Annotated in this window: 103 protein-coding genes, 4 tRNA genes and 1 pseudogene (2 of these 108 cut by a window edge); 28 read left to right on the top strand and 80 right to left on the bottom strand. The window is 67.8% G+C overall.

From position 1 onward, the window contains the following. Positions 1 to 460 carry the beginning of a replication-associated recombination protein A gene (locus G328_RS0101055; protein WP_019617487.1) on the bottom strand. Its footprint begins 872 nt before the window's first position, so 460 of the gene's 1332 nt are visible here — the first part of the coding sequence; it begins with the start codon at positions 458 to 460; its stop codon lies beyond the left edge, outside the window. Between the two features lie 53 nt (positions 461 to 513). On the opposite strand from G328_RS0101055, the gene G328_RS0101050 reads away from it, so the two are divergent. The 3 genes from G328_RS0101050 to G328_RS16440 all read left to right on the top strand — a co-directional run bounded on the left by G328_RS0101050 (position 514) and on the right by G328_RS16440 (position 3235). Beyond that, on the top strand, positions 514 to 1284 hold the full coding sequence (locus G328_RS0101050; protein ID WP_019617486.1) for a peptidylprolyl isomerase: 771 nt from the start codon (positions 514 to 516) through the stop codon (positions 1282 to 1284). Between the two features lie 100 nt (positions 1285 to 1384). Then, positions 1385 to 2617 carry a DUF349 domain-containing protein gene (locus G328_RS0101045; RefSeq protein WP_019617485.1) on the top strand — a complete coding sequence of 411 codons (1233 nt, stop codon included), beginning with the start codon at positions 1385 to 1387 and terminating at the stop codon, positions 2615 to 2617. Positions 2618 to 2701: 84 nt separating this feature from the next. Next, positions 2702 to 3235 carry a hypothetical protein gene (locus G328_RS16440; protein ID WP_154651492.1) on the top strand — a complete coding sequence of 178 codons (534 nt, stop codon included), beginning with the start codon at positions 2702 to 2704 and terminating at the stop codon, positions 3233 to 3235. Here G328_RS16440 and G328_RS0101040 read toward each other — a convergent pair. The 11 genes and pseudogenes from G328_RS0101040 to pdxS form a co-directional block, all read right to left on the bottom strand. Beyond that, the gene (locus G328_RS0101040) at positions 3128 to 5377 is read right to left on the bottom strand and encodes a RelA/SpoT family protein (protein WP_019617484.1); all 2250 of its coding nucleotides are present in this window, start codon (positions 5375 to 5377) and stop codon (positions 3128 to 3130) included. The two genes, G328_RS16440 and G328_RS0101040, sit on opposite strands and share 108 nt — an antisense overlap. Positions 5378 to 5430: 53 nt before the next feature. Continuing rightward, positions 5431 to 6492, bottom strand: a complete 1062-nt coding sequence (gene secF, locus G328_RS13625; RefSeq protein ID WP_019617483.1) for a protein translocase subunit SecF — start codon at positions 6490 to 6492, stop codon at positions 5431 to 5433. Continuing rightward, a complete protein-coding gene (secD, locus tag G328_RS0101030; RefSeq protein WP_019617482.1) occupies positions 6492 to 8186 on the bottom strand; it encodes a protein translocase subunit SecD in 1695 nt (564 codons plus the stop codon). The genes secF and secD overlap by 1 nt, the downstream gene beginning before the upstream one ends. Before the next feature lie 75 nt (positions 8187 to 8261). Further along, the gene (yajC, locus tag G328_RS0101025; protein WP_187325715.1) at positions 8262 to 8717 is read right to left on the bottom strand and encodes a preprotein translocase subunit YajC; all 456 of its coding nucleotides are present in this window, start codon (positions 8715 to 8717) and stop codon (positions 8262 to 8264) included. A gap of 80 nt (positions 8718 to 8797) precedes the next feature. Next, positions 8798 to 9736: a Holliday junction branch migration DNA helicase RuvB gene (ruvB, locus tag G328_RS0101020; protein WP_390295956.1), complete on the bottom strand. Its 939-nt coding sequence runs from the start codon at positions 9734 to 9736 to the stop codon at positions 8798 to 8800. Between the two features lie 21 nt (positions 9737 to 9757). Continuing rightward, positions 9758 to 10392 (bottom strand): annotated as a pseudogene (ruvA, locus tag G328_RS0101015) (Holliday junction branch migration protein RuvA); the annotation flags it as partial. Positions 10393 to 10396: 4 nt separating this feature from the next. Beyond that, complete coding sequence (gene ruvC / locus G328_RS0101010) at positions 10397 to 11017, bottom strand: crossover junction endodeoxyribonuclease RuvC (RefSeq protein ID WP_019617478.1); 621 nt, start codon at positions 11015 to 11017, stop codon at positions 10397 to 10399. Between the two features lie 28 nt (positions 11018 to 11045). Then, the gene (locus tag G328_RS0101005; RefSeq protein WP_019617477.1) at positions 11046 to 11807 is read right to left on the bottom strand and encodes a YebC/PmpR family DNA-binding transcriptional regulator; all 762 of its coding nucleotides are present in this window, start codon (positions 11805 to 11807) and stop codon (positions 11046 to 11048) included. Positions 11808 to 11897: 90 nt separating this feature from the next. After that, entirely contained in the window at positions 11898 to 13169 is a 1272-nt protein-coding gene (locus G328_RS0101000; RefSeq protein ID WP_019617476.1) for a M18 family aminopeptidase, read from the bottom strand. Between the two features lie 21 nt (positions 13170 to 13190). Then, on the bottom strand, positions 13191 to 13802 hold the full coding sequence (pdxT, locus tag G328_RS13620; protein WP_019617475.1) for a pyridoxal 5'-phosphate synthase glutaminase subunit PdxT: 612 nt from the start codon (positions 13800 to 13802) through the stop codon (positions 13191 to 13193). Further along, entirely contained in the window at positions 13799 to 14719 is a 921-nt protein-coding gene (gene pdxS, locus G328_RS0100990; protein ID WP_390295848.1) for a pyridoxal 5'-phosphate synthase lyase subunit PdxS, read from the bottom strand. Before pdxS ends, pdxT begins: the two co-directional genes overlap by 4 nt. 76 nt (positions 14720 to 14795) lie before the next feature. Here pdxS and pdxR point away from each other — a divergent pair, with 76 nt between their 5' ends. Then, positions 14796 to 16286, top strand: coding sequence for a MocR-like pyridoxine biosynthesis transcription factor PdxR (gene pdxR, locus G328_RS13615; protein ID WP_019617473.1), 1491 nt, complete (start codon positions 14796 to 14798; stop codon positions 16284 to 16286). 24 nt (positions 16287 to 16310) lie between these two features. Here pdxR and G328_RS0100980 read toward each other — a convergent pair whose 3' ends face one another. The 3 genes from G328_RS0100980 to G328_RS0100970 all read right to left on the bottom strand — a co-directional run bounded on the left by G328_RS0100980 (position 16311) and on the right by G328_RS0100970 (position 19444). Beyond that, entirely contained in the window at positions 16311 to 16877 is a 567-nt protein-coding gene (locus G328_RS0100980) for an HIT family protein (protein WP_019617472.1), read from the bottom strand. Positions 16878 to 16879: 2 nt separating this feature from the next. Continuing rightward, complete coding sequence (gene thrS / locus G328_RS0100975; RefSeq protein ID WP_222828634.1) at positions 16880 to 18802, bottom strand: threonine--tRNA ligase; 1923 nt, start codon at positions 18800 to 18802, stop codon at positions 16880 to 16882. A gap of 240 nt (positions 18803 to 19042) precedes the next feature. Beyond that, complete coding sequence (locus tag G328_RS0100970; protein WP_019617470.1) at positions 19043 to 19444, bottom strand: hypothetical protein; 402 nt, start codon at positions 19442 to 19444, stop codon at positions 19043 to 19045. A gap of 173 nt (positions 19445 to 19617) precedes the next feature. On the opposite strand from G328_RS0100970, the gene G328_RS0100965 reads away from it, so the two are divergent. Continuing rightward, positions 19618 to 21297: an HNH endonuclease gene (locus G328_RS0100965; protein ID WP_019617469.1), complete on the top strand. Its 1680-nt coding sequence runs from the start codon at positions 19618 to 19620 to the stop codon at positions 21295 to 21297. A 68-nt stretch (positions 21298 to 21365) separates the two neighbouring features. On the opposite strand, the gene G328_RS0100960 is transcribed toward G328_RS0100965, so the two are convergent. The 3 genes from G328_RS0100960 to G328_RS0100950 all read right to left on the bottom strand — a co-directional run bounded on the left by G328_RS0100960 (position 21366) and on the right by G328_RS0100950 (position 21673). Next, a tRNA-Val gene (locus G328_RS0100960) sits at positions 21366 to 21437 on the bottom strand. 43 nt (positions 21438 to 21480) lie between these two features. Further along, positions 21481 to 21551: transfer RNA gene (locus G328_RS0100955), tRNA-Cys, on the bottom strand. A 49-nt stretch (positions 21552 to 21600) separates the two neighbouring features. Beyond that, positions 21601 to 21673: transfer RNA gene (locus G328_RS0100950), tRNA-Gly, on the bottom strand. A 195-nt stretch (positions 21674 to 21868) separates the two neighbouring features. On the opposite strand from G328_RS0100950, the gene G328_RS0100945 reads away from it, so the two are divergent. Continuing rightward, positions 21869 to 21943, top strand: a tRNA-Val gene (locus G328_RS0100945). A 372-nt stretch (positions 21944 to 22315) separates the two neighbouring features. Here the strand turns inward: G328_RS0100945 and G328_RS0100940 are convergent. Together G328_RS0100940 and zapE are read right to left on the bottom strand one after the other, a co-directional pair. Then, positions 22316 to 23563, bottom strand: a complete 1248-nt coding sequence (locus tag G328_RS0100940) for an ammonium transporter (protein WP_019617468.1) — start codon at positions 23561 to 23563, stop codon at positions 22316 to 22318. A 249-nt stretch (positions 23564 to 23812) separates the two neighbouring features. Beyond that, on the bottom strand, positions 23813 to 24805 hold the full coding sequence (gene zapE, locus G328_RS0100935; protein ID WP_051082806.1) for a cell division protein ZapE: 993 nt from the start codon (positions 24803 to 24805) through the stop codon (positions 23813 to 23815). Between the two features lie 129 nt (positions 24806 to 24934). On the opposite strand from zapE, the gene G328_RS0100930 reads away from it, so the two are divergent. Genes G328_RS0100930 through G328_RS13610 form a run of 3 tightly spaced genes read left to right on the top strand, consistent with a single transcriptional unit; the run spans position 24935 to position 27050 of the window. Then, positions 24935 to 25840: a sulfurtransferase gene (locus G328_RS0100930; RefSeq protein ID WP_019617466.1), complete on the top strand. Its 906-nt coding sequence runs from the start codon at positions 24935 to 24937 to the stop codon at positions 25838 to 25840. A 7-nt stretch (positions 25841 to 25847) separates the two neighbouring features. Continuing rightward, complete coding sequence (locus G328_RS0100925) at positions 25848 to 26270, top strand: SufE family protein (protein WP_019617465.1); 423 nt, start codon at positions 25848 to 25850, stop codon at positions 26268 to 26270. Next, positions 26271 to 27050 (top strand): dihydrofolate reductase family protein, encoded by a 780-nt coding sequence (locus G328_RS13610; protein ID WP_019617464.1) that lies wholly within the window; start codon positions 26271 to 26273, stop codon positions 27048 to 27050. Here G328_RS13610 and G328_RS13605 read toward each other — a convergent pair. Continuing rightward, complete coding sequence (locus G328_RS13605; protein WP_019617463.1) at positions 27023 to 28264, bottom strand: alpha/beta hydrolase family protein; 1242 nt, start codon at positions 28262 to 28264, stop codon at positions 27023 to 27025. The two genes, G328_RS13610 and G328_RS13605, sit on opposite strands and share 28 nt — an antisense overlap. A gap of 121 nt (positions 28265 to 28385) precedes the next feature. On the opposite strand from G328_RS13605, the gene G328_RS0100910 reads away from it, so the two are divergent. The 5 genes from G328_RS0100910 (at position 28386) to G328_RS0100890 (ending at position 34601) form a co-directional block, all read left to right on the top strand. After that, on the top strand, positions 28386 to 28958 hold the full coding sequence (locus tag G328_RS0100910; RefSeq protein ID WP_019617462.1) for a DUF3000 domain-containing protein: 573 nt from the start codon (positions 28386 to 28388) through the stop codon (positions 28956 to 28958). Next, positions 28945 to 30198, top strand: a complete 1254-nt coding sequence (locus G328_RS0100905; RefSeq protein ID WP_019617461.1) for an HRDC domain-containing protein — start codon at positions 28945 to 28947, stop codon at positions 30196 to 30198. Before G328_RS0100910 ends, G328_RS0100905 begins: the two co-directional genes overlap by 14 nt. 48 nt (positions 30199 to 30246) lie before the next feature. Next, positions 30247 to 31461 (top strand): thiolase family protein, encoded by a 1215-nt coding sequence (locus G328_RS0100900; RefSeq protein ID WP_026339553.1) that lies wholly within the window; start codon positions 30247 to 30249, stop codon positions 31459 to 31461. Between the two features lie 8 nt (positions 31462 to 31469). Beyond that, the gene (locus G328_RS0100895) at positions 31470 to 33626 is read left to right on the top strand and encodes a 3-hydroxyacyl-CoA dehydrogenase NAD-binding domain-containing protein (protein ID WP_019617459.1); all 2157 of its coding nucleotides are present in this window, start codon (positions 31470 to 31472) and stop codon (positions 33624 to 33626) included. 87 nt (positions 33627 to 33713) lie between these two features. Continuing rightward, positions 33714 to 34601: a hypothetical protein gene (locus G328_RS0100890; protein ID WP_019617458.1), complete on the top strand. Its 888-nt coding sequence runs from the start codon at positions 33714 to 33716 to the stop codon at positions 34599 to 34601. A gap of 90 nt (positions 34602 to 34691) precedes the next feature. On the opposite strand, the gene acnA is transcribed toward G328_RS0100890, so the two are convergent. From acnA to dut, 4 genes are all read right to left on the bottom strand, one after another. Beyond that, positions 34692 to 37388, bottom strand: a complete 2697-nt coding sequence (gene acnA, locus G328_RS0100885) for an aconitate hydratase AcnA (RefSeq protein ID WP_019617457.1) — start codon at positions 37386 to 37388, stop codon at positions 34692 to 34694. Between the two features lie 90 nt (positions 37389 to 37478). Next, positions 37479 to 38219, bottom strand: coding sequence for a DUF3159 domain-containing protein (locus G328_RS13600; protein WP_019617456.1), 741 nt, complete (start codon positions 38217 to 38219; stop codon positions 37479 to 37481). Further along, positions 38206 to 38955, bottom strand: a complete 750-nt coding sequence (locus G328_RS13595) for a DUF3710 domain-containing protein (RefSeq protein ID WP_019617455.1) — start codon at positions 38953 to 38955, stop codon at positions 38206 to 38208. The genes G328_RS13600 and G328_RS13595 overlap by 14 nt, the downstream gene beginning before the upstream one ends. Continuing rightward, complete coding sequence (gene dut / locus G328_RS0100870; protein WP_019617454.1) at positions 38956 to 39426, bottom strand: dUTP diphosphatase; 471 nt, start codon at positions 39424 to 39426, stop codon at positions 38956 to 38958. 93 nt (positions 39427 to 39519) lie between these two features. Here dut and G328_RS0100865 point away from each other — a divergent pair, with 93 nt between their 5' ends. Further along, positions 39520 to 39975, top strand: a complete 456-nt coding sequence (locus tag G328_RS0100865) for a DUF3093 domain-containing protein (protein WP_019617453.1) — start codon at positions 39520 to 39522, stop codon at positions 39973 to 39975. A gap of 33 nt (positions 39976 to 40008) precedes the next feature. Here the strand turns inward: G328_RS0100865 and G328_RS0100860 are convergent, their stop codons facing one another. After that, positions 40009 to 40305: a DUF4193 domain-containing protein gene (locus G328_RS0100860; RefSeq protein WP_019617452.1), complete on the bottom strand. Its 297-nt coding sequence runs from the start codon at positions 40303 to 40305 to the stop codon at positions 40009 to 40011. Between the two features lie 193 nt (positions 40306 to 40498). On the opposite strand from G328_RS0100860, the gene sepH reads away from it, so the two are divergent. Then, positions 40499 to 41575, top strand: a complete 1077-nt coding sequence (gene sepH, locus G328_RS15585) for a septation protein SepH (RefSeq protein ID WP_019617451.1) — start codon at positions 40499 to 40501, stop codon at positions 41573 to 41575. Positions 41576 to 41582: 7 nt separating this feature from the next. Here the strand turns inward: sepH and G328_RS0100850 are convergent, their stop codons facing one another. After that, positions 41583 to 42653: an alkaline phosphatase family protein gene (locus G328_RS0100850; protein WP_019617450.1), complete on the bottom strand. Its 1071-nt coding sequence runs from the start codon at positions 42651 to 42653 to the stop codon at positions 41583 to 41585. Between the two features lie 150 nt (positions 42654 to 42803). Between G328_RS0100850 and G328_RS0100845 the strand changes: the two genes are divergently transcribed. After that, positions 42804 to 45272 (top strand): DNA gyrase/topoisomerase IV subunit A, encoded by a 2469-nt coding sequence (locus tag G328_RS0100845; protein ID WP_019617449.1) that lies wholly within the window; start codon positions 42804 to 42806, stop codon positions 45270 to 45272. Here G328_RS0100845 and G328_RS0100840 read toward each other — a convergent pair. From G328_RS0100840 to paaA, 6 genes are read right to left on the bottom strand one after another with little or no spacing between them, the layout of a single operon-like run. Continuing rightward, positions 45259 to 46041, bottom strand: a complete 783-nt coding sequence (locus G328_RS0100840) for an enoyl-CoA hydratase/isomerase family protein (RefSeq protein ID WP_019617448.1) — start codon at positions 46039 to 46041, stop codon at positions 45259 to 45261. The two genes, G328_RS0100845 and G328_RS0100840, sit on opposite strands and share 14 nt — an antisense overlap. Before the next feature lie 8 nt (positions 46042 to 46049). Further along, a complete protein-coding gene (paaE, locus tag G328_RS0100835; RefSeq protein ID WP_019617447.1) occupies positions 46050 to 47225 on the bottom strand; it encodes a 1,2-phenylacetyl-CoA epoxidase subunit PaaE in 1176 nt (391 codons plus the stop codon). Continuing rightward, on the bottom strand, positions 47225 to 47761 hold the full coding sequence (gene paaD, locus G328_RS0100830; RefSeq protein ID WP_019617446.1) for a 1,2-phenylacetyl-CoA epoxidase subunit PaaD: 537 nt from the start codon (positions 47759 to 47761) through the stop codon (positions 47225 to 47227). Before paaD ends, paaE begins: the two co-directional genes overlap by 1 nt. Positions 47762 to 47767: 6 nt before the next feature. Then, on the bottom strand, positions 47768 to 48595 hold the full coding sequence (gene paaC / locus G328_RS0100825; protein WP_019617445.1) for a 1,2-phenylacetyl-CoA epoxidase subunit PaaC: 828 nt from the start codon (positions 48593 to 48595) through the stop codon (positions 47768 to 47770). Then, a complete protein-coding gene (gene paaB / locus G328_RS0100820) occupies positions 48592 to 48909 on the bottom strand; it encodes a 1,2-phenylacetyl-CoA epoxidase subunit PaaB (RefSeq protein ID WP_019617444.1) in 318 nt (105 codons plus the stop codon). The genes paaC and paaB overlap by 4 nt, the downstream gene beginning before the upstream one ends. Positions 48910 to 48966: 57 nt before the next feature. After that, positions 48967 to 49950, bottom strand: a complete 984-nt coding sequence (gene paaA / locus G328_RS0100815; protein ID WP_019617443.1) for a 1,2-phenylacetyl-CoA epoxidase subunit PaaA — start codon at positions 49948 to 49950, stop codon at positions 48967 to 48969. A gap of 168 nt (positions 49951 to 50118) precedes the next feature. On the opposite strand from paaA, the gene G328_RS0100810 reads away from it, so the two are divergent. From G328_RS0100810 to G328_RS0100800, 3 genes are all read left to right on the top strand, one after another. Next, positions 50119 to 50559 (top strand): hotdog fold thioesterase, encoded by a 441-nt coding sequence (locus G328_RS0100810; protein ID WP_019617442.1) that lies wholly within the window; start codon positions 50119 to 50121, stop codon positions 50557 to 50559. A gap of 92 nt (positions 50560 to 50651) precedes the next feature. Next, a complete protein-coding gene (gene paaK, locus G328_RS0100805; protein WP_083919516.1) occupies positions 50652 to 51956 on the top strand; it encodes a phenylacetate--CoA ligase PaaK in 1305 nt (434 codons plus the stop codon). 71 nt (positions 51957 to 52027) lie between these two features. Further along, positions 52028 to 52645: a TetR/AcrR family transcriptional regulator gene (locus G328_RS0100800; protein WP_019617440.1), complete on the top strand. Its 618-nt coding sequence runs from the start codon at positions 52028 to 52030 to the stop codon at positions 52643 to 52645. A gap of 11 nt (positions 52646 to 52656) precedes the next feature. On the opposite strand, the gene paaZ is transcribed toward G328_RS0100800, so the two are convergent. From paaZ to trpD, 7 genes are all read right to left on the bottom strand, one after another. Further along, positions 52657 to 54792 (bottom strand): phenylacetic acid degradation bifunctional protein PaaZ, encoded by a 2136-nt coding sequence (gene paaZ / locus G328_RS0100795; protein WP_019617439.1) that lies wholly within the window; start codon positions 54790 to 54792, stop codon positions 52657 to 52659. Positions 54793 to 54831: 39 nt separating this feature from the next. After that, complete coding sequence (locus tag G328_RS0100790) at positions 54832 to 55686, bottom strand: 3-hydroxyacyl-CoA dehydrogenase family protein (RefSeq protein ID WP_019617438.1); 855 nt, start codon at positions 55684 to 55686, stop codon at positions 54832 to 54834. Next, positions 55683 to 56519 (bottom strand): enoyl-CoA hydratase/isomerase family protein, encoded by an 837-nt coding sequence (locus tag G328_RS0100785; RefSeq protein WP_026339549.1) that lies wholly within the window; start codon positions 56517 to 56519, stop codon positions 55683 to 55685. Before G328_RS0100785 ends, G328_RS0100790 begins: the two co-directional genes overlap by 4 nt. Before the next feature lie 37 nt (positions 56520 to 56556). Next, positions 56557 to 57771 (bottom strand): thiolase family protein, encoded by a 1215-nt coding sequence (locus tag G328_RS0100780; RefSeq protein WP_019617436.1) that lies wholly within the window; start codon positions 57769 to 57771, stop codon positions 56557 to 56559. A gap of 94 nt (positions 57772 to 57865) precedes the next feature. Then, positions 57866 to 58402: a hypothetical protein gene (locus G328_RS0100775; protein WP_154651490.1), complete on the bottom strand. Its 537-nt coding sequence runs from the start codon at positions 58400 to 58402 to the stop codon at positions 57866 to 57868. A 3-nt stretch (positions 58403 to 58405) separates the two neighbouring features. Further along, a complete protein-coding gene (locus G328_RS0100770) occupies positions 58406 to 58666 on the bottom strand; it encodes an HPr family phosphocarrier protein (RefSeq protein ID WP_019617434.1) in 261 nt (86 codons plus the stop codon). A 42-nt stretch (positions 58667 to 58708) separates the two neighbouring features. After that, a complete protein-coding gene (trpD, locus tag G328_RS0100765; protein ID WP_026339546.1) occupies positions 58709 to 59788 on the bottom strand; it encodes an anthranilate phosphoribosyltransferase in 1080 nt (359 codons plus the stop codon). A 79-nt stretch (positions 59789 to 59867) separates the two neighbouring features. Between trpD and ctaE the strand changes: the two genes are divergently transcribed. The 4 genes from ctaE to qcrB are packed head-to-tail and all read left to right on the top strand — an operon-like array spanning position 59868 to position 64079. Further along, positions 59868 to 60497 (top strand): aa3-type cytochrome oxidase subunit III, encoded by a 630-nt coding sequence (gene ctaE / locus G328_RS0100760; protein WP_026339545.1) that lies wholly within the window; start codon positions 59868 to 59870, stop codon positions 60495 to 60497. Positions 60498 to 60520: 23 nt separating this feature from the next. Continuing rightward, entirely contained in the window at positions 60521 to 61357 is an 837-nt protein-coding gene (gene qcrC, locus G328_RS0100755; RefSeq protein ID WP_019617431.1) for a cytochrome bc1 complex diheme cytochrome c subunit, read from the top strand. Between the two features lie 51 nt (positions 61358 to 61408). Next, positions 61409 to 62488 (top strand): cytochrome bc1 complex Rieske iron-sulfur subunit, encoded by a 1080-nt coding sequence (qcrA, locus tag G328_RS0100750; RefSeq protein WP_019617430.1) that lies wholly within the window; start codon positions 61409 to 61411, stop codon positions 62486 to 62488. After that, a complete protein-coding gene (qcrB, locus tag G328_RS0100745) occupies positions 62472 to 64079 on the top strand; it encodes a cytochrome bc1 complex cytochrome b subunit (RefSeq protein WP_019617429.1) in 1608 nt (535 codons plus the stop codon). Before qcrA ends, qcrB begins: the two co-directional genes overlap by 17 nt. Before the next feature lie 57 nt (positions 64080 to 64136). Here the strand turns inward: qcrB and G328_RS0100740 are convergent, their stop codons facing one another. From G328_RS0100740 to G328_RS0100680, 13 genes are all read right to left on the bottom strand, one after another. Further along, on the bottom strand, positions 64137 to 65237 hold the full coding sequence (locus G328_RS0100740) for a winged helix DNA-binding domain-containing protein (protein ID WP_019617428.1): 1101 nt from the start codon (positions 65235 to 65237) through the stop codon (positions 64137 to 64139). 73 nt (positions 65238 to 65310) lie between these two features. Beyond that, positions 65311 to 65730 carry an aa3-type cytochrome oxidase subunit IV gene (gene ctaF / locus G328_RS0100735; protein WP_019617427.1) on the bottom strand — a complete coding sequence of 140 codons (420 nt, stop codon included), beginning with the start codon at positions 65728 to 65730 and terminating at the stop codon, positions 65311 to 65313. A gap of 6 nt (positions 65731 to 65736) precedes the next feature. Next, positions 65737 to 67461 carry an aa3-type cytochrome oxidase subunit I gene (gene ctaD, locus G328_RS0100730; protein ID WP_019617426.1) on the bottom strand — a complete coding sequence of 575 codons (1725 nt, stop codon included), beginning with the start codon at positions 67459 to 67461 and terminating at the stop codon, positions 65737 to 65739. Between the two features lie 16 nt (positions 67462 to 67477). Then, entirely contained in the window at positions 67478 to 68395 is a 918-nt protein-coding gene (ctaC, locus tag G328_RS0100725; RefSeq protein ID WP_026339544.1) for an aa3-type cytochrome oxidase subunit II, read from the bottom strand. A 148-nt stretch (positions 68396 to 68543) separates the two neighbouring features. Beyond that, complete coding sequence (erpA, locus tag G328_RS0100720) at positions 68544 to 68909, bottom strand: iron-sulfur cluster insertion protein ErpA (RefSeq protein WP_019617424.1); 366 nt, start codon at positions 68907 to 68909, stop codon at positions 68544 to 68546. A gap of 73 nt (positions 68910 to 68982) precedes the next feature. Then, positions 68983 to 70383, bottom strand: coding sequence for a dipeptidase (locus G328_RS0100715; protein ID WP_019617423.1), 1401 nt, complete (start codon positions 70381 to 70383; stop codon positions 68983 to 68985). A 41-nt stretch (positions 70384 to 70424) separates the two neighbouring features. Beyond that, entirely contained in the window at positions 70425 to 72464 is a 2040-nt protein-coding gene (locus G328_RS13585; protein ID WP_019617422.1) for an FAD/NAD(P)-binding protein, read from the bottom strand. Continuing rightward, positions 72461 to 73783 (bottom strand): LLM class flavin-dependent oxidoreductase, encoded by a 1323-nt coding sequence (locus G328_RS0100705; RefSeq protein WP_019617421.1) that lies wholly within the window; start codon positions 73781 to 73783, stop codon positions 72461 to 72463. Before G328_RS0100705 ends, G328_RS13585 begins: the two co-directional genes overlap by 4 nt. Beyond that, complete coding sequence (locus G328_RS13580; protein ID WP_019617420.1) at positions 73780 to 74982, bottom strand: LLM class flavin-dependent oxidoreductase; 1203 nt, start codon at positions 74980 to 74982, stop codon at positions 73780 to 73782. The genes G328_RS0100705 and G328_RS13580 overlap by 4 nt, the downstream gene beginning before the upstream one ends. Before the next feature lie 47 nt (positions 74983 to 75029). Then, a complete protein-coding gene (locus G328_RS0100695) occupies positions 75030 to 76646 on the bottom strand; it encodes a dipeptide ABC transporter ATP-binding protein (protein WP_019617419.1) in 1617 nt (538 codons plus the stop codon). A 4-nt stretch (positions 76647 to 76650) separates the two neighbouring features. Beyond that, on the bottom strand, positions 76651 to 77496 hold the full coding sequence (locus tag G328_RS0100690; protein ID WP_019617418.1) for an ABC transporter permease: 846 nt from the start codon (positions 77494 to 77496) through the stop codon (positions 76651 to 76653). Beyond that, positions 77493 to 78434 (bottom strand): ABC transporter permease, encoded by a 942-nt coding sequence (locus G328_RS0100685; RefSeq protein WP_019617417.1) that lies wholly within the window; start codon positions 78432 to 78434, stop codon positions 77493 to 77495. Before G328_RS0100685 ends, G328_RS0100690 begins: the two co-directional genes overlap by 4 nt. Next, positions 78434 to 80026, bottom strand: a complete 1593-nt coding sequence (locus G328_RS0100680) for an ABC transporter substrate-binding protein (RefSeq protein ID WP_019617416.1) — start codon at positions 80024 to 80026, stop codon at positions 78434 to 78436. The genes G328_RS0100685 and G328_RS0100680 overlap by 1 nt, the downstream gene beginning before the upstream one ends. Positions 80027 to 80262: 236 nt before the next feature. Between G328_RS0100680 and G328_RS0100675 the strand changes: the two genes are divergently transcribed. Together G328_RS0100675 and G328_RS15580 are read left to right on the top strand one after the other, a co-directional pair. Continuing rightward, positions 80263 to 80853, top strand: coding sequence for a DUF3043 domain-containing protein (locus G328_RS0100675; protein WP_019617415.1), 591 nt, complete (start codon positions 80263 to 80265; stop codon positions 80851 to 80853). 44 nt (positions 80854 to 80897) lie between these two features. Then, positions 80898 to 83372, top strand: coding sequence for a helix-turn-helix transcriptional regulator (locus G328_RS15580; protein ID WP_019617414.1), 2475 nt, complete (start codon positions 80898 to 80900; stop codon positions 83370 to 83372). Here the strand turns inward: G328_RS15580 and G328_RS0100665 are convergent. The 24 genes from G328_RS0100665 to G328_RS0100550 all read right to left on the bottom strand — a co-directional run bounded on the left by G328_RS0100665 (position 83369) and on the right by G328_RS0100550 (position 110005). After that, a complete protein-coding gene (locus G328_RS0100665) occupies positions 83369 to 84412 on the bottom strand; it encodes a quinone-dependent dihydroorotate dehydrogenase (RefSeq protein WP_019617413.1) in 1044 nt (347 codons plus the stop codon). The genes G328_RS15580 and G328_RS0100665 overlap by 4 nt on opposite strands. 31 nt (positions 84413 to 84443) lie before the next feature. Continuing rightward, positions 84444 to 84947: a transcriptional regulator NrdR gene (gene nrdR / locus G328_RS0100660; RefSeq protein ID WP_019617412.1), complete on the bottom strand. Its 504-nt coding sequence runs from the start codon at positions 84945 to 84947 to the stop codon at positions 84444 to 84446. Between the two features lie 4 nt (positions 84948 to 84951). Continuing rightward, a complete protein-coding gene (hisD, locus tag G328_RS0100655) occupies positions 84952 to 86283 on the bottom strand; it encodes a histidinol dehydrogenase (RefSeq protein WP_019617411.1) in 1332 nt (443 codons plus the stop codon). Between the two features lie 30 nt (positions 86284 to 86313). Beyond that, positions 86314 to 89820 carry a DNA polymerase III subunit alpha gene (dnaE, locus tag G328_RS0100650; protein WP_019617410.1) on the bottom strand — a complete coding sequence of 1169 codons (3507 nt, stop codon included), beginning with the start codon at positions 89818 to 89820 and terminating at the stop codon, positions 86314 to 86316. Positions 89821 to 89853: 33 nt separating this feature from the next. Next, a complete protein-coding gene (locus tag G328_RS0100645) occupies positions 89854 to 90783 on the bottom strand; it encodes an RluA family pseudouridine synthase (RefSeq protein ID WP_026339541.1) in 930 nt (309 codons plus the stop codon). A gap of 2 nt (positions 90784 to 90785) precedes the next feature. Next, entirely contained in the window at positions 90786 to 91343 is a 558-nt protein-coding gene (lspA, locus tag G328_RS0100640; protein ID WP_026339540.1) for a signal peptidase II, read from the bottom strand. Between the two features lie 6 nt (positions 91344 to 91349). Beyond that, a complete protein-coding gene (locus G328_RS15575; RefSeq protein ID WP_019617407.1) occupies positions 91350 to 92165 on the bottom strand; it encodes a DivIVA domain-containing protein in 816 nt (271 codons plus the stop codon). Positions 92166 to 92245: 80 nt separating this feature from the next. Next, the gene (locus G328_RS0100630; RefSeq protein WP_019617406.1) at positions 92246 to 92539 is read right to left on the bottom strand and encodes a YggT family protein; all 294 of its coding nucleotides are present in this window, start codon (positions 92537 to 92539) and stop codon (positions 92246 to 92248) included. Positions 92540 to 92680: 141 nt separating this feature from the next. Beyond that, complete coding sequence (locus tag G328_RS0100625) at positions 92681 to 93184, bottom strand: cell division protein SepF (RefSeq protein ID WP_019617405.1); 504 nt, start codon at positions 93182 to 93184, stop codon at positions 92681 to 92683. A 31-nt stretch (positions 93185 to 93215) separates the two neighbouring features. Then, complete coding sequence (locus G328_RS0100620; protein WP_019617404.1) at positions 93216 to 93911, bottom strand: YggS family pyridoxal phosphate-dependent enzyme; 696 nt, start codon at positions 93909 to 93911, stop codon at positions 93216 to 93218. Positions 93912 to 93919: 8 nt separating this feature from the next. Further along, entirely contained in the window at positions 93920 to 95212 is a 1293-nt protein-coding gene (ftsZ, locus tag G328_RS0100615; RefSeq protein ID WP_019617403.1) for a cell division protein FtsZ, read from the bottom strand. Positions 95213 to 95351: 139 nt separating this feature from the next. Beyond that, on the bottom strand, positions 95352 to 96137 hold the full coding sequence (locus G328_RS13565; protein ID WP_019617402.1) for a cell division protein FtsQ/DivIB: 786 nt from the start codon (positions 96135 to 96137) through the stop codon (positions 95352 to 95354). After that, entirely contained in the window at positions 96130 to 97530 is a 1401-nt protein-coding gene (gene murC, locus G328_RS0100605; RefSeq protein WP_019617401.1) for a UDP-N-acetylmuramate--L-alanine ligase, read from the bottom strand. The genes G328_RS13565 and murC overlap by 8 nt, the downstream gene beginning before the upstream one ends. A gap of 1 nt (position 97531) precedes the next feature. Beyond that, positions 97532 to 98686: a UDP-N-acetylglucosamine--N-acetylmuramyl-(pentapeptide) pyrophosphoryl-undecaprenol N-acetylglucosamine transferase gene (locus tag G328_RS0100600; RefSeq protein WP_019617400.1), complete on the bottom strand. Its 1155-nt coding sequence runs from the start codon at positions 98684 to 98686 to the stop codon at positions 97532 to 97534. Beyond that, positions 98683 to 99897 (bottom strand): putative lipid II flippase FtsW, encoded by a 1215-nt coding sequence (gene ftsW / locus G328_RS13560; protein WP_019617399.1) that lies wholly within the window; start codon positions 99895 to 99897, stop codon positions 98683 to 98685. The genes G328_RS0100600 and ftsW overlap by 4 nt, the downstream gene beginning before the upstream one ends. Beyond that, entirely contained in the window at positions 99857 to 101374 is a 1518-nt protein-coding gene (murD, locus tag G328_RS13555) for a UDP-N-acetylmuramoyl-L-alanine--D-glutamate ligase (protein WP_019617398.1), read from the bottom strand. The genes ftsW and murD overlap by 41 nt, the downstream gene beginning before the upstream one ends. After that, complete coding sequence (mraY, locus tag G328_RS0100585) at positions 101371 to 102483, bottom strand: phospho-N-acetylmuramoyl-pentapeptide-transferase (protein WP_019617397.1); 1113 nt, start codon at positions 102481 to 102483, stop codon at positions 101371 to 101373. Before mraY ends, murD begins: the two co-directional genes overlap by 4 nt. Next, entirely contained in the window at positions 102480 to 103901 is a 1422-nt protein-coding gene (locus G328_RS0100580; RefSeq protein ID WP_026339539.1) for a UDP-N-acetylmuramoyl-tripeptide--D-alanyl-D-alanine ligase, read from the bottom strand. Before G328_RS0100580 ends, mraY begins: the two co-directional genes overlap by 4 nt. A gap of 52 nt (positions 103902 to 103953) precedes the next feature. Continuing rightward, positions 103954 to 105384 carry a Mur ligase family protein gene (locus G328_RS13550; protein WP_187325713.1) on the bottom strand — a complete coding sequence of 477 codons (1431 nt, stop codon included), beginning with the start codon at positions 105382 to 105384 and terminating at the stop codon, positions 103954 to 103956. Positions 105385 to 105397: 13 nt separating this feature from the next. Further along, complete coding sequence (locus G328_RS0100570) at positions 105398 to 107179, bottom strand: peptidoglycan D,D-transpeptidase FtsI family protein (RefSeq protein ID WP_019617394.1); 1782 nt, start codon at positions 107177 to 107179, stop codon at positions 105398 to 105400. 49 nt (positions 107180 to 107228) lie between these two features. Beyond that, on the bottom strand, positions 107229 to 107807 hold the full coding sequence (gene ftsL, locus G328_RS0100565; RefSeq protein WP_154651489.1) for a cell division protein FtsL: 579 nt from the start codon (positions 107805 to 107807) through the stop codon (positions 107229 to 107231). After that, complete coding sequence (rsmH, locus tag G328_RS0100560) at positions 107804 to 108766, bottom strand: 16S rRNA (cytosine(1402)-N(4))-methyltransferase RsmH (RefSeq protein ID WP_019617392.1); 963 nt, start codon at positions 108764 to 108766, stop codon at positions 107804 to 107806. The genes ftsL and rsmH overlap by 4 nt, the downstream gene beginning before the upstream one ends. Before the next feature lie 102 nt (positions 108767 to 108868). Further along, the gene (gene mraZ, locus G328_RS0100555; RefSeq protein WP_019617391.1) at positions 108869 to 109300 is read right to left on the bottom strand and encodes a division/cell wall cluster transcriptional repressor MraZ; all 432 of its coding nucleotides are present in this window, start codon (positions 109298 to 109300) and stop codon (positions 108869 to 108871) included. Between the two features lie 306 nt (positions 109301 to 109606). After that, positions 109607 to 110005 (bottom strand): DUF3040 domain-containing protein, encoded by a 399-nt coding sequence (locus G328_RS0100550; RefSeq protein ID WP_019617390.1) that lies wholly within the window; start codon positions 110003 to 110005, stop codon positions 109607 to 109609. Positions 110006 to 110104: 99 nt separating this feature from the next. Between G328_RS0100550 and G328_RS0100545 the strand changes: the two genes are divergently transcribed. Further along, the gene (locus G328_RS0100545) at positions 110105 to 111193 is read left to right on the top strand and encodes a polyprenyl synthetase family protein (RefSeq protein ID WP_019617389.1); all 1089 of its coding nucleotides are present in this window, start codon (positions 110105 to 110107) and stop codon (positions 111191 to 111193) included. 6 nt (positions 111194 to 111199) lie between these two features. On the opposite strand, the gene G328_RS0100540 is transcribed toward G328_RS0100545, so the two are convergent. Next, positions 111200 to 111559, bottom strand: a complete 360-nt coding sequence (locus G328_RS0100540; RefSeq protein ID WP_019617388.1) for an Rv2175c family DNA-binding protein — start codon at positions 111557 to 111559, stop codon at positions 111200 to 111202. Positions 111560 to 111750: 191 nt separating this feature from the next. On the opposite strand from G328_RS0100540, the gene pknB reads away from it, so the two are divergent. After that, a complete protein-coding gene (gene pknB, locus G328_RS0100535) occupies positions 111751 to 113640 on the top strand; it encodes a Stk1 family PASTA domain-containing Ser/Thr kinase (RefSeq protein WP_083919514.1) in 1890 nt (629 codons plus the stop codon). Here the strand turns inward: pknB and G328_RS0100530 are convergent. Further along, a complete protein-coding gene (locus tag G328_RS0100530; RefSeq protein WP_019617386.1) occupies positions 113637 to 115004 on the bottom strand; it encodes a class II 3-deoxy-7-phosphoheptulonate synthase in 1368 nt (455 codons plus the stop codon). The genes pknB and G328_RS0100530 overlap by 4 nt on opposite strands. A 110-nt stretch (positions 115005 to 115114) precedes the next feature. Next, positions 115115 to 115343: the 3' portion of a lysophospholipid acyltransferase family protein gene (locus G328_RS13545; protein ID WP_019617385.1), read on the bottom strand. The gene runs 461 nt beyond the window's last position; 229 of the gene's 690 nt are visible here — the last part of the coding sequence; its start codon lies off the right edge, out of view; its stop codon occupies positions 115115 to 115117.

Below are 115343 nucleotides of genomic sequence, written 5' to 3'. Positions count from 1 at the left end.
CCGAGAACGAGGGGTTCTCGGTCGTCGCGGCGACAAGCGTCACCCAGCCCTGTTCGACACCCGGAAGCAGCGCATCCTGCTGTGCCTTCGTGAACCGGTGAATCTCGTCGAGAAAGAGCACGGTGCCCTCGTCATAGAAGTCGCGCTGCCGCAGCGCCTCCTCCATCACCCCGCGCACGTCCTTCACTCCCGCGGAGATTGCGGAGAGTTGCACGAACCGTCGCCCGCCCGAGTGCGCCAGCGCCTGCGCGATCGTGGTTTTCCCGGTGCCGGGCGGACCCCAGAGAATCACCGAGGTGCCGGCCGACTCCGCGGGAGCCGCGCCGGCGAGCCGCCGCAGCGGCGAGCCGGGGCGCAAGAGGTGTTCCTGCCCCACCACCTCGTCGAGGGTGCGGGGCCGCATGCGCGCGGCGAGGGGCGCCGCGCCATCGCCGCCGCCGAGAGTCAGCTGGTCAGTCATCCTGGTTAATGTTAGTAAGCTCGTTGGGTCTATCGCCCAGCTGAAGGAGAACCGTGGCCGAGAACGCGAAGGAACTGCGTCGCCGCCAGCGCGAACACGAGGCACGAGTGGTCGTGCACGACGTGCAGACCGACCGCCGCCGCACCGACAACCGCCGCGGCATTATCGCCCTCATCGCAGTCGCGGTTCTCGCGATCGGCTCCCAGGTGGCGTACTCGGCGACCGGCGGGTTCGAGCGCAACCCGCTCGCGGAGTCGACGCCCGGGGCATCCGAGACCGCGGCCCCCGCCGCGACCGTGCCCGCCGCAACCCTCGCAGAAGACCGCGACTGGACCGGCACGATCTCGCTCAACGGCGGCGAACTCGAGCTCGGCGTGACGATTGATGGCGCGAACGCCCCGCAGGCCGCGTCGAACTTCATCGATCTCGCGCAGAAGGACTTCTACGACAGCACCGACTGTCACCGCCTCACGACCGACGGCCTCTACGTCCTGCAGTGCGGCGACCCGACGGGCACCGGCACCGGCGGCCCCGGGTACGAGTTCGGGCCGCTCGAGAACGTGCCCGAGGACGGCGTCTACCCGGCCGGTACGATCGCCATGGCCCGGTCGAGTGCCGAGGACTCGATGGGCTCGCAGTTCTTCATCGTCTACGAAGACACGGAGCTGCCGGCACCCGGCTACACCGTGTTCGGCCAGGTGACGAGCGGGCTCGACGAACTCAAGTCGCAGATCGTCGAGCAGGGCGTCGACCCCTCGACCGGTGCGACGACCGACGGAGCGCCGCTCGCCCCGGCGACCATCAGCGACATCACCCTCGAGTAGGCGCGGGCGCCGTGGGCGCCGCATGCAATACCATGGCAACCGTTGCCAACGGCTTTCGCGAGCCGCCATTCCATCGATGATGATCAAGGAATCTTCCACCATGACTGGACTGCCCGAACACCCCTTTGGCCGCGTCGAGGAGGACGGGTCGGTTTTCGTGACCGAGGACGGACAGGAGCGCCAGGTCGGCCAATACCCCGATGGCACTCCGCAGGAGGCGCTCGACTACTTCGTGCGCAAGTTCGATGACCTCGCCGCCCAGGTCAGCTTGCTCGAGCAGCGTTCCCGTGCGGGCGCGAACTCGAACGACATCGCGCGCTCGGTCGCGGCCCTGCGCGGCCAGCTCGATGGCGCTGCCGCGGTCGGCGACTTCGCATCGCTCCGTGGCCGACTCGATGCCTTGAAGGGCGAGGTCGCCGAGCTGAGCGAGAAGCAGCAGGCCGAGCACCGGGAGGCGCTCGGCGAGGCCCTCGCCTACCGCGAGACGATCGTCGTCGAAGCAGAGCAGCTCGCGGCACAGGACCCGGCCTCGATTCAGTGGAAGCAGACCTCGGCGAAGGTCGAAGAGCTGTTTGCCCGCTGGCAGGACCACCAGAAGACCGGCCCGCGCCTGCCGAAGGGCGACGCCAACGCGCTCTGGAAGCGGTTCCGCGTGGCTCGCACGACGCTCGACACCGAGCGCCGCAAGTTCTTCGCGCACCTCGACACCGAGCACCGCGCCGCGCGCGACGCGAAGCAGTCGATCATCGAGCGCGCCGAGGCACTCGCGCCGAAGGGCGCCGATGGCGTGCCCGAATACCGTCGCCTGCTCGACGAGTGGAAGACGGTCGGCCGCGCGGGCCGCAAGCACGACGACGCGCTCTGGGCGAAGTTCAAGGCTGCGGGCGACGTGCTCTACCAGGCGAAGGCTGAGGTGGATGCGCGCGACGACGAGGAGTACCAGGAGAACCTGACGCTCAAGCTCGCTATCCTTGACGACGCGAAGCCGATTCTCGACCTCACCGACCGTCGCCAGGCGCGCGAGCGCCTCAACCAGATTCAGGACCGCTGGGAGGCGGTGGGCCGCGTTCCGCGCGACCGTTTCCGCGACGTCGAGGAGCAGCTGCGCCGCATCGAACAGCACGTTCGCAAGCTCGACGACGACCACTGGGCCAACTCGAACCCCGAGAAGCAGGCACGCCAGTCGGGCATGGCCTCGCAGCTCCACGAGGCAATCGCGCAGCTCGAGTCCGAGGTCACCGAGGCCCGCGCCTCGGGCGATGCCAAGCGCATCAAGGAGGCCGAAGAGGCCCTCTCGGCCCGACAGGCCTGGCTGCGCGCGGTCGAAGGCTAGCGACCGGAACGCGACGGAACGACTCGGCGCCGGGCTGTGGACAACACGGCCCGGCGCCGAGTCAGTTGCGGCAGGATGCGGGGTATGCGCGATGTCATGCCCGCTCCGCTTACGGAGTTCTCGGCCGCCGAGCTCCACGCGATGTGGCGCGGCGGCGAAATCGCCCGCTACGGCATCGAGGGGTACGAGTTCTTCCTCGGGCTCGACGAGGTGCCCACCCTCGTCGATCGGGCGCGCAGCCTGCTCCCCGTGCACCGCGCAGGGAGAATTGTCGTCGGCCGTGCGGCCGCCTGGGTCTACCTCGGCGGCCCACCCCCGGCCGAAATCGAGATCGCGCGCCGCAGCTGGCGCGCCGAGCTCGCACTCGTGCGCGTGCGGCCCCGCTTCGGCAGGTACGCACCGAGCGAGGTGCGACACGTCGCTGGCATCACACTGACGACGCCGCGCCAAACCGCAGCCGACCTGCTTGCCGCGGGTCAGCGGAGGTTAGCGCTCGAACTCGTTGCGGCCCTAGCCGTTGTGCACCCGATAGACGTCATAGATGCCGTCGATCTGGCGCACGGCGCCGAGCAGCCGGTCGAGATGGGTCGTGTCGCCCATCTGGAACGAGAACTTTGAGATCGCGACGCGCTCGCGCGACGTGTGCACGGTCGCCGAGAGGATGTTCACGTGGTGTTCGGAGAGCACCCGGCTGATGTCGCTGAGCAGTCCGCCGCGGTCGAGCGCCTCGACCTGAATGTTCACGAGGAAGACGGCCTTCGAACTCTCCGCCCACTCGACGTCGATCATGCGCTCGGGCTGCTGTTTGAGCTCCGTGACGTTGCGGCAGTCGCTGCGGTGCACCGAGACGCCCTGGCCCCGGGTGATGAACCCGACGATCTCGTCGCCGGGCACGGGCGTGCAGCACTTGGCGACCTTGACAAGGATGTCGGGTGCCCCGCGCACGAGCACGCCCGAGTCGCTCGTGACGGGCTGGTCGATGGGGCTGCCGGTGATCTGCCGGTCGCCGAGCTCCGCATCGACATCCTGGTCGCTCGTCAGCTCGTGCTGAATCTTCTCGATGACCGACTTTGCCGAGACGTGGCCCTCACCAACCGCGGCATAGAGCCCCGAGACGTCGACGTAGCGCAGCGTCGACGCGACGGTCGCGAACGCCTCCTGCACGATGTCGCGACTCATCGGCATATTCACCTTGCGCATCTCTTTCGCGACCTGGTCTTTGCCGAGCTCAATCGCCTCGTCGCGGCGCTCCTTCGAGAACCACTGGCGGATCTTGTTCCGGGCGCGCGGCGACGCGACGAACGCGAGCCAGTCCTGTTTCGGCCCCGCGTCGGGGTTCTTCGAAGTGAAGATCTCGACCGTGTCGCCGTTCTGCAGTTTCGTCTCGAGCGGCACGAGCCGGCCGTTCACCTTCGCGCCCATCGTGCGGTGCCCGACGTCGGTGTGAATCGAATAGGCGAAGTCGACCGGCGTCGCCGACTGCGGCAGTCCGATCACCTTGCCCTGCGGCGTGAAGACGTAGACCTCCTTCGCGCCGATCTCGAACCGCAGCGAGTCGAGGAACTCGTCGGAGTCGCTCGTCTCCTGCTGCCAGTCGTTGATGCGCTCGAGCCACGCCATCTCGCTCGTCGAGCTGCGCCCCGAGGCCTGCTGCCCCGTGCGGATGTTCTGCTTGTAGAGCCAGTGTGCCGCGACGCCGAACTCGGCGCGCTGGTGCATCTCGTGCGTGCGGATCTGAATCTCGACCGATTTACCGTCGGGCCCGATCACGGTCGTGTGCAGCGACTGGTAGAGGTTGAACTTCGGCGTCGCGATGTAGTCCTTGAACCGCCCCGGCATGGGCGTCCACCGCGCGTGAATGGCACCGAGTACGCCGTAGCAGTCACGCACCGTATCCACGATGATGCGAATCGCGACGAGGTCGTAGATCTCGTCGAAGTCGCGGCCGCGCACGACCATCTTCTGGTAGATCGAGTAGAGCTCCTTCGGGCGGCCGTGCACCTCCCCCTTGACGCGCAGCTCGCGCAAGTCGGCGCGAATCGACTTCATGACTCGCTCGAGGTAGCGTTCGCGCTGCGGTTGCCGTTCGCGCACGAGGTGCTCGATCTCGGAATAAATCTTCGGGTGCAGCACGGCGAAGGAGAGCTCCTCGAGCTCGTTCTTCATCGTCTGAATACCCATGCGGTGCGCGAGCGGCGCATAGATCTCGAGGGTCTCGGTGGCCTTCTTCTTCGCCTTTTCGGGCGGCATGAAGCCCCAAGTGCGCGCATTGTGCAACCGGTCGGCGAGCTTGATCACGAGCACGCGGATGTCCTTCGACATCGCGACGATCATCTTGCGCACGGTCTCGGCTTGCGCCGCGTCGCCGTACGTGACCTTGTCGAGCTTCGTCACGCCGTCGACGAGCATCGCGATCTCATCGCCAAACTCGTTGCGCAGGCGCTCAAGCGAGTAGTCGGTGTCTTCGACGGTGTCGTGCAGCAGGGCGGCGGCAACCGTCACGGGGCCGATTCCGAGGCCGGCGAGAATCTCCGCGACCGCGATGGGATGCGTGATGTACGGCTCACCGCTGCGGCGGAACTGCCCCTCGTGCGAACGCAGGGCAACCTCGTAGGCGCGCTGGACGAGGCCGACGTCGGCCTTCGGGTCGTGCGTCCGCAGCAGCCGCACGAGCCGTTCGATCGCCGGTGCCGCCGCGGACTTCGTAAAAATCCGCGGCACCAACCGACGCATCGACAGCGAAGAGGTCGACTCGCTCATCCGCCCGCCTTTCTTCGCGCCCGCGACTTCGCGGGATACCTAGAATTGCGAGTTTATACCTGAGCGCCGTCGTTCTCGCGCTCCGGGCGGGCCGGCTTGTCGTCGTCCTCGTCATCGTCGTCCTCGACGTCGGGAGCGATCCCCGCGTCGCGTCGGCGACGGATCTCCGCATCCGTTTCGAGGACCTTCGGTTCCCGCGACCGCAGGCCGGCGTAGAGCGGCCCGGCGAGGAAGATCGTCGAGAGGGCACCGACGAGAATGCCGATGAACAGTGCGAGCGAGATGTCGAGCAGCGTGCCCGCGCCCATGATGAATGCGCCGACGAACAGAATCGCCATGACCGGCAGGAGCGCAACCACCGAGGTGTTGATGGAGCGCACGAGCGTCTGGTTGATCGCGAGGTTGATCGACTCGGCGAGCGTGCGAGGGCTCCCCGGTGCGTAGTTCTCGGTGTTCTCGCGCACCTTGTCGAACACCACGACGGTGTCGTACAGCGAGTAGCCGAGAATCGTCAGAAAGCCGATCACGGCGGCCGGGGTGATCTCGACGCCCGTGAGCGCGTAGACGCCCGCCGTCACGATGAGGTCGTGGAACAGCGCGAGGATGGCCGCGAGTGCCATCTTCCACGTGCGGAAGTAGAACGACATGAACGCCGCCGCGAGCACGAGGAACACGACAACGCCGATGATCATCTGGCGCGTGATGTCGGCGCCCCACGAGGGGCCGATCGTCGACACCGCGACCTCGTCGACCGAGGTGCCGTACGCCTCGGCGAGGTCGGCGCGCAGCGCGGCGTTCTCTTCCTGCGTGAGCGAGTCGGTCTGTACGCGCACCGAGCCGTCACCGAGCAGCTGAACGCGCGCGGGAGTCTCGGAGTACTCGCTAGCCGCGTCGGTCGCGAGCTGCTGCTCCTGCGTCGCGGGAGCGCTCACCTGGAACTCGGAGCCGCCCGTGAACTCGATGCCGAAGTTGAACCCGCCGCGAATGAATGGGGCCGCGAGCGACACGAGAATCAGCAGTGCCGCGATGAGGAACCAGGTCTTGCGTCGGGCGACGAAGCCAATCGAGGTCTCGCCGGTGTAGAGGTCATTGCCCCACTTGGTGAAGCGCTTCATCACTTGTCTCCCTCTGCGGCCTGGGCTGCCTTGCGCTCCGCGAGCGATTGGCGGCGCTCGGCCTCCTTCGCGGAGGCCTTCACCTTCGACTTCGACACGCCCTTCGCGCGGCGGAACTCACCGCGGCCGCGGTATGCGGCACCGAGCGCGCGCGGGTCGAGGCCCGAGGCGGGGTGCCCACCACCGAAGAACTTGGTCGTCGCGAGCAGGCGCATGAGCGGATGCGTGAACATCGTCACGACGAAGAGGTCGATGAGCGTCGTGATGCCGAGCGTGATCGCGAAGCCGCGCACGTTGCCGACCGCGACGAAGAACAGCACGATCGCGACGAGGACGTTCACCGCATCCGAGGCGAGGATCGTGCGCACGGCACGCGACCAGCCGCGCTCAACCGCCGAGGGCAGGGATCTCCCCTCGCGCAGCTCGTCCTTGATGCGTTCGAAGTACACGATGAACGAGTCGGCGGTGATACCGATCGCGATGATCAGGCCCGCGACGCCGGCGAGCGAGAGTCGGTAGCCCTCCTGGTTCGACAGGAGCGTGACGATCAGGTACGCGACGACCGCGAGGATCACGAGCGACGCCATCGTCACGAGCCCGAGAATGCGGTACTGCAGCAGCGAGTAGATGAGCACGAGCAGCAGACCGATCGCGCCCGCGATGAGGCCGGCCTGGAGCTGCCAGGTACCGAGGGTCGCCGAGATCGTCTGGGTCGACTGCGTCTCAAAGCTGAACGGGAGTGCACCGAACTTCAGCTGGTCGGCGAGGTCCTTCGACGTCTGCTCGGTAAAGCTGCCGGTGATCTGCGCCTTGCCGTCGGTGATCACCGCGTTCGCGGTCGGCGCGACGATGACGTTGCCGTCGAGGGTCACGGCGAAGCGCGACCGCACCTGGTCGGGCATGCCGGTCGTCGGGTCGGGCGTTGCGCCGATCGCGACGAGGCGCTCGGTGACCGCGCGGAACTGCTCCGTGCCGGTGCCGTCGAACTGCAGGTTGACGCCCCACTGGCCCGTCGAGACGCCCTGCTGGTTCGTCACCATGCTCGAGCTCGCGTCGGCGATGTGCTCACCCGAGATCTCGACCGGGCCGAGCACGAACTTCTCGGTGCCCGTCGTGTCGCACGCAACCATCGGCTCGTCGGGGTCGGCGACCTCGGTCTCGTTCATGACGTCGGCGCAGTCGAACGCGAGGAAGTCGGCGAACAGCTGGTCGGTGAGCTGCACGACGTCCGAGGCGTCGGTCGGCGACGCGGTGGGCGTCGCGTTGAAGCTCTCCATGCCGAAGTCTTCGGGCTTCACGACCTGCGTGTTCGACGCCGAGTCGGTGTAGAGCACAGGCCGGAACTCGAGCATCGCGCTCGATTCGATTCGGTTCTGCGTCTCCGCATCCATCTCGCCCGGCACCGAGACGACGATGTTGCTGCCGCCCTGGGTCGTGACCTCGGCCTCGGTGATGCCCGACGCGTCGACGCGCTGGCGGATGATCGAGGCGGCCTGGTTCATCTGGTCGCCAGAGGGCGCCGCGGCGCCCTCCTGCAGCTTCGCGGCGAGGACGACCTGGGTGCCGCCCTCAAGGTCGAGCGCGAGCTTCGGGGTGAGCTGACCATTCTGGAACGCGACGGAGGCCCAGTTGAGGCCCGCGAGCACGATCAGCACGATGCCGAACCAGAGCAGGGTTGATTTCGCTCCCCGCACGGCTTGCGAGGATCGTTTCGAGGATGCCAAGGAGAAGGTGCCTTTCACTCGGCGCGAACGCGCCGGGAGCGGTGGTTAGAGCTTCGGCTTACCGTCGGCGTCGTCGGCCGCGTCGGTGTCCGTCGAGCCAAGGTCGGCCGATTCAGCGTCGGTCGCGTCAGCGTCAGTCGAGTCGGCGGCGTACGGGTCGCCAGCGTGCTCGTCGTACGCGCCCGTGAGCGAGTCGTTGTCGTCGAGCGCCGCGTCGTCGTCGGTGAGCGCCGAGGCGTCGTCGGGCACCGTCGGGGTCACGACGTTGACGATCGTCGCCGAGTGCACGCGCAGCACCGTACCGGGGCCGCTCTCGATCGTCGCGACGTTGTTGTCGGTGTCGACCTCGACGATCGTGCCGTAAATACCCGCCTGCGTCATGACCTCGGTGCCGGGCACGAGCTGCTGGCGCATCTCCTGCTGCTGCTCCTGCCGCTTCTTGTTGCTCCGCCACATGAAGATCATCATGACGACGAGCAGCAGCAGGGGTAGGACGAGCATGAGATCCATAGAGAGACTCCAGAAGTTCTAGTTGTGGGGTGGGAAGTCGCGACGGACACTGCGTCCGATAAACGTGACGATTATAGGGCACCCGGCCGTACGCCCAGGTGGTCGTAGGCGGCGGGGGTGGCGATGCGGCCGCGCTGCGTGCGGGCGATCAGGCCCGTTCGTACGAGGAATGGTTCGACGACGGCTTCGACGGTGTCGGGCTCTTCGCCCACCGTCACCGCGAGCGTGCGCACGCCGACGGGGCCGCCCTCGAAGCGACGGATGAGCGTGTCGAGCACGGCGCGGTCGAGCCGGTCGAGCCCGAGGTGGTCGACGTCGTAGAGCGTGAGCGCGGCGCGCACCGCCTCGTCATCAAGTTCGGTCTCGTGCACGAGCGCGTAGTCGCGCACGCGCCGCAGCAGCCGGTTCGCGATACGCGGCGTACCCCGCGATCGCGAAGCGAGCAGGTCGAGTGCGCCGTCGCGCGCGTCAAGTTCGAGCAGCCGCGCCGTGCGGGCGAGCACCCGCTCGAGCTCGCCGTCGCTGTAAAACTCGAGGTGGGCGGTAAACCCGAATCGGTCGCGCAGTGGCGCGGGCAGGAGCCCGGCGCGGGTCGTCGCGCCGACCACCGTGAACGGTGCGAGCTCGAGCGGCACCGACTGCGCCCCGGCGCCCTTGCCGACCATGATGTCGATGCGGAAGTCCTCCATTGCGAGGTACAGCATCTCTTCGGCTGTGCGAGCCATGCGGTGAATCTCGTCGATGAAGAGCACCTCGCCGGGCACCATGCTCGACAGCACCGCCGCGAGGTCGCCGGCATTTTGCAGCGCCGGGCCGGAGGTGAGTCGAAGGGCCTGGCCGGTCTCCCCCGCGACAATCATCGCGAGGGTCGTCTTGCCGAGGCCGGGCGGGCCCGCGAGCAGGATGTGGTCGGGGGTCCGCCCCTGCAATTCGGCTGCCCGCAGCAGCAGGTGCAGCTGCTGCCGCACCTTCTCTTGCCCGATGAACTCGTCGAGGAGTTTCGGGCGCAGGGTCGATTCGAACTCGAGCTCGTTCTCCCCCGCCTCGGCGCCGAGCGGTGACCCGGTCATCGGGCTCCCCCGAGCTCGCGCAGTGCGGCGCGCAACAGGGTCGACACATCGACGGTCGCGGCCGCGTCACCGGCAGCACGCTGGACCGCCTCCTGCGCCTGCTTCTGCGGCGTGCCAAGGCCCACGAGCGCCTCCACGACGTCGTCGCGCATCCCGCCGCCAAGCGCGGGCGCGGCGCCCGTCGCACCGGGGGCCGCCGCGACGAGCTTGCCCTTGAGCTGCACGACGATGAGCCGGGCGGTCTTCGGGCCGACGCCCGACACCTTCTTGAAGGCCGCGACGTCTTCGTCTTCGACGGCGGTCGCGAGCTGCGAGGGCGTCAGTTGCGCGAGCACACCCATCGCCGACTTCGGGCCGACGCCGGTAACCGAGGTGAGCCGCTCGAACACCTCGCGCTCGGCCGCGTCGCGGAAGCCGTAGAGCGTGAGGGAGTCCTCTCGCACGACAAGCGCGGTCGTGATGGTCGCCTCGGCACCCGTACGCAGTTCGAGCGCGTGCGTGCCCGTGACGAGCACCTCAAAGCCGACCCCACCAACCGAGATGACGACTCGAGTCGCCCCGACGTACGAGAGGGTTCCGGTCAGCTGAGAAATCACTGCTTCAGCGTAGGCGGCGACGGCCCGAGTTTGCGGCACGCTCGGCGGCGAGCCACGCTTCCTGCGCCGGTGTCGCGCCTCGCGACGGCGTCGCCTGACCGAGACCGGAGCCGTGGGTGCGCCGCTCCGGCCGCACCTGCGCCGCCGGCGACTGCCAGGCCGCACAGATCGCGAGGGCGAGCGCATCCGCCGCATCGGCCGGTTTCGGTGGCGTGTCAAGTCGCAGAATGCGCTGCACCATGCGCTGAACCTGCCCCTTGTCGGCGTTGCCGTAGCCCGACACGGCGGCCTTCACCTCGGAGGGGGTGTGGAGCTCGGCGTCGATGCCGCGGCGGTGGGCCTCGCGAATCACGATGCCGGTCACCTGCGCGACGCCCATGACGGTGTTGAGGTTGCGCTGCTCGGCGAACACTCGCTCGATCGAGACCGCGTCGGGTTCGTATTCGTCGAGGAGCCGCTCGACGGCCGTGCCGATGAGGCCGAGGCGCGGCTGAAGCTCAGCGTCGCTCGGTGTGCGAATGACCTCGACGTGCACGAGACCGACCCTGCGGGCGCGCTGCACGTCGATGACCCCGGCGCCACACCGCGTGAGGCCGGGGTCGATTCCGAGGATGCGCCGGGTCACGAGGGCCTCGGTCGCGGACTGCTCGACGCTACTCGGCGTCGAGCTGCTCCTGCACGTCGGCCGGAATTTCCATGTTCGTGAACACGTTCTGCACGTCATCGAGGTCTTCAACCGCGTCGATCACGGCGAGCACCTTCTTCGCGGTCTCGAGGTCGACGGGCACGAGCACGTTCGCGACGAACTCGGCCTCGGCCGACTCGTAGTCGATACCCGCCTCCTGCAGCGCCGAACGCACGGCGACGAGGTCACTCGCGTCAGTGCGCAGCTCGAACGCCTCGCCGTGGTCAATAACCTCTTCGAGACCTGCGTCGAGACCCGCGAGAAGAATGTCGTCTTCGGTCGGCTGGCCGTCCGACTGCGCGACCTCAATGACGCCCTTGCGCTCAAAGTTGAACGAAACCGAGCCCGGGTCGGCCATCGTGCCGCCAGCGCGCGTCACGGCGAGACGCGTTTCGGCCGCCGCACGGTTGCGGTTGTCGGTGAGGCAGTCGATAAGCATTGCGACGCCGCCCTGCGCGTAGGCCTCGTACATGATCGTGTCGTAGGCGACTGCTTCGCCCGTGAGGCCGCCGCCGCGCTTCACCGCGCGGTCGATGTTGTCGTTCGGTACCGAGATCTTCTTCGCGCGCTGGATCGCGTCGGCGAGTGCCGGGTTGCCGTCAGGGTCGGGGCCGCCCGCACGCGCGGCCACCTCGATGACCTTGATGTACTTCGCGAAGGCCTTCGCGCGCTTCGCGTCGATGACGGCCTTCTTGTGCTTCGTAGTTGCCCACTTGGAGTGACCCGACATTGGTTCTCCCTGATTCGATTGCGCTTGCTGAACGCCCTATTTTAGCGTCACGCCGCGGCACGACCGCTGAGCGGCGCCGCGGGCGCGCCGTCAGCCGGCGAGCAGGTCGGTGAGCACACGTTCGAGCGACACGATGTCGTCGAGCGCGGCGAGCTCGCGTGCCGAGTGCATCGAGAGAATCGGGATGCCGACGTCGAGCGTGCGAATGCCGAGGCGGGTCGATGTGATGGGACCGATCGTCGACCCCGAGGGGATCGAGTTCCGCGACACGAACTCCTGCACCGGCACGTCGACGCGCGCCGCCGCGGCCCGCCAGAGCTGCTCGCCGAGCGCATCCGTCGTGTAGCGCTGGTCGGCGTTGATCTTGAGAATCGGGCCCTTGCCCGCCCAGGGTCGGGTGTCGTCGTCGTGGTGGCTCGCGTAGTTCGGGTGCACCGCGTGGCCGACGTCGCTCGAGATGTTCCAGCTCGCGGCGTTGGCGCGCTGCACGGTCTCGAGGTCGGCGCCGAGCGAGGCGCGGATGCGCGCGAGCACGTCGGCGAGGAAGGGTCCGGCTGCGCCGCTGCGCGACGCCGAGCCGACCTCCTCGTGGTCGAAGGCGGCGAGCATCGGGATGCGCGACTCGGCCCCGCGCGCCGCGAGCAGCGCCCGCAGGCCGGCGTGCACGCTCACGAGATTGTCGAGCCGGCCCGAGGCGACGAGGTTGCCCTCGAGGCCGATGAGTTCGGGGGCCTGCGCGTCGACGACGAAGGCGTCCATCGCGACGACGGTGCCGGCATCGACTCCGGCGCTCGCCGCGAGTACATCGACGAGTTGCGGTGCCGATTCGAGCCCGACGATCGGGTGCGTGTGCTGCTGCCGGTCGAGCTTGAGCCCCTCGGAGTTCACGCCGCGGTCGAGGTGCACGGCGAGCTGCGGGATGCGCGCGACGGCCGACTCGGTTGCGGCGAGCACGACGCGCGCGTCGTCGAGCACGAGGCGGGCGCCGACCCGCAGGTCGCGATCGAGCCACGAGTTGAGCAGCGGCCCGCCGTACACCTCGACGTTGAGCGTCTGCCAGCCCTGTCGCGCCGTCTGCGCGGTCGGCTTCAACCGAAAGCCGGGCGAGTCGGTGTGGGCGCCGATAATCGTGACGGGCGCCGACGCCGCGTCGCGCTCCGGCACGACCCAGGCAATGACCGCGCCGTCGCGCACAACAACGTACCCGCCCGCCGCGAGCTTCCACTCATCGCGCTCATCGAGGCGCGTGAACCCCTCGGCGGTCAGTTGCGCCGCCACCGCCTCGGCCGCGTGGTAGCTCGTGGGCGACGCGACGACGAGGTCGCGAAGTTCGGCGAATGCGGCCGAGGCGGGGGTGGTCATGCAGGCTCCTCGAGTTGGTGGTCAGCGCGCTCCGGGCCCGGTGCGGCGGCCGACCGTGCGAAGGAAGTCGCGGTGCCAGCGCGCATCGCCGGTCACCTCGGGATGGAACGAAATGCCGAGCAGGTTTCCCTGCCGCACCGCGACGACCCGGTCGCCCGCAACGGTAGCAAGCGCGGTCGCCCGCGGCCCAACCTCAGTGACGATCGGTGCGCGGATAAACGCGACCGTGGCCGGTTCGCCCTCGAGTTCCGGCGCATCAACGGTTCCCTCGAACGAATCGAGCTGCGACCCGAACGCGTTGCGCTGCACCGTGACGTCGAGACCGCCGAACGTCTGCTGCCCGGGGGCCGCGTCGACGAGCCGGTCGGCAAGCATGATGAGCCCCGCGCAGGTACCGAAGACCGGCAGCCCGTCGGCGATCAGCCCGCGAATCGGTTCGGCGACCCCAAACGTGCGCGAGAGCTTGTCGATGGTGCTCGACTCACCGCCGGGCAGCACGAGCCCCTCGATCCCGTCGAGCTCGTCGGGCGTGCGTACCAGCCGCACGCTGGCGCCGAGCTGCTCGAGCATCCGCTGGTGCTCTCGCACGTCGCCCTGCAGCGCGAGCACGCCGACGAGCGGCGCGGGCGTCACCAGCCCCGCTCTGCGAGTCGGTGCGGCTGCGCGAGGTCGGCGACGTTGATGCCAACCATCGCCTCGCCGAGGCCGCGCGAAACATCGGCGATGACCTCGGGGCGCTCGTACAGCGTCGTCGCCTTAACGATGGCGGCGGCACGAGCGGCGGGGTTCCCCGACTTGAAGATGCCCGAGCCAACGAACACGCCGTCAGCCCCGAGCTGCATCATCATCGCGGCGTCGGCAGGCGTCGCGACGCCACCGGCAACGAACATCACGACCGGGAGCTTGCCGGTCGACGCGACCTCCTCCACGAGCGCGAAGGGTGCCTGCAACTCCTTCGCCGCGACGTAGAGCTCGTCCTTCGAGAGTGCCTGCAGCGCGCGGACCTCGGAGTTGATCTTGCGGATGTGCTTCATCGCCTCCGAGACATCGCCCGTGCCGGCCTCGCCCTTCGAGCGAATCATGGCGGCACCCTCGTTGATGCGGCGAAGCGCCTCGCCGAGGTTGGTCGCACCGCACACGAACGGCACGTCGAACTGCCACTTGTCGATGTGGTTCACGTAGTCGGCCGGCGAGAGCACCTCGGACTCGTCGATGTAGTCGACCTTGAGCGCCTGCAGTACCTGAGCCTCGACGAAGTGGCCGATGCGGGCCTTCGCCATGACGGGAATCGACACCTCCTCGATGATCGAGTCGATGAGGTCGGGGTCGCTCATGCGGGCCACGCCGCCCTGGGCGCGAATGTCGGCGGGAACGCGTTCGAGGGCCATGACGGCGACGGCGCCGGCATCTTCGGCGATGCGCGCCTGCTCGGGCGTCACGACGTCCATAATGACGCCGCCCTTGAGCATCTCGGCAAGGCCGCGCTTCACGCGGTCGGTGCTCGTGCTGGGGCTGGTGGAGGAAGTTGCTGAAGTGGTCATGTGATCCATCCTGCGAGGCCGATTGGCCTATTGAAAGATCCACTAATGATGGACTTTGATAGACCACTTGGGGGACAATTGCGTCATGCGCTCCCCCGAAATCGCCGAACTTACGGTGTCGCTCGACCGCACGCATCCGCTGCCGCTCCCGCAGCAGCTCGCGGGTTCGGTGCGGGCCCTCATCGACCGCGGCGTGCTCCGCGCCGGGGATGCGCTGCCGTCGTCGCGCGCCTGGGCCACGCGACTCGGGGTCTCGCGAGGCACCATCGTGACCGCCTTCGAACAGCTGATTGCCGAGGGATACCTCACGTCACAGACCGGTTCCGCCACCACGGTGAACCCAGAGCTCGGGCAGACGCACCCCGGTCGGCGCGGCGCCGCCCGAGCCTCCACCGGCACGGCCATGACGACCAACGCAGGCGGCCGCGCGACTGGCATGCGCCGCGAGCCCATCGATCTCCTCCCGGGCCAGCCCTCGACCGGCGCGCTGCGCACGCCCGCCTGGCGCCGCGCGTGGAGAAACGCGGCCGACGCCGAACTCACATCGCTGCCGCTCGAGGGAGACCCGCGATACCTCGCCGCGGTGAGCGAGCACTTTCGGCGGATGCGCGGGCTCACGCGCGCTGCCGACACCTTTCTCGTCACGGCCGGGGCCCGCGAAGGGCTCGCCCTCATCGTGCAGACGATCGCGGCCGAGCGAGCGGGCGCCGCCCCTGTACGAGTCGGCGTTGAGTCGCCCGGCTACCCGTCGCTGCGTCGCGTGCTCGCGCGCCTCGGATGCGAGCTCGTGCCGCTCGAGGTCGACCGAGACGGGCTCCGCACCGACCGACTCCCCCGTGGCGGGGAAAAGCCCGACCTTGTGATCGTCACGCCGAGTCACCAGTACCCGTTCGGGGGTTCGCTTCCCATCGCCCGCCGTCACGAGTTGCTCGCGTGGGCACGCGCCGAGCAGGTACTCATTGTCGAGGACGACTTCGATTCCGAGCTGCGCTACGTCGGCCAGCCGCTGCCAACTCTGACCGCTCTCGACCGCGCGGACGACGGCACCGTCGCGCTGCTCGGCACGTTCTCCTCAACCGTCGCGCCGACGATCGGCATCGGCATGCTAGGCGCACCGGCGCCGCTGCGACAGCGACTGCTCGCGACTCGCGCCGACCTCGGCACCCCCGTCTCCGCGGTGACCCAGCGGGCCTTCGCCGAGTACCTCGCCTCGGGCGAGCTCGCCCGGCACGCTGCGCGGATGCGCCGCAGCTACCGTCAGCGTCGCGCCGCCGTGCTCGCCGCGCTCGGCGACCTGCCCCAGGTGGAGGTCTCCCCCATGGACGGCGGCCTCCACGCCGTGATCCACACGCGGCGCGACGAGGCCGAGCTCATGGCGGCCTGCGAACGGGCGGGGGTGCGGGTGTCCCCCGGCGCGGCGTATTGGCGTGGTCCGATTGCTCCGACCTCTCCGGCCGCGAACAACCCCGGCGGCGGTGCCACCGCATCCGACACGGGCAGTATCGTCATCGGCTACGCGCACCTCTCGGAGGGGCAGCTGGCCGAGGGCCTCGCCCGGCTTCGCACCGCGCTCTAGCGAGGCGGGAGCCGGGCCGCCTGCCTAGTCGGCGTCCCAGCGTTCCGCGATCTCGGCGCGCTGGTCTCCGAGCAGCCGCGGCATCGGCTTCGTGCGGGCGATGATCGGCATGAAGTTCGCGTCGTACGGCCAGCGCGGCACGATGTGCTGGTGCAGGTGGCCGGCGATTCCCGCCCCCGCGACCTCACCCTGGTTCATCCCGATGTTGAAGCCCGCGACCCCGCCCTGATAGCGAAGCACGTGCATCGCCCGCTGCGTGAGGTGCGCCATCTCGAGCACCTCGTCATCGGTCGCCAGGTCGTAGGTCGCGATGTGCCGATACGGACACACGAGCAGGTGCCCCGTATTGTACGGGTACAGGTTCATCACGACGTAGCAGTGCTCGCCCCGGTGCACGATGAGCGCATCCTCGTCGGACTTCGCCGGCGCCGCGCAGAAGACACACTCGTGTCGCTCCGAGCGGTGCGGCGTGCCCGGCGCATCGAGGTACGCCATGCGGTGCGGCACCCAGGTGCGCTGGAACCCGTCGGGTACGCCGACGAAGTCGCCCTCGGGTTGCAGCTCGTAGGGCTCCGGACGCTCGTCGCTCATGGCTACTGCAGGTCGGCGTCGGTCGTGACGAGCGTGTGCTGCACGATCGCGCCGCGGATGAGCTCGATTGCCTCGTCGACGGGTACACCGTTTCGCTGCGAGCCGTCGCGGAACCGGAACGAGACGGCTCCGGCCGACCGGTCGTCCTCCCCCGCGATGAGCAGGAACGGCACCTTCGCCTTCGTGTGGGTGCGAATCTTCTTCGGCATCCGATCGGTCGAGTCATCGAGGCGGGCGCGCACTCCAGCCTTCCGCAGCTTGCCAATGACCTCGCCGAGGTAATCGGCGTACTCGTCGGCAACGGGGATGCCGACGACCTGCTCGGGTGCAAGCCACACGGGGAAAGCGCCGGCGTAGTGCTCGAGGAGGATCGCGAAGAAGCGCTCGATCGAACCCAGTAGGGCACGGTGAATCATGATCGGCTGCTTACGAGTGCCGTCAGCAGCCGCGTACTCGAGCTCGAACAGCTCAGGCTGGTTGAAGTCGAGCTGCACAGTCGAGAGCTGCCAGGTGCGGCCGATCGCATCGCGCGCCTGCACCGAGATCTTCGGTCCGTAGAACGCTGCGCCGGCCGGGTCGTCCACGAGTTCGAGGCCCGACTCCTCGCCGACCTCGCGCAGCGTCGCCTCGGCGACGGCCCACTGCTCGTCGGAGCCAACCGACTTCTCGGGGTCACGGGTCGACAGCTCGAGGTAGAAGTCGTTGAGGCCGAAGGCGCGCAGCGTGTCAAACACGAACTCGAGCTGACGCTTGATCTCGTCCTTCACCTGCTCGTCGGTGACGTAGATGTGCGCGTCGTCCTGCGTGAGGCCGCGCACGCGGGTGAGCCCCGAGAGCGTTCCGCTCTTCTCGTAGCGGTACACGGTGCCGAACTCGGCGAGGCGCAGCGGCAGCTCGCGGTAGCTGCGGGCCCGGGCGCGGAAGATGAGGTTGTGGAACGGGCAGTTCATGGGCTTCAGGTAGTAGTCCTGGCCCGGCTTCGTGACGTTGCCCTCATCGTCGGTGACCTCATCGAGGTGCATGGCCGGGAACATGCCGTCCTTATACCAGTTGAGGTGCTGGCTCGTCTCGAACAGCGCACCCTTGGTGATGTGCGGCGAGTTCACGAGTTCGTATTCGTGCGCGAGCAGCTGCTCCCGCATGAACGTCTCGATCTCGTGGCGAATGATGCCGCCCTTCGGGTGGAACACTGCGAGCCCCGAGCCGATCTCGTCGGGGAAGCTAAAGAGGTCGAGCTCGGCGCCGAGCTTGCGGTGGTCGCGCTTCTGCGCCTCCTCGATGCGGGTCTTGTACGCGACGAGTTCGTCCTTCGTCGGCCAGGCGGTGCCGTAGATGCGCTGCAGCATCGGGTTCTTCTCGCTACCGCGCCAGTATGCGCCCGAGCTGCGCATGAGCGACCAGCCGTTCCCAATGAGCTTCGTCGACGGCAGGTGCGGGCCGCGGCAGAGGTCGAACCAGACCGTGTCGCCCGACTTCGGGTCGACGTTGTCGTAGATCGTGAGTTCGCCGGCGCCGACCTCAACGTCTTCGCCCGAGTCACTGCCCGCGCTCCCCTTGAGCCCCACAAGTTCGAGCTTGTACGGCTCGTTTGCAAGCTCGGCGCGCGCATCCTCGTCGCTCACGACGCGGCGGGCGAAGCGCTGACCCTGCTTGATGATCCGCTGCATCTCCTTCTCGATCGCCTTGAGCGCCTCGGGAGTGAACGGCTCTTCGACGTCAAAGTCGTAGTAGAAGCCATCGGTGATGAAGGGGCCGATGCCGAGCTTCGCGTCGGCGTGGAGCTTCTGCACGGCCTGGGCCGTCACGTGGGCCGCCGAGTGGCGAAGGATGTTCAGGCCATCCTCGCTGTCGATCGTCACAGCCTCGGCGGTCTGACCAGCCTCGACCTCGCGGAAGAGGTCGAGCAGCTGACCCTCGACACGCATGGCAACGATCGCGGGCTGCTTTGGGGAGTCCGCGAACAGTTCGGTGCCCGTCGTCGTCGTGCGGGCCTCGAGTCGCAGGGGTTCGGGTGCGGTCTTGAGGTCTGGTGCAGACACGTGGGCTCCTACTTGCGTGGATGGATTTGGGCACCGGCGTCCGGACGCCAGCTATCGAACGATTCTAGAGCCATCGCGGGGCGCGTCCTGGGGCGGATCGCCCTCGACGTGCATCCGTCCGCCGGGTCAACTGACGGTGGTACCGCCGAGCGCGTCGACGTAGTCCTGCGGGTTCTCGATGTTGAGCATCCAGTTCTCGCCGACGAGGAGGTGCGTCTGCACCGCGAGGTTCTGCGCGCGCTCGACCGCGGCATCGAGCTCTGCCGGGTCGGAGTAGACCGCGATCACGACCGTGTCGGAGCATCGGCCCGCGTCGGCGTCGTAGTCGCCCGGGTCGAGCGGCTCCCACTGGTCGCACGTGCCGCCGGCCGCGATGAATGCGTCGCGAAGCTCAGTCGCGCTGGCGTATTCGGTGGCATCCCCGGTCGCATCGGGCACCGCGGACGCGCCGCCGCCGGTGCAGCCGGTAAGTGCGGCCGCCGCTACGGCGAGCGTTGCGAGAGTCAGTGCGGCGCGTCGAAAGTTCACTCGGTCAGTCTATTGGGCGCGGCGAAGACCGGCGGGATCATGTCAAGTGAATTCTTCCTCTGTGGATACTGAAAAAACGCGGTACACGCGTATTTCGTTGATATTCTATCGAACAGATATGCTAGATTGGATGTGTTGGCAGGGCTCGGGTAGACCGAGAGGCGGTGGCTCGAATGTCGAACGACGATGTCACCGGTGATGGGCGCGATGATGCGCTCACGCGGCCGCGACGCGGGGTCGAGTTTCGGCCGGTGGATGAGGGCCCCGAGTCTGCCGTGGACGACTGTGGCGAAGTAACGAGGGCGCCCGGCGAAATTAGTGGTGCGCCCGCTTCTCGGGAGCTGCGGGCGCTCCCGAACCTCGCCGACCTTCCCGACGGCGAACTGATGCGTGCCCTCGAGGCGTACGGTGCCGAGGTGCGGGCCGTGCTCGCGCGGGCCGCCGCGTTGAGCCGGGAACTCGCGAAGCGGTCGGCAAAGACACTCGGGCGGGACGCGCTGTCGAAGCGGGCGGGCTATTCGAACTCGACGATCGCGGCCGCGCACCTCCTCGGGGTGCCGTATAACTTCGCGCGGCAGCTGCACTCAGTGGGTGAGGCCACCAGCACGCGGGTCACGTTGCAGGGCGAGGTGCTGCCACCGCGGTACGAGCACGTCGCCGACTCGGTTGCAGCTGCCGTGCTGCCGGTGGAGTACGCGGGGAAGATTGTCGAGTTCCTCGACGACATCACGCCGCGAGTCGACCCGGTCACGCTGATTGAGGCGGAAGTTGCGCTCGTTGAGGCGGCGCCCGGGCTCACCTCGCGGGAGCTTGTGCAGGTGATCGCGGGGATGGCGTCGGTGCTCGATCCCGACGGCGTCGAACCAACCGAAGCCGAGGCGTACGCGGGCCGCTACTTCGACCTGACGGTGCTCCCGACTGGGCAGGTGCGGATCAAGGGATTGTTGGATGCGGCAAGTGCCGCGCCGATCCTCGCGGGCGTGAACGCGTACGTCACGAACGAGCTCCGCAAGTCGCGAGGCGCGAACAACCCTGACGGCAGCGTCACGGGTGCCGTGCGCGACATCGACTGCGACCGCACCGAAGGTGGAGGTGAGGCCGAGGGCGAGGTCGTGCCAATCGTGGAGGAGACCCGCACGGTCCGGCAGTTGCGTGCAGATGCGTTCATCATGCTCTGCCAGCACGCGATCGGCTGCAACGAACTCCCCGGCTGCTCGACCCAGGTGGTAGTGCGAATGCAGGACCGCGACCTCATCGACCGCGCCCGCGACGCCGGGCTGCTCGACGACGTCGAAGACGAGTCCACCGACGAACCAACGGGTCTCGACCCGCGCAGCGCCTTCACCAGCACTGGGCTCGCGACGATCGACGGACTCCCCGCCGCGATCAGCGCCAGCGCCGCCCGGCGGCTCTGCGCGAAGGCCGGGATCATCCCGCTCGTGCTCGGCGGCGCAGGCGAAGTCCTCGGCCTCGGGCGAGCATCCCGCCTCGCGACCCCCGCCCAGCGCAAAGCACTGATCGAACGAGACGGCGGGTGCGCATTCTGCGGTCTCGAGCCGTCGATGTGCGAGGTGCACCACGTCCGCTACTGGACCCGAGATGCGGGCCCGACGGACCTCGCGAACCTAATCCTGCTGTGCACGACCTGCCACCACCGCATCCACGACGACGAGTGGCAGATCCGCATCGGGCCACCGGGCACGGCTGACCCGCACACGGGTCCGGCAAGGCCGGCGCGGTTCAGTGTGCTCGACGAGGTGTGGTTCATCCCACCCGCGAGCGTGTACCCAGATCGCACACCACGGCTCGGCGGGCGAAGGAGATACGCGCCGAAGGTCCGCACCCGCTGTTGACACCCACGATCGGCACGGCCCGCGTCACAAACGACAAAGGGCCCCACCGAAGTAGGACCCTTATCTTGTGCGCGATACTGGGATCGAACCAGTGACCTCTTCCGTGTCAGGGAAGCGCGCTACCGCTGCGCCAATCGCGCTCATCTCGTGAGAGATTTGCATTGCATCCATTACAGGATACCGAGGTGACGACGGGATTCGAACCCGTGTAAACGGCTTTGCAGGCCGCTGCCTCGCCTCTCGGCCACGTCACCGTACTGGGTCTTTGCCCGTGCTAGCAAGACGTGGTCTTGTTCACACTCGAGCGGATGACGAGACTCGAACTCGCGACCCTCACCTTGGCAAGGTGATGCGCTACCAACTGCGCTACATCCGCGTGGCTTCCTGCTCCCCGTGGGGCGCCCTCAGCACTCGAACTACATTAGTGCAAGCAAATCGCACAACGCAAATCGAACCAAGCAGAAAAATCTAAATGCCTGGTAAATCCATGAAAAATTCCTCCGCAGCGCGTGTCGCGCCCGCACCGGTTTGCGACCGCCGCGCAACGTGTGCCAAGATAGACCCTCGTTGCGGGTGATTAGCGCAGCGGTAGCGCACTTCCTTCACACGGAAGGGGTCACTGGTTCGATCCCAGTATCACCCACCACACAAGGGCCCTGTAAACACAGGGCCCTTACTCATTTGCCAGTGACCCCGCACGATTCGGCGGAGCGATGCTCCGCCTTCGAGAATCGCGCGCTGGTTCGATCCCAGTATCACCCACCACACAAGGGCCCTGTAAACACAGGGCCCTTACTCATTTGCCAGTGACCCCGCACGATTCGGCGGAGCGATGCTCCGCCTTCGAGAATCGCGCCCTGGTTCGATCCCACACACAAACCAAGGGCCCCGGAACCAGAGGTTCCGGGGCCCAACGGGTCGGTAGATCAGTCGCGTCACACACACTCACACAGCATGTCGCTGGCCCGCAGCAAGTGCGCGCGACGCCACTGCTCCCCGCGGCTCGAGCAACTGCGCCCTACACCGCGCCGACCCGCCCGAGCTCGCCGCGTGAGTAGGCACGTTCGCCGTGAACGCTCTCATCTACTCCAGCGAGCTCCTCCTCGCTCGTGATGCGGAAGCCGATGGTCTTCTGAATAACCATTGCGACCACATAGGACACCACGAACGAGTAGACCAATACCGCCACAGAGGCGACGACCTGCAGAATCAGCTGCTGCACGCCGTGACCCGAGAACAGGCCCGATGCGGTACCGAACAGCCCGGGCCAGATCGACCCGATCAGTCCGGCGACCAGGTGAATACCGACCACGTCGAGCGAGTCGTCGTACTTCGCCGCCCACTTCAAGTCGCAGGCCCACGAGGCCGCGACACCGCAGACGAAGCCGAGCAGGAGCGCCCAGGCGGGCAGCACATCCGCACATGCGGGCGTAATACCCACGAGGCCGGCAATGACACCCGACGCCGCACCGACAGCCGAGGGCTTCTTGCCACGGATGCGGTCGAGCAGCAGCCAGCCCAGGATGCCGGCGGCGGGCGCGATGATCGTGTTCATCGCAATGAGCCCGGGGATGCCCTCGACGAGGTTGCCGGTGCCCTCGGCACCCACGTTGAACCCGAACCAGCCGAACCACAGCACGGCGGTACCAATCAGCACGAGTGGCACGTTGTGCGGCTGCGCCAGCTCACGGCCGAATCCCTGACGACGCCCGAGCACGAGCGCCAGTGCGAGCGCCGCTGCGCCCGCGTTGATGTGCACTGCGGTGCCACCGGCGTAGTCGATCACGGCCAGGTCACCGAAGCCCATCGCAGTACCGAGCTGCGCGACCCAACCGCCGCCCCAGACCCAAGCGGCCACCGGGAAGTAGACCACCGTCGCGAAGATTCCCGCGAACAGCAACCACGAGCCGAAGCGTGCACGGTCGGCAATCGCACCCGAGATGAGCGCGACCGTGATGATCGCGAATGTCGCGGCATAGGCACTGCCCATGAGCGCCTCGTTATCGTTCGCCGTCTCGACCATGCCGAAGTCAGCGAACGGGTTGCCCGCGAACTGGAAGAACGACGATCCGTCGACCGAAATCATCGCGTGCCCGAACAGCACCCAGAGCACCGCTACGAGCGCGAGTGCACCGAAGGACATCATCATCATCGAGATGGCGCCCTTCTCCCGCACAAGACCGCCGTAGAACAGCGCGAGGCCGGGCGTCATGAACAGCACGAGGGCTGTGGCCGTAATGAGCCAGGCCGCACCACCTGTATCCATTGGAGTTCTCCTCTCCGCACACCGGGGCGGCCGCTCGCTCGGCCGTGAACCTCCGGTGCATGGACCTTGAGGTTAGCCAGATTCCGAGAAATAAATGACGTTTTTAGCGCATCTTTTATGTAAGTTTGCGCTGTCAACAAACATTAACGAGCGCGCAACGCTAACAAACGTCGGGTCGCCGTGAACGAAAATGGCCCGTGGCCAGGTATGTACCGAGCCACGGGCCGATTGCACACTGTGTACGAACTGCTAGGCGGTGAGCGCACCCGTCGACGCGATGAGGCGCGACACCGAGCGCAGGTACTTCTTGCGGTAGCCCCCGTCGACCATCCCGCCACCGAAGATCTCGTCGAGCGGCACGCCCGATGCGACCATCGGAATCTCGGCGTCGTACACGCGGTCGATAAAGGCGACGAACCGCAGCGCCTCCGACTGGTCGGTGAGCTCGGTGACGTCACTAAGGGCGAGCACGTCGATGCCATCGACGAGCTTCACGTACTTCGAGGGATGCACCTTCGCGAGGAAATCGATGAGCGTCCGGAAGTCGTCGCGCGCGATGGTCTCCCCCGCGGCAATCCGCTCGTCAACGACGCGACCCAGCTCGTCGGGCGACGTGACGACCGCGTGACCCTCGACGGCGCGGCGTCGGTAGTCGACCCCGTCGATGCGAACGGTCTCGAACACGTTCGCGAGCTTGGTGATTTCTCGCAAGAAGTCCTGCGCCGCAAAGCGACCCTCGCCGAGCGCGTTCGGGGGCGTGTTCGACGTCGCCATGACGTGCGTGCCCTTCTCGACGAGCGCTCCGAGGAATCGCGTCATGACCATCGTGTCGCCCGGGTCGTCGAGCTCGAACTCGTCGATCGCGAGCAGGCTCGCGCCCGTGAACGCCTCGACGGCCTTCTGATACCCGAGCGCCCCGACGAGCGACGTGTACTCGATGAACGTGCCGAAGTACTTGCGCCCGCCAAACGCATGCCACGTTGCGGCGAGCAGGTGAGTCTTGCCGACGCCGAACCCGCCGTCGAGATACACGCCGGGCTTCACACTCGGTGACTTCTTGAACAGGCGCGACACCAGGCCGCGCCCCTGCGCCTTGCCGCCACCCGCCTGCGCGAACGCGCGGGAGATCTCAACGGCCCCGGCCTGCGACGGATACGCGTCATCCGGCACGTAGTTGTCGAAGCTCGCGTGTGCGAACTGCGGCGGCGGCACGAGCGCTCGCACCATCTCGTCCGGGGTCATCTGCGGAACCTGTTCGGTGAGATGAACGAGGGCGCCAGCGGTCACAGAGGTCTCCTTTACGGACGGAATATGCGGACACAAGACTACGCTGGCCTGGGTACGACTACCGCTGTTCAGCAAGGAGAAATCATGCCCGTCGACTTCGACGCTTCGCCGGAATTCACCGAGTACGCGCACCCGCACCGGCTCGTGTCGACCGAGTGGCTCGCGCAGCACCTCGGCGACGACGGCCTCGTGGTCGTCGAATCTGATGAGGACGTGCTGCTGTACGACACCGGGCACATTCCGGGTGCGGTCAAGGTCGACTGGCACACGGATCTCAACGACGAGGTCGTGCGCGACTACGTCGACGGTGAGGGATTCGCGGCGCTGATGAGCCGCCTCGGCATTTCCCGGGACACCACGATCGTGCTCTACGGCGACCGCTCGAACTGGTGGGCCGCGTACGCGATGTGGGTGTTCGAGCTCTTCGGCCACGCCGACGTGCGGCTCCTGAATGGTGGTCGCGACAAGTGGATCGCCGAGGGCCGGGAACTCACTCGCGAGGTGCCCGCGCGAGCCGCGACCGAGTATCCGATACTCGAACGCGACGAGACCGGCCTGCGCGCCTACCGCGACGACGTTCTCGAGCACGCCCGCGCCGGCAAGCCGCTCATCGACGTCCGCAGCTTTCCCGAGTACACGGGCGAGCGCACCCACATGCCCGACTTCCCGCAGGAATCGGCGCTGCGTGGCGGGCACATCCCGACGGCGCGATCCGTGCCGTGGGCGAAGGCCGCGAACGACGACGGCACCTTCCGGTCGCGTGCCGAGCTCGAACGGATCTACCTCGTCGACGAGGGCCTCGGCGCCGACGACGACGTGATCGCCTACTGCCGCATCGGCGAGCGCTCGAGCCACACCTGGTTTGTGCTGAAGTACCTGCTCGACCTGCCGTCGGTGCGCAACTACGACGGGTCGTGGACCGAATGGGGCTCACTCGTCGGCGTTCCGATCGCGGTTGGCGAAGAGCCCGGCGCGACGCCGGCACGATAGGCGCGTGATGACCCAGCTCCCCCAGCAGCTCGCCGAGATTCGCGACGACTTTCTCGCGATTCCCGAGCGCGAACGTCTCACCCTCCTGCTCGAATTCAGCGACGAGCTCCCCGAGGTGCCCGAGCGATTCCGCGACGTCGAATTCGAGCGCGTCATCGAGTGTCAGTCGCCCGTCTTCATTACGACCGAGGTGCACGACGGCACGGTTCGCCTGTTCGCGAAGGCGCCGCCCGAGGCACCGACCACGCGCGGATTCGCCTCGGTGCTCGTGCAGGGCATCGATGGCCTCCCTGTCTCCGAGGTACTCGGCATCCCCGCCGACTTCCCGTTCGAACTCGGCATCACGAAGCAGGTATCGCCGCTGCGCCTGAACGGCATGGTCGGCATGCTCGGGCGCGTGCAGCGCCAGGTCCGCGAGGCGACTGCGTAAATGTCGAACGCCTCTGATTCCGGCCGACCGTTCGACCTCGCACGGATGCCCGACCCGGCCTGGCTGCACGAGCTCGCGCCGGAGGGCACGAGGCTCGACCTCGCTGATGCCGAACACGCGGGCGCGGCCGACGACTGGATCCGCGAACGCTATCGAGCCCCGCGCGCAGACTGGGTGCGGATGAACATGCTCGGTTCACTCAACGGTCGCGTGACGGGGCCAGACGGCACCTCCGACAGCCTCTCGAACCGGGCCGACCGGCGCATCCTCCGCCTCATCCGTGAGATGAGCGACGTCGTCGTGGTCGGCGCGAATACCGTGCGCGAGGAGCGGCACACGTCGACGCGGCCGACCTGGCTGTGCGTGATCACGACCTCGGGCGACCTCACGGGGCATCGCATTCGCCCCGACGATGCCGCCCACTCGGTGCTCGTGTGCGGGCCAGCCTCGGCCCGCGAGCGCGCGCTCGAGACCATGCCGGGCGCAAACTTCGTCGAGTTCGAACTCGACGACGGGGGCGTCGCTCTCCCCGAGGTACTCGGGCACCTCCGCGAGCGCGGCCTGCGCCAAATCGTCGTGGAGGGCGGCAAGGCGCTCATTAGTCAGTTCCTCGACGAGGGCCTGCTCGACGAGGTGTGCATCACGCAGGCACCGTACTTCGGCCCCGACGCGGCGCCTGCGCTCCCCGCTTCGACGCGGGAGACGAGGTTCCGTCGCGAGCTCTTACTCGCCGACGAGTACGGCTACCTGTATCAGCGGCTCGTCGCCGACGGCGCCTGAGCGGGTTCGCGGAGCCCGGCGAACCAGTCGTCGACCGCCGTCTCCCAGCTCTCGCGGTCGGTGTTCCACAGGCGCGTGTGTCGGGCCCGCGTGAACTCGACGTAGTCGACAAGGTCGGGTCGCGACTGCGCGAACTCCTGGCTCGACGACACCGGTACGACCGTGTCGGCGGTCGAGTGCAATAGGAGCACGGGAACGTCAAACTCGTCGGCCCGCTCGACGAGGTCGAGTTCTGCAAGGTCGATTGGCGCGTCGATACCGAGGAGCCCGCGGTGGAGGGGCGACCCGAGCAGCCACATCCCGAGCTTGGCGACGGGTGACGGCACCCGCATCTGCCCGGCCTGGTAGACGAGGATGTCGCGCCAGTTCAACGCCGGCGACTCGAACATGATGCCGGCGATGAGCGGTCGGAATTCGGAGCGCAGGTACGTCTGCCCGACGATGGCGCCGCCCATCGACCAGCCCGTGAGCACGATTCGCTCGGCGCCCCTCGAGCGCGCCCACTCGATCGCCGCATCCACGTCGCGCCACTCGGTGAGGCCGAGGCCGTACTTGCGAGGGTCGGGCGACGGCACCCCGAGGTCGTTGCGGTAGCTAACGACGAGCGAGTTCCAGCCGTGTGCGCGAGCGATCGGCACCGCCCGCAGCGGCTCGGTGAGTGCCGCGCCTCGGCCGTGCACATGAATGACCCAGTCGTGGCTCGCCTCGCGGTCGGCCGGCACGAACCAGGCCGGCATCTCGCCGAGCTCGGTGGGAATCTCGACCTCGCGCCAGTGCACCCCGAGGTCGCGAATGTCGCGTTGTGGCGCGGAGGCGACTCGCACGGTGCGCGTGCCGGCGATCGGGGTTCCGACCGCGGCGCCGAATCGTCGCGAGACAGTCGTGAGGGTTGCGCCCATGATCTCGCCGAGCCGTGCCCGACCCTGTGCCCCGTCCCAGAGCAGGGTGTACTCCCCCGCCGTCTCCGACTCGATCGTGCGCTCGAGGGTAATCACTCCCTCGGTGCCCTCTTCGTCATAGAGGTCGCAGCTGATGACGCGTACGGGTCCTTTCGTGCCGCGAGGCGGGTTCACGACCTGCCTGGCGAGCATCGTCGCGGCGGTCGCGGCGAGCGACGCGAAGAACACGGTGCCACCCGCCGCCACCGCGGTTGCGTTGCGCGCAAACTGCCGAACGCTGCCGAGTGTCGGCTGCGTCTGGGTGGGTACTGCCATGTGTTCGCTCCTGATATGCCCGGCGTGGATGCGCGTTCCTGCCAACCCGGCGCGCCGCACCTCGTACCCCACCCCGGCTGCCTAATCTGCATTCGTGGTGGTCAGCTTGCATCCCGTTCCCGTGGCATTCGACGAGGCAGTCGAATCGATTCGCGCCGTCGAATTTCGTAGCGACTTACGGGTGCAGGAGATCCGATCTCCCGAGGGGCTCGCGCCGCACGCGCTCGCGCTCGCAGCCGATGTTAGCCCTGAGAACCTTGACGGTGACTCCCAGCTCGGCACGGGCCGCTTCATCCTGCTGCATGATCCCGCCGAGCCCGAAGCGTGGCGCGGCGACTTCCGCGTCGTGTGCTTCGCGCAGGCACCGCTCGAGACTGACATTGGCGGCGACGGCATGCTGCCCGAGGTCGCCTGGTCGTGGCTCGTCGACGCACTCGACGAGAACGGCGCCGACTATCGGTACCCGTCTGGCACCGTGACGGTCGTGAATTCGAAGGGGTTTGGGGAGCTCACCGAACAGGGCGAGGGATCCCAAATCGAAATGCGGGCCTCGTGGACGCCGCAATCGTCCGATATCGCGACGCACGTCACGGCCTGGTCGACGCTCCTGTGCTTGCTTGCCGGCTTGCCCCCGGTCGACTCACACGATGTCCCCGTGCTGCGTCACGCGGCGCGCGACCATGGCCACCGTTGACGACAAGCGCCTCGAGCGCGGCGGGCTCGAGGTCATCGACACCCATCTCGCGCTGAGCGAGGCGCTCGACCGCCTCGAGGCCGGCACTGGCCCCGTGGCCATTGATACCGAGCGAGCCTCGGGCTACCGGTTCTCTGACCAGGCCTATCTCATCCAGATCTTCCGCCGCGGCACAGGCACGCTGCTGATCGATCCCATTCCGTTCGGGTCGCTCGCCTCGGTAACCGAGGTCATCGCCGACGACGAATGGATTCTCCACGCGGCGACGCAGGACCTCCCCTGCATGCGCGACATCGCCCTCGAGCCGACGCGACTGTTCGACACCGAACTCGCGGCGCGGCTGCTCGGCATGGAGCGCGTCGGCCTCGGCGCGGTCGTGCAAGAGCTGCTCGGAATCGAACTCGCGAAGGCGCACTCGGCCGACGATTGGTCGGTGCGCCCGCTCCCGAAGGAGTGGCTGGCGTACGCGGCGCTCGATGTTGAGCTGCTTGTCGACGTGCGGGATGCGCTCGCCGAGCGACTCCGCGAGGCGGGCAAAGACGAGTGGGCACGGCAGGAGTTTGCCGACATCCAGGTGCGCGAGCTGAATCCCGTCAAGCATGTCGAGCCCGAGGCGAATCGCGACCCCGAGCGGTGGCGCTCGCTCAACGGCGTGCACCAGCTTCGTTCGCCGCGAGCCCTCGCGATCGCGCGCGAGCTCTGGTTTGCCCGGGATGCGCTCGCCCGCGAGACCGACACGGCGCCCGGCCGAATCGTGCCCGACCGGGCGTTGATCGCCGCGGCGAAGGCGGCGCCTCGTTCGCGCGGCCAACTCGCCGGACTCAAGGAGTTCACGGGCCGCCAGTCGCGCTCACAACTCGACCGCTGGTGGGAGGCGGTGGCCGCAGGCCTCGCCACGGATACTCCACCCGGACGACGCCCTGCCGAGCCCGACCGCATCCCGCCGCTCAAGGCGTGGGAGCAGAAGCGACCCGAGGCGCACGCTCGGATTCAGGCCGCCCGCCCCGCCGTGGCTGACCGTGCCGAAGAGCTCCACGTGCCCACCGAGAACCTGCTCACGCCGGCCCTGCTGCGTCGCGTCGCCTGGGATTCCCAGGCGAACACTCCCGACGAGGTGCGAGCGACACTCGCGGAGCTCGGTGCCCGACAGTGGCAGATCGACATCACCGCACCGGTCATTGCGAGCGCCTTTGTCGAGGCCGCCCAACCCGGTTCCGTTCCTCCCAGCACCGCTAGTTAAGCTGGCGGCGTTCACAACGGCCCGTGACGATGCGGGCCACGAGGAGGAATAGTGACCGCTTCAGAGGTCTACTACATTGATGGCACCCGCACCCCCTTCGGTCGGGCCGGTGAAAAGGGCATGTACTGGCGAACCCGCGCCGATGACCTCGCCGTGAAGGCGATGAAGGGGCTCATCGATCGGAACCCGGAGATCCCCGGCGAGCGATACGACGACGTCGCGATCGCGGCGACGACGCAGCAGGGCGACCAGGGCCTCACGCTCGGCCGCACGACGGCAATTCTCGCCGGCCTCCCGCTTTCGGTGCCGGGCCTCGCGCTCGACCGCATGTGCGCTGGCGCGCTCACGTCGGCCGCCCTCATGGGCTCGACCATCGGCTTCGGCCAGAACGACGTGGTCATCGCCGGCGGCGTCGAGCACATGGGGCGTCACCCGATGGGCTTTAACGCCGACCCGAACCCCCGGTTCCTCGCCGAGCAGCTCGTCGACGGCGACGCCCTGAACATGGGCATGACGGCGGAGCGCCTCCACGACCGGTTCCCCGAGCTGACGAAGGAGCGCGCCGACGAGTACGCGATGCGGTCGCAGCACAAGGCCGCGAAGGCGTACGACGACGGCAACTTCGCGCGCGACCTCATTCCCGTCGCGCTCGAGTCGGACTCGGGCTGGGGCCTCGCCGACCGCGACGAGCACCTGCGCCCCGACACGAGCCTCGAGGGGCTCAAGGGGCTCAAGACCCCGTTCCGCCCGCACGGCCGGGTCACGGCCGGCAACGCGTCGCCGCTCACCGACGGCGCGACGGCGTCGATCCTCGCGAGCGGTGGCATCGTCAAGGAGCTCGGGCTGAAGCCGCGCATGAAGATGGTCTCGTTCGCCTTCGCGGGCGTCGAGCCGGAGGTCATGGGCCTCGGCCCGATCCCCTCGACCGAGAAGGCCCTGCGCCGCGCCGGGCTGAAGATCGACGACATCGGCCTGTTCGAGCTGAACGAGGCGTTCGCTGTGCAGGTGCTCTCGTTCCTCGACCACTTCGGCATCGCCGACGACGACCCGTCGGTGAACCGCTTCGGCGGCGCGATCGCCCTCGGCCACCCGCTCGCCGCGAGCGGCGTGCGCCTCATGATGCAGCTCGCGAACCAGTTCGAGCAGTTCCCCGAGGTGCGCTACGGCGTCACCGCACTCTGCGTTGGCCTCGGCCAGGGCGGCACGATCATCTGGGAGAACCCGAACTGGAACGGCAAGAAGCACGCGCGAGCGGGAAAGTAGGCAGGAAATTGAAGACTCCCACGTTTGACCGCAGCAAGTACGCCGAGCTCCTCGAGAGCGCGGCCGAGGCCGAGGTCGTCACCGAGTCGAAGGTGCGGGATGTACGCCTCGGCTCGGGCCGCACCCTCGCGCTCATCACGCTCGACAACGGCAAGGACTACAAGCGACCGAACACGCTGGGCCCGAACACGCTCGCGCAGCTTGGCGAGACGCTCGAGCAGCTGCGCGGTCGCGCCGCCGCCGGCGAAATCGACGCCGTCGCGATTACGGGCAAGCGCTTCAGCTTCGCCGCCGGTGCCGACCTCTCGCTCGTCGACCGCATCCCGAGCCGCGAGGTCGCGCGACTCATGGGCGAGCTTGGCCACGACGCGCTCGGGATTCTCGGCGACCTCGGTGTGCCGAGCTTCGCCTTCGTGAACGGCCTTGCGCTCGGAGGCGGTGTCGAGGTCGCGCTGCACTCGACCTACCGCACGATCGACGCGTCGACACCCGCCGTGGCGCTGCCCGAGGTCTACCTCGGCCTGGTGCCCGGCTGGGGCGGTGCAACGATCGTCCCGAACCTCATCGGTATCGAGAACGCGCTTCGCGTCATCATCGAGAACCCGCTGAAGCAGAACCGCACCCTCAAGCCGAAGCAGGCCCACGAGCTCGGCCTGTTTGACCGACTCGTCGCCCCCATCAACTTCCTCGAAGACTCGCTGAAGTTCGCCGACGCCGTGCTCTCGGGCACCGAGACGGTGAAGCGCCCGAACGAGCCCGGCCGCATCGAGCGCATGACGAAGTGGGACATCGCGGTGAAGATCGCCCGCAAGTCGGTCGAGGAGCGACTCGGCACCGTGCCGCTCTCGCCCTACCGCGCCCTCGACATCCTCGCGCTCGCGAAGCACAACGACCTCGCGCGCGGCTTCGAGGCCGAGAACGAGGCGCTTGCCGACCTCATCAGCGGCGACCAGTTCATGGCGTCGATGTATGCGTTCGACCTCGTGCAGCGGCGCGCCAAGCGCCCCGTCGGTGCACCCGACCCGAAACTCGCGAAGCCGGTCACGAAGGTCGGCATCGTCGGCGCGGGCCTCATGGCGAGCCAGTTTGCGACGCTGTTCGTGCGTCGACTCAAGGTGCCCGTCGTCATGACCGACCTCGACCAGGAGCGCGTCGACCGTGGCGTTGCCGCCGTGCACGGCGAGCTCGAGAAGCTCCACGGCAAGGGCCGCATCGGCGACGACGACCTCAACCGCCTCAAGGGCCTCGTGACGGGCACGACCGACCGCACCCGGTTCGCCGACTGCGACTGGGTCATCGAGGCCGTGTTCGAAGAGGTCTCGGTGAAGCAGCAGGTCTTCGGCGACTTCGAAGACATTGTCTCGGAGGACGCGATCCTCGCAACGAACACGTCGTCGCTCTCGGTCGACGAGATCGCCTCGAAGCTCCGCCACCCGGAGCGCGTCGTCGGATTCCACTTCTTCAACCCCGTCGCGGTCATGCCCCTCGTCGAGGTCGTGAACGCGGCGAAGACCGACGACGTGACCCTCGCGACCGCGATGAAGGTTGCGAAGAACCTCAAGAAGACCGCGGTGATCACCGGCGACCGTCCCGGCTTCGTCGTGAACCGCGTGCTCGCGAAGGTGCTCGGCGAGGCGATGCACGCCGTCGACACCGGCACCCCGATCAAGGTCGTCGACCACGCCTCCGACCCGATCGGCCTGCCGATGACGCCCTTTGAGCTGCTCGAGCTCGTCGGGCTCAAGGTCGGCGCGCACGTGCTCACGTCGCACCACACGCCCTTCCCCGACCGCTTCTTCGAGTCGAAGAACCTCGACGCGCTCGCCGACGCGAACGCGAAGCTCATCGAGCGCGACGCGAAGGGCCGCGCCAAGGGCTACACGAAGGAGTTCGAGCGCATCGTCGGCACGGAGGGCAAGACCCCGATGTCGGCCGACGAGCTCCGCGAACGCCTCGAGACGGGCCTCGCCGAAGAGATCAAGATCATGCTCGACGAGGGCGTCGTCACGGCGCCCGAAGACATCGATCTCTGCCTGATCCTCGGCGCGGGCTTCCCGCTCATGGACGGCGGGATCACGCCGTACCTCGACCGAGTCGGCGCGAGCGAGCGTGCCTTCGGCGGCACGTTCCACACCCCGACGATTCGGGGCGCCGTGCACCGCTAGTCGGTGACAGGAACTGCGGATGGGCCGGGTCGGTTTCGACCCGGCCCATCGGCGTTTCCGCCACCCAATTCCTCTAGCGTTGAGGGCATGCGTGAATACCTGCTCGATGCCGCCCGACCGACCACGTCTGCCACCCTCGAGTCGCTCCTGCGCGACCTCGTTGTCGCCGACGGCACCCTCACCACGCGTCAGGCCGCCGACATGCGGATTACCAGTGACGTCGTTGACGAGGGCACCCGGATTCGTGACGTCCGTCTCGATGTCACGGGGCTGCGTCTCGACCTCGCCCAGCTCGAGGCCTCGGCCACGACGCACGAAGAATCTACCCCCGAAGTTCCGAAGGAACCCGTCACTTCGACACCCGTCACCGTCGACCGCGGCAGCTTCGCGGGAGAACCGATCTTCATTGGACCGCTCGAGCTGCGCGCAACGGGCGAAGCCGAGAACGTGCGCTTCGCGTGGCTCGAGGATGCGAACGGCGGCCTCTGGGTCAAGCACCTGCGTGCCGCGGAGGGGAAGCCAGCCCGCGCATCCGCCGAGTTCGAGCTCGACACGCGTGACCTCGAGCCGCTCGTGAAGAAGGTGCTGGAACGCGCCGAAGACAAGGCAAAGCTCCTCGAGTTCACGCCCGAGGTTTCGACGCCGAATGACCGCGAGGCGCAGCTCCGGCTCGACCTGCGCGTCGGCTACGGCATTATTCGCGCGAGCATCATCGTGCAGGCGCACGCCTCCCTCGACGACGACATGGTGTTGCACGTGCACCGCGTAAAGTTCTCGAGCAAGAATCCCGTGCTCGCGGTCGTCTACAAGGGCATCGAGCGGATCCTGCTGCGTGGTGGGCGCATCCCCGAGCGAATCGCGATCAACGAGCAGCTCCCCGCGGGAATCATGCTGACGGATGCGCGCGTGCGCGCCGTCGGCACGCGGCTCACGGTGACCGGTGAGGTGCTCGCCGAGGGCGACGCCGACGAGTAGGAGCTCTTCCCCGTTCGAGTACCCGAGAAACCGAAGCGGTGGTCGACCAACTGGCCGACCACCGCTTCAGTTTCGCGTGTGGTTCGCGGACTACTTCTGCTTCTCGACGAGCGAGCGCAGCACGTATTGCAGGATGCCACCGTGGCGGTAGTAGTCGGACTCACCCGGCGTGTCGATGCGCACGACCGCGTCGAACTCGACTGGCTCACGGCCCTCGGCCGAGTCGGCGGTCGGCGTCGCGACGACGTGCACCGTCTTCGGCGTCACACCGTTGTTCAGCTCGGTCACGCCCGAGATCGAGTACGACTCGGTGCCGTCGAGGCCGAGCGACTCGGCCGACTCACCTGCCGGGAACTGCAGCGGGAGCACGCCCATGCCGATGAGGTTCGAGCGGTGGATACGCTCGTAGCTCTCGACGATCACGGCGCGCACGCCGAGGAGGCTCGTGCCCTTCGCCGCCCAGTCACGCGACGAACCGGTGCCGTACTCCTTGCCGCCGATGACGACGAGCGGGGTGTTCTCGGCCGCGTAGTTCTGCGCCGCGTCGTAGATGAACGACTGCGGGCCGCCGGGCTGCGTGAAGTCGCGGGTGTGGCCACCCTCGACACCGTCGAGCAGCTGGTTCTTGAGTCGGATGTTGCCGAACGTTCCGCGGATCATGATCTCGTGGTTACCGCGACGCGACCCGTACGAGTTGAAGTCGCGACGCTCGACACCGTGGTCGGCGAGGTACTGACCCGCGGGGCTCGCGGCCGGGATCGAGCCGGCGGGCGAGATGTGGTCGGTCGTCGTCGAGTCGCCAAGCTTCACGAGCACGCGCGCGTCGGCGATGTCGGTCACGGGCGTGAGCTCGAGCGTCATGCCGTCGAAGTACGTGGGCTTGCGCACATACGTCGACTCCGCATCCCACTCGAAGGTCGAGCCCGAGGGCGTCGCGAGCGACTGCCAGCGCTCGTCACCCTCGAACACCGAGGCGTACTCGTTCGTGTACATGTCGGTGTCGATCGAGGCGTCGATGACCTTCTGCACCTCGGCGCTGTCGGGCCAGATGTCGGCGAGGTAGACGTCGGCACCCTCCGAGTCCTGGCCGAGCGGCTGGTTCTCGAAGTCGAAGTCCATCGAACCCGCAAGCGCGTAGGCGACGACGAGCGGCGGCGACGCGAGGTAGTTCATCTTCACGTCGGGGTTGATGCGCCCCTCAAAGTTGCGGTTACCCGAGAGCACCGCCGTGATCGCGAGATCGTTGTCGTTGATCGCGTCGGAGATCGGCTGGTCGAGCGGGCCCGAGTTACCGATGCAGGTCGTGCAGCCGTAGCCGACGAGGTAGAACCCGAGATCGTCGAGGTACTTCGTGAGCCCCGACTTGTCATAGTAGTTCGTGACGACCTTCGAGCCGGGCGCGAGCGTGGTCTTCACCCACGGCTTCGACTGCAGGCCCTTCTCGACCGCGTTGCGGGCGAGAATACCCGCGGCCATCATGACCGAGGGGTTCGAGGTGTTCGTGCACGAGGTGATCGCGGCAATGCCGACGTGGCCGTGGTCGAGTTCGAACTCGGTGCCGTCGTTGTTGACCGTGACGGGCTTCGACGACTCGGAGGCGTAGTTCGCGAGGTCGCTCTCGAACTGGCGCTTCGCCTGGTCGAGCTCGATGCGGTCCTGCGGGCGACGCGGGCCGGCGATCGACGCGACAACAGTCGAAAGGTCGAGCTCGAGGTACTCCGAGTAGTTCGGCTCGTTCGACGGGTCGTGCCAGAGGTGCTGCTCCTTCGAGTACGCCTCGACGAGCTTCACCTGCTCTTCGGAGCGGCCGGTGAAGCGCAGGTAGTTCAGCGTCTCGTCGTCGACCGGGAACATCGCGGCAGTCGAGCCGAACTCGGGCGACATGTTGCCGATCGTGGCGCGGTTCGCGAGCGGCACTTCGCCCACGCCCTCACCGTAGAACTCGACGAACTTGCCGACCACGCCGTGCTGGCGGAGCATGTCGGTGATCGTAAGCACGACGTCAGTCGCGGTGACGCCGGTCGGGATCGAGCCCTTGAGCTTGAAGCCGACGACCTTGGGAATGAGCATCGAAACGGGCTGGCCGAGCATCGCGGCCTCGGCCTCGATACCGCCGACGCCCCAGCCGAGCACGCCGAGACCGTTCACCATCGTGGTGTGCGAGTCGGTGCCGACGAGCGTGTCGGGGTAGGCACGCTTGACGCCGTCGACCTCGCGAACGAACGTGACGCGGGCGAGGTACTCGATGTTTACCTGGTGCACGATGCCGGTCCCGGGAGGCACGACCTTGAAGTCGTCGAACGCACCCTGGCCCCAGCGGAGGAACTGGTAGCGCTCGCCGTTGCGCTGGTATTCGATCTCAACGTTGCGCTGGAACGCGTCTTCGTTGCCGAAGAGCTCCGCGATGACCGAGTGGTCGATCACGAGCTCGGCGGGGGCGAGCGGGTTGATGGTCTCAGGGTCGCCGCCGAGGTCCTTCACGGCCTCACGCATGGTCGCGAGGTCGACGACACAGGGCACACCGGTGAAGTCCTGCATCACCACGCGGGCGGGCGTGAACTGAATCTCGGTGTTCGGGTCGGCCTTGGCGTCCCACGAGCCGATCGCCTTGATCTGCTCAGCGGTGACGTTCGCGCCATCCTCGGTTCGCAGCAGGTTCTCAAGCAGCACCTTCAGACTGAAGGGCAACTTCTCGTAGCCATCGACCTTGTCGATACGGTAAATCTCGTAGTCGGTGCCGTCGACGTTGAGCACGTCCTTGGCGCCGAAGCTGTTGATAGCAGTCACGGTGCTCCTTAAATTTGCTCGTCGAGAATTATCTCGACTTAGAGAGATCTTACCGCATTGCGGCAAGCCCCAATTACACTCCCCAGCCAGCTACTGCTTAGGCTCGCCTGACTTTGCCGACCGGGAGGCGGTCTGATAAACGGCACGCACGAACAGCACCGTAACGACGATGACGACGGCGAACAGCGGCGCGCCCATTACGAGCCGAGCGACACCGAGCGCCTCGACCGCGTTCGCGAAGTAGAGCGGCAGCTGCACCGCGAGTCGCGCGACGAAGAAGGCGACCCAGATGCCGGTCGCAAGCTGCATCCACCACCGGAGTCGTCGCGACGCGCGCCAGGCGACGCCGTCGCCAAACAGAAAACCTGAGATGACGCCGATGAGCGGCCAGCGCACGAGCATCGAGATGAGGAGTGCCGCCGCATAAGCGCCGTTGGTCCAGAATCCCACGACGAAATACTGCGCCCCCTCGCCGCTGCGCAGCGCAAGAAAGCCCGACAGGACGAGCCCGAGGAGCCCGCCGATGGCCGAACCAGACGGCTCGCGGCGAACGAGGCGGATGACCACAAACACGAGCCCCAGCGCGGCCGGTACCCCGACCGAGAGCCAGAGGTCGGAGGTCACGACATAGAGCACGAGGAACGCGATGCCTGGCAGGATTGCCTCAACGAGTCCCCGCCAGCCGCCCATTGCGACGAGCAGCGCCTGCGACATGTTCTCGGTCTCGGCGACCTTGCCGATCGCGGAATTTCGGGCTGCGGCGCCGAGCTGCGCCGCAAGCTCCGGTTTCGCGTCGGGCTCGGGCTCCGGCGCCGAGCTATCCGCGGGCATTGTTCGCCTGTTGTTTCGCACCCTGCTGTTCGGCGCGCTTCGCCATTTGCTCGGCCATCGCCTTCGGCACGGTGAGTTCGAGCAGGTCACGCGGCGGAACCGCCTTGCCGCCGCGCACAACGATCACGCCGCGGAAGAGTTCGAGCATCTCGGCCAGCTTCTCGTCGTCTCGGGTTGCGACGCCGCTCACGACCGCGCGGAGGAACCAGCGCGGCCCATCAACGCCGTAGAAGAATGCACCCCGGCGCTGGCCCGTCTTGCCCTGCTGGTTCGCTGTCGCCGGCAGTGAGGTGTGGAGCGCGGTGCCGAGGTCGGTCTCGACCTCCTTCACCTCGCCGCCCTGCTTCGTGACGGTCGTCTTCAGCTTGTCGCGCACATCCTTCCAGATGCCCGACGAGCGCGGCGCCGCAAACGCCTGCACTTGCAGCGTCGAGCCGTTGAGGTCGAGCGCGACTGCGATCACCCGGCGCGTCTTCTCGAGGAACTCCATGCGCAGCGCGAGCCCCTCGCGAGCCGGGATCCGCAGGGCGCCGAAGTCAATGTAGGCGCCGTCGGCCGCGTCGGCCTCTGATTCGTCGAACGGGCCGGCCTCTTCGCGGTCGTCCGGCGCCTCCTTCGCGAACTCCTCGGGATCCTCATCGACCTCGGTGTCGGTCTCGAGCTCGTCGTCGTCAACAACAAGACGCTCGGCCTTCGGCACCTCGTCCTGCTTGCGGAACATGTCGAACAGCCCCATCTAGTTCGTCTCCTCTCGCGTCAGCGCGGCGGCGTCGCCGTGTGCGTATCCCGTCGAGCCGAATCCAGCGGCACCTCGCTCGCCCTCCGGCAGCTCGTCGACCTGCGCGAACGCGATGGCGGGAATCGGCATGACGAGCAACTGCGCAATGCGATCGCCCTTCGCGATTTCGTAGGTCTCGCGGGCGTCGGTATTCAGCAGCGACACCTTGAGTTCGCCGCGGTAGCCGGCGTCGATGACGCCAGGCGCGTTCACGATCGTGATGCCGTGCTTGGCGGCCAGGCCCGAGCGCGGGGCGACGAGTCCGACGGTGCCGACGGGCAGGGCGATCGCCGTGCCGGTACTAACGAGCGCGCGCTCACCGGGCGCCAGCGTCACAGATTCTGCAGCGACCAGGTCGGCGCCGGCGTCGTTCGGGTTCGCGCGCACCGGCGCGGTGCCGGTGTAGGGAATTTCATACTGGGCAGTCACCCTACGAGGCTAGCCGACCTCGGGAAAGCTCCAACCAACCAGCCACCTGGATCTCAGGATTCCCGGGCGCGCGGGTGGTTGCATAGCAGGGTGATGTACCGCGAACGGGTTTCCCCCTCAATCTGGATGTACGTCGTCGGCGCGCTGCTGGTGCCGGCGATGATCGTGGTATTTCTGCCGATCAACATCTTCGTCGGCATCATCCTCGGGCTCGCACTCTTCGGCGGCTATCTCGCGATCCTCGTGAGCGGCTCCCCCACGATCGAGATCACCGATACGACGCTCCGCGTCGGCGGAGCTCGCATCCCGCTGCGCTACGTCGGTCGCGCCACGGCGAATACGACGCCCGACGCGGCTCGGCAGGCCGCCGGGCCCGGGCTCGACGCGCGCGCCTGGACGACGCTGCGTGGTTGGGTACGGACGAGCGTGCGGGTCGACATCACCGACGACCGCGACCCGATCCCCTATTGGCTGTTCTCCACCCGGCACCCGCGTGAGCTCGTCGAGCGCCTTGACGCAGCAGTGGCCCAGCTGCCGAAGCGAAGCTGAGCCACTGCGAGAAAGTGCGGGCGGTGCCGGGCGTTAGCCCGCGCAGTCCTTACACACCGGGTTGCCCTCGTGCGAGTGCGACGAAAGCTGCGAGCGGTGCTTAATGAGGAAGCACTCCATGCAGGTGAACTCGTCGGCCTGCGGCGGAATCACGACCGTCTCGATCTCCACATCGCTGAGGTCGCTATCCGACAGGTCGAAGCCGTGTACGCCATCACCCTGATCGATGTCGACGTTCGCCGAGTCGGAGGCAGGAACACGTTCCTTCAGCGCCTCGATCGAGTCGGTGTCTTCTTCTGTTTTCCGAGGGGCGTCGTAGTCAGTTGCCATTACCATCCAATTGGGTCAAAACTCCGGCAGGGAAACACCCCTGCTGGCGCGAAATTATGCACGACATTTGACGCTTTCGCAACGCCACCCTGGGATGAACTCGCTGAGCGCGAAATTTTCGGCGGCGCGCGGGTGCGCTGCCGCCGACTCAGCGCCCCGGATGTGATGCTTTTCGGCAATGAAGGAGGCTGAGATGCAGGAACTGCGGTTCGTCAGTGTCGAGGACGGTTGGATCATCGCCACCAACGAGAGCGGCGACCGATTCCGGGTTCGCGTCGACGACACGCTGCAGGCGGCACTGCGCCCGCGGCCGCAGGTACGCAGCACGGGCCCCAAGGTGCCGCCGCGCCAGATTCAGCAGCTCATTCGCGCCGGCCGCACGGTCGACGAGGTCGTCGAGGCGACCGGAGCCGATCGCGAAACGGTCGCCCGCTTCGAGGGCCCGATCGTCGCCGAACGCGGCTACATCGTTGAGCAAGCCCGCGCGGTGCCGGTACGCCTGCAGCCGAACGTCGACCCGCTCGCGAGCGAGGCAACAACCTTCGGCGCCGCCATCGACGAGCGGCTCGAGCAGCTCGAGGCCCGGCAGGTTCGCTGGGATGCGTGGCGCGACCCCGAGACGGGCTGGCACGTCGGCCTCAACTTCGTGACGGGCGACGTCGAGCGCCACGCCCTGTGGAAGTTCGACACGAAGGCCCACTCGCTTCGCCCCGACTCCCCCGCGGCCGTGACACTCTCGCAGCAGGGCGAGGTGCAGGGGATGCGCGGGCCGCACCTTCGCGCGGTCGCGCACGACCAGACCGAGGGGGTCATCCCGCTCGCCGCGAAAGATGCACCCGAACCCGAACCTGCCCCCGAAACGCGCCACTCGGCAACCACCTACGAGACCGCCGACCTGCTCGAGCAGCTGCGCCGCCGACGCGGCGAGCGGCAGCACACCGTGTATGACGAGATGGCCGAATACGAAGACGACGATCTCGTCATCGAGGCCGACGACGAGCGCGAGCCCGCGTCAAACGCCCGCGTCACCCCGTTTGGTTCGCGTTCCGAGTCGACTCCCGAGGAGCCGAGCGCGGCCACGACGGGCGACGACGAGGCCGAAGCGGTCGACCCGGAGGGTGACCCCGTCGTCGACAGCGACGAGGGCAACCAGCTTGACCTGGCGCTCGACGAGACCCCCGAACAGGGGCAGGCACGCAAGCGCGGGGCAGGGCGCCCGTCGATGCCAACGTGGGACGAGATCGTGTTCGGCACCCGCACCGACGATTAGCTGACGACTAACCGCGCTCGGCGAACGCCCCGAGCCGCACGAGCGGCACGGTGGTCTCTTCGAGCGTGATCGAGCCGTGCTGACCAATCATTTGGCGCATGCTCGCGGGCATCGCCCGCACGTAGTACGACACATCGCCGGTCGCGGCGACGATAACGTCGCCGATGCGGTCGGCGGCCTCGGGGTCAACCTCGCGCCCGTACCAGCCGAGCGCGATCGCCTCGTCGCGGGTGTGCACCTCCGCCCGCGAACCCTCCGCCCGCCGGAGTCGCCCCGCGAGCACCTCGCGGTCGAGATCGGTCGCGGAATCGTCGAGATAGATGTGTCGGAGCCGCGGCTCGCCGGCGACCGCAACGACGTCGCTCGAGAGCGCGTCGTCGAGATCGACCTGTCGCTCGGGCGCGATGTCGAGCATTCCGTGATCGGCAAGCAGCAGCACGCCGATGTCGTCGGGCAGGAGCTCGAGCAGCCGGTCGATCGACGCATCGAGCTCCTCGAGCCTCGCGGTCCAGGCGTCCGACTCCCACCCCTGCGCGTGCCCAACCTGGTCGAGCTCGGCGTGATACAGGTAAATCAGCGGATTCGCGAGCTGGTCCGCAGCCGCAGCGGCGACCTCACTGCGAGCGAGCATCGTCTCGGCCGCGCGATACTCGGCACCCCGTAGGCTCGCGAGCGTGAGCCCCGACTCGCGATACGCGTCGACCGACACGACGACGGGTTGCGCGCCGCGGACGGTCTCGAAGACCGTGTCGCACAGCTGCCAGCTATCGGGCGGCATGAGCTCGCCCCACCCCGACAGCTGGTTGAGGTAGAGGCGCTCCTGCCGGTCCCACACGGAGTACGCGACCATGCCGTGCATCCCGGCGGGCGATGCCGTCGTGAGCGACGTGATGCCCGCAACGGTCGTCGACGGGAAGCTGCGAGCCGTCGCGCCGTTCCACGCCCGCGTGAGCGTCGGCGCGTGCTTGGCGCGAGCTCGCAGCTGCAGCGCCCCGAGCCCATCGACGAGCACCACGACCACGCCACGCACCTCGGGCAGCCCGAGTCGACCGGTCGAACGACTGTCAGTGATGCCCATCGCGCCGAGGCAATCGGGCAACACGTCGGCCAGGAGCGGCTGATCGGCCGCGCTTTCCCCTAATGTAAGCGGCATCTGAGTATCTTTTCACAGACGCACGTGTCAGCGGGACGCCGCCTCACGTGCGCACAAGGCAGGTGGATGCAGTCAATGGCAGCAGGTGCGGATCGCGAACGCATTGAGGATGTCGACGTCTCTAGCGAGATGCAGGGGTCATACCTCGAATACGCGTACTCGGTGATCTACTCGCGCGCCCTGCCCGACGCCCGTGACGGCCTAAAGCCGGTGCAGCGCCGCATCCTCTACCAGATGACCGAGATGGGCCTGCGGCCCGACCGGGGTCACGTGAAGTCGGCCCGCGTCGTCGGCGACGTCATGGGCAAGCTCCACCCGCACGGCGACACCGCGATTTACGACGCGCTCGTGCGACTCGCGCAGCCGTTCGTGCAGCGGGTACCCCTCGTCGACGGGCACGGCAACTTCGGTTCGCTCGACGACGGCCCCGCCGCGCCCCGCTACACCGAGGCGCGCCTGACCGCGGCCGCGCTCGCGCTCACCGCCTCGCTCGACGAAGACGTCGTCGACTTCGTGCCGAACTACGACAACTCGCTGCAGCAGCCCGAGGTGCTCCCCTCGGCCTGGCCGAACCTGCTCGTCAACGGTGCCTCGGGCATCGCCGTCGGCATGGCGACGAACATGGCACCCCACAACCTCGGCGAGGTGATTTCGGCCGCGCGGCACCTGCTCGCGCATCCCGAGGCCACACTCGACGAGCTCATGGAGCACGTGCCCGGGCCCGATCTGCCGGGCGGGGCGCGGATCGTCGGCCTCGACGGCGTGCGCGACGCCTATGCGAACGGGCGCGGCTCGTTCACGATGCGGGCGACCGCGTCGATCGAGCACGTCACGGCCCGTCGGCTCGGCATCGTCGTCACCGAGCTCCCCTACCTCGTCGGCCCAGAGAAGGTCATCGAGAAGATCAAGCAGGGCGTGCAGGCGAAAAAGCTTGCCGGCATCTCACAGGTCACTGACCTCACCGACCGCAAGTCGGGTCTCAAGCTCGTCATCGAGCTGAAGACCGGGTTCGCGCCCGAGGCCGTGCTCGAGCAGCTCTACCGGCACACGCCGCTGCAGGAGTCGTTCCACATCAACAACGTTGCGATCGTCGACTCAGCGCCGAAGACACTCGGGCTGAGCGAGATGCTCGAGGTGTACCTCACCCACCGCATCACCGCGGTGCGTCGGCGCAGCGAGTTCCGCCTCGGCAAGCACCGCGATCGCCTTCACCTCGTCGACGGCCTGCTCATCGCCCTCGTCGATATTGATGAAGTCATCGAGATCATCCGCACCTCTGACGACGCCGACGCGGCTCGCGGTCGCCTGATGCTCGTGTTCGATCTTTCGGAGCGCCAGGCGGAGTACATCCTCGAGCTGCGCCTGCGGCGGCTCACGAAGTTCTCGCGCATCGAGCTCGAGACCGAGGCCGACGACCTGCGTCGCCGAATCGCGGAGCTCGAGGCGCTGCTCGCCGACGAGCAGTTGCTGCGCGAGCGCGTGAGTGACGAGCTCGGCGAGACGTCAGAAGAGTTCGCAACCCCGCGCCGAACGGTGCTCATCGCCGACGACACCGAGATCCAGGTCGCGAAGCGCAGCGCGAAGTCGGGCGAGGTGTCGCTGCAGCAGCGCGACGAACCCACGCGCGTCATCCTTTCGTCGAGCGGTCGCATTCTCCGCGTCGGCGTGGCCGAAGGCGACTCGCTCGTGCGCCCGAAGCGCCGCACGAAGCACGACGCGATCATGGCCGAGATCTCGACCACGACGCTGAGCGACATCGGCGCGGTCACGAACCGGGGCATCGTCTACCGCATGACGGCGGTGTCGCTCCCCTCGACTCCCCCAACCTCGGTGTTGCTCACCGCGGGCGTGGTCGCCCGCGACTACTTCGGGATCGCCGACAAGGCCGAGCGAATCGTCGGGCTCGTACCGCTCAGCGTCGAGACGCCGCTCGCGCTCGGCACGCGCGGCGGCGTCGTGAAGCGGGTCAACCCCGCCGACTGGGGCAAGCAGCATGAGCTCTCCGCAATCGCGCTGAAGGGCGACGACGAGGTCGTGGGCGCGGCCCGAGCCGCCGACGACGACGAGCTCGTGTTCGTGACCTCGGATGCGCAGCTGCTGCGCTACTCCGCGTCGAACGTACGACCGCAGGGCACCGGCGCCGGCGGCATGGCCGGTATCCGCGTTGCCGACGGCGCGCACGTCATCGGATTCTCCGTCGTGCCGCAGCGCGAGCTCGACGGGGCCGTCGTCGTGACGATCGCCGAGCCGCCGAGCGACGAGGCGCTGTTCGCCGACGTTGAGGGGTCGGCCAAGGTGACGCCGCTCAGCGAGTACCCGGCGAAGGGCCGCGCAACCGGCGGTGTGCGCGCGCAGCGCTTCGTGCGCGGCGAATCAGCACTCGCGATCGGCTGGGTGGGGCCGGCCCCCGCGCACGCGAACGCGAAGGACGGGGCGATCCGGCAGCTCCCCGAGCCCGTCACGCGCCGCGACGCCTCGGGTACGCAGCTCGACGCGACGGTGGCGTTCGTCGGCCGGGCGTTCGGTGAGCCTACTGGCCAGTGAAGTTCGGGCGTCGCTTCTGCTGGAAAGCTGCGAAGCCCTCGCGGTAGTCCTCGGTCGAGCAGAGGTCGGCCTGCGCCAGGTTCTCGGCGGCGATCGACTCCCACAGGCCGATCCGTTCGTCGCGAATCTGCCGCACGAGCTGCTTTGACGCCGCGAACGCGCGGCTGGCGCCCGACGCGGCGCGCTGCGCGCGCTCACGGGTAAAGGTGAGGAGCTCGTCGTCGGCCACCCAACGGCTGAAGAGCCCCTGCTCGACCGCCTCTCGACCGCTCATGAGCTCGGCCGTGTAGATGAGGTCGAGGGTGCGATGCGGGCCGAGTCGCTCGGCGAACAGCCAGTGGCCGCCCGAGTCGAGCGTCGCTCCAAGGTTCGCAAAGGGCGAGCCGAGCTTCGCGTGTTCGGCGACGTACACGACGTCGCACGCGAGCGCGAGGCCGAGCCCAACGCCGAGGCAGGCACCCTGCACCGCCGCAAATGTCGGCCCGGGGAATTCAGCGAGCCGCCGCATCGTCTCGCCGAGACTCCCCTCGAGGTAACCGAGCACGTCGTCCTCGGCCGGATCCACGCCGGAGATGTCCCGGCCCGAGCAGAAGGCGCGCCCATCCCCGCGCAGCAGCAGCGCGCCGATCTCTCCCGCGTCGAAGCGCGACTGTGCCTGCGCGACCGCCGTCGCGAGCGCATCCAGGTCGTCGGCGCCCACGGCGTTGAGGCGCTCCGGGGCCGCGAGCACGAGCTCGACGACGCGCCCCTCGAGATTCGATTCGATCATGTCGCCTCCTAGGCGTCGAAGTCGATCGTGACGCGGTCGCTCGTGGGCCGCGACTGGCAGGTAAGCACGTAGCCGTTCGCGACGTCGTCGGCCTCGAGCGCGTAGTTCTCAGCCATGTCGACCGTGCCGCAGGTCACCTTCGCGCGGCACGTTCCGCACACCCCGCCGGCGCACGCGAACGGCACGTCCGCCCGCACCCGTAGCGCCGCGTTGAGCACGGTTTCGCGCGCCGACTTCGGCGACTTTACGTCGCCGGTGAGACCATCGAGCTGGAAGCTGATCTCGAAGTTCTCGCCCTGTGGGTCGACCTCGACGGGCCGGCCGGCATTCCCCTGTGCCCCCTCGGCCGGCTGCCCCGTCGAGAACAGTTCGAAGCGCACGCGTTCGGGGTCGACGTCGCGCTTGTCGAGCTCGTCTCGGAGCAACTGCACGAGCTCGAACGGGCCGCAGAGAAACCACTCATCAACCTGTTCGACATCGATGAGGTTCGCGAAGATGAGTTCGAGCCGCTCGGCATCGATTCGACCCGAGTACACGGGCGCCTGCCGCTGTTCGCGCGAGAGCACGTGGTGCACCGCGAGCCTCGAAGGGTAGCGATCCTTGAGATCGGCGAGTTCCTCGAGAAACATCACTTCGCTCGCGGCGCGGTTCGCGTAAATGAGGTCCATGCTGGTGCCGGGATGCGCCAGCAGCGATTTCGCAATCGCGAGGATCGGGGTGATGCCGGAGCCCGCGGCCGCCGCGACGAAATGCGTGTCGCCCTTCGCGAACGCGGCGTCGGAGACCGCCTCGGCATCGTTCATGCCGGTGAGCCGATGCTGCGAGATAAACGCACCCTGCGGGCTCATCACTTCGAGGGTGTCGCCCGCTTTGAGCTCCTCATTGGCCCACGTCGAGAAGACGCCCCCGAGGTCCTTCTTAATGCCGACCTTGATCACGCCCTTCTGCGGGGCCTCACAGATCGAGTAGCTGCGCCGTACCTCGGTGCCACCGATATCGGCGCGCAGGGCGACGTACTGCCCGGCGACGTAGTCGTATTCGTCGGCGAGGTCCTCCGGAATCGCGAAGCTCACCTCGACGGCGCTGTCGGTGAGCCCGCGGACCTCCGAAACCTCGAGCGGGTGGAACTTCGCCCGTCGCTTCGTCGGCGTCGTGGTCGAGTCGTTACGTGGTTCGGCAGTCACTAGTGCACCTTGAAGTAATCGAACGGCTCCTTGCACCGGGCGCACTGGTAGAGCGCCTTGCACGAGGTGGAGCCAAAGCGGCTGAGTTCGTTGGTCTCGATCGATCCGCACCGGGGGCACCGCACCTGCAGCGAGAGGCGCGTCGGGCCGCGCTGCGCGCCGACCGCGGCGTTGCCCGTCGGTGGCGCAATGCCGTACTCCTCGAGCTTCTGTCGGCCCTCATCGGTGATCCAGTCCGTGCTCCACGCTGGGGCGAGCACGAGCACGACCTCTGCACGCTCGATTCCCTCGGCCGCGAGCGCGAGCTCAAGATCCTGCTTGATGGTGCCCATCGCGGGGCAGCCCGAGTACGTGGGCGTGATGATGACCTGGGCCGTGCCGTCGGAGCCGACAACCACGTCGCGGAGGATTCCGAGGTCGGCGATCGAGAGCACCGGAATCTCGGGGTCGTTCACGGTCGCCGCGATGTCCCACACGCGAGCGGCCGCCGGGTCAGCGGGCCGCGTCGAGGTGTGCGGATGCAGTTGGGTCGTCATGGTGGCCTACCAGCTCGCGCCGGGGTGTTTGCGCGCGAGCACCTGCATCTCGGCGAGCAGGTAGCCCATCGCCTCGCGGTGCTCGCCGCGTCGACCGCCCGTCACCGCGGCGGGGACGTCGGGCAGGGTGACGCCCGCTTCCTCGAGGATCGACGTGACGCGGCCGAGCACAGGTTCGCGGAGCTCGGATGGGCGCACGGCGACGCCCTCGAGGCGGTCGTGGAGCGGCTCGTCTTCGAAGAGCTCCTCGATATATGGCGCGATGTGGTCGAGGCCCGCCTGGAGCCGTCGGTTCGCCTCCTCCGTCCCGATGCCGAGGCGAAGCGCCCACTGCTCGGCGTGGTCGACGTGGTAGTCGTACTCCTTCGACGCCTTTTGCGCGATCGCGGCAAGCACCTCGTCGCTCGAGTTCGCGAGGCGCGAGTAAAGCTCGAACCCGTAGTTCGCCACGACGAGCTGACGCGCGATCGTGCGCCCGAAATCCTGGCTCTCGAGCTCAACGAGGTGCACGCTACGAAACTCGTCCTCGTCACGGAAATAGGCGAGATCGTCTTCGCTCTTGCCCCACGCGGTGCCCGCGTAGGTGAGCAGCACGCGCGCGTGCCCGAGCAGGTCGAGCGCGATATTGCTCAGGGCGATGTCTTCTTCGAGCTCGGGTGCGCGGGCGACCCACCAGAGGTTGCGCTGCGCGAGGATGAGCGCGTCGTCGCCGAGCCGTAGGGCGTACTGGGCGACGTCTTCGCTCGCCTTGACGTCGCGCTGCAGAAGCTCTTCACTCGTCAGCGCGTATCCCGCCGAAATGAGGGTCGCCGAGTCGAATCCGGATCCGCTCACAGGTGCTTCACCCCCTCCGACTTCGTGTAGTAGGTCGCGTGGCGAAAGTTCTTGCCCTGCGCCGACTCGAAGTAGGAGTCCTTGTGGTCGGGGTCGCTCGCGGTGATGTCGGTGCTGCGCACGACCCAGAGCGAGACGCCCTCGTTGCGGCGCGTATAGAGGTCGCGCGCGTTGCGCAGCGCCATGTGTTCGTCGGGCGCGTGCAGCGAGCCGGCGTGCACGTGGCTCAGGCCGCGCGACGAGCGTACGAAGACCTCCCAAAGCGGCCATTCGTTGCGGCCCGCGGGGGTCACGGTGTCTCGGTGTTCGGTCATGTTCGGCTCTCCATCGAGTTCAGCTTCAGCGAGCGGATGAGGGTGGTCGCGGCTCGACTACGCGACGCGGCTGGCCCGTTCCGCCTGTTTCACGGCGTAGGCGGCGGCCGCCTCGCGCACCCAGGCGCCCTGTTCGTGCGCCTCACGGCGGCGTTCGAGGCGCTGTGCGTTCGCGGGGCCGTGGCCCTTGATGACGGCGAAGAATTCGTCCCAGTCGAGTTCGCCGAAGTCGTAGTGCCCGCGTTCCTCGTTCCACTTGAGGTCGGGGTCGGGCAGCGTGAGCCCGAGCGCCTCAGCCTGCGGCACGATCATGTCGACGAAGCGCTGGCGCAGCTCATCGTTCGAGAAGCGCTTGATGTTCCAGTCCATCGACTGCTGCGAGTTCGGCGACTGGTCGTCGGGCGGGCCGAACATCTGCAGTGCCGGCGCGTAGAGCCGGTCGACCGCGTCCTGCGCCATCTGCTTCTGCGCGGGCGTGCCGTGCGAGAGCGAGTAGAGGATCTCCCAACCCTGTCGTTGGTGGAACGATTCCTCCTTGCAGATGCGCACCATCGCGCGGCCGTAGGGACCATACGAGCAGCGGCACAGGGGCACCTGGTTGCAGATCGCCGCGCCGTCAACGAGCCAGCCGATCGCGCCCATGTCGGCCCAGTAACGGGCCGGGTAGTTGAAGATTGACGAGTACTTCGCCTTGCCCGAAATGAGCTGCTCGGTCATCACGTCGCGCGGCGTACCGAGCGTCTCGGCGGCCGAGTAGAGGTACAGCCCGTGGCCCGCCTCGTCCTGCACCTTCGCGGTGAGAATCGCCTTGCGCTTGAGCGAGGGCGCCCGCGTGATCCAGTTCGCCTCGGGCTGCATGCCGATGATCTCGGAGTGCGCGTGCTGCGCCATCTGGCGGGTCAGCGTCTTGCGGTATGCGTCGGGCATCCAGTCGGCCGGCTCGACACGCGAGTCGTCGGCGATGAGTCGGTCGAAGTAGGCCTGGGCCCGCTCGAGGTCGTAGTCGTCTCGACCGGGAAGTTCGGTCACGTTGTTCGTCACGGTTCGTCTCCTTCGACTGGCTCGCCCGCTGCAGGCGCGGCACTGCAGCCAGCAATTACAGAACGTGCGTTCAGTTTATGTGGTGTTCCCGAAAGGTCAAGCCGCCGACACCCAGCGAAGGAGAAAACTTTCTGTAAGACTGTTCAGGAATTCACGAAGGGGTGAAACATGACCGAGGCAACGACGCCCGCCACCGCAGCGAACCATCGCATCCTCAAGGACGACTACGCAAGCGAATGGATGGGACTGCGCGTGCTCGACTACGAACCGGGCCGCGTCACGGTGCAGATGGAACTGCGCCGCGAAATGCTCAACGGATTCGGGATCGCGCACGGCGGCATGGTGTTCGCGTTCGCCGACTCGGCCTTCGCCATTGCGTGCAATCCACCGGAAGACGACGGCACCATCACCGTCGCGCAGGGAGTCGACATCAACTTCCTCCGACAGGCGAAAGCGGGCGACACCCTCGTCGCGCACGCTGAGATGGTGCACTCGGGCCGCAGCGGCATCTGCGACATCGAGATCCTCGCGCAGTCGCCCGGCGAACCCGAGCCCCGGCGCATCGCGCTCTTCCGCGGCCGCAGCCGCACGATTCGCAAACCCGAGTAGCGCCCGGCGCACTCGGAACCATCAGTTTGACCACAAAGGCAGAAACCGTGAACCAGCCATTTGACCTTGATGTTCTCGACCCCGCCGAGCAGATGACCCGCGAGGAGCTCGAAGCACTGCAGCTCGAGCGACTGCAGTGGACCGTTCGACACGCCTACGAGAACGTGCACATGTACCGCAAGAAGTTCGACGAGGCGGGCGTTAGCCCCGACGACCTGCGCGAACTCGCCGACCTCGCAAAGTTTCCCTTCACAACGAAGGAAGACCTACGACAGAACTACCCCTTCGGCGCGTTTGCGGTGCCGATGGATCAGGTTCGCCGCGTGCACGCCTCGTCGGGCACAACCGGCCGCCCCACGGTCGTCGGCTACACCGAGGGTGACCTCGATCGCTGGGCGATCGCCGTCGCCCGCGTGCTTCGGCTCGCGGGAGCCCGCAAGGGTGACCTCGTGCACAACGCGTACGGCTACGGCCTGTTCACCGGCGGCCTCGGCGCCCACGCCGGCGCCGAACGTGCCGGCCTCGTCGTGATCCCGATGTCGGGCGGCCAGACGGCACGGCAGATTCAGCTGATTCAGGACTTCCGACCGCGCATCATCATGTGCACGCCGTCATACCTGCTCACGATCCTCGACGCGATGCACCGGGCCGGCGTGGACCCCCGAGCGACCTCGCTCGAGATCGCGGTGCTCGGCGCCGAGCCCTGGAGCGAGCAGATGCGGCACGAGATCGAGCAGGGCTTCGACCTCAAGGCCGTTGACATCTACGGCCTCTCGGAGCTGCTCGGGCCGGGCGTCGCGGGCGAGTCAGTCGAGCACCAGGATGGGTCGACCGTGTGGGAAGACATGTTCCTCCCCGAGATCATCGACCCCGACGACCACTCGAAGGTCCTCGCCGACGGCGAGACCGGCGAACTGGTCTTCACCTCACTCACGAAGGAGGCGATGCCGATCATTCGGTATCGCACGAAAGACCTCACTCAGCTGCTGCCCGGCGACGCGAGGCCGAATATGCGGCGCATCAAGAAGATCGCCTCGCGCACTGACGACATGATTATTCTGCGCGGCGTCAACATGTTCCCCTCGCAGATCGAGGAGCTCGCGCTCGCGCAGCCGTCACTCGCCCCCTACTACCACCTCGAGCTCACCCGACCGAACCGCATGGACGAGCTCACGATCGTCATCGAGCGCCGCCCCGAGGCGACCGTCGAGGAGGCCGGGCGCTGCGCCGAGCTGCTTCGCGACGACATCAAGATCCGCATTGGCTCGTCGGTTCGGGTGCGAGTCACCGAACCGAACACGTGCCAACGCTCCGAGGGCAAGGCGAAACGCCTCTTCGACTACCGCGAGGTGCCGACCTCCGACCTGCCGGCGCACCTCCAGCCGGCATCCAGTTAGCCGCTAGCACACAATGCCGGGGCGCGGATGGGAGGGACATTTCGCATCCGCGCCTAGCATTGCGCTCAGCCATGAGTATTCCCGCCAGCACCAAGACCGACGCGCCACGTCGCGGCCGCCCCGGTAACGACCGCCATGACGTCATCACGGCAGCGGTTCGACTCTTCAACGAGCACGGCTACGAGGCGACCACAATTGGCATGATCGCCGACCAGCTCGGCGTCTCAAAGTCGGCGATTTACCACCACGTCCGCAGCAAGGAAGAGCTCCTCGCCGCGGCGCTCGACCACGCGCTGACGTCGCTTGAGGCGGTGCTCGTGGATCCGGGCGCACGCACGGGCGAGGCGATGGCCCGGCTCGAACACGTCATGCGCGAGACGATCGAGGTGCTCACACGCGACCTCGACGAGGTCACCCTCCTTCTGCGCCTGCGCGGCAACACCGCGCTCGAGCGTCGGGCCATGGAGCGGCGCCGAAACTTCGACCGCAGTGTCGCGAAGCTCATGGAGGAGGTCGCGAACGAGCAGCACTTCGACGGCGCGGTCGAAACCCGCGCCGCCACGCGCCTCATCTTCGGCATGATCAACTCGGTCGTCGAGTGGTACCGACCGGAGGGGCCGCTCGATCCGGATTCGCTGAGTGACCTCGTCATTCGCCTCGTGTTTCAAGGCCTCAAGGCCCGCGACTAGCTAGCCGCTAACTAGCCACCGAGCGCCTGCTCCTCGCGCTTCGCGACGAGCGTGAGCACGTCGTAGGTCGCAACGACCTCGTCGCGCTGGTTCCGCAGCACGGCATCCCACACCACCTCGGCGTAGTCCTCGGTCTCGCGGGGCGTGATGCGCTTCGCGGTGAGCTCCACGCGTACCTCATCGTCGACGCCGACCGGGGTGAGGAACCGCAGCCGCTCCATGCCGTAGTTCGCGTACACGGCGCTGCGCCCGGGCGCGACAAAGAGGCCCGCGGCCCAGCTGATGAGCAGGTACCCGTGCGCGACGATGCCCGGGAAGAAGGGGTTCGCTTCGGCCGCCTTGGGGTTGGTGTGGGCGTAGAAGATGTCGCCCGTCGTGTTCGCGAAGTCGGTGATCTCCTGCAGTGTCGCCTGCCGCAGCTCTGACACGAATGCGTCGCCAAGCTTCAGGGTTTCGACCGACTTGCGGAAGGGATGCACGGCCGTCGCGCCGTCGGGAAGCGCCTCCCCCTCGGGGGTGCCACCGTAGGCGGGCGCCCCCACGCGACGCTGCGCCGCACCGGGGTGCCACTGTCCGGTGACCTCCGTGAGGAGATCGGGTGATCCCTGGAGCGCGCTGCGCTGCATGTAGTGGAAGATTGACCGCACGCCGCCGAGCTCCTCGCCGCCGCCCGCCCGCCCGGGGCCACCGTGCACGAGGTGCGGCATAGGCGAGCCGTGCCCCGTCGAGGTCTTCGCGGTCTGACGGTTGAGCAGGTGCACGCGACCGTGGTGTCCGGAGATTCCGGTCGTGAGCTCGCGCGCAACGTCTGGGTCGTTCGTCGCGATCGTCGCAACGAGTGACCCGGCGCCGAGCGCGGCGAGGTCGATTGCCTCCGGGAGGGTATCGTAGCCCGTGACCGAAGTGACGGGACCAAACGCCTCCGTCGCGTGCAGTGCCTCCGCCCGGTTGTTGTCCCACTTCAGCACGACGGGCGACATGAATGCCGAAGCACTGTCGGGCTCGCGCTCATTCGAGCCGTAGACGACCTCACCCCCGCCGGCGATGAGCCGATCGACGGCGCTGCGCACGTCGGCGAGCTGCTCGAGCGACGCGAGGGCGCCCATCGTCGTGCCCTCGGCGCGAGGATCCCCCACGTGAACCTTCTCGTCGAGCCGACGAGCGATCGCGTCGATGACGGGCTCGACGAGCGCGTTTGGCACGATGACCCGGCGAATCGCGGTGCACTTCTGCCCGGCCTTCGCCTGCACCTCGGTCACGACACTGCGCACGAATGCCTCGAACTCGGGCGAGTCAACCTCGGCGTCGGGGCCAAGAATCGCGGCATTGAGCGAGTCGGCCTCGGCGTTGAAGTGCACGCCGCCCTCCGCCACGTTCGGGTGCTGACGCAGCCGATCGGCCGTCGCCTTCGACCCCGTGAACGCGACCGAGTCGCGATAGTCGAGGTGGTCGAGCAGGTCGCGAGCCGAACCAGAGATGAGCTGCAGCGACCCGGCCGGGAGGAGACCGGATTCGACCATGAGGCGCACGCACGCCTCGGTGATGTACCCGGTCGGTGTCGCCGGCTTCACGATCGACGGGATACCCGCGATGAATGCCGGGGCGAACTTCTCGAGCATGCCCCACACGGGAAAGTTGAACGCGTTGATTTCCGCCGTCACACCTGGCATGCGGGCGTAGATGTGCTCGCCGACGAACGAGCCGTCGGCAGAGAGCGGCTCGAGGGCACCGTCGATCACGACGTTCGCGTTCGGGAGTTCGCGACGTGCCTTCGAGCTCAGCGTGAACAGCACGCCGATCCCACCATCGACATCGATGAGGTTGTCGACCTTCGTCGCCCCGCTGCGGTACGAGACGTCGTAGAGCTGCGGCTTTCGCTCGGTGAGGTAGAGGGCGAGCTGCTTGAGCCGCATCGCGCGCTGGTGAATCGTGAGCTCCCCCAGCGTCACCCGCCCGGTCGTGCGCGCATAGTCGACGACCGCGGCGAGATCGAGCCCGTCGGTCGAGACGCGCGCGATCTCCTCGCCCGTCGAGGCGTCGCGCACGACCTGCGCCGCGGCGCCAGGTTCGGGCGACCACCAGTCACCGAGCACGTAGCTCGGCACGAATCCCGGCTGGGTCTCCTGCTCAGTTGCCGTCGAAGTCATCGTTGCTGCCTTTCGTCGCCGCCGCGTTCGGGCGTGCGCTCAGTTCCAGTCGTAGAATCCCTTGCCGCTCTTGCGGCCGAGCTCGCCGCGCGCGACCTTGTCGCGCAGCAGCTGTGGCGGGGCGAACCGATCGCCGAGGTGCTCGGCGAGATACTCCGCGATACCGAGCCGCACATCGAGCCCGACGATGTCGGTCGTGCGGAGCGGGCCCTGCGGGTGCCGGTAGCCGAGTTCCATCGCGGCGTCGATGTCGGCGGCGCTCGCGACCCCCTCCTCGACCATCCGGGTCGCCTCGAGCGCGATCGCGACGCCGAGGCGCGACGACGCGAATCCCGGCGAGTCCTGCACGACCACGGGCGTTTTTCCGAGCGCGCGCACCCAGTCCGGTGCGGCCGCTTGCAAACCTGCCTCGGTGTCGGGGGCGATGACCACCTCGATGAGCGTCGAGGCCGGCACGGGGTTGAAGAAGTGGAGGCCCAGGAATCGGCCGGGCCGCTCGAGTCGCGCCGCGAGCGTCGCGAGCGAGATCGACGACGTGTTCGACGCGAGGGTTGCCGAATCTGGAAGCTGCGATTCTGCCCGCTGGAGCGCCTCCACCTTGACGTTGAGGTCCTCGAACACCGCCTCGATGCAGAGCTCGCGATCGCTGAGCGCCGCGTGGTCGGTGACGACGTGCAGCCGACCGGCCGCCTCGGCAGCATCGGCATCGGCACCTCGCTCGATCGACTTCGCGACGCTCGCGAGTGCGCGCTCGCGCGCCCCGGCCGCCGACTCGTCGTCTCGTTCGAGCACGACGACGTCGGCACCGCCCATGAGAAATGCGTGCGCGATGCCGGCGCCCATGCGTCCGCCGCCGATCACCGCGACGCGGGTCGGGAGTGTCAGTTCGGTCATGCCGTCGGCTCCTGCTCATTCGTGGTCGTGCTGGTGGTGGCAGCCTCGGCGCGCGCCGCCCGCTTTGCCGCCGCGCGGTCGAGGAATCCCTGCATGCGCGCGAACTTTTCATCGGATTCGAAGAGCATGCCCTGCGCGAGCGTGTCGACGAGCGGATGCGCCTCGCGCGGCATGTGGAAGACCGACTTCGTGAGGCGCACCGCGAGGGCATCCTGCTTCGCGATGCGGTCGGCGAGCGCGTGCGCCGCGTCGAGCAGCGCATCGGCCTCATGTACCTCGGTGATGAGATGGCAGGCGAGTGCCGCCTCGGCGTCGAGCTGGCGCCCCGCGAGCAGCATCTCTTTCGCGAGGGGCTCCCCCACGAGCTCGCGAAGCCGCCAGGTCGCGCCGGCCGCAGCCATGATGCCGAGCGCTGTCTCTGGATTGCCGAGTTTCACGTTCGGGGTCGCGAGGCGGAAGTCGGCCGCATAGGCGAGTTCGGCCCCACCGCCGAGCGCGTATCCCTCGATCGCGGCGATGACCGGCATTGGCAGGCGCGCGATGCGATCAAACACGGTCGAGTTGATGCCGGCCAGGGCGTCGTCACGGCGCCGCTCGCGCAGTTGGGCGATGTCGGCGCCCGAGGCGAAGATCCCGTTCGCGCCGGTGATGATGAGGATGCGCGGCGCACGCTCGAGCGCGCCACACACGACGTGGAATTCGTCGACCATCCGCTGATCGATTGCATTGCGCGTCGGCGCGTGGTCGAGGATCGCCGTCACACGGTCGTCGGCAACCGTGACGCGTAGTCGCTCGAACGACTCGGCCTGTGTCCTGAGGTCCTGGAGGTTCATCCGGTACTGGTCCATTCTGCGAGGGCGTACGAGTTCGTTATGGGCGTTCCAGCAGCAGGGCGGCGCCCTGGCCGACGCCGACACACATGGTCGCAAGTCCGCGATCGACGCCTTCCTGCTCCATGCGGTTGAGCAGCGTGATCGAGATTCGCGCGCCTGACGAGCCGAGCGGATGCCCGAGGGCGATTGCCCCGCCGTTGCGGTTGACGGTCTCGGGGTCGGCCCCGAGGCCACGCAGCGTCGCGATGGACTGCGTCGCGAACGCCTCGTTGAGTTCGATGGCGCCGACGGAATCGAGCGTCCACCCCGCGCGGTCGAGCGCCTTGCGGCTCGCAGGTTCGGGGCCGATACCCATGATTTCGGGCGCGACGCCGGCGGTGCCGGCGCCGGCGATGCGCGCGCGCGGCGTGAGCCCGAACTTTTCAACCGCCGCCTCCGACGCAATGACGAGCGCCGAGGCGCCGTCGTTGAGGCTCGACGCGTTGCCGGCGGTCACCACCCCGCCGGGCTTGACGACGGGTCGCAGCTTGGCGAGCACCTCCATCGTCGTGCCCGGCCGCGGGCCCTCGTCGGTGTCGACGACCTTGACGTTGCCCTTGCGGTCGGCAACCTCGACGGGCACGATTTCGTTTGCGAAGCGCCCGCCCGCGATTGCGGCAAGTGCGTTGTCGTGGGATCGCACGGCGAACGCGTCGGCCTCCTCGCGGGTGACGCCAAAGACTTCGGCGACCTCTTCGCCTGTCTCGGGCATCGAGTACGTCATCTTGCCTTCGCGCGCGAGGTCACCGTCGACGAAGCGCGGGTTCGGGAACCGCCAGCCGATCGAGGTGTCGTACGACTGCCCCGGCTTCGACCATGCCCCGGCGGGCTTCTCGACCACCCAGGGCGCGCGCGTCATCGACTCCGCCCCACCGACGACGACGAGATCGGCGTCGCCCGAGCGGATCATCTGCGAGGCCGAAACGATCGCGGTCATGCCGGAGGCGCACAGCCGGTTCACGGTGAAGCCGGGGACCTCCTGCGGCAGGCCCGCGAGCAGCCACGCCATACGCGCGACGTTGCGGTTCTCCTCACCCGCACCGTTCGCGTTGCCGAAGACGACCTCGTCAACGGTGCCAGCATCGATGCCGCTGCGCCGCACCACCTCGCCGATCACGAGCGCCGCGAGGTCGTCGGGGCGGACCGTCGCAAGTGCGCCGCCGTAGCGACCAACGGGGGTGCGGACGCCATCGATGATGAATGCCTCGGGCATGGGCCAACTCCTTCGTTCGCGCACGATGCGTGCTCAGGCACACATTACTGCACTCACCTTGCAGTATTTCCCGAGCATCCACCAGCCCCGACCATCACGCGAGTTGGTCGCGCACCACCTCTCCGTTCTCGACCGCACGCCGGAACCGCGCAACGTAGCCCGGATTGATCGCGACGAAGCTGAACAGCAGCCCTACCACGACGCCCCATCCGAGCATGACGATGGGGTCGGGGAAGAGCGTGAGTGGAATGAAGCCCAGGGCGTATCCGCCCGCCATAGTCGCGACCGAGTCGCCGAACGCGAGCCGCGCGACCCGTCGCTCCGAAAACGCCTTCGTCCCCGGCACGAGCGACCGCAGCACGACATAGCCAAGCGAGTGCCCGGCTGCGATGAGCGCGCTCAGTGCGATCCAACCGCCAAACCGTGCGGGGAAACCACTTGCCTCGAGCGACGTTCGACCCGCATCGGTGAAGTAGGTAAACAGGAAAAACGAGACGCCCCAGGCGACAAACGTGGTGACCCCAACACCGATCGCGGTGGGACGCACCGCGCCCCGGATCGACATGGCGTACACCCGCGGGCCCTCGTCGGCGTTGGCCTCGGGGCGAGTCGCTGGGGCGCCTCGTGCCATCGGCTATTCGCCGAAGTTCGACTCAACGAGCCCGACGAGCCCGTTGAGTGCAGCCTCGGCCTCGGGGCCCTCCGCGACGAGCTGCAGCTCGGTGCCCTTCGAGGCACCCATCGCCATGATACCGAGCAGGCTCTTCGCGTCGACGCCGTTCACCGTCACCTTCGCGTCGTGCTTCGACGCTTCCTTCACGAACTCCGATGCCGGGCGCGCGTGCAGGCCCGTCTCGTTGTTCAGGGTGACGTTGCGGCTGATCTGGTCAGACATGATTGCTCCTCGCAGTGATGCACGGATGGATGTGAACGGTCACTACCGTACTGGGGCTTCGGTGTTGAACTTCTGGGATGCCGCCACGAATTTGTCGAGCTGCTCGATCGCCCGGCCGGAGTCGATGGCCTCCGCCGCGACCGCGATCTTCTCGCCGAGGCGGTCGCGAATGGGCCGCTCGATCGAGTCGGGCTGCTTCGCGAGGTCCCACGAGACAAGGCCCGCAGCCGCGTTGAGCAGCACGATGTCGCGCACAGCACCCGTGCGTTCGCCGCGAAGCGTCTCGCGCGCGATCTGCGCGTTGAGCTCGGGCGTGCCGCCGAGCAGGTCCTCGAGGTCGTACGTGCCGAGGCCGACGTCGCGCGGGTGAATGTCGTGCTCGGCGACGTCACCGCCCGAGATCTCCCAGATGTGCGAGTAGCCGGTAACGGTGAGCTCATCGAGCCCGTCGTCGCCGCGGAACACGAGGGCCGCGGCACCTCGCGTGCGAAACACACCGACGATGACCGGGATCGACTCGCGCCGGGCGACGCCGACCGCGGACGCCTCCGCGCGGGTTGGATTACTGAGCGGCCCGAGCGAGTTGAACACGGTGGGCACGCCGAGATCCTTCCGAACCCCTCCAGCGTGGGCGAACCCCGGGTGGAACAGGGATGCGTAGAGGAAGGCCTGCCCTGTCTCAGCAAAGATGTGTTCAAGTGCCGCCGCGTCAGTCGAGTGCACGGCACCCAGCGCCGTGAGCACGTCAGAGGCACCCGACTTCGCCGAGGCCGCACGGCCACCGTGCTTCAGCACGGGGGTGCCCGTCGCGGCGATGACGAATGAGGCCATCGTCGAGACGTTGACGGTGCCGACCATGTCGCCACCCGTACCGACAATGTCAACGCCCCAGGCGGGCAGGTTCGTCGGCACCGCCTTCGCGAGCACGGCGTCGCGGAAGCCGATCACCTCTTCGACCGTCTCGCCCTTGGCCCGAAGCGCGATGAGCCAGGCCGCGAGTCGCGCATCCGAAACGTTGCCCGACATGACCTCTTCCATCGCCCAAGTTGCCTGGCGTACAGACATGTCCTCCCCGCGAAGCAGGGAATCGAGCATCTCGGGCCACGTTTGCGCAGAAGTCATACGAAAAAGAGTAATCCCTAAAGAATTCTTGCCCCGCCTGTCAACTTTGCGAACCTGAGAAATCGGTCATAATGGAGTCGTGACTTCTGCATCTCCCACTCCAACGGCTCCGCGGGTCCATCGTCCCAACACCGTGGCGATCGGAACCATCGTCTGGCTCGGCTCCGAAGTGATGTTCTTCGCCGGCCTCTTCGCGATCTTCTTCACCCTCCAGGCCATGGCGCCCGCGCAGTTCGACGCTGGCCACTCGGTCCTGAACATCCCGTTCTCGGTCGGGAACACGGTGATCCTCATCGCGAGCTCGTTCACGTGCCAGATCGGCGTCTCGCACGCCGAGGCGGGCCGTCGCAACAGCAAGGACAACAACGGTCGCTGGGCGACCGTTGAGTGGTTCTTCCTCAGCGCGATCCTCGGTTCGATCTTCGTGGCCGGGCAGGTCTTCGAGTACGCGACGCTCGTCAGCGAGGGCTACGTACTCAACCTCAACGCGTACACGAGTGCGTTCTTCATGGCGACCGGCTTCCACGGCCTCCACGTGACGGGCGGCATCATCGCCTTCCTCGTGGTCATCGTGCGCCTCTACGCCGTGCGCAAGATGGGCAAGCGCGAGATGCAGAGCGCCATGGCCATCTCGTACTACTGGCACTTTGTTGACGTTGTTTGGGTGGGACTCTTCTTCGTCATCTACATCCTGCCGTTCATTCAGTAGCCGACCCGAGGAGCAACTTCCCTATGTCTCTTGTTACCCAGCACCGGTCGACTGCCAAGAAGTCACGCAAGCGCGGCCGTCGCAGCCCCCTCGCCACGGCAGCCCTCCTCGGCGTTGGCCTCATGCTGACGGGCGGCGCGTACGGCGCCGTCGACACCCTCGTGGCGAACGCGGCCGACGGCACAACCGAAGTCGACATGAACAGCGCCCAGACCATCAGCGAGGGCGAGACCCTGTTCAACGCGAACTGTGCAACCTGCCACGGCATGAACGCCGTCGGCACGTCGGAGGGCCCGAGCCTCATCGGTGTGGGCGCCGCCTCGGTCGACTTCCAGGTCGGCACGGGCCGCATGCCCATGCAGAACAACGCGCCGCAGGCGCCCGCGAAGCCTGTGCAGTTCACCGATGAGGAAATCTCGCAGCTCGCGGCTTACGTTGCCTCGCTCGCTCCGGGCCCCGCGATCCCCGCCGACGAGTACCTCCAGGCTGACGGTGATGCCGCGCACGGCGCCGAGCTCTTCCGCATCAACTGCGCGATGTGCCACAACGTCGCCGCCGGCGGTGGCGCGCTCACCGAGGGCAAGTTCGCGCCCGAGCTGCAGACCGTCGAGCCCGTGCACATCTATGAGGCTATGGTGACCGGCCCGCAGAACATGCCGGTGTTTAGCGACACGAACCTCACTCCGCAGGACAAGGCGGACATCATCACGTCGATCGTGTGGATGACCGACAACACCTCGATGGTCGGCGGCTACAACCTCGGCTCGATCGGCCCGGTTGCCGAGGGTCTGTTCATCTGGATCTTCGGTCTGGGCGCGGCGGTCGGCTTCGCCATCTGGATCACCTCGCGACCGAACTAGTCGCAAGGTCTCCCTAAGTTTCCACTCTCCTCACTCCAGAAAGGCATCACCATGGCTGAAGACGAACACGGCGGCGAGCTTCGCACCGCCAATTCGTCGGACCGCGCGGTCGACTCTGGCACGCTCGTTGAGCCGGCAGAGCCGCTCGAGAATCCCGGGCTGCCCGATCACCACCACAAGGTGACCGACGTCGACCCGAAGAAGGAAAAGAACGCGGAGCGCGTGGTCACCGCGCTGTTCTGGGTGTCACTCGCGTTCAGCATCTTCGCGGTACTCGCCTACTTCATTTGGCCGATCGACCGTGAGGACATCACGAGCGTTCGCTGGAACAACATGTTCGTCGGCCTCGGCATCGCCTGCGGCATGCTCGCGCTCGGCTTCGGCGCCGTCGCGTGGTCGAAGTACCTTATGAAGGATGAGGAGATGTCGGAGGCCCGCCACAAGACGGGCGGCTCCCCCGCAACGAACAAGCGCGTCGCCGAGATCTTCCAGCAGGCGAACGAGGAGTCGGGCTTCACGCGCCGTAAGCTCCTGCGCAACTCGCTCATCACCGCGGTGCTCGCGCTCCCCTTGCCCGGCATCGTCATGTTCCGCGACTTCTACAACGCGAACAACCCGAAGCCCGTCGAGCTCATGCACGAGACGCTGTGGGATGCGGGCGTGCGGCTCGTGCGCGACCCCACCGGCACGCCGATCAAGGCGTCCGACGTGACGATCGGCTCGGCCTTCCACGTCATCCCCGACGGCCTCCTCGAGGTCGAACACGGCATGCTCAACGAGAAGGCGAAGGCCGTTGTGCTGCTCATGCGCCTGCCCGAGGAAAGCCTCAAGGAGCGCGAAGACCGCAAGGACTGGTCGTACCACGGCATCGTCGCGTACTCGAAGGTGTGCACGCACGTGGGCTGCCCCGTCGCGCTCTACGAGCAGCAGACGCACCACCTGCTCTGCCCGTGCCACCAGTCGCAGTTCGATGTGACTGACCACTGCCGCGTCATCTTCGGCCCCGCCGGCCGTCCGCTGCCGCAGCTGCCCATCACCGTTGACAGCGAGGGTTACCTGATCGCTCAGAGTGACTTCCACGAACCTGTCGGACCGACCTTCTGGGAGCGTCGCCATGACTACAACGTTTAAGGCCCCTGCCGCCGAGAGCGGCGCGGTCGCGAAGGCCGCCGTCTGGTTCGATGAGCGCACGAGTGTCTCGGGCGCAGTCAAAGAGTTCGGTCGCAAGATCTTCCCCGACCACTGGTCGTTCATGCTCGGAGAGATCGCGCTGTACAGCTTCATCGCGATCCTCCTGTCGGGTACGTTCCTCACGTTCTTCTTCGACCCCTCAATGGCGCACGTCGAGTACGAGGGCTCGTACGTGCCACTCCAGGGCATGGGGATGTCGGCCGCAATGGCCTCTACCCTCGACATCTCGTTTGACGTGCGTGGCGGTCTGCTCATGCGCCAGGTGCACCACTGGTCGGCGCTCCTGTTTGTCGCGTCGATAATGCTGCACATGGCCCGCGTGTACTTCACCGGCGCCTTCCGCAAGCCGCGCGAGCTCAACTGGGTGATCGGCCTCGTGCTCTGGATCATCGCGATGCTCGAAGGCTTCTCGGGCTACTCGCTTCCCGATGACCTGCTCTCGGGTAACGGTCTGCGCATCGTCGACGGCATGATCAAGGGTGTGCCGGTGCTCGGCACCTGGATCTCGTTCTGGCTGTTTGGTGGCGAGTTCCCGGGCGACGCGATTGTCGGCCGCCTCTACTCGCTGCACATCATGCTGCTCCCGGCGGTGCTCATCGTGTTCCTCGCGCTGCACCTCATGCTCATGGTGATCAACAAGCACACGCAGTGGCCCGGCCCCGGCAAGGTCGAGGAGAACGTGGTTGGTAACCCCGTGCTCCCCGTCTTCGCGGGCAAGGCCGTGGGCTTCATGTTCCTCACGCTCGGCCTGATCTTCCTCATCGCGTCGACCTTCCAGATCAACCCGATCTGGAACTACGGCCCGTACGACCCCTCCCCCGTTTCGGCGGGTACCCAGCCTGACTGGTACATCGGCTTCGGTGACGGCATGCTGCGTCTCATTCCGCCAGGGTGGGAGATTCCGATCGGCACGAGCTACACCGTGACGTTCGCGATCCTCGTTCCGTTCCTGTTCATGGGGCTGTTCGTGATCGGGCTGTTCGTCTACCCGTTCCTTGAGTCGTGGATCACTGGCGACAAGCGTGAGCACCACCTGCTTGACCGCCCGCGCAACGCGCCGTTCCGCACCGCGCTCGGCGCCGCGTGGATCAGCTTCTACGCCACCATGTGGGCGGCCGCGTCGTCCGACCTCATCGCGACGCACTTCCACATGGCGATGGAGCACGTCATCCACTTCCTGCAGTTCTGGCTCATCATCGGCACGTTCATCGTGTACTTCGTGGTGCACCGCGCCTGCATCGCCCTGCAGAAGGGCGACCGCAACCTCGCGCTGCACGGGCACGAGTCGGGCCGCGTTATCCGACTCCCCCACGGCGAATTCCAGGAAGTGCACGTGCCGCTCACCGAGGGCGAGCAGTTCACGATGCAGTACGACAACTTCGTGCCGGCGACGCCGTACGTCGACGAGAACGGCAAGAAGCAGGGCAAGCTGCGCGCGACGCTCTCGCGCTGGTTCTTCGCCGACCGCATCGAGCCGGTCACGAAGGCCGAGATCGAGGCGAGCAAGCACCACCACGGCGAGCTGCACTAGCTGGCAGCGCACCGAATGAGTTCGGGCCCGGGACAGTGTCCCGGGCCCGAAGTCGTTTTACGAGGGGTGCGGATACGCGGCAAAGCCCCGCTCGAACTCACGGAGCGCTGTGGCCGACAGCGCCGCGCCGAATGGCGTCGCGACGAGTTCGTCGCCCGCGGCGCGGCGCTTCGCCGACCAGGTGCCGACAATCTCGCCTCCGCGCAGGAGTCCGTTCTTGAAGACGCCGTTGTTTCCTGGAACGAGCTGCGGATGATGCTCTGGCCTGATGATGAACGTGCGGTCGGCGTAGCCGAGCACGAGTTCGTCGAACGGCGCAAGAAGTCTCCCCCGTCGCAGCGTCGCGGTACCGAGCTCTCGATGCTCATCCTCGAGGCCCACGCGGCCCCACAGCGGCTCCCCATCGAGGTCCCCGTACTGCTCGAGGCCTGCGGTCGCAGCGGCCGCCACGCGGCGAATCTGCGTGAGCGGCAGCTTCGTCCACCACGCGAAGTCGCGGAAGGTGGCGGGGCCGTGACTCTCGAGATACGTCCGCAGCCAGTTGGCCAACGCGTCGTCGACGCTGCCATTGAATCGCGCCTCGAGCGTGCCGGACTCGGGCAGCCAGGTCTCGGCGTCAACGACGAGCTGCTCCCCCGCGTCGATGGGGCCGTACGCGAGGTCTCCTCGAGCCATCAGGGTGAACACGAGGTGATAGGTGCGCCCGTCATCCGTCGGAATCCCAGCACGACCCCACGCCTCCGCGAGCGCTGCCTTGGACGCAGCCTCCGACTGAGCGGCGTGGATGGTCGCTCGGGCAACGTCGGCCGCGAGATCCACGAGGTCGTCGAGTCCGTGCGCCCGGCGGCGCTTCTCGGCGGCCCGCAGCTGTCGTTCGCTCGTGAGCGCGGTCTGCCACGCGAGGTCATCGGCCGAGACCGCGAAGACCGTACCCCGCATCGGGTACCCGCGCACCAGCTCGCCTCGCCCGAAGGCCTCGGCGACTCCGGCGTAGGTGCCGCCACGGGTTCGCTGCGCGATCGACGCCATCACGCCGCCGAGGTGCTGGCCTTGCGCAGTTGCGAGCTGCGCGGCCGCCTCCGCCGGCGTCGCCGCCGTGGGCGCGGCGAGTCGGTGTGCGGTGATTCGGAGCTCGGCGAGGTGTCGCTGCGCGTTCATGCTCACATTCAACAGGAAACCGAACGGCCCCCGGAACCGAAGTTCCGGGGGCCGAAGGTGTTGGGCGGTGCGCTTAGTGCGCGAACTTGCCGCGGTAGAACTCGAACATCCACCCGAGCAGGCCGATGAGCGCGACGGGTGCGAACCAGAACACCGGCCACCAGCCGAAGCAGATCGAGGCGAACACCGCGCCGATGCCGGCCGCGAGGATAACGGGCCAGATCGAGTGCGGGGCGAACGTGCCGAGCTCGTAGTCGGCCTCGTGGATCTCAGCCTCCTCGCGGTCCTCGGGCAGGAGGTTCCGCGCGAACGGCTTGTTCTCAAGGCCGAGGTACCAGGCGATGAACGCCGTGAACAGCGCCATGAGGAGGAACGCGACGATACCGACCCATTCCGCGTGCTGCTCGATCACGGCGGTCCACAGGGTGTACCAGACGAACACCGCAGCGTAGAAGACGGTGAGTCCCCAAAGGATATTCCGTGTGGTCTTCATGTGTGACTAGTGCGCCTTTCCGCTCACGAGCGCGTCCGAGGCGAGGTGTGCGCCGGGTGCCGCATATTCGGGGTGGTTGAGGTCGAACGCCGGGCGCTCCGAACGGATGCGCGGGATCTCGGTGAAGTTGTGCCGTGGCGGCGGGCAGCTGGTCGCCCACTCGAGCGATCCGCCGTAGCCCCAGGGGTCGTTCACGGTGACCTTCTTCGCGTTGCGGTGCGTCAGGTAGACGTTGAGGAAGAACGGGATCATCGAGACCGCGAGCACGATGGCACCGATCGTCGAGACCTGGTTCGCCCACGTGAAGTCGTCTTCAGCCTGGTACGTGTAGTACCGACGCGGCATGCCGAGGACACCGAGCCAGTGCTGCACGAGGAACGTGAGGTGGAAGCCGATGAACAGCAGCCAGAAGTGCACCTTGCCCAGGCCCTCGTTGAGCATCTTGCCCGTCCACTTCGGCCACCAGAAGTAGAACCCGGCGAACATCGCGAACACGACGGTACCGAACACGACGTAGTGGAAGTGGGCAACCACGAAGTAGGTGTCGGAGATGTGGAAGTCGAGCACGGGCGACGCGAGGATCACGCCGGTCAGACCACCGAACAGGAAGGTCACGAGGAACCCGAGCGACCAGAGCATCGGCGTCTCGAACGTGATCGAGCCGCGCCACATCGTGCCGAGCCAGTTGAAGATCTTCACGCCAGTTGGCACCGCGATGAGCATGGTCATGAGCGAGAAGAACGGCAACAGCACCGAACCGGTCACGTACATGTGGTGCGCCCACACCGAGGCCGACAGCGCGGCGATCGAGATGGTCGCGAGCACGAGCGTCTTGTACCCGAAGATCGGCTTGCGGCTGAAGACCGGGAAGATCTCCGAGACGATGCCGAAGAACGGCAGGGCGATGACGTACACCTCTGGGTGCCCGAAGAACCAGAACAGGTGCTGGTAGAGGATCGCGCCACCGGCGTCGACGTCATAGATATGTGTGCCGAGGACGCGGTCCATGAGCACACCGAACCAGGCGACGGTAAGCACGGGGAACGCGAAGAGCACGAGGATCGAGGTGATCAGCGTGTTCCACGTAAAGATCGGCATGCGCCACATCGTCATACCCGGCGCACGCATCGTGATGATCGTCGTGATGAAGTTCACCGCACCGAAGATCGTGCCGTAACCCGTCAGCGCGAGGCCGGCGAGCCACAGGCTCCCACCAACGCTCGGAGAGAAGGTCGTGAGCGACAGCGGCGTGTACGCGGTCCAACCGAACGCCGCGGCACCGCCCGGCGTCAGGAAGCCCATGACGGCGATGAGCGCACCGAAGGTGTAGAGCCAGAACGCGAATGCGTTCAGGCGCGGGAACGCGACGTCAGCGGTACCGATCTGCAGCGGCAGCAGCGCGTTCGCGAATCCCGAGAACAGCGGCGTCGCGAACATGAGGAGCATGATCGTGCCGTGCATCGTGAACAGCTGGTTGTACTGGTCCTTGGTCGCGATCAGCTCCATGCCGGGCGCGAAGAGCTGCGCGCGGATGAGCAGCGCCATGACGCCACCGATGCAGAACCACGCCACTGACGAGGCGAGGTACATGTACCCGATCTTCTTGTGGTCGGTCGTGGTGAGCATGTCAAGGATGACGTTGCCCTTGTTCCCGACCTTGCTCGGAGTGAGATCGGGCTGCGCGGTGCGCGGGGCATCCGCGGTCGCGGGCCTGTTCTGAGTCGTAGTCATTTCACCCTGCCCTTAGTTATTCAGCTTCGTCGTGCTCGATGACCGGAACCTTGGTGCCAGGGTTCTGGTTGTTGCGGTCGTACTCGTCGCCGACGGCGCCCTCGTTGCCCTGGTCGCGCAGCGACTGGATGTAGTCGTTGTACTCGTCCTGCGAGACGACCTCGACCTTGAAGAGCATCATCGAGTGGTATTCACCGCACAGCTCGGCGCACTTGCCGATGTAGGTGCCCTCGCGCTCGGCGACCATCGAGAACTGGTTGGTCTTGCCCGGGATCGTGTCTTCCTTGTAGTGGAATTCCGGAACCCAGAAGGAGTGCGCGACGTCGCGCGACTTGAGGTCGAACGTCACGGTTGCCCCGACCGGAAGGTAGAGCGTCGGGAGGTTTTCCTCGACGATCTCGCCGGTCGTGTTGCCGTTCTCGTCACGAACCTCTTCGGCCTGGACGCCCTGGTAGTAGACGTCGCCGTCGTACGGCGAGCCGTCAACCGCGATGTAGTTGAAGTCCCAGGCCCACTGCTTGCCGTACACCTCGATGTGCACGTCGACATCGTCGGTCGGGTACGTCTCTTCGGCGATGGCCTGGTCGCGCGCGGTGAAGGCAAAGAAGCCGGCGACGAGGATGATCGGGACGATCGTGAAGAGCATCTCGATCGGCATGTGGTAGCGCATCTGGTGCGGCATGCCGGTCTCGTTCTTGCGACGGCGGTAGGCAACGTTGGCCCAGATGATGAGGCCCCACACGAAGATGCCGAGCGCGAGCAGGACGATCCACGAGTTGACCCAGAATGTGGCCAACATATCGCCGAGGTCGCTGGTTCCTGGCTCACCCGGCATGAAGCCGTTCAACTCCTGCGCGGTGCAGCCCGCCAGGGTCACCGTGGCCACTGCAGCAAGCGCCAGTGATGCTGCGATTTTCCGGTGGTTCTTCCGCACGTTGGACCTTTCAACAAGACGCATACAGACAACTCTCAGTGTAGACCCTTTGGGAGCGAGGCTCGTGCAGACACGGAGCGGTTCGACACGAAAACGCGGGTGCACACCTCCTTCGGTGTGCACCCGCGCCGCGTGGTGTTGCCAGTCGCTAGTGGAACGAGTCGCCACAGGCGCAGCTGCCCTGCGCGTTCGGATTGTCGATCGCGAAGCCCTGCTTCTCGATCGTGTCGGCGAAGTCGATCGACGCACCCTCAAGGTAGGGCGCGCTCATCTCGTCGATGATCAGCTCGACGCCGTCGAAGTCGACCGAGGCGTCGTTCTCCATCTCCCGCTCGTCGAAGTAGAGCTGGTAGATGAGTCCCGAGCATCCCCCGGGCTGCACCGCGACCCGCAGTCGAAGGTCGTCGCGCCCCTCCTGCGAGAGCAGCGACTTCACCTTGTCGGCGGCCGCCTGTGTCAGCGTGACGCCGTGCGTCTTCTCGGTGATGGTGATGCCATCCAATACCTGCGTCATTGAGTCCTCCTGCGCTCCGCCGCGTCGTGCGGGGGTCGACGTCGTATTCGTCGAAACGCCCCTCGCAGTAATTCTATTCCTGTGTTGCGAGGTCGGCGAGGAACCACGCTTCCGCGAGGATCGCGCGGTGGAGCACCCCGAGGTGCTGCGACTCGTTCGGCGAGTGCGCCCGCGTGGCCGGGTCTTCCACCCCGGTCACGAGAATCTGCGAGTGCGGGAACCGGTCGACGAGGTCGGCGATGAATGGAATCGACCCGCCAATACCGCTGAGCTGCGGCTCCGCGCCCCAGGCCTCGGTCATCGCCGTGCGCATCCGTTCGACCCCGTCGCCGTCAACGTCGACGAGGAACGGGCGGCCCGTGCCGAGCGAGTCGAACTCGAGTTCGGCGCCGAAGGGCGTGTTCGCGCGCAGGTGGTCGAGGATGGCCTCGGCTGCGGCATCCGCGTCGGTTCCGGGGGCGATGCGCGCCGAAACGCGCACGCGTACCTCGGGAATCAGCGTGTTCGAGGCGTTTGCGACGTCGGGCGCGTCGATGCCCGTCACCGTGATCGCGGGCTGGTACCAGGTGCGAGCGAGCACGGGCCCGCTGCCGAGCAGTTCGCCGCCGATCACGCCGGCCTCTTCGATGAGCTTTGCCTCGTCGTGCTCGGGAACGGGCGCATCGTGCGACTCGAGTCCCGCGACCGCGACGGAGCCGTCGTCGTTCCAGAGCGTGTTGAGCAGGCGCACGGTGGCAAGCATCGCGTCGGGTGCGGCGCCGCCGAACATGCCCGAGTGCGAGGCGTGGCGGAGCGTGCGCACCGTGAGGTTGAACGTGACGTTGCCCCGCAGCGCGACCGTGAGCGCTGGCACATCAACCGAGGCATTGTCGCTGTCGGCGACGATGATGTAGTCGCTGCCGAGCGCGTCGCGGTGCGCGTCGAGGAACTTCGAGAAGCTGCCCGACCCGTTCTCTTCTTCGCCCTCGATGAAGACCGAGATGCCGAGGCCGAGCTGCTCGCCCGCCGCCTCCCAGATGTCACGGATCGCCTCGAGTGCGGCGACGTGGAGCAGCACGCCCGCCTTGTCGTCGCTCGCGCCGCGGCCGTAGAGCCGGTCGCCGATCAGCGTCGGCTCAAACGGCGGGGTGTCCCACTTGTCGTCGCTCCCCTGCGGCTGCACGTCGTGGTGCGCGTAGAGCAGCACGGTGGGCCAGCCCTCGGCGGCTGGGCGCCGGGCGATCACCCCGGGCTGGCCGAGTACGCCCTCGGAGATTTCGTACTGGTGCACCGAGACCTCATCGAAGAGCCCCGTGCCCTCGAACAGCTCACGCACGCGCTCGGCGCTTTCGGCAACGTGCGCGGGGTCGAAGGCATCCCACGAGACCGAGGGGATGCGCACGAGGCGCGCGAGGCGGTCGATGGTGTGCGGCATGCCGAGCTGCACGCGGTCGCGCAGCTGCTCGGCGAGTTCGGCGGGATCGATCTTGCTCATGCCACTCAGCCTAGGCGCAGTGCGAGGCCGCGCGGCCGAATCTACCTCGACGGCTCGGAATCGGGCTCGAAGTAGGCGGCGCCGTCGAAGATCTGCTCGAGCTCGGCGTCAGAGGCTTCGTTGGTCGCGTGGCCGTGGTCGTGCGCGCCGCGGATCGACGCGAGTTCCGTCAGAATCGCGCGGGCAAGCCGATCCCAGAGGCGGAACGACAGGGCGTCGGTGCGTGGCCGGGCGAAGGCGCCGGTCTGCGGGAAGCTCGTGCCGGGCCCGAAGGCGTACCGACGAGGATGCACGCCACCGCCGGCGCGGATCAACCGGCCGTCACGCTGGCGCACCTCGAGGTAGCCGCTCGGCGATGCGCCGACGACCTGCTCGCGGCCCGCACCGGTCGTGATGAGATCGCGCAGGGCGCTCGAGTCGGTGGTGTCGATGCTCGGGTCGGGCAGCCACGCGTCGATGAGCGTGCCCGCGTGCCGTTCGCCCGCGAGCGATTCGCTCGTCGCGACGAAGTCGCCGCGGTCGTGGTCGGCGCGCACGCGTACCCCGCCGCCGAGGAACTCGATGACGCCCGCTTCGCTCAGCGCGACGAGCTGCTCAATACGCTCGCCGGGAGGGCCCGAGTCGACGTAGCTGAAGAACTTGTACCAGGTGCGGCGGAAGTCGCGCAGGTACGAGCTTGGTTCCCAGTTCGGGGCCGTCGAAAGCTCCGCGAGCGCGAGGTAGCTGCGGAACACGGCGAAGAACAGCGCGGTGTTCTCGGAGTGCCCGGCCTCGGTGCGCTGCGCGAGATCGCGACGGAGGTGGTCGCGCATCCATGTCTGGAGCTCGCCGGCCGTGTCGAACCGGCGACCCGCAAGCGGCGTGTCGAGCTCGGCGACATCGAATCGGTCGCACGCGTCGGGCACGGCGCGTTCGACAAGGCGGGCGTAGGCCTCGCCGTGCAGCTCGAGCTCATCGAGCCCGCGGCGGAATTCGGCCCACGAGATCGTCACCCGCTCGGGCGACCCGGTGAAGAGTTCCAGGTAGTAGCCGTGATGCAGTTCGCGCTCGACGAGCGGCCACAGGTCGCGGTCAAAGCGGAGTTCAGTGACCGACCCGGCGACGCGCTTCGCGATCTCGGGGGTCAGGTAGCGGGGCTCGTAGGCCTCGCCACGCAGCGGCGCGGCCGGCTTCGAGCGATACGGCACGCCGCGGCGGGAGCCGAGGAGCAGCTTCGGTTCACGGCCGCTCGGAACATAGCGGAGCACCCCGTTGTTGCGCACGAATTCACCGCCGCGCCCGAGCGTGAGCATCGTGACGAGGTCGACGGCCGCGAGGCCGATTCCGCGCACGAGCACCTCTTCACCGGCGCCGAGGTCGCGGTAGTCGAGATCCGCGGTAAACGCTGGCGCATAGTAACGCGCACCCTTCGCCGCCGCGAAGTCGGTAAAGAACCGCGCCTCCCCGCCGACCTGCGAGCCGAGGTGGCCGAAGGTGTAGATCACGAGGTCGGTCGTGAGTTCGTCGCCCGAGTCGAGTTCGACGACCTGGGCCCCGCCCTCGGTGTCGGTGACCGAAACCACCTCGGCGCGGTGCCACATCACCTTCGACCCCGGTAGCAGCCGGTCGGCGCTGCGTTCGAGGCACCAGACCATATAGCGCTCGTGGAGGCGGCGCGTCGGGAACGACTCGGGCTGCAACTCTTCGAGCTCGCGCACGAGTTCGGGCTCGCTGTCGGGCGAGATCTCGACGTCGGTAATGCGGCGCGACCGCACGAGCTCGGCCCACGTTGCGAGGTCGGGGCCCGGGGTGATCGGCCCATCGATTGTGCTCGACTCGTCGGTGAACATCGTGACGTCACCGGCCATCGAGTTCAGCTTGAGGAGCCCCGACTGCTGGTCACGCCAAATACGCCCCGCCCCCGGAGGATACGGGTCGATGAGGTGAATGATGAGCGGCCGATCGTCGATCTCCGCCTGATTCGCGGCAATGCGCTCGACGATGCCCGCGGCCGCGGGGCCGGCCCCGACGAACGTGATGCAGCGGGTCGGCTGATGCGAGTCGCGGTCGACGAGGCGAATCGCACGACGGGAGCGGCTCATGCCCGAACCGGGCCCTCGAGCTCGACCGGCTGCGCGGCGGTGACGCCGAGCAGGTCGCGCAGCGTCGCGTTCTGCGGGTACTCGGTGCGGTACGCGCCGCGCTCCTGCAGCAGCGGCACGACCCGGTCAACGAACTCCGAGAGCCCGTCGGGCACGAGATGGCCGACGAGCGTGAAACCGTCGCTCGCGCGGCCGTCGACCCGCTCGATCATCTCGTCGGCGATCTGCTCGGGCGTGCCCACAAGGCTCGGGCGGCCGTACTCGCGCACCGCGATGTCGCGCAGCGTCAGGCCCTTCGCTTCGGCCTCGGCGCGCCACTCGTTCGCCTGACGGATGCGCGCGGCGAGGTCGCCCTCGCGCGGAACGCGGCCGTTCGCGGTGGTCGGCTCGACGGGGTCGAACGCCGGGAGCGCACCGTTCGGATCGTGGTCGCTGAGGTCGCGCCCCCACACGAGCTCCATGAAGTAGATCGCATTCGCGTCGCTCACCTGCGCGCGACAAATCTCCTGCGCGCGCTCCTCTGCCTCGTCCGGCGTATCCCCGATCGCCAGGGTGATCGCAGGCAGGATCTTGAGATCGTCGCGGCCGCGGCCGAAGTGTTCGAGTCGCTCATCGAGGTCGCTGCGGAACTGCTGGCCGTCGTCGAACGAGCCGTACATGGAGAACACCACCTCGACGTTGCGCGCGGCGATGTCGCGCCCCTCGCCCGAGGCACCCGCCTGCACGAGCACGGGTCGTCCCTGCGGGCTCGCGGGCAGCGTCTGCGGCACGGTCGCGTCGAAGTAGCGACTGTCGAGGCGCGTCGTGTGCCCCTGCTCGGTCGCCCAGATCTGCTCGAGCGCGCTGATCATCTCCTGCGCACGCGTGTAGCGCTCGGCGTGGGGCAGGTGGTCGCCCTTGCGGAAGTTCGCGCCCGTGAACGCGTTGGTTGTCGTCACGACGTTCCAGCCAGCTCGGCCGCGCGAGAGCACGTCGAGGCTGCGGAGCTGGCGCGCGAGGTCGGCGGGCTCGTTGTAGGTGGTCGTGAGTGTGCCGACGAGCCCGATGTGCTTCGTCACGGCGGCGAGCGCCGAGAGCACCGAGACGGTGTTCGGGCGGCCGACGACGTCGAGGTCGTGAATCTGCCCGTTGCGTTCCCGCAGGCGCAGGCCCTCGGCGAGGAACAGGTAGTCCATGAGCCCGCGCTCGGCGATCTCGGCGAAGCGTCGGAACGACTCGAACTCGATCTGGCTCCCCGCGGCGGGGTCGCTCCACACGGTCTGCTGGTTGACGCCCGGGAAGTGGGCGGCGAGGTGGATCTGTCGGTGCTGCTCGCTCATGCGGAAACCTCTTCGGTGGTCGTGAGAACTGCGGCCGTGTCGGCGGTGAACGGTGCCTGTGCCACGTACCGGTTTGGCGCTGGCGCGAGCCCGAGCCGTGTGCGCAGGTCGGCGCCGTCGGCTTCGGTGACGCCGTCGGCGCGCAGGAGCGGGAGCACCTCGCCGAGGAACGCTCGCGTATCCACGTCGGTGTCGAGCGGACGCACCCGAATGCCGTCGAGGCCCGCCGAGCGGAAGTCTAAGAGCCGGCGCGCGACCGACTCGGCGTCGCCCGCGACGAGGGCTGCGTCGCTCGTGAGGGCTCCACCCGCGGCGTCGAGGTCACGCAACCGAGTTTCGGCATCGCCGATGAGCACGTTGACATCGGCCCAGACCTTGAGAGCGCTCCCCCGGCGGTCGACCTGCTCCGAGGCCGCCGCGAGTGACGCGACGATCTCGGCGGTCGTGCCCTCGGTGCCCGGCGTGATGAGTGCGACGTCGCTTGTCGCGGCCGCGAATCGGTACGGCAGGTGCGTGTGCGCAAGCGTGATCACGGGCGGCTGCCCCTGCGGCGGGCGTGGCGTGATTGACGCGCCGTAGACCGAGAAGTGGTCACCAACGAACTCGGGATTGTGGAGGCGTTCGCGGTCGATAAAGCGGCTCGTCGCGAGGTCGCGGATTTCGGCGTTGTCTTCCCACGAGTCCCACAGCAGCCGCACGACCTCGATGAACTCGGTCGCCTCGCCGAAGAACCCCCGAAACTGCGCCTCGAACTCGGCGAGTGGGAGCTCGCGAACGTCGCGCACGCGCTCAATGCCGCCCTCGCGGCCAACGGCACGAAGCTCGGTGGGCGAGGTGCCGACTCGCGGGCGGACGCCGGCGCGTCCCTGCGAGGTGAAGTCGAGGGTCGCGACCGCGGTCGCCGTGTGGAACGGCTCGAGTTGGTTCACGGTCGCGGTGGGGACGAGCCCGATTCGGGCGGTCTGCGGCGCGAGCCAGTTCGTCAGGGCGAAGGAGTCGAAGGTCGCCGAGGCGGTGCCTGGCGCGAGCGAGTCCTCGACCGTGAGCACGTCGATTCCGGCATCATCGGCCTCGCGCGCAATGCGGGCCCACGACTCCGGGTCGCCGGTGGCAAAACTCCCGCGCGCATCCGCGCCGGCGTGCCACCCGGCTCCCCTGATTCCGAGGCCGATCGAGAATCCGCTCGGTTCGTTCGTCACTATCGCTCCTGCTCGTTCGGTTCGTTCGTCGGCGGGCCCGCCGCGTCTCAGGGTCGAGCGAGATCGCGGCCCGGAATCGCTTCGACGAGCGCCCGGGTGTAGTCGGCGGTGGGATGATCGAGCACCTCGCTCGTATAGCCGGTTTCAACCATCTGACCCTGTCGCAATACTCCCACTCGGTCGGCGAGTTCGCGCACCACGCCTAAATCGTGCGTAATAAACAGGTAGGCAACCCCGGTTTCGCGCTGCAGCCGCGCGAGGAGTTCGAGCACCTGTGCCTGCACCGAGACGTCGAGGGCCGAGACCGCCTCGTCGAGCACGATGCATTCGGGCTCGGTCGCGAGCGCACGGGCGATCGCGACTCGCTGTCGTTGGCCGCCTGAGAGCTGGTCGGGGCGACGCGAGGCGAAGTCCGCCGGCAGCGACACCGACTCAAGCAGCTCGGCGACCCGATCGTTACGCTGCGACTTCGGCACGATGCCGAACTCGCGCAGTGGTTCGGCGAGGGTCTGACCGATCGTGCGCACGGGGTCGAGCGACGCGAACGGGCTCTGGTGCACGAGCTGAAAGCGGCGGTGGAGCTGTCGTGCGGCCTCGCCGCGCACGCCGGTCACGTCGACGCCGTCGAACTTCACGGTGCCGGAGCTCGCGGCCTCAAGCTGCAGTGCAACTCGCGCCGTCGTCGTCTTCCCCGACCCAGACTCGCCGACGAGTGCGTAGGTCTCGCCCCGGTGGATGTGCAGGCTCACGCCGCCCACCGCGGTGAGGGTCTCCTGGCGGCCAAGCCGGTAGCGCTTGTGCAGGTCGGTGACTTCGAGCAGCGGCGGCTGTTCGGCGTCGATGAAGCGCCGCTCCCGCACGACAGTGCGCCCGAGCCCGGGAGCCGCGGCGACGAGCCGGCGCGTGTACTCGTGCTCGGGGTTGCCGAGCACGGCCTCGGGCGTTCCGGTTTCGACGATGCGGCCCTGCTGCATCACCACGATGCGGTCGGCCCGGTCGGCGGCGACGCCGAGGTCGTGGGTGATGAGCAGCACGGCCATGCCGCGCTCTCGCCGGAGCTCATCGAGCCGGTCGAGAATCTGCCGCTGCACCGTAACGTCGAGGGCCGACGTTGGCTCGTCGGCGACGAGGAGTTTCGGGTCGCCCGCCATCGCCGCCGCGATCAGCGCGCGCTGGCGCAGCCCGCCCGAAAGCTGTGAGGGAAGCTGTCGCGCACGAACCTCTGGGCGGTCGACGCCCGCCTCGGCGAGGAGCTCGACGGCGCGCCGATGGGCCTCGGCCTTGCCCGCGCGGCGGTGGATGCGCAGGGTCTCGGCGACCTGACGGCCGACGGGCAGCAGCGGGTCGAGCGAGAGCGCCGGGTCCTGCGGCACGAGCGCGAGCTGGGCGCCGCGCACTCGGTGCCATTCGCTGCGACTCAGGCCCGCGAGGTCGAGCCCGCGGAACCGGAGACGGTCGGCGGAGGTCACGGCATTGCTCGCGAGGAGGTGCAGGATCGCCCGCGCGAGGGTCGACTTGCCGGAGCCCGACTCGCCAACGATCGCGACGATCTCGCCGCTTCGCACCTCGAGGTCGGCGTGTTCGACTGCGGCGACGTCACCGGCGGGGGTTCGGTAGGCGACGCGCAGATCGCGCACCTCGAGCAGTGGAGATTCGTGGGTCATGTCGTCACTTCCCGGCTCGCGAGATTCGGTTGGAGATGAGCGATGTCGCGAGCACGATGCACGAGATCACGAGGCCCGGCATGACGGTGAGCCACCAGGCGGTGGCCATGTAGTCACGGCCGGCCGAGATGAGGGCGCCCCACTCGGGCACGTCGGGCGGCGCGCCGAAGCCGAGGAAGCTCAGCGACGAGATCGCGAGCAGGGCGACGCCGAACTCGAGCGCGAGAAGCGACAGCACCGGAGCGATCGAGTTCGGGAGCACGTGACGCGCGAGCACCGAGTACCACCGTGCCCCGCTCATCCGCGCCGCCTCGACATACACCGCCTGCGAATTCTGCAGCACCGCCGATCGCATGACGCGGGCGAACGTCGCCATCGAGGTGATTCCCACCGCGACGCCGATCTCAACGATGCCGAAGCCGAGCGAGGCGACGATCGCGATCGAGAGCAGAATCGCGGGGATGGAGAGAAACACGTCGACGATGCGCATGATGATCTCGTCAACCGCCCCGCGCAGGTAGCCGGCGAGCAGGCCGAGCAGGGAACCGGCGACGAACCCGAGCCCGACCGCGAGCGCGGCAGCCGAGAGGGTCGTCGAGGCGCCGTGCACGGTGCGGGCGAAGACGTCCTGGCCGAGCTGGTTCGTGCCGAACGGATGCTCGGCCGAGGGAGCCTGGAGCCGCTGCGCCGTGTCGGCGGCGGTCGGGTCGAAGCTCGTGAAAAGGCCGGGCCACAGCGCCCATGAGGCGGCCACGGCGACGACCGCGACGGCAATGCCGAAGCCGATGTTCGCAAGGAGGCCCCCGCGGGCGCGGAACGTGCCGGCGCCGAACTGGGTGAGCGAGGTCACTTGGCGACCGCCTTTCCGGTGAGCGCGATGCGCCGGTCGATGATCGGGGTCACGAGGTCGACCAGGAGGTTCACGATGACGAAGACGAACGCCGCGAGCGTCACGATCGCGAGCACGACCGAGATTTCGCTCGATTCCACGGCGCTGATGAGTTCTCGTCCGAGCCCGTTCCGCGAGAACACGGTCTCGGTGACGACCGTGCCGCCGAGCATGCCGGCGACCAGGATGCCGACCATGTTGAGCGAGGGCAGCGCGGCACCCCGCAGCGCGTGTCCGAACACGAGCCGGGGGCGTGTCGCTCCCTTGGCCCGCACCTGCTCGATGTAGGCGCTCGCGAGCTCGACTCGGAGGCTCGACGAGAGCACCTGGGCGAGGTACGCGCCGGTCGTGATCGCGAGTGAGAGTGCGGGGAGCACGAGCGACGCGAAGGTACCGGTGTTGTAGGCAGGGAACCAGCCGAGCCCGAACGAGAACGCCTGCAGCAGGAGCAGGCCGAGCCAGAAGGACGGCAGCGAGATCGCGATCGGCGGAAGCGCCCCGAGCAGGCCCCGGAGCCAGGCGGCGCGGGGATACGCGGAGGCAACGCCGATGACGAGGCCGATGACGAGCGCGAAGATGAGCGCGAGCCCCACGAGCTCAAGCGTGTTCGGCAGCGCGCGGCCGATGATCGACGCGACGGGTTCGCCGGTGCCGACGGTCACGCCGAAGTCGCCGGTCACGGCGCCGAGGAGGGCGGCGACGTACTGCACGTACCAGGGCCGGTTCAGCCCGAGCGCCTCACGTCGCGCTTCGACGGCGGCCGGGTCGCTCGCGTCAACACCGCCCGCGGCCGCGACCGCGTCGCCGGGGAGGAAGAAGAGGATCAGCCAGGCGATCGTGAACGCGGCCCAGATGATGAGCACGCCGAACCCGACGCGGCGAAGGACATACCCGGCCATCAGTTCTGCTCCATCCAGGCGCTGTGGAAGTCGATGCGGCTCGAAGCGTCAAACGCGATGCCGTGGGTGCCCGGCGCGCTCACGATCGTGGTGGAGAGCTGCATGACGGGAATCACGGCGTCCTCCGCGAGGATCTGCTCGACGAGGTCGTCGGTCGCCTCCTGGCGTTCGTCGGGGTCGGAGACCTGGTTGACCCGGTCGATGCGCGTATCAATGTCGTCGGTCGGGCGATGCTCGTCGAACTGCGCGTTCGGCCCGAGCAGGTTCTGAGTGACGCTCGGGTCGGCGCGCGTGCTGTTCACCCACCAGAAGTCGCGGCTTCCGTCACCGAGGGTGCCAAGCTGCTGCGCGAGCGTGGTCTGCTTCAACTGCATATCGACCCCGATCTGCTTCAGCTGCTGCTGCACGAGCTGCAGCACATCGGCGGTCGGTTGCCAGAAGTCGATCGTGAAGGTAAGCCGCTGCCCGTCCTTTTCGCGGATGCCGTCGGCGCCCACCTCCCAGCCGGCTTCGTCGAGGGTTGCCTCGGCGAACTCCGGGTCGTAGGCAAGCTCGTCGGAGTAGTCGGTGTAGTACGGGGTCGTGTCGGAGAGCACCGAGGTCGCGGGCCGGTCGAGTGGCGTGAGCAGTTCGACAACGGCCTCCCGATCGATGCCGTGCGAGATGGCGTCGCGCACCGCCGGGTCGCTGGCGACGTCACCCTCGAAGTTTGGGAGGAATCCGTAGGCCATGCCGGGGTTCGCGCGCTGGTCAAGCTCGTACCCGCGCTCGGCGAAGATCTCCTGATCGAGTGCCGAGATGTTGTTCGAGGCCTGGATCTGATTGCTCAGCAGCGTGCCGGTGAGCGTCGAGGATTCGGGGATCACCGCGAAGTGGAGCTCGTCGAGGTACGGGGCACCCTGGTTCTCGGAGCTCGCCGGGGGCCACGCGTAGTCGTCGCGGCCCGCGAGCTCGGCGATCGTGTCCTGCTCGTAGCGTTGCAGGGTGAAGGGTCCCGAACCGACGAAGTTGCCGGCGCAGCGATCGGCCTGGGATGCGGTGGTCGAGTCGACCGAGATGAGCCCGAGCGTCTGGGTCGTCGTCGCCTGGAGGAAGTCGGCGCGCGGCGTCGAAAACTCGAACGTCACGGTGAAGTCGTCGGTAGCGGTCACCGCCTCGAGGCCCGAGAGGTAGCCGGCGCCAAGGCTCGACGCGCTCCCGAGCGCGAGGATGCCGTCGATGTTTGCGACGACCGCCTCGGCGTCGATGCGCGAACCGTCGGCGAACGTCGCGTCGTCGAGCAGCGTGAACGTGAAGTGGGTTGACTCGTCGCTCACCTCCCACTCGGTCGCGAGCCACGGCTCGATTTCGCCGGTTTCGGGATTCTGCGACGTGAGCGAGGCGACGAGCGGGCGCGTCATGTTGATCGCGTCGTTGCTCGACACCTGCTGCGGGTCCATGCAGCCAAAGTCGTCGGGCACGCCATAGACGAGCGTGCCGCCGCGCTGCGGTTCCGTCGCGTCGCCCGTGCCGGTCGGTGACTCGGCCGCGCATGCCGTGAGCGCGAGCAGCGCGGCGGCGAGCGCGGGAACGAGGCGGAGACGCGGGGTCATAAAGCTCCTTGTGGGAGGGGTCTGGAGGCTCGAAACGCGTTCGAAAGCCCAACCGAACCTAGTGAACTCGCGCCCGCGGGTCGGGGTCGGATGCGTCGCACGAGTCACGGTGCGTCACGCACCGTCACCTGGCGTCACACTCCACGATTGCCCTTGCGGGCGCGCATCCCCGTCGGCAACCGAGCACCGAACATGTCGCCTAGAATCAATAGACCGTAGGCAACGAGAAGGACACCATGGCGAAGAAGTCGGCAGGCGAGCAGAACGCTCCTGAGCAGGGCGACGAGGTGCGCAAGGCCGAGGGCAAGAAAGGTCCGACGCCGCGTCGTCGCGAGGCCGAAGCGGCGAACTTTCGCCCCCTCGTTCCCGAAGACCGCAAAGAAGCGCGTCGCCAGTCACAGGCGAAGATGCGCGTCGAACAGCAGAAGGCACGCGAGGGCATGGCCCGTGGCGACGACCGCTACCTGCGGCCGAACGAGCGCGGCCCGCAGAAGCGCTACCTGCGCGACTTCATCGACGCCCGCATCACCCTCGGCGAGTGGCTCCTGCCCCTCATGTTCCTCGTGATCTTCGCGACGTTCATTCCGCAGATCAATGCGGCCGTCTGGGCGATGCTGTTCATCTGGATCTACCTCGCGCTCTGCGTCGCCGAGGGCCTCCTCTACGGGTGGATGGTGCGTCGCAAGGTGCGCGAGGTCGTCGGTGAGTCGAAGACTGAGAAGGGCTTCCTGTTCCAAGCGATGGGCCGGAGCATGCAGATTCGCATGCTCCGCATGCCGAAGCCGCAGGTGAAACGGTTTGCGACGGTGGAGTTCACTGGCCGCTAAGCCTCCTTCCCGCGCGCGGGCGGTCGCGAAGTGGAGGAGGAATCGTGCCTGAAGACGCGCTCTACAGCGATCTTCCGCTCCTGTCCCGTCGGCGGTTTCACCAGCTTTGGTCGACGCTTCCCCAGTTGACCGTCGTTGCCGCGGTGCCAGGCTGGGGCCGCACAACCTTCCTCTTTGAGGCCGAGGCGTTCCTGCGCGAGCAACGGCCGGACCTCGAGATCGCGCGCGCATTCACGCGCTCACAGCTGCTCCGCCTGCTGAACCGCGACGACGACACCGAACGAGTCATTTTCGCCGACGACCTCGTCGAGGCCGAAACCGACCCACTGTGGTCGGAAATCGCGCGGGCGCTCACAAGTCGCCCCTGGGTGCGGGGACTGCTGAGCTCGATCGATTCGCCTCCGGCCATGCAGGTTGTCGAGCTCGACACGCTCGTACTCACCGAACGCGACCTCGGCTTCACTCCCGCAGAGGCCGCAGAGTTCGTGGAGCTCACGACCGGCATCGATCCGGCACGCCTCGGTACCGACCTGGCCGCCGGGCTCCGAGGCGAACCCGCGACCATCGCGATCCGCGCACGCACGCTGCGCCTGCAACAGCGCGGCGATGTCTGGAGCGCCGGGAAGCGTGCGTTCGACGCGGCAATGCCAACGCTCGAACCGCCGCTCGCGGTACACGGCCGGATATCCAGCCGGCTCTGGCTCGCGTTGACACACGCGCAGGACCTCCGCTGGTTCTCCGCCGATCATCTCCGCATCCACCTCGCGAGCAACCCGGAAACGCGCGAAATCGACAGCGATGACGTGTTCTACCGCATCCGCGATCTCCCGATTTTCACGCTGGTGCCCGACGGGCTGACCGGCGCCGATACGCTCGCCTGGATTCCCGAGATGTGGAAAAACATCCGCGCCGGGCGCGACGAACTCGACATTCGCGCCGCGAACGAACGCGCCCTCGCGACCGTGCGACGCGTCGGCAACCTGCTCGACGAGCTCTTCTACCTGCTTGAGCTCGGTCGCTCCGACGACATTGAACAGCTCATCAAGCGTGACTACGTGCTGTTCGTTCTTCGCACGAACCCCATCACCGAACGGCAGCTCACCGACACCGTCGTTGATCCCACCGTCTCCCCCGTGCTGCGGCTCCTGCAGGCGGATATGCAGATTCGGCAGGGCGCGAGCGACGCCGACCTGCACGCACCGCTGCGGCGCGCCTTCCTCGCCCTGCGTTCGTGGCCGACGTCAGGATTCGACGACGAGTTCGCGCGCGCGAGCCTGCTCGCGGAGCTCGCGTGCCGCTTGGGCGACCGCGAGCGTGCGCGGCGGTACCTCGACGCGTGCGCCGAGCTTGTGCGACAGGTGCGCGACCGGTCGCCGTCGGCGACCGACGCGCAACGGTTTGCGACGATTGCGCCGTACCTTGCGGGGCTGTTCCGCACCGCCGTGCAGGTCGACGAACACGTGCTCGCGGAGATCTTCATCACCGCGAGCCTCGCCGGCACAAACCCTGGCGAGCCGGTGCACTACCTCCGCGAGCTGTTCTTCGTCACGGTGCGCGAGGAATTCGGACGGCTCTCGCTTGCGGGCCTCATTCCGCCGGGTCGCGACTCGGTACGGGGCCTCTACATCGCGCTTCGGTTTCTCGAAGAGGGCAATGACGAGGCGGCGATCGAGTTTCTCGACCTCATCGTTGCGCAGCAGCCCGCGAACGCCTCGCGTTCGGCGACCGACGCGGTGCCGATGCTCGTGCGCGGCCTCGTCGCCCCCAACTCGATCGCCGACCGCGACATCGCCCGGCTGCTTGACCGGAGCGCCGCGGCCTGGGGTGACGGAGTGCCGAGCTCCTACGTCGCCTACTGCGCGACCATCGCGTACCTCCACCGCGGTCAGCTCCGCGCCGCCGGCGACGTCGTGCGACGCGTCGCCCACGTCGACACCGTCTATGCGAAGCTCGCCCGCATCGTCTGGGCGCTGGCCTCGGGCGACGTTGCGGGTTCGGTGTCGATTCTCGACCCGAAGCTCGTCGAGGACATCCCTCGCCTCAGCACGCTCGCGCTCGTGCTCGCGGCCAGCTCACACCTGCGCCTCGACAACGAGGACTTCGCGGTGTGGATGCTCCGCCGGGCTTGGCGACGCTACGAGGCACCACGGCTGCTGCGCTACGCGCTGCGGTTCGTGCCGCAGGACATGTACGAACGCATCGGTGACCTCGCCGATCGGCTCCCCGACTCGTTCGTAAGGGCCTACGCCGATGCCGCACCCGACGCCCGGTTCGCAACCTGGCGCGACCCCGTTCAGCTGAGCCCGAGCGAGATCGAGATCGTGCGCCTGCTCGCCCGCGGATTGAAGAATCACGAGATTGCCGAGGCCCGCCACGTCACGCTCGGCACCGTGCGCACCCAGCTGAAGAGCATCTATCGCAAGCTCGAGGCGCCCGACCGCACGGCCGCTATCGAATCGGCGCGGCGGCAGGGGCTGCTCTCGGGCGGCAGCGCGGCGAACGTCGCCGCGGCCGACTAGCGTCGTGCGAGCTCGCGGTTGATCGCCGCGGCCCACAGCGGCCCCTCGTAGAGGAACGCCGTGTAGCCCTGCACGAGCGTGGCGCCGGCCGCGAGGCGGGCGCGCACGTCGCCGGCGCCCGTGACACCGCCCACCGAGATGACACAGGCGTCATCGCCGAGACCCGCGCGAACGCGTCGGAGCACCTCGAGCGACCGGGTCGCGAGGGGCGCTCCAGAGAGCCCGCCGGCGCCGTACGCCTCGACGACGCGGGCTCGGGTGCGCAGGCCCGCGCGAGACACGGTCGTGTTCGTCGCGACGATCCCGGCAAGCCCGAGGCGGCGCACCAGGCCGCAGATACGGTCAAGCGCGTCGTCCTCAAGGTCGGGCGCGATCTTCACGAGGAGCGGCACGCCCTCGGCGGCGGCCAGGGTCTCGCGCAAGATCGGCTCGAGTGCGTCGAGTTCCTGCAGCCCGCGCAGTCCCGGGGTGTTCGGCGACGAGACATTCACCACGAGGTAATCGGCGACGTCACGAACCGCGCGGGCAGCCGCGACGTAGTCGTCGACCGCGTCCGCGGCCTCGGTCACCTTGTTCTTCCCGATGTTCACGCCGACGATCGCCCCGCGGTTGCGTCGCGCGCGCAGCGAATCGGCCGCCCGCTCGACCCCGTCGTTGTTGAAGCCCATGCGGTTGATGAGCCCGCGGTCGCGCGGCAGGCGGTACATGCGTGGGCGCGGATTCCCCGGCTGCGCAACGGGCGTCACCGTGCCGACCTCGACGTGCCCGAAGCCGAGCGCCGCAAGCCCGTCGACGAGGTCGGCGTTCTTGTCGAACCCCGCGGCGAGGCCAAACGGCGAGGGAAACTCGATGCCCATCGCGGTCACTCGCAGCTTCGCCGATGGGCGAGTCAGCCGCGAGGCGATCGCCGCGGCCGGCCGGCATGCCCCGAGCCCACGAATCACCGCCGCACCGAAGTGGTGCGCGCGTTCCGTATCCATGCGCCGAAACACGACGTTGAACACGGCACGGTACCCGAGGCGGGCGAGTTGGAGCAGCACGGGCGGCCCTTTCTGACGCGGCGAGGCGCCGCTAGTCGGTGGTCACGACGGGCTCGCCGTCGACGGTCTCGTCGGAGTACTTCGGCACAACGTCATCGTGCTTGAGCTGCTCGATCGCGCGCTCGAAGTCATCGAGGGAGGCGAAGCCGCGGTAGACGCTCGCGAAGCGCAGGTAGGCGACGTCGTCGAGTTCGCGGAGGAACGGGAGAATCGCGAGTCCAATCTCGTTCGCCTCGACCTGTGACGCACCCGACTGCCGGATCGTCTCTTCCACCTTCTGCGCGAGCTGCGCGAGATCGGCGTCGGTAACGGGGCGGCCCTGGCAGGCCTTGCGAACTCCCGAGACCACCTTGTCGCGCGAGAACGATTCGGCAACGCCCGAGCGCTTGATGACACTGAGGCTCGCGGTCTCGAGGGTCGAGAAGCGCCTGTTGCAGTTCGGGCACTGTCGGCGGCGGCGAATCGCGTAGCCGTCGTCGGTGGTGCGCGAGTCGATCACCCGCGAGTCGGGATGACGGCAGAACGGGCAGTGCACGGCGCTACTCCCCCGTCCGCTCGTTGGTAGCTCGCTCGGCTCGAGCGGCCGCGGCGGCCGCGTGCGCCGGGAGGTCTTCCGCGAGCGCGATCGCCGTCAGCCGTGGCCGCACGGCGTCGAGCGCGGCCGCGTCGTAGCGAATGATTTGTTGCGCTCGCAGGAACGTGTAGGCGCCGAGCCCCGCGGCGTGGGCCGACTGCCCGCCCGTCGGGAGCACGTGATTCGAGCCGGCGAGGTAGTCGCCGAGCGGTACGGGCGAGAACCCGCCCATGAAGATCGCGCCGGCGTTCGTGATGCCGGCAAGGGTCGCCTCATCGTCGGTGGTCTGAAGCTCAAGGTGTTCCGGCCCGTAGGCATTCGAGACCCGGCAGGCCGCCGCGAGGTCGTCGACGAGCACGATCGCCGACTGTCGGCCCCCGAGCGAAGTCGCGACCCGCTCGGCGTGCTTCGTCTCGGCGGCAAGCTGCGCGAGGCGCTCGGCAACCTCGCCCGCGAGCCGCTCGCTGTCGGTCACGAGCACGGCCGCGGCGAGCTCATCGTGCTCGGCCTGGCTGAGCAGGTCGGCGGCGACGAAATCGACGTTCGCCTGCCCGTCGGCGATCACGAGAATCTCGGTGGGCCCCGCCTCTGCGTCAATCCCGACCTTTGCGCTCACGGCGCGCTTCGCCGCGGCGACCCACACGTTGCCAGGCCCGGTGATGACGTCGACCGGCGCGAGCCCGAGGTCGGCAACCCCGTAGGCAAACGCGCCGATCGCGCCCGCACCGCCCATCGCATACACCTCGGTCACGCCGAGGATGCCCGCCGCCGCGAGGATCGTCGGGTGCGGCAGGCCGCCGAACTCCGCCTGCGCGGGCGACGCGAGCGCGATCGAGCCGACACCCGCCGTCTGCGCGGGCACGACGTTCATCACGACGCTCGAGGGGTACACGGCCTTGCCGCCCGGAACATAGAGCCCAACGCGATCGACCGGCTGCCAGCGCTGTTCGACGACCGCACCGTCGGCAAGTTCGGTACGGGCCGGTGGCGGCACCTGCGCCGCCGAGCCAGCGCGCACACGCCGAATCATCTCCTCAAGCGCATCCCGCACCGCCGCGTCGAGCCCGTCGACCGCCGCGTCGATGTCGGCCTGAGGCACGCGGATGTGCTCAGGCGCGGCGCCGTCGAACCGCGCGGCCTGCTCGGCGAGCGCCTCCGCGCCGTGCTCGCGCACCGCGTTGATCAACTCGGTCGCGCCGGCCAGGGCGCGGGTCACGTCGACCTCGGGGCGGGGAAGGATTTCGCGCAGCTCGGCGACGTCGAGGTCGCGGCCGCGCAGATTCAGGGTCTGGATCATGGTGCTTCCCATCCTAGTGAGCGGCACCAGCTACCCAACCGAGCCCGGCCCGAGCAGGGCCGCGAGCTCCGAGTAGATCGCCGAGCCGAGCGCAACGCGGTGCGGCAACTCGAACATGCGCACTGACTGCGGCGTCTCGAGGTGGATGCGCACCTCGGACTCACCCTGGTTGCGCCGAAGCAGTTCGTCGAGCTCCTGCACGACCTTCTCGGTCGCACGGGTGTCGGCGAGCGTGAGCGTGAGCGGCGGGTTGTCGCCCACCGAGAGGTGCGGAATCGTGATGCCCTGTGCGGTGATGTTGAGCCCGTCGTCGCGGTGCTGCGCTCGGCCGCGCACGACCGCGATCGTGTCGCTCTGCAGCTGGTCGCGGAACTCGAGGTAGGTCTTTCCGAGGAACATGACCGTCATCTCGCCGCCGAAGTCTTCGATCGACACGATCCCGTACGGGTTCCCCGAGTTGCGCGCGACGCGGTGCTGCACGGTCGTGACGAGGCCCGCGATCTGCACCTGCTCGCCGTCGCGCACATCCGTGTCGCCGAGCAGGTCGAGGATCGGCCGCGCCGAGAGCTTCGAGAGTTCGACCTCGAGGCCCTTGAGCGGGTGGTCGGAGACGTAGAGCCCGAGCATGTCGCGCTCGAATGCGAGCTTGTCCTTGCGCGTGAATTCCGGGCGTTCCGGCACGACCTGTTCGGCTTCCTCGAACTCCATGAGCCCCGCGAAGAGATCGACCTGGCCGTGCGCCTCGTTTCGCTTGCGACTGACGGCCGCGTCGATCGCGTCTTCGTGGATTTCGAGGAGCGCGCGCCGGGTGGGCCCCATCGTGTCGAACGCCCCCGCCTTGATCAGCGACTCGACGGTGCGCTTGTTCGCGACCGAAATCGGCACCTTCTTGAGGAAGTCGTGGAACGACGTGAATTCGCCCTGCTCTTCGCGGGTGCGGATGATGTCGGCCACGACCTGCTCGCCGACATTACGCACGGCGCCGAGGCCGAAGCGGATGTCGTCGCCGACCGCGCGGAATCGCAGCGTCGACTCGTTCACGTCGGGCTGCAGTACGCGAATGCGCATGCGGCGGCACTCGTTGAGGTACTCGGCGAGCTTGTCGCGCGAGTCACCGACCGACGTGAGCAGACCCGACATGTACTCGGGCGCGTAGTGCGCCTTGAGGTAGGCGGTCCAGTACGAGATCACGCCGTACGCGGCCGAGTGCGCTTTGTTGAACGCGTAGTCCGAGAACGGCAGCAGGATGTCCCAGAGCGCCTGCACCGCGGCCTCCGAGAAGCCGTTCGACTTCATGCCCTCCGAGAAGACCGCGAACTGCTTGTCGAGCTCGGCCTTCTTCTTCTTGCCCATCGCGCGCCGCAGCAGGTCGGCTTGGCCGAGCGTGTACCCGGCGACCTTCTGCGCGATCGCCATCACCTGCTCCTGGTAGATGATGAGGCCGTACGACTCCGACAGGATGTCGGCAAGCGGCTCCTCGAGCTCGGGGTGAATCGGCGTGATCGGCTGCTGGCCGTTCTTGCGCATCGCGTAGTTCGTGTGCGAATTCGCGCCCATGGGGCCGGGCCGGTAGAGCGCGATCGTTGCCGAGACGTCCTCGAAGCTGTCGGGCCGCATGAGTCGAAGGAGCGAGCGCAGACCGTTGCCGTCGAGCTGGAACACGCCGAGCGTGTCGCCGCGGCTCAGGAGCTCGTAGGTCGCGCGGTCGTCGAGTTCGAGCGTCTCGAGGTCGATCGTCTCACCACGGTTCTCGGTGATGTTCTCGAGCGCATCAGAGATGATCGTGAGGTTCCGCAGCCCGAGGAAGTCCATCTTGATGAGCCCAAGCGACTCACATGACGGGTAGTCGAACTGCGTGACGATCTGGCCGTCTTGTTCACGCCGCATGAGCGGAATCACGTCGATGATCGGGTGCGACGACATGATCACACCGGCCGCGTGCACACCCCACTGGCGCTTCAGGCCCTCGATGCCCTTCGCGGTCGCGAACACCTTCTGGAAGTCGGGGTTCGACTCAATGACGCCGCGCATCTCCCCCGCCTCCTTGTAGCGAGGATGCTCGGTGTCGTAGACACCGGCGAGCGGGATGTCCTTGCCCATGATCGCCTCGGGCATCGCCTTCGTGAGCTGGTCACCGACGGAGAACGGGAAGCCAAGCACGCGCGAGGCGTCCTTGAGCGCCTGCTTTGACTTGATCGTGCCGTACGTGACGATCTGCGCGACGTACTCGTCGCCGTACTTCTCGGTGACGTAGTGGATGACCTCGGAGCGTCGACGGTCGTCAAAGTCGATATCGAAGTCGGGCATCGAGACGCGGTCGGGGTTGAGGAAGCGCTCGAAGATGAGGCCGTGCTGGAGCGGGTCGAGGTCGGTAATGCGCATCGCGTAGGCGCACATCGACCCGGCGCCCGAGCCGCGGCCCGGCCCCACGCGCACGCCCTGCGCCTTCGCCCACTGGATGTAGTCGGCGACGACGAGGAAGTAGCCCGGGAAACCCATCTGCGTGATGATGCCGATCTCGTAGTCGGCCTGCTTGCGCACGTCGTCGGGAATCGTGTCGCCATAGCGGTATTCGAGCCCCCGGTCGACCTCCTTCACGAACCATGACGCCTCGGTCTCACCCTCGGGCACGGGGAACGCGGGCATGAAGTTCGCCGACTCGTCAAACTCCGCACTGCAGCGCTCCGCGATGAGCAGCGTGTTGTCGCACCCTTCGGGGAATTCCCGGAACTGGTGCCGCATCTCCTCGGCGGTCTTCAGGTAGTACCCCTCGCCGTCGAACTTGAACCGGTTCGGGTCGTCGAGCGTCGCGCCCGACTGCACGCAGAGCAGGGCCGAGTGGGCGACCGCGTCCTCCTTGTGCGTGTAGTGGAGGTCGTTCGTGATCACCATCGGCAGGCCCATATGGTCGCGCAGCTTCAGCAGGTCGTCGCGCACGCGGCGTTCGACGCCGACGCCGTGGTCCATGAACTCGAGGAAGAAGTTGTCTTTGCCAAAGATGTCGCGGAACTCGCCGGCGGCCTCGACCGCCGCATCCCACTGCCCGAGCCGCAGGCGTGTCTGGATCTCACCCGAGGGGCATCCGGTCGTCGCGATAATGCCCTTCGCGTACCGCTGCAGCAGCTCGCGGTCCATGCGCGGCTTGAAGTACTGGCCCTCCATCGACGCGTACGACGACAGCCGGAACAGGTTGTGCATGCCCTCGGTCGTCTCGGAGAGCATCGTCATGTGCGTGTACGCGCCACCGCCCGAGACGTCGTCGCCGCCGCCCGAGCCCCACCGCACGCGCGAGCGGTCGGAGCGGTGCGTGCCCGGCGTGAGGTACGCCTCGGTGCCGATGATCGGCTTGACGTCGTACTTCTTCGCGGTGCGGTAGAACTCGTACGCCGAGAACATGTTGCCGTGGTCGGTCGTGGCAATCGCGGGCATGCCGAGTTCGGCCGCGCGCTTGATCATGTCCTCGATCTTTGCGGCGCCGTCGAGCATCGAGTACTCGGTGTGATTGTGCAGGTGAACGAACGAGTCCGATGACGCCAACGTGGCCCTCCAAGCGATTGCGGAGCTCCGATTCTACGCCGGGAGTCCCTCACGAAGTCGTTCGAGCGCGATCTCGAGGTCGCGCGGATACGCCGAGGTGAATTCGACAAAGCCACCGTTTTCGGGGTGGTCGAACCCGAGCTTGACGGCGTGGAGCCACTGGCGTTCGAGGCCGAGTGCGGCGGCGAGTTTCGGGTCGCCGCCGTAGAGCGGATCGCCCATGCACGGGTGCCGCTGCGCGGACATGTGCACGCGGATCTGGTGGGTGCGGCCGGTCTCGAGATGCACCTCGATGAGCGAGCCACGGCGGAACGCCTCGAGCGTCTCATAGTGGGTGATCGAGGGCTTCCCGCCGGCGACGACGGCGAACTTCCAGCTCGAGCCGGGGTGTCGGCCGATCGGCGCGTCGATCGTGCCCTCGAGCGGGTCGAGCAGGCCCTGCACGACGGCGTGATACGTCTTCTCGACGGTGCGGTCACGGAACGCCTGCTTCAGCACCGAGTACGAGCGCTCAGTCTTCGCGACGACCATGAGGCCGCTCGTGCCGACGTCGAGTCGGTGCACGATGCCCTGCCGCTCGGGCTGCCCAGAGGTGGAGATCCGAAACCCCGCCGCGGCGAGGGCGCCGAGCACTGTCGGCCCGGTCCAGCCCACGGAGGGATGCGCCGCGACGCCAACCGGCTTCATGACGACGACGAAGCTCGGCTCGTCGTGCACGATCTCGAGCTCGGGCACCTCGATCGGCTCGACCTGCAGGGGCCGCTCCGGCTCCCACTCGACGTCGAGCAGCGCCCCGGCCCGGAGCCGGTCGGACTTGCCGACGGAACGGCCGTCGAGGCGCACGCTCCCGCCATCGGCGATCGACGCGACGCGCGAGCGGCTGAGGCCGAGCAGCTTCGAAACGCCAGCGTCGACCCGCTCGCCGTCGAGCCCGTCGGGAACGGGCAGCATCCGCGATTCCATGCCTACACCTCGGTCTTCGCGTCGGTGTCGTCGGTCTGCTTGCTGCGCCCACGTCGGCCGTCGAGCCCGACGTCGAGAATCGTGAGCAGCACGAACAGGCACATTCCGACGACGACGCCGATATCGGCGACGTTGTAGATCGCGGGCATCATCCACGGCGTGGAGATGAAGTCGACGACGTGGCCCTGGCCGAATGACGGCTCGCGAAACAGGCGGTCGAAGAGGTTGCCGAGCGCCCCACCGAGCACGAGCCCGAACACGAGCGCCCACAGCGGCGAGGTGATGCGGCGGGCGAGCACAACGATGACGACGATCACGGCGGCCGCAACGATCGTGAGAATCCACGTCATGTCGGCGATCATCGAGAACGCCGCGCCGGGGTTCCGCACGAAGTACCACTGCAGGGCGTCACCAAGAACGGGGATGACCTCGCCTTCGGTCATGTTCGTCTCGACGAGGTACTTCGTGAGCTGATCTAGCGCAAACCAGACAACAGCGATCCCGGCCAGGAGTGCAAGGACTCCTGGCCGGGCTCGCCGAGGTGGGGTGGCGTCGCTCACGCGCGGCTAGTTCTTCGCCTCGCCGCCGTCGAACTCGTTGCTCGAGGCGGTGAATTCCTCGAGCTGCCCCTCGATGTAGGTGCGCAGCTGCGTGCGGTAGCTCGCCTCGAAGTTGCGAAGCTCCTCGATGCGCTCCTCGAGACGCGCCTTGGTGTTCTCGAGGTTCGTGGTGATCTCGCGCTCGCGGTTCTCGGCGTTCGTGAGCAGGGTCTTGGCCTTGTTCTCGGCCTCGCTCACGAGACGGTTCGCGTTCGTCTGCGCTTCCTGGGTGCGCTTGGTCGCGGCGGCCTCGGCGTCCTCGGTGCGCTTCGTGGCGGCAGCCTCGGCGTCCTGCGTGCGCTTCGTCGCGGCGGCCTCGGCCTCAGCGAGGAGCTGCGAGGCCTTCGCCTCGGCGTCCTTGATGAGCTGGTCGCGGGTGCGGGTACCCTCGGCGACGTGCTCGTCGTGGAGTCGACGCGCAAGCGCGAGCAGCGACGAGCTCGAGGTCGCCTCGTCGTCGCCGGCGGCCGGCGCGGCGAGCGGTGCCGCGGGGGCAGCAGCAGCTGCGGGTGCCTCGGGCTCCGCTTCCTCGGCGGCGGGAGCCTCGACCGGCTCCTCCTGCGGGGCGGGTGCCTCGGCCTGCGGCGCGGCGACGGGTGCCGAGCCTGCCTCCGAGGTGAGTCGCTCGTTCTCAGCGCGGAGTTCTTCGTTCTCGGCCAGGAGTCGGCGCAGTTCGACGACTACCTCGTCGAGAAAGTCGTCGACCTCGTCCTGGTCGTATCCCTCACGGAACTTCGTCTGCTGGAAACGCTTATTGACCACGTCTTCCGGAGTCAGTGCCATTTCCGACCCTTTCGTTTCGACAAGAATGAGTACCGATCACACTACGGTACTCGTGCATCGTTCGTCACATCGAGCGACGCTCAGAAGAAAAAGATACTGCGCACAATCACGGACAACACGGTGAGCGCGATGATCACGACGATCCACGCGAGGTCGAGCGCGATGGGGCCGACGCGTACGGGCTTGAGCCAGCGGCGCACCAGCTTGAGCGGCGGATCGGTGACGGTGTAGACGACCTCGGCGAGCACGAGCACGAGCCCGCGCGGCCGGAACTGCGGCACGAGCACGACGACCCAGTCGAGAATGAGTCGGGCCCACATAACAAAGTTATAGATCTGGAGCGCGATCAGCAGGATCGTCCCGATGAGAACCAATTCGGTGCCTTCTTGTCGTGATTCGGGTCGGCGCGCGCCGACGACCTGTCTATTCTGTCAGGCTCGGGAAACAGCCATCGGCGGCGCACCGTATTCGGTGCACCGCCGAGGTGCTCACACCGGGAGGCTGCGGACCCGCGCCTACGCGAAGAAGGTGGGGTCGTCCTGACGCCCGTGCTGGTCGTCGCCGTGCACGTTGACGTTCTCGGGGGTGAGGAGGAACACGCGGTTCGTCACGCGTTCGATGCGTCCGTTGAGGCCCTGCGTGAGGCCCGACGCGAAGTCAATGATGCGGCGAGCATCCGCGTCGGTCATCTGCGAGAGGTTCATGATGACGGGAATGCCGTCGCGGAAGCTCTCGGCAATGAGCTGCGCGTCTTTGTCGTACGCCTTCGGGTGGACGGTCAGGATTTCGTTCATCGCTCCAACTGCGGGTGTCGAGGGCTTGGGCGCCGGCGTCGGCGTCACCGTGGGCTTGATGGGCGTCACGGGCGCGGCGAACTCCTGCTCGTCGATCTCCGGCGCGCGATCAGTCTGGGCAGCCGCGGCCGTGGTGGCCGGGCGCGCGGGAGCGCTCGCGTAGGACTCTTCCTGCTCCTCGGCGAGACCGAGGTAGACCATGGCGTTGCGAATCGGGTTGGCCATTGTTGCCTCCTGTTATCGGTGTTACTCAACGTTATTGCGAGGTGGGCCGTTTTCCGGTGATTGCCTCGCCGATTCGAAGGTGTGTTGCTCCCTGTGAAATCGCTGAGTCGAAGTCGTGGGACATGCCCATCGAGCACCAGTCGGCCTCGGGGGCAAGGGTGCGGATGCGCTCCGAGGTCTCGCGCGCCAGCGCGAACGCGCGGCTCGGCTCCATCTCGATCGGAGCGACGGTCATGACGCCTCGGAGTCGAAGCGAGTCGGTGTCGAGGATTCGCTCGGCGAGCGCTGGCGCCTCGGCGAGCGGGATTCCACCGCGGGCCGTGTCGCCGTCGATCGAGAGCTGAATCGTCACGTCGATCGTGCGATCCTCCAGCTTCGCAAGCGCGTCGACGAGGTCGGCGCGGTCGATCGATTCGATGACGTCGGCGTACCGCCCGACCTGCCTCGCCTTATTGCGCTGGAGCTGACCGATAAAGTGCAGGCGCGCATCCTCGAGGCCGTGCGCGACCTCGGCCTTCGTTCGCGACTCGGGATGTCGGTTCTCACCAAAGTCGCGCACGCCGAGGTCGTGGAGCGCACGCACGATGTCGGCGTCGTGGAACTTCGTGACCGCGATGAGCGTGAGCTCGCTTGGCTCGCGACCCGCCGACTTCGCGGCCACAGCGATGCGCTCGCGCACCGACTCGAGTCGGTGCGCGAGCTCCGCGTCACTTCCCCAGGACGGCACGCTGCCTCCTAACGAAGGAAGTCGGGAATGTCGAGGTCGCCCTCGGCGTCGTCGTCGGCCGCGTCGGCGTACGGCGACTCGCTCTGTCGCGGCGAGATCGTCGGGGCCTCAGCGGTCGACCACGCCGGGCTCTCGCCGAGGCGGGGTGCCGCCTCTTCGGCGGGCTTGCGCTGTGCCGGGGCCTCACTCTGGGCACCGGCCGCGGTCGGTGCCGGGCTCGTCGCGGGTACGGACTCTGCCTGCTCGGGCTTCGGCGTCTGGTTGCGCGCCGTCGCCTCCTCGAGCGAGGGAAGCGGGTTCGGCGCCGACTTCGGGATGTCGGCTTCGTCGAGCGGTCGCGGCTCGCCACCGTCGAACCCGGCCGCAATGACAGTCACCCGCACCTCGTCGCCGAGCGTGTCGTCGACGGCAGTACCGAGAATGATGTTGGCACCCTCGTGCACGGCATCGCGCACGAGCTGCGCCGCCTCGGCGACCTCGAACATGCCGAGGTTCGAGCCCCCCTGTACCGAGAGCAGCACACCGTGCGCACCCTCGATGGAGGCCTCGAGCAACGGCGAGGCCACGGCGAGTTCGGCGGCCTTGACCGACCGGTCGGCGCCGCGCGACGTGCCAATGCCCATGAGCGCCGATCCGGCGCCCTGCATGACCGACTTCACGTCAGCGAAGTCGACGTTGATGACGCCGGGGTTCGTAATGAGGTCGGTGATGCCCTGCACACCGGCGAGCAGCACCTGGTCGGCGGTCGCGAAGGCCTCGAGCATCGAAATGCCGCGGTCGCTGATCGCGAGGAGGCGATCGTTCGGCACGACGATGAGCGCGTCGACCTGCTCCTTCAGCGCGGCGACGCCGTGCTCGGCCTGGTCGGCGCGTCGGCGGCCCTCGAACGAGAACGGCTTCGTGACGACACCGATTGTGAGGGCACCGAGCGACTTCGCGATGCGCGCGACGACGGGTGCACCGCCGGTGCCCGTGCCACCGCCCTCGCCCGCCGTAACGAAGACCATGTCGGCGCCCGTGAGCGCCTCCTCGATCTCCTCGACGTGGTCTTCGGCGGCCCGGCGGCCGATCTCGGGGTCGGCGCCAGCACCGAGGCCGCGCGTGAGCTCGCGACCGACATCAAGCTTGACGTCGGCGTCAGACATGAGGAGCGCCTGTGCGTCGGTGTTGATCGCGATGAACTCGACACCGCGAAGACCGATGTCGATCATGCGATTGACGGCGTTGACGCCGCCGCCACCGACGCCGACGACCTTGATGACGGCGAGGTAGTTGTTCGTTGCTGCACTGGCGTTCGTCACGTGAGCGGCCCCTTTAGCGAGATCGTGATGGGCGGGATGTCTGGGGCAACCCTAGGAGCGGGAATCGTGCCAGTGCCGAGCGCCGCCGGGCGTGTTGCCCAGGATGGCGATTTCGTTTCAACCAGGGGTTGAAGCTTTGCTACCGCGTGACGGGGGTGTCGGGACTCGAGACGTCGTACGACGTCACCCCGGAATCGGCCGTCGCCTCGATGAGCGCGACGAGCACCTGCGCCTTGCGCTGCGAGTGCTCGGCACTCCCCCACGTGACCTGCACGCCGCTCGTCAGCGTGAGCTCGACATTCTCTGCCGACGTTGCGTGGATCTCGGCGACCTCAGCGCGGAACTCGTCGGGAAGAGCGAGCGCAACGCGCCCCGCCGCGAGGAACGCCTCAGAGCCGAGCGCGCCCGCATCGATGATCGGGAGCTGCGGGGTATCACCCGGGTCGTCCTCGCCGCCGAACTCCCAGAGCACGACACCGGCCGCATCCACGACCGAGTCGCCGCCGCCCGCCTGATACCGACCGATCGGCTCGCGCTCCGTGACCCGCACGACGAGCGTCGACGGCGGGGTGCGCTGCACCGTGTAACTCTGCACGAGCACAAACTCCGACAGCAGCGCTTCGACGTCGTCGTTCGACACCTGCGCGAGCGGCGTGCCCTCGAGCGGCGCGAGCGCGGCCACCACCTCGGCGTCATCGAGGCGGTTCGTGCCCTGCACCTCGATCGTGCGCACGCTCATGACGGGCGTGAACACGGCGACCGCGACGAACGCGATGAGGAGTCCGACCGCGCTGAGCCCGATGAGCCAGCCGCGGCGGCGATTGCGACGACGCCGAGTGAACCGCCGCACCTCGGCGCGATCGTGGCGGCGCCGTGCGAACGCCGCTCGCCACACCGCGGCGAGGCCGCCGTTCTCGCTAGCCACGCTCGCGCAGGGCCTCGAGGAGCTGGGGCACGATTCGGTTGACGTTGCCGCAGCCGAGAGTGATCACGAAGTCACCCGGTCGCGCGACGCGGGCAACCGCCTCGGCGGCCCCCGCCCACTCGGGCTGATACTCGACGAGGTCGGGGTCGGTGAACGCCTCCGAGACGAGCGCACCCGTGACGCCGGGCACCGGGTCTTCTCGCGCGCCGTCGACGTCGAGCACGATGGTGTGGTCGGCGAGGCGCTCGTAGACCCCGGCGAAGACGTCACTCATCGCCTGCGTGCGCGAGAACAAGTGCGGCTGGTGCACGGCGATGATTCGGCCCTCGCCGACGACCGTGCGGGCGGCCGAGAGTGCGGCCTCGACCTCGGCCGGGTGGTGCGCGTAGTCGTCGTAGACCCGAACACCATCGACCTCGCCCTGCAGATCGAAGCGACGCTTCGTGCCGCCGAACGCGCCGAGTGAGGCGGCCGCCTCGGCGAGCCCGTAGCCCAGGTGAAGCAGCACGGCGACGGCCCCCGCAGCGTTGAGCGCGTTGTGGCGGCCGGGCACGGCGAGGCTTGCCGAGACCGTCTGGCCGTTGGCGGTGAGGTCGAATGCGACTCCGGCTCCCGCCGGCGCGATGTTGCTCACGCGCACGTGGTTGCCTTCTGCCTCCCCGAAGCGCACGACGTTCGGGTGCGCGAGCTTGCCCGTGATCTCGACCGCGAGCGGGTCGTCGCCCGAGACGATGACCACCTCGCTCGCGCGATCGGCGAATCGGATAAAGGCGGCCTCGAAGGCCTCCTCGGTGCCGTAGTGGTCGAGGTGATCGTTGTCGACGTTGGTAATGAGCGCGATCGCGGTGTCGTAGAACAGGAACGAGCCGTCGGACTCGTCGGCCTCGACCGCGAACTCGCGGTCGGCACCGAGGTGCTCGTTCGTGCCGAGTGCGCGAATGACGCCACCGTTGACAAAGCTCGGGTCGGCACCGAGCTCGAGCAGCGAGCTCGCGATCATGCCGGTCGACGTGGTCTTGCCGTGGGCGCCGGCGACAGCGATCACGCGCGAACCTCGCGTCAGCCACACGAGCGCCTGCGAGCGGTGCAGGATATTGAGGCCGCGTTCGCGCGCGAGCACGAGCTCGGGGTTGTCGGGCCACAGTGCCGAAGTCACCACCACGGTGTCGACCGTGTCGGCGAGGTTCGCGGCGTCGTGCCCGATGCTGACGGTCGCGCCGGCCGCGGCGAGGCGGTCGGTGTAGTCGTTCGCGCTCCGGTCGGAACCCGAGACGGTCACGCCGCGCTGCTGGAACATCGAGGCGATGCCGCTCATGCCCGATCCACCGATGCCGATGAAGTGTGCGTGGTGAATCTCGTCGGGGATCTGCGCTGTCGCGTCTGGGCTGATCACGTTATTGCTCCTTCGAGGCGGTACCGGACTGGCGTTCCCGCCAGCCTCCCAGGATACGCCGCCCGGTCGGGCCCTCGGCGACCGCCCGGTCGATCATGTCGGTGAGTTGCTCCGCGGCGTCGCGGGCGCCAAGGTCGGCAGCACGACGGCCGAGTTCAGCACGCGTGTCGTCGTCGGCAAGTAGCGGCAGGAGCTCGGCTTCGACGCGGCTCGGCAGGAACTCGGCGTCGGGAATGGTGCGGGCGGCGCCGGCCTCGAGCAGGCTCGCGATGTTCTTCGCCTGCTCGCCGTTGCCGACCGCGTAGGGCACGTAGAGCGCGGGCAGCCCAACGGCGGCGAGTTCGGACACCGTCGACGAACCGGCACGGGCCACGATGAAATCGGCAACCGCGAACGCGAGGTCCATGCGGTCGCAGTAGTCGACGACGTGGTAGTGCTCGACACCCGGGTCGTCGAAGGGGGTGAGCCGCCCGACGATGTGCACGATCTGCCAGTCGTGGCCGCCGTGCGGGCCGCCGACGATCGTCGGCGCGACTTCGCGGATCGTCTCGTTGATGCGCCGCGCACCCTGCGAGCCGCCCGTCACGACGAGCGTGCGGCGCTCCGGGACGAGGCCGAAGTACTCGAGTGCCTCGGACCGGGCGGCGTCGCGGTCGAGGTCGGCGATCTCGCGGCGCAGCGGCATCCCCAAGGCCTCGGCCCCGGCGAGCGGGGTGTTCGAGAAGACGACCGCGACGTCGTTCGCCCAGCGGGCCCCGAGCCGGTTCGCAAGGCCCGGAATTGCGTTCGCTTCGTGCACGACGACCGGGACTCGGCCGCGGGCCGCGACATAGGCGGGCGTCGACGCGAACCCACCGAACCCGACGACGACGTCGACACCGCGCCTGCGAATCAGCTCTTTCACCTGCCGCACAGCGCGCTGGAACCGCGCGGGGAAGGCGACGGCCGCGCGGCCGACGCGCCGCGGGAACGGCACCTTGTCGATCGTGAGCAGCTCGTAGCCGCGCTCTGGGACGAGCCGACGCTCGAGACCCTCTTTCGTGCCGAGCACGAGCACCTCCGCGTCGGGGTGCGCGACGCGGATGGCGTCGGCGGTCGCGAGCAGCGGGTTGACGTGGCCGGCGGTGCCGCCGCCGGCGAGCAGGTAGGTGGTCACTTCGCAGAAACCTTTCGTCGGGGTGACGCTGCGGCGTCGAGGTCGTGCTTGAGATTGTCGCGGGCGACCGAAAGCGCAAGCCCGATGGCGAAGAGCGAGGTGATGAGCGCCGAGCCGCCGGAGCTGAGGAGCGGGAGCGGCACGCCGAGCACGGGCAGCAGGCCGAGCACGACCGCGATGTTCACGAACGCCTGGAAGATGAACCACACGAGCACGCCACCGATCACGACGCGACCGGCCGGATTGCGGGTCTCGCGCCAGATGCGCAGGAGCACGAGGGCGAGCGCGCCGAACAGCAGGATGACGGCGAGCGCGCCGACGAGACCGAATTCCTCCCCAATGATCGCGAAGATGAAGTCGTTGTCGGCCTCGGGTAGCCACGACCACTTCGCGGTCGAGTTGCCGAGCCCAACCCCGAAGAGTCCGCCCCGCGCGAGGGCGAAGAAGCCGTGTGAGGTCTGCCAGCACAGGCCCTCGTAGTCGCACGAGCCGTCGAAAAAGCTCGTGATGCGGGCGACGCGGTTCGGCGAGATGATCGCCATCAATACCGCTCCCGCGACCGCGAACGCCGTGAGCCCGACGAGGTAGCGCATCCGGATGCCGCCGAACCAGAGCGCGCCCAACACGAGCGCGCCGATGACCATGACCGTGCCGAGGTCCTTACCGAGCAGGGCGAGGCCGATCACGACCGCGACCGGGAGGCCGACCGGCACGAGCAGGTGCTTCAGCTCCCGCAGCTTGTCACCCTTCCGGGCAACCATGAGGCCGAGCCAGATCACGAGCGCCACCTTGGCGAACTCGGCGGGCTGCACCGTGGTGACCCCGAAGTCGAGCCACGAGCGGTTGCCGTTGATCTCTAAGCCGAGGGGCGTAAACACGAGCGCCTGCAGCACGACCGAGACGCCGAGCGCGAGCCACGCGAACGGGCCGGTCCAGAACTGCAGTGGGATGCGCGCGGCCACGAGCATGAGCGGGACGCCGATCGCCGCGAAGATGAACTGCTTCAGGAACTTCGACGAAATGACATTGCCCGCCGCAAACTCTTCGACCGCCGAACTCGAGAGCACCATGATCAACCCGAAGCCGACGAGCACCAACACGATGCCGGTGAGCAGCGAGGCGTTCAGGTTCGCGGACCGCTCGCCCGTGAAGAGCTTGATGCGGTACGCGCTACCGCTCGGGCTCGCTGTCGCCGCCGAGGTTCGAGGCATCCTGGCCCGCTCCCCTCTGCGCCATGCGCTCTACTGCCGCCCGGAACTTGTCGCCGCGGTCGCCGTAACTGTCGAACTGATCCATCGAGGCGGCAGCCGGTGCGAGCAGCACCGTGTCGCCATCGAGCGCCACCTCAGAGGCGCGCGCAACGACCTCCGGCATGACCTCACTAGTGTCGCGCACATCGATCTCAATCACCCGAACGCCGGGCGCGTGTTGAGCGAACGCGCGGAGCACCTCGTCGCGGTCGACGCCGATCACGATCGCGGAGCGCACGCGGTCGGCGTGCGCGGCCACGAGCGGCGAAATGTCGACGCCCTTGAGGAGGCCGCCGACGACCCACACGACCGAGCGATACGCCGAGAGCGACGCCTGCGCGGCATGGGTGTTCGTTGCTTTCGAGTCGTCGACCCACATGACCCCGGCCTCGGAGAGCACGAGTTCGTTGCGGTGCCGGTCGGGCGTGAACGTCGTGATCGCCTCGCGGATCGCGGCGGGCTCTACCCCGTACGCGCGAGCGAGCGCGGCGGCGGCGAGCACGTCTTCGACGAGGTGGCGCGCGCCGAGGTTTCGGGCGCGCAGGTCGTCGAGTGTCGCGAGCTCGAGCGCCGAGTTGCGCCGGTCGTCGAGGAACGCGCGGTCAACGAGAATCCCGTCAACGACGCCGAGGTTGCTCGGGCCCGGCACGTCGACGCCGAAGCCGATCGCCCGAGCACCGTCGATGACGTCGGCCTGCTCGACGAGGCGTTCGGTCGCGGGGTCGGCGAGGTTGTAGACGCACGCCCGCTGCACCCGCTCGTACGCGCGGCCCTTTGCGGCCCGGTAGGCGTCGAAGCTGCCGTGCCAGTCGAGGTGGTCTTCGGCGATGTTCAGCACGACCGCCGCGAGCGGCGACACGGTGTGTGTGAAGTGCAGCTGGTAGCTCGAGATCTCAACGACGAGTACCTCGAACCCCTCGGGGTCGCGCACCGCGTCGAGCACAGGAATGCCGATGTTGCCGGCCGGAGCGACGCGCACGCCGCCCTGGGCAAACATGTGCGCCGCGAGCTGCGTCGTCGTCGTTTTGCCGTTCGTGCCGGTCACGAGCACCCACTGCGACGGTGTGCCCGTCTTGTCCCGAAGCCGCCAGGCGAGCTCGATGTCGCCCCAGATCGGCAGGCCGGCATCGGCCGCCCAGCGCAGCAGCGCGTGGTGCGGGGCGTATCCGGGAGATGTGACCACGAGCTCGGGCGCGAATTCGACGAGCCGCTCGGGCACCGCATCCGCATCGCTCGCGATCTCGACGGGCACGCCGAGCACCTCGAGGATGCGCTCGCGGTCGGCATCGGGGCGGCCGGCGATCACGAGCACGTCAGCACCGAGCTCGGCGAGCGTGTCGGCGACGGCGAAGCCCGTCATGCCAAGGCCGAATACGGCAACGCGAAGCCCCGACCAGTCGTCGTGCCAGCTCGTCAGTGCGTCAGTGCGCGCGCTCACCAGGACACCATTCCGCTCGAGATCGACCACTCGGCGTAGAAGATCGCGAGGCCGACCACGGCAAACAGCCCGGCGATGATCCAGAACCGCACGACGACCGTCTGCTCGGCCCAGCCCTTGAGCTCATAGTGGTGGTGGATGGGGCTCATGAGGAAGATGCGCTTGCCGCCCGTGAGCTTGAAGTAGATGCGCTGCACGATGACCGAGCCGGTGTCGATGACGAACAGACCGCCAACGAGCACGAGGAGCAGTTCGGTGCGCGTAAGGATCGCGAATGCGGCGAGTGCGCCACCGAGCGCGAGCGAGCCGGTGTCGCCCATGAACAGCTTCGCGGGCGACGTGTTCCACCAGAGGAATCCGATGAGCGAGCCGACGATCGCCGCGGCGACGATCGTGAGGTCGAGCGGGGCATACACGTCGTAGCAGCCAGCCGCGACGTCGTGCGAGAGCTGGTCACCGCCGCAGAGCTGGTTGAACTGCCAGTACCCGATGATGCCGTAGGTGCCGATTGCGATGACCGACGCGCCTGTTGCGAGGCCGTCGAGGCCGTCGGTGACGTTGACCGCGTTCGAGGCGGCGGTCGTGATGAGCACGATCCAGATGACGACGAGCAGGGTGCCGGCGATGATGCCGAGCGACATGAAGTCGATGCCCGTGTCGCGCACGACCGAAATCTGGCTCGACACGAGCGGCACGCCCGCGTCGTTCGAGAGCTGCAGGCCGATGAGCGCGAACAGCGCCGCGACGATGACCTGCCCGGCAATCTTCTGCCAGCCGCCGAGACCGAGTGACTGGTGCTTGCGCACCTTGAGGAAGTCGTCGATGAAGCCGACGAGCCCGTGCCCGACCATCATGAACAGGATGAGCAGGCCGGCCCCGGTCGGCGCGGTCTGGGTGACGAGCGCCGAGAAGAAGTAGGCGACGAGCGTGCCGAGCACGAAGACGATTCCGCCCATGGTCGGGGTGCCGCGCTTCGCGTAGTGCTCCTTCGGGCCGTCTTCGCGGACGTACTGACCCCAGCGCAGCTTGTTGAACAGGCGCACGAACACGGGCGTCAGGGTGAGCGTGAAGAGCATCCCGACCGCGCCGGCGATGAGGATTGCAATCACGACAGACGTCCCTTCACGTGGTCTCCGAGTCGATTCGCGAGGTCGTTCAGCCCCGACGACTTCGATGCTTTCACGAGAACGAGGTCGCCCTCGCGCAACTCGCGGGTGAGCAGCTCGAACGCCTCGTCGGCGCTCTCGCTGAACGACGCCTCATTGTCCCAGCTGCCCTGCGCCACCGCGGCGAGGTAGAGGGGGCGCGCATCGCGCCCGACCACGACAATTCGGTTGATGTCGAGGCGGACCGCGAGTTCACCGAGCTTGTCGTGCTCGGCGACGCTGAACTCGCCGAGCTCGGCCATGGCGCCGAGCACCGCGACCTTGCGCTGCCCGTCGTCGGCGATCTGGGCGAGGGTGCGCAGAGCGGCGGCCATCGAGTTCGGGTTCGCGTTGTATGCGTCGTTGATCACGGTGATCGGCTCGCGGGTGAGCACCTCCATGCGGCCGTGCTCGGCCAGTGTCACCTCGCGCAGCACGTCGGCGACGTCGGCGACCGGCACGCCGACCGCGTGTGCCGCGGCGGTTGCCGCGAGGGCGTTCATGACGTGATGTTCGCCAATGACCGGGAAATGCACCTGCTCCGGCGTCTCGCCCGGTGCGACGAGGGTGAAACGCGTGCCGTCGCTCGCGACGCTGACCTCTTCAGCGCGAATCTCGGCCGACTGCCCGCGACCGAACCAGACCACCCTGCCGGGGGCTTTCGCGGCCATCCGCGCGACGCGGGGGTCGTCGGCGTTGAGCACCGCGATCCCGCCCTCCCCGAGTGCCTCCACGAGCTCGGCCTTCGCGAGCTCGACGTTCTCGATGCCGCCGAACTCGCCGGCGTGCGCGAGCCCAACCATGAGTTCGATCGCGACATCGGGCGGCGCCATCCGCGCGAGACGGGCGATGTGGCCGATGCCGCTCGCGCCCATTTCGGCGATGAGCCAGTCAGTCTCTTCGGTTACCTGCAGGAACGTCGTGGGTGCGCCGACCTCGTTGTTGAACGAGCCGATCGGGGCGACGACGTTGCCGCGGCGCGAGAAGATCTCGCGCAGGAGGTTCTTCGTCGTGGTCTTGCCGTTCGAGCCGGTCACGGCGATGACTCGAAGTCGGCCGTGTGCGCGCACGCGAGCCACGACCTCCGTCGCGAGGTCACCGAGCGCCGTCACGGTATCGGCAACGATGATCTGCGGCGCCGGCGCGTCGGCGAGCTCGCGCTCGGCGACGACGAGCGCGGCGCCCTGCGCGACCGCCCGCCCCGCGAAGAGGTGGCCGTCGGTCACCTCGCCGGGCTTTGCGAAGAAGATGTCGCCGGCCCCAATGTTGCGCGAGTCGGTGTCGCTCACCCCGCTCACGACGGTGGCTTCGGTCGCGTCACCGTGCGGGACGAGCTGGCCGCGGACGGCCTGCGCGATTTCCGCGAGGGTCATTGGGATCATGCGTTTGGTCCTTCTTCGTTGGTCTGCTTCGATCGCGGGCGGTGGGATGCGCCTACCAGCCAGCGTCGCTCAGCGCGTCACGCGCGAGCTCGAGCGTCGGGTCAGTGATCTTGTCGTCATCGAGGTGGCGAAGCGCGTCGGCCCGCGCCTCGAGGAACAGCACGGTGTCGTCGGCATCCGCATCGGCGAGCGCCTGCTGGAGTGCCTGCGCTGTGGCCGGCTCGTCGCCGCCCCCGACGAGCACGCGGTCGGCGAGCTCGTGCGCGACCGACGCCGCGTCGGCGCCGAACGCCTGGCCGTCACCCACCACGATCGACAGGCGCCCGGGAGTGTGCGCTCGCAGGGAGGTGAGCGCGGTTCGCACGGCGGCGGCGCTGTCGTCGCCGTCGATGTAGACGGCGGGCGCTCCGTCTCGAGCTGCCACGCGCTCGAGCCGCCCGGGAATTCGAACGTCGAACCCGTCGGTGCGGTCGAGCGCATCCTGAATCTGCTCGGTCGCCCAGCCGCCCTCGACGACCATGACGATCGCCGAGGCCGCGTTGAGGGCGGCGAGTGCACCGGGCTTCGTCGTGTGGCTGCGAACGACCCGGTCGTCGTGTCCGCGGACCTCGAACCGGGTGCCCTGGTCGTCGCTGTGCCACTCCACGATCCAGTCTGCGTCGGAGTCGGGCTGCGAGCTCAGCGTCGCAACGGGGATGCGAGCCGCCTCGACAAGCCTGCGACCCGCTTCGCTGTCGACGTTAATCACGGCGCGGCGCGCGAGCTCGGGGTCGACGAGGTCGCGCTCTGCCTCAACGAACGCTTCGGCGTCGTGCCGGTCGGCGGCGAAGTTCAGCGGACCAACAACCTCGAACTCGAGGCCGGCAAGCCGCTCGCCGCCAAGGGCGTGGCTCGAGATCTCAATCGCAGCGACCCGCTCCCCGACCTCGCGCATCCGTGCGATCAGCGCGTGCAGGTCGTCGGCCTCGGGGGTCGTCAGGGTCGAGGCGACGCGCGACTCTCCCGTTCTGCGGCCCGCCGACGACGAGAGCCCGGCCGCAACGCCGAGGCGCTCGAACAGGTCGGCGATGAGGAATGTAACGCTCGTCTTCCCTACCGACCCCGCGACCCCGAATAGGCGCGGCGCCTCCGGGTCGGTGCGGTAGACCCAGCGCGCGACGTGCCCGAGCGCAAGCCGCGGGTCGTCGACGACGAGCACGGGCACGCTGGCTTCGGCGGCGACCACACGCCCCGCCGGGTCGGTGAGCACCGCGACGGCGCCCGACTCGACCGCGTCGGCGACGAAGTTCGCCCCGTGCGTACGCTCCCCCGGAATCGCGACGAAGATGTCGCCCGACTCGACGTGCTGGTGGTCGCTGCTGACCCCCGTGACCTCGATCGACTCGAGATCGTCTCCTTCGGGCTCCTCGAGCCCGAACTCGGCGCACATCTCGGAAAGGATGCGCGCCGCGGCATGGTGGGGGCGAATACTGTCTGTGGGCAATGTCTTCCTGGTGCTAGTGAACGATGTCGATTTCTGGATACGGCTGCGGCGAGGGCGCGACGTTGTTGGCGGAGAGCACATAGGACATCGTCTGCTGCCACGCCGGCGCGGTGGCCGCGCTCGTAGTGATGGTAGTCGGGTCGGCCAACGTCACGAGCACAACGTATTGCGGATCGTCGATAGGGGCGACTCCGACCATCGACACGTTGTTCGAACCGTGAATGTACGTGCCGGACTCGGCGTCGACGCGCTCCGAGGTACCGGTCTTGATGCCGACGCGGTAGCCGGGCACCTGCACCTGGTCGGCGAGCCAGCCCTCTCGTGCGACGGATTCCATGCCCTCGAGCGCGAGCTCGGCAGCCTCTGGCGAGACGACCTGGCTCGGGGTCGTGTCGGGCTGGTCGGTGACGGTGCCGTCCTCGAGCGTGCAGCCTGAGATGAGCTGCAGCGGGATGTGCGAACCGCCGTTCGCGAGGGCCTGGTAGGCGCTCGCCATCTGGGCAACGGTCGCGGTGACGCCGTGGCCGAACGTCGACGCGTAGTTCGTCTGCGCATCCCAGTCTTCGGCCGGTCGCACGATGCCCGGTTCTTCGCCCAGGAAGTTCACCCCGGTGGTCTCGTTGAGGCCGTAGCTGAGCAGGTAGTCGTGCCGGGTCTGTGCCGAGAGGCGATCGGCGAAGGTCGCCGTGCCGACGTTCGACGACTCCGTGAGCACGCCGTTCATGTTCATCTTGACGGGGTCGTGGGGCGCGTCGTCGCCGAATTTCGCGCCGTTCTTGTCCCACGTGTCGGGCACCGTGATGACCTCGGAGGGGTCGAGCACGCCCTGGTCGTAGAGCATCGATGCCGTGATCGGCTTCATGATCGAGCCGGGCTCATACGGCGCGGTGAAGGTCCGCGAACCGCGGTCGTCAGCATCGCTTTCGCCGGGGTCGTTGGGGTCGACGATCGGATACTCGGAGGCGGCCACGAGCGCGCCCGACTTCACGTCGACGACGGTGATGGTGCCGTAGAGCGCGTTCGTCTTCTGCACCTGCTCGGCGATGATCTGGTCGGCGCGCCACTGCGTGTCGGTGTCAATCGTGAGCTGCAGCGTGCCGCCCTGCACCGGATCCGAAACCGTGACAACCGAACCGGGAATCGCGACGCCGTCTTGCGAGCGCTCGAACGTCTCCTCGCCGTTCTGCCCGGCGAGACAGGCGTCGTACTGCAGCTCGAGCCCGGCAAGCGGCGTGCCGTCGCTGCCGACGAATCCCGAGAGGTTGCCCGCGACGGCGCCGCTCGGATACGTGCGTTCGGGGTGCCGCTCGAAGTACACCCACGGGATGCGCAGGTCGCGAACGGCCTGGTATTGCTCGAGCGTCACGCCCTGCGCGAGGTAGCCGAACTGCGCATCGGGGTCGGCCGCGAGCACCGCGTCGACCGACGCCTTGAGATCGTCGGCGTCCTTATCGATGGCATCGGCGATCTGCTCGAGCGATTGCTGCACCGAGATTTCCTCGTACTTGTTCGTCTCGGGGTTGAGCCGCTTGAAGTCCTTCATGTTCACCGGTGCGAGCGTGATGTCAAAGCGGTCGACGCTCGACGCCAGGACGGCACCGTTCGCGTCGGTGATCGATCCGCGCGTGCCCCACAGGGTCGAGGTCTGCCCACGGCGGCCATCAGCCTCCGCGTTGATTGCGCTCGCGTCGAACACCTGCAGGGTCAGCAGGCGTCCGGCGAACAGCACGATGACGAACACGATGACGAGGAGCACGGGGGTCGCCCGGCTGCTGCGTCGGCGCGTCTTGGCCATTCCACGCTCCTTCCCGTTCGTTCGCGGCCGGTCGCCCCGCCGCACGGGGCTAGTGCGTGGAGGGCGACGAAAGCTCGAACTCAGAAGGTACGGCAGGTTCCGCCTCTTCCTTGCTCGACGCTCCGCCCTCGGAGTCCTTCTCAGCTTCTGCGGCCTCGTCGTCCTTGCTGTCGAGCACGCCGTTCGGCACGAGCGAGGGGTCGATTGCCGAGCCGCCGCCCGCGACGACGCTGCCCTCGACGGCGTCGACGAGCGAGTTCGTGTTCAGGTCGAGGTAGGAGTTGCCGGTGCTCGGCACCATGCCGAGTTCGGTCGCGCGCTCAGCGAGATGCTGCGGCGACGCGGCGGCGTCGGAGGCTTCAAGTGCCGCCGTGTGTTCGCGCTCGAGCTCGAGCTGCTGGCTCTCGAGGTCGTCGGCGCGATAGGCGTCCTGAATGATGACCGTCGAGAGCGCGAGCTGCACAAAGAAGGCAATGAGGAGCGCTACGAGCGCGACCACGAGCATCCGGCCCGAGAACTTCGGCCGACCTCCGAGGCCCGGGATGGCGCGCAGGCGCGGGCGCGACTGCGTCGTCGGCTGCGTGCCCGGTGCCGGCTGCTGGCGACGTGTGGGTAGTGCGCTGGTCATGAGGTTCGGCTCCGAATTCGTTCGACCGCGCGCAGGCGCACGGGCTTTGCTCTCGGGTTCTCGGTGGCTTCGGTCTCGGTGGCCTGCTCGGCACCCCTCGTGAGGGAGCGGAACTCGGCTTCGAGCTGGTCGGGAGTGAGGGGCAGGCCTCGTGGCACGTCGGAGGTGCTCGCGACCTGAAAGACGCGCTTGACGAGGCGGTCTTCGAGCGACTGATACGACTCGACGGCGACGCGTCCGCCGACACGCACGCGCCCGAGCGCCTGCGGCAGCGCGGATTCGAGCGCGTCGAGCTCGCCGTTCACCTCGACCCGCAGCGCCTGAAACACGCGCTTCGCGGGGTGACCAGCGTGCTTTTTCGCGGCCGGGGTTGCCGCCTGCAGCAGGTCGACGAGCTGGCCGGTCGTCTCGATCGGCTGCTCGGCGCGGACCCGCACGATCGCAGCGGCGTAGCGGGGCGCGAGCTTCTCATCGCCGTAGCGGTAAAAGAGCTCGCGCAGCTCGGCCTCGGAAAGTTCGGCGACGAGCTCCGCCGCCGTGACGCCGCGCGAGCGGTCCATGCGCATGTCGAGCGCCGCATCCCGCATGTACGAGAAGCCGCGCTCGGCCTCGTCGAGCTGCAGCGATGAGACGCCGAGGTCGAAGAAGACAGCGTCGACCTCGTCGATGCCGGCATCGTCGAGCACCGCGTCGAACTCGTCGTAGACGGCGTGCGCGAGCGTCACGCGCTCGGAGAACGGGGCGAGCCGCTCCCCGGCGATTTCGAGCGCGGCCTCGTCGCGGTCGATGCCGACGAGGCGGGCGTTCGGGTTCGCGGTGAGTACTGCCTCGGCGTGGCCACCCATGCCGAGGGTGCAGTCGACGTAGATCGCGCCCGGCGACGACAGGGTCGGCGAAAGCATCTCGACGACGCGCTCGCGCATGACGGGAAGGTGAATCGAAGAGAGATCTCGGGTCATCGCATTCCGCTGAGTTCTCGCCCTGCCGCGTGGTCCCGAGTCACTCAACCTGGCGCCGGGGAAGGTGCGTCAGGGTGACCGACTCTGGGCCACACGACAGGGTTAGAACAGTCCCGGGATCACCTCCTCTGCGGTCTCGGAGAACGCGGCTTCGTTTGCGGTTACGTAGTTGTTCCAGGCCTCGGCATCCCAGATCTCGGCGCGGCTTCCCGCACCGATCACCGCGAGCTCACGGTCGAGGCCCGCGTACTGCCGCAGCTGCTGCGGCAGGGTGACGCGGCCCTGCTTGTCGGGAACTTCGGCGTGGGCTCCCGACAGCAGCAGGCGCAGGTAGTCGCGCGCCTGCTTGCTCGTCACGGGTGCCTGACGGATGCGGTCGTGAAACCCCTCGAACTCGGCGTTCGAGAACACGTAGATGCACCGTTCCTGCCCACGCGTGAGCACCACGCCCTCGGCGAGCTGCTCACGGAACTTCGCGGGGAGGATCAGTCGGCCCTTCTCGTCGAGCTTGGGCGAGTACGTACCAAGAAACATCGGCACGGCCTCCCCTCAGCTCGTGGTGGCCTCGCCACCGTTCGCCCACCTCGTTCCATTGACCACCACTTTACTCCACAACACCCCACCACTTGCTCATATGGGGCGATTTTCGCGAGGTTTTTCCTGAGAGAACCGTGGAAACTCCTGGGCTTGAGGCGGGTGGAGGACGGTGGAGGGAAAACCCGCGAATCTGCCCCAATGCGGCACCAATTTGGTTCGGAAACCCAAAAAACGGGGCCGACCCGTGAGGGTCGGCCCCGTTTCGTTCGCTCGGGGAGCGAAGTGGGGGTTGGGGGTGGAGCGCTAGCTCCGGTCGTCCTGTCGACGGTCCCAGCGGTCTTCCATGCGATCCATGAAGCCGCGGCCACCGGCGCCCGGCTTCGCGCTCGCGCCGGTCTTCGGCATCTCAGGGACCGCGTCGCTGGCAGCGTTACCGCCCGCGCGCCCGGCCGACGAGAACGCCCAGTAGATGCCACCGATCATCACGACGAAGCCGAGCAGCCCGGCCCAGGGCTGCGAGATGGCCATGGCGCCGACAATGATCGCAAGGCCCGCTGCGAGGGCGAGCACCGAGATGGTGATCGACCGGGCAGTGACGACGAGCCCGCCCGAAGCGCCGGTCGAAACGACGTCGGCATCGTGCTGGTAGAGGCTGCGTTCCATCTCGTCAAGCAGCCGCTGCTCCTGCTCAGAGAGTGCCATGATTACCTCGCAGTCTGCGGGCGCTTGCCCACGGTCAAAACTCACCGTCGAAAGGTGAACCTTTATTCTACGACGTTCACCGCTGAATAGAATGAACGCGTGACTGAAAGCTTCCCGATCATCGACCAGGTCAACGACGAGATCGCCCGGGTCATCGACCGGCATCGCCCCGGCCTCGTGCGCCTCAGCAACGACCTCGGCCCGCTTCTCGATCACCTCGTGCGCTTTACGAGCGGCGGCAAGCGCACTCGGGCCCAGTTCATCGCCGCCGGCGCGAGCCTCGCGTCAGCACAGACCGACCCGGACCTCGCCGACGCCCTCGTGCATGCGGGGGTCGCGGTGGAGCTCTTTCACGCTGCAGCCCTCGCCCACGACGACCTGCTCGACCGATCGGATACGCGCCGAGGCATGCCCTCGACGCATCGCGCCTTCGAGGCACTGCACGGCGACCGAGGCTGGACCGGAGACGCCGAGCACTTTGGCACCTCGGCCGCCATCCTCGCGGGCGACCTGCTGCTCATGTGGAGCGACGATGCGCTCACGGCGGCGCGCGGGCGCGTCCGCGCCGAACGCAGTGACCGCGCGGCAGCCGAGTTCAGCCGGATGCGCACCGAGGTGACGGCCGGGCAGTACCTCGACGTGGTCGAAGAGCTCGCGTGGCCGGTGATTCCCGTCGCCGACTGGGTCGACCGCGCGATCACAATCGCGACCTCGAAGTCGGCCCGCTACTCGGTTGAGGCGCCGCTTCGTCTCGGCGCGAGCCTCGCGGGCGCGACCGCCGACGAGCTTGACCGCGCGAGCGCGATCGGACTCCCCCTCGGCCTCGCGTTTCAGCTCCGCGACGACGTGCTCGGGGTGTTCGGCGATTCCCGCGAAACCGGCAAGCCGACCGGAGACGACCTCCGCGAGGGCAAGCGCACGCTGCTCGTCGCCGAGCTCGCGGCGCGTGGCGACGAGCGGGAGCGCGAGCTGTTCGCGACCCGCCTCGGGCAGCCCGACCTGCGGGCCGACGAGATCGCCGAAATGCAGCGCGAGCTCATCGCGACGGGCGCGCTCGATGCCGTCGAGGCGCGCATCCAGGCGTGGCTCGACGAGGCCGTCGCGGCGATCGACGCCGCCGAGCTCGCGCCCGCGACCCGCGACGTCTTCGTCGATCTCGCCGAGCGAACGGCCCGCCGCCGCGCGTAGCGTTCGCTAGCCCGCGAAGAGCTGCACGAGCTTGCGCACGGGCGCCTTGCGCCCCTGCTGCAGCGCGCGCACGGGCGTCGCGCCGAGCCCGTCGTCTTCGGTGAGCAGCCAGGTCATCGCCTCGTCGCCCTCGATGCCATGGTCGGCGAGCAGCGTGAGCGTTCCGCGGAGGCCGGCGAGCGGCTCACCGTCGATGACGAACGCCTGCGGCATCTTCTTGTCGCCGTCGTATTTCACGGAGCACAGGTAGCGCTCCTCCATGAGTCGGTGGAGTCGACCCGACGACACCCCGAGCTGGGTGGCCGCCTCCTTCAGCGTGATCCAGTCGTGGTCGGCGTACACGTTCGTGGCGTTATCTTCGGTCACCCCGTAATCGTCGCAGATTCTGGCGCCCGCCTGCCACCACGCCGCGAGATCGACGCGTTGCGGAGTTTCACACGCCGTCATTTGGCGCGGCGGACTACCCTGCCAGCGTGAGCCATGTGAATTCCGACGCCATCATTGGCCGTCTCGTCGACGGTCGGTACCAGGTGCGCTCACTCATCGCGCGTGGCGGCATGGCGACCGTGTTCGTTGCGACCGACCTTCGACTCGACCGCCGCGTCGCGATCAAGATCATGCACGAGCACCTCGCGGCCGACGACTCGTTCCGCGACCGCTTCATTCGTGAGGCCCAGTCGGCGGCGCGACTCGCGCATCCGAACCTCGTAAATGTCTACGACCAGGGCGACGACGAGGGGCTCGCGTACATCGTCATGGAGTACGTGCCGGGTATCACCCTGCGCGACCTGCTGCACGATCACCACCGGCTCACGGTCGAGCAGACGATCGACATCATGGATGCGGTGCTCGCGGGCCTGCAGGTCGCCCACCGTCAGGGCATCATCCACCGCGACATCAAGCCCGAGAACGTGCTGCTCGCCGACGACGGCCGCATCAAGCTCTCCGACTTCGGCCTCTCGCGCGCCGTGACGAACAACACGGCGAGCGGTTCGGTGCTGCTCGGCACGATCGCGTACCTCGCGCCCGAGCTGGTCACCAAGGGCCTCGCCGACGTGCGCAGCGACATCTACTCAGCCGGCATCATGATGTACGAGATGCTCGTCGGCGAGCAGCCGTACCGCGGCGACGAACCCGTGAACATCGCCTACCGGCACGCAAACGACAACGTTCCGCCCCCAAGCGAGGCCCAGTCGGGCGTGCCCGGCGAACTCGACGACCTCGTCGTGTGGGCGACCGAGCGCGATCCCGAAGACCGCCCGGCCGACGCCGGCGCGATGCTCGCCGCGCTGCGGCAGGCCGAACGCGACATCATCTCGGGCGGCGGCGCGACGACGTCGTTCGCGGCCGCGACCGAGCGCTTCACCGACACCGGGATGCACCTGCTCGCCGAGTCGGACAATGACTCGCTCCCGAACACACTCCTGCAGCCGACCGGGCCCGTCGACAGGCTCGCCGATGAACCCGACTACGCCGTCGTACCGGCCGCCGCCGAGGGAGCACCCGCGGCCCGACGCCTACAGCGGCTCAACGGGCAAAAGCGCCGCTCGGGCGTCGTCGCGACCATCGTCGTGCTCGTGCTCGCACTCTTTGCTGGTGCGCTCGGCTGGTACCAGGGAGTTGGCCCGGGTTCTTACGACGCGACGCCCGACGTCACCTCACTCGCGCAGGCCGACGCCGAACAGCGCATCGTCGACGCCGGCTTCACCGTCGGCGAAGTCGTGCAAGAGAATTCGCTCGAGGTGCCCGAGGGCACCGTCATCGAGATGGACCCGGCGCCCGACACTCGCCTCGCACCCGACACCCCCGTCAACCTCACGGTCTCGGCCGGGCCGCGCATCCTCACCGTGCCCGCGCTCGAGGGTCTCACGACGGCCGAGGCCGAGCAGGCGATCGTCGACGCCGGCTTCACGGTCGACGCCGAGACCCACACGCTTGAGTTCAATTCATCACTCGAGGCCGACCACGTCATACGCGGCACGACCGAGACCGGCGAGGCGCTCCCCCAAGAGATGGCCGAGCAGCAGGCGATTCGTCTCGTCGTGTCGGCCGGCTCGGTGCCCGAGGTGACGGGCATGGGACAGAACGAGGCGCAGGCCGCGCTCGACAACGTCGGCCTCAGCGGCGCCGTCGTGAGCGAGCAGTACAGCTCGTCAGTGCCCGCGGGGGTCGTGATCTCGCAAGAGAACACGGCCGACCCCATGGTGCCGGGGTCGACCGTGAACCTCGTGGTGTCGCTCGGGCCCGACCTCGTCGAGGTACCCGACGTCACGGGCAAGGGCGCGAAGGAGGCGATCGCCGAGCTCGAGGCCGCAGGCTTCGAGGTCGATCACAGCATCCCGAGCGTGCTGCTCGACGACGCGAAGGTGTCGGCGCAGTCGCCGGGCGGCGGAGAAGAGGTCGAGCGAGGCTCGACCATCAAGATCTCCGCCACCTACGAGTTCTAGCCGCGCTGCTGCAGCAGCTCGGCGACGAGGAACGCGAGCTCGAGCGACTGCATGTGGTTGAGGCGAGGGTCGCAGAGCGACTCGTAGCGCGTCGCGAGGGCGTCCTCGTCGATGTGCTCGGAGCCGCCGAGGCACTCGGTGACGTCGTCGCCGGTGAGCTCGACGTGAATGCCGCCGGGATGCGTACCGGCCTGCTGGTGCGATTCGAAGAAGCCCTTCACCTCGTCGACGATGTCGTCGAAGTTGCGGGTCTTGAAGCCGCGCTCGCTCGTGAAGCCGTTGCCGTGCATCGGGTCGGTGACCCACAGCGGCGTCGACTCCTCGGCCTTCGAGGCCTCGAGCAGGCCCGGCAGCACGTCGCGAATCTTCCCGGCGCCCATGCGCGTGATGAACGTCAGGCGGCCCGGCTCGCGGTTCGGGTCGAGCTTCTCAATGATGCGGTGCATCGTCTCGGGCGTCGTCGACGGGCCAAGCTTCACGCCGAGCGGGTTCCGCACGCGCGCGAAGTAGTCCATGTGCGCCTCGTCGAGGTCGCGGGTGCGCTCGCCGATCCAGATGAAGTGCGCCGACGTGTCGTACGGGTGCCCCGTGCGCGAGTCGATGCGGGTGAGCGCCCGCTCGTACTCGAGCAGCAGTCCCTCGTGGCCGACGTAGAACTCGACCTCCTTCATCGCCTCGAAGTCGGCGCCGGTAGCCGCCATGAAGCCGAGGGCGCGATCGATGTCGCGGGCCATCGCGTCGTAGCGCGAGTTCGCGGGGTTCTTCGCGAAGCCCGTGTTCCACGAGTGCACCTCACGCATGTCTGCGAAGCCACCGGTCGTGAACGCGCGGATCAGGTTGAGCGTCGATGCCGAGACGTGGTAGCCCTCGAGCATGCGCTCAGGGTTGGGCGTGCGCGACTCGGGCGTGAACGCGAAGTCATTCACAATGTCGCCGCGGTACGCGGGCAGGGTCACGCCCTCGCGGGTTTCGGTGTCGCTCGAGCGCGGCTTTGCGAACTGGCCGGCCATGCGGCCCATCTTCACGACCGGCATCGAGGCGCCGTAGGTGAGCACGAGCGCCATCTGCAGGATCGTCGAAACGCGGGCACGGATCTTGTCGGCCGTAGCGCCCGAGAACGTCTCGGCGCAGTCGCCGCCCTGCAGCACGAAGGCCCCGCCCGCGGCCGCGTCGGCGAGACGGGTGCGGAGGCGGTCGACCTCGCCCGCAAACACGAGCGGCGGGCGCTTCGAGAGCTCCGTCACGACGCGCTGCGCCGCGGCCTTGTCGGGCCACGCGGGCTGCTGCTTGATGGGCTTGTCACGCCAGGCCTCGAGACCGGAAAGGTCGATGGGGGACGTCTGAAGTGGCACGGGATGCGTCATGTTCGGTGTCTTTCTGGAGATTGCTCGATCAAAGTATTGGGTCGGCGCTCGCTCGGGCGAACGCGCCGGATCGCGGGGGCATTCCCGCGCCGAGCCGGTGCGACTGTGGCCTAGGCCGCAGCCGCACGCTTATACGACGAGGCGTAGCCGTCGACGTACTCCTGCTCGCTGAGGATTGCGATCTCGCTCATGACTTCGTCGGTGATGGCGCGCAGCACGAACCGGTTGCCCGACATGCCGTGGTAGCGCGAGAAGTCGAGGGGCTCGCCGAAGCGAATCGTGACCTTGCCCGGCTTTGGTCGCTTCGCGCCGATCGGCATGATCTTCTCGGCGTCGACC

The organism is [Zimmermannella] faecalis ATCC 13722, assembly GCF_000381765.1.
GTDB lineage: Bacteria > Actinomycetota > Actinomycetes > Actinomycetales > Microbacteriaceae > Gulosibacter > Gulosibacter faecalis.
Note: the sequence above shows the minus strand (reverse complement) of the source record. Positions and strands in the feature narration are given on the sequence as shown.

Bases quoted from the DNA above. Each gene is read 5' to 3' on its own strand.
- G328_RS0101045 (WP_019617485.1), top strand. From the start codon at position 1,385: ATGACTGGACTGCCCGAACACCCCTTTGGCCGCGTCGAGGAGGACGGG.
- G328_RS16440 (WP_154651492.1), top strand. From the start codon at position 2,702: ATGCGCGATGTCATGCCCGCTCCGCTTACGGAGTTCTCGGCCGCCGAG.
- G328_RS0101040 (WP_019617484.1), bottom strand. From the start codon at position 5,377: ATGAGCGAGTCGACCTCTTCGCTGTCGATGCGTCGGTTGGTGCCGCGG.
- secF (WP_019617483.1), bottom strand. From the start codon at position 6,492: ATGAAGCGCTTCACCAAGTGGGGCAATGACCTCTACACCGGCGAGACC.
- yajC (WP_187325715.1), bottom strand. From the start codon at position 8,717: ATGCTCGTCCTACCCCTGCTGCTGCTCGTCGTCATGATGATCTTCATG.
- G328_RS0101005 (WP_019617477.1), bottom strand. From the start codon at position 11,807: ATGTCGGGTCACTCCAAGTGGGCAACTACGAAGCACAAGAAGGCCGTC.
- G328_RS0101000 (WP_019617476.1), bottom strand. From the start codon at position 13,169: ATGACCACCCCCGCCTCGGCCGCATTCGCCGAACTTCGCGACCTCGTC.
- pdxS (WP_390295848.1), bottom strand. From the start codon at position 14,719: ATGGATCACATGACCACTTCAGCAACTTCCTCCACCAGCCCCAGCACG.
- pdxR (WP_019617473.1), top strand. From the start codon at position 14,796: ATGCGCTCCCCCGAAATCGCCGAACTTACGGTGTCGCTCGACCGCACG.
- G328_RS0100980 (WP_019617472.1), bottom strand. From the start codon at position 16,877: ATGAGCGACGAGCGTCCGGAGCCCTACGAGCTGCAACCCGAGGGCGAC.
- thrS (WP_222828634.1), bottom strand. From the start codon at position 18,802: ATGCGTGTCGAGGGTCAGCTGCTCGACCTCTTCCGCGAGGTCGAGGCT.
- G328_RS0100965 (WP_019617469.1), top strand. From the start codon at position 19,618: ATGTCGAACGACGATGTCACCGGTGATGGGCGCGATGATGCGCTCACG.
- G328_RS0100940 (WP_019617468.1), bottom strand. From the start codon at position 23,563: ATGGATACAGGTGGTGCGGCCTGGCTCATTACGGCCACAGCCCTCGTG.
- zapE (WP_051082806.1), bottom strand. From the start codon at position 24,805: ATGACCCCGGACGAGATGGTGCGAGCGCTCGTGCCGCCGCCGCAGTTC.
- G328_RS0100930 (WP_019617466.1), top strand. From the start codon at position 24,935: ATGCCCGTCGACTTCGACGCTTCGCCGGAATTCACCGAGTACGCGCAC.
- G328_RS0100925 (WP_019617465.1), top strand. From the start codon at position 25,848: ATGACCCAGCTCCCCCAGCAGCTCGCCGAGATTCGCGACGACTTTCTC.
- G328_RS13610 (WP_019617464.1), top strand. From the start codon at position 26,271: ATGTCGAACGCCTCTGATTCCGGCCGACCGTTCGACCTCGCACGGATG.
- G328_RS13605 (WP_019617463.1), bottom strand. From the start codon at position 28,264: ATGGCAGTACCCACCCAGACGCAGCCGACACTCGGCAGCGTTCGGCAG.
- G328_RS0100905 (WP_019617461.1), top strand. From the start codon at position 28,945: ATGGCCACCGTTGACGACAAGCGCCTCGAGCGCGGCGGGCTCGAGGTC.
- G328_RS0100890 (WP_019617458.1), top strand. From the start codon at position 33,714: ATGCGTGAATACCTGCTCGATGCCGCCCGACCGACCACGTCTGCCACC.
- G328_RS13600 (WP_019617456.1), bottom strand. From the start codon at position 38,219: ATGCCCGCGGATAGCTCGGCGCCGGAGCCCGAGCCCGACGCGAAACCG.
- G328_RS13595 (WP_019617455.1), bottom strand. From the start codon at position 38,955: ATGGGGCTGTTCGACATGTTCCGCAAGCAGGACGAGGTGCCGAAGGCC.
- G328_RS0100865 (WP_019617453.1), top strand. From the start codon at position 39,520: ATGTACCGCGAACGGGTTTCCCCCTCAATCTGGATGTACGTCGTCGGC.
- G328_RS0100860 (WP_019617452.1), bottom strand. From the start codon at position 40,305: ATGGCAACTGACTACGACGCCCCTCGGAAAACAGAAGAAGACACCGAC.
- sepH (WP_019617451.1), top strand. From the start codon at position 40,499: ATGCAGGAACTGCGGTTCGTCAGTGTCGAGGACGGTTGGATCATCGCC.
- G328_RS0100850 (WP_019617450.1), bottom strand. From the start codon at position 42,653: ATGGGCATCACTGACAGTCGTTCGACCGGTCGACTCGGGCTGCCCGAG.
- G328_RS0100845 (WP_019617449.1), top strand. From the start codon at position 42,804: ATGGCAGCAGGTGCGGATCGCGAACGCATTGAGGATGTCGACGTCTCT.
- G328_RS0100840 (WP_019617448.1), bottom strand. From the start codon at position 46,041: ATGATCGAATCGAATCTCGAGGGGCGCGTCGTCGAGCTCGTGCTCGCG.
- paaD (WP_019617446.1), bottom strand. From the start codon at position 47,761: ATGACGACCCAACTGCATCCGCACACCTCGACGCGGCCCGCTGACCCG.
- paaB (WP_019617444.1), bottom strand. From the start codon at position 48,909: ATGACCGAACACCGAGACACCGTGACCCCCGCGGGCCGCAACGAATGG.
- G328_RS0100810 (WP_019617442.1), top strand. From the start codon at position 50,119: ATGACCGAGGCAACGACGCCCGCCACCGCAGCGAACCATCGCATCCTC.
- paaK (WP_083919516.1), top strand. From the start codon at position 50,652: ATGACCCGCGAGGAGCTCGAAGCACTGCAGCTCGAGCGACTGCAGTGG.
- G328_RS0100800 (WP_019617440.1), top strand. From the start codon at position 52,028: ATGAGTATTCCCGCCAGCACCAAGACCGACGCGCCACGTCGCGGCCGC.
- paaZ (WP_019617439.1), bottom strand. From the start codon at position 54,792: ATGACTTCGACGGCAACTGAGCAGGAGACCCAGCCGGGATTCGTGCCG.
- G328_RS0100790 (WP_019617438.1), bottom strand. From the start codon at position 55,686: ATGACCGAACTGACACTCCCGACCCGCGTCGCGGTGATCGGCGGCGGA.
- G328_RS0100785 (WP_026339549.1), bottom strand. From the start codon at position 56,519: ATGAACCTCCAGGACCTCAGGACACAGGCCGAGTCGTTCGAGCGACTA.
- G328_RS0100780 (WP_019617436.1), bottom strand. From the start codon at position 57,771: ATGCCCGAGGCATTCATCATCGATGGCGTCCGCACCCCCGTTGGTCGC.
- G328_RS0100775 (WP_154651490.1), bottom strand. From the start codon at position 58,402: ATGGCACGAGGCGCCCCAGCGACTCGCCCCGAGGCCAACGCCGACGAG.
- G328_RS0100770 (WP_019617434.1), bottom strand. From the start codon at position 58,666: ATGTCTGACCAGATCAGCCGCAACGTCACCCTGAACAACGAGACGGGC.
- trpD (WP_026339546.1), bottom strand. From the start codon at position 59,788: ATGACTTCTGCGCAAACGTGGCCCGAGATGCTCGATTCCCTGCTTCGC.
- qcrC (WP_019617431.1), top strand. From the start codon at position 60,521: ATGTCTCTTGTTACCCAGCACCGGTCGACTGCCAAGAAGTCACGCAAG.
- qcrA (WP_019617430.1), top strand. From the start codon at position 61,409: ATGGCTGAAGACGAACACGGCGGCGAGCTTCGCACCGCCAATTCGTCG.
- qcrB (WP_019617429.1), top strand. From the start codon at position 62,472: ATGACTACAACGTTTAAGGCCCCTGCCGCCGAGAGCGGCGCGGTCGCG.
- G328_RS0100740 (WP_019617428.1), bottom strand. From the start codon at position 65,237: ATGAACGCGCAGCGACACCTCGCCGAGCTCCGAATCACCGCACACCGA.
- ctaF (WP_019617427.1), bottom strand. From the start codon at position 65,730: ATGAAGACCACACGGAATATCCTTTGGGGACTCACCGTCTTCTACGCT.
- ctaD (WP_019617426.1), bottom strand. From the start codon at position 67,461: ATGACTACGACTCAGAACAGGCCCGCGACCGCGGATGCCCCGCGCACC.
- erpA (WP_019617424.1), bottom strand. From the start codon at position 68,909: ATGACGCAGGTATTGGATGGCATCACCATCACCGAGAAGACGCACGGC.
- G328_RS0100715 (WP_019617423.1), bottom strand. From the start codon at position 70,383: ATGAGCAAGATCGATCCCGCCGAACTCGCCGAGCAGCTGCGCGACCGC.
- G328_RS13585 (WP_019617422.1), bottom strand. From the start codon at position 72,464: ATGAGCCGCTCCCGTCGTGCGATTCGCCTCGTCGACCGCGACTCGCAT.
- G328_RS0100705 (WP_019617421.1), bottom strand. From the start codon at position 73,783: ATGAGCGAGCAGCACCGACAGATCCACCTCGCCGCCCACTTCCCGGGC.
- G328_RS0100695 (WP_019617419.1), bottom strand. From the start codon at position 76,646: ATGACCCACGAATCTCCACTGCTCGAGGTGCGCGATCTGCGCGTCGCC.
- G328_RS0100685 (WP_019617417.1), bottom strand. From the start codon at position 78,434: ATGGCCGGGTATGTCCTTCGCCGCGTCGGGTTCGGCGTGCTCATCATC.
- G328_RS0100680 (WP_019617416.1), bottom strand. From the start codon at position 80,026: ATGACCCCGCGTCTCCGCCTCGTTCCCGCGCTCGCCGCCGCGCTGCTC.
- G328_RS0100675 (WP_019617415.1), top strand. From the start codon at position 80,263: ATGGCGAAGAAGTCGGCAGGCGAGCAGAACGCTCCTGAGCAGGGCGAC.
- hisD (WP_019617411.1), bottom strand. From the start codon at position 86,283: ATGATCCAGACCCTGAATCTGCGCGGCCGCGACCTCGACGTCGCCGAG.
- G328_RS0100645 (WP_026339541.1), bottom strand. From the start codon at position 90,783: ATGGAATCGCGGATGCTGCCCGTTCCCGACGGGCTCGACGGCGAGCGG.
- G328_RS15575 (WP_019617407.1), bottom strand. From the start codon at position 92,165: ATGGCACTGACTCCGGAAGACGTGGTCAATAAGCGTTTCCAGCAGACG.
- G328_RS0100625 (WP_019617405.1), bottom strand. From the start codon at position 93,184: ATGGCCAACCCGATTCGCAACGCCATGGTCTACCTCGGTCTCGCCGAG.
- ftsW (WP_019617399.1), bottom strand. From the start codon at position 99,897: ATGCCTCGAACCTCGGCGGCGACAGCGAGCCCGAGCGGTAGCGCGTAC.
- G328_RS0100580 (WP_026339539.1), bottom strand. From the start codon at position 103,901: ATGATCCCAATGACCCTCGCGGAAATCGCGCAGGCCGTCCGCGGCCAG.
- G328_RS0100570 (WP_019617394.1), bottom strand. From the start codon at position 107,179: ATGGCCAAGACGCGCCGACGCAGCAGCCGGGCGACCCCCGTGCTCCTC.
- ftsL (WP_154651489.1), bottom strand. From the start codon at position 107,807: ATGACCAGCGCACTACCCACACGTCGCCAGCAGCCGGCACCGGGCACG.
- rsmH (WP_019617392.1), bottom strand. From the start codon at position 108,766: ATGACCCGAGATCTCTCTTCGATTCACCTTCCCGTCATGCGCGAGCGC.
- mraZ (WP_019617391.1), bottom strand. From the start codon at position 109,300: ATGTTTCTTGGTACGTACTCGCCCAAGCTCGACGAGAAGGGCCGACTG.
- G328_RS0100550 (WP_019617390.1), bottom strand. From the start codon at position 110,005: ATGGCACTCTCTGAGCAGGAGCAGCGGCTGCTTGACGAGATGGAACGC.
- pknB (WP_083919514.1), top strand. From the start codon at position 111,751: ATGGCGACCGTGTTCGTTGCGACCGACCTTCGACTCGACCGCCGCGTC.
- G328_RS0100530 (WP_019617386.1), bottom strand. From the start codon at position 115,004: ATGACGCATCCCGTGCCACTTCAGACGTCCCCCATCGACCTTTCCGGT.